103 protein-coding genes, 2 tRNA genes and 3 pseudogenes (2 of these 108 running past the window's edge) are annotated in these 114,008 nt (G+C 60.6%); 49 read left to right on the top strand and 59 right to left on the bottom strand.

The window, feature by feature from the left end; genetic code table 11:
* On the top strand, positions 1–797 hold the final stretch of the coding sequence (locus BB934_RS05575; RefSeq protein ID WP_162299144.1) for a peroxidase family protein. 2,464 nt of this gene lie to the left of the window's left edge; the window shows 797 of its 3,261 coding nt (coding positions 2,465–3,261); its start codon lies off the left edge, out of view; its stop codon occupies positions 795–797.
* A gap of 93 nt (positions 798–890) precedes the next feature.
* On the opposite strand, the gene BB934_RS05570 is transcribed toward BB934_RS05575, so the two are convergent.
* The 4 genes from BB934_RS05570 to BB934_RS05555 all read right to left on the bottom strand — a co-directional run bounded on the left by BB934_RS05570 (position 891) and on the right by BB934_RS05555 (position 3,080).
* Entirely contained in the window at positions 891–1,070 is a 180-nt protein-coding gene (locus BB934_RS05570; protein ID WP_099508741.1) for a hypothetical protein, read from the bottom strand.
* A gap of 134 nt (positions 1,071–1,204) precedes the next feature.
* Positions 1,205–1,672 (bottom strand): DoxX family protein, encoded by a 468-nt coding sequence (locus BB934_RS05565; protein ID WP_335645606.1) that lies wholly within the window; start codon positions 1,670–1,672, stop codon positions 1,205–1,207.
* A 68-nt stretch (positions 1,673–1,740) separates the two neighbouring features.
* Positions 1,741–2,586, bottom strand: coding sequence for a patatin-like phospholipase family protein (locus BB934_RS05560; RefSeq protein WP_099508740.1), 846 nt, complete (start codon positions 2,584–2,586; stop codon positions 1,741–1,743).
* A gap of 8 nt (positions 2,587–2,594) precedes the next feature.
* Positions 2,595–3,080, bottom strand: coding sequence for a MarR family winged helix-turn-helix transcriptional regulator (locus BB934_RS05555; protein WP_099508739.1), 486 nt, complete (start codon positions 3,078–3,080; stop codon positions 2,595–2,597).
* A 191-nt stretch (positions 3,081–3,271) separates the two neighbouring features.
* Here BB934_RS05555 and BB934_RS05550 point away from each other — a divergent pair, with 191 nt between their 5' ends.
* Genes BB934_RS05550 through BB934_RS05540 form a run of 3 tightly spaced genes read left to right on the top strand, consistent with a single transcriptional unit; the run spans position 3,272 to position 6,356 of the window.
* On the top strand, positions 3,272–4,492 hold the full coding sequence (locus BB934_RS05550; RefSeq protein WP_157934052.1) for a DUF898 family protein: 1,221 nt from the start codon (positions 3,272–3,274) through the stop codon (positions 4,490–4,492).
* An 8-nt stretch (positions 4,493–4,500) separates the two neighbouring features.
* Positions 4,501–5,577 (top strand): M48 family metallopeptidase, encoded by a 1,077-nt coding sequence (locus tag BB934_RS05545; RefSeq protein ID WP_237050198.1) that lies wholly within the window; start codon positions 4,501–4,503, stop codon positions 5,575–5,577.
* Entirely contained in the window at positions 5,577–6,356 is a 780-nt protein-coding gene (locus tag BB934_RS05540; protein ID WP_099508736.1) for a DUF1499 domain-containing protein, read from the top strand. Before BB934_RS05545 ends, BB934_RS05540 begins: the two co-directional genes overlap by 1 nt.
* Here BB934_RS05540 and BB934_RS05535 read toward each other — a convergent pair whose 3' ends face one another.
* On the bottom strand, positions 6,357–7,268 hold the full coding sequence (locus BB934_RS05535) for an MBL fold metallo-hydrolase (RefSeq protein WP_099508735.1): 912 nt from the start codon (positions 7,266–7,268) through the stop codon (positions 6,357–6,359).
* A gap of 225 nt (positions 7,269–7,493) precedes the next feature.
* Here BB934_RS05535 and BB934_RS05530 point away from each other — a divergent pair, with 225 nt between their 5' ends.
* Positions 7,494–8,102: a biotin transporter BioY gene (locus BB934_RS05530; protein WP_099508734.1), complete on the top strand. Its 609-nt coding sequence runs from the start codon at positions 7,494–7,496 to the stop codon at positions 8,100–8,102.
* A 71-nt stretch (positions 8,103–8,173) separates the two neighbouring features.
* Here BB934_RS05530 and BB934_RS05525 read toward each other — a convergent pair whose 3' ends face one another.
* On the bottom strand, positions 8,174–8,464 hold the full coding sequence (locus tag BB934_RS05525; RefSeq protein ID WP_099512642.1) for a hypothetical protein: 291 nt from the start codon (positions 8,462–8,464) through the stop codon (positions 8,174–8,176).
* 171 nt (positions 8,465–8,635) lie between these two features.
* Between BB934_RS05525 and BB934_RS05520 the strand changes: the two genes are divergently transcribed.
* Positions 8,636–9,322: a hypothetical protein gene (locus tag BB934_RS05520; RefSeq protein WP_099508733.1), complete on the top strand. Its 687-nt coding sequence runs from the start codon at positions 8,636–8,638 to the stop codon at positions 9,320–9,322.
* Between the two features lie 49 nt (positions 9,323–9,371).
* Here BB934_RS05520 and BB934_RS05515 read toward each other — a convergent pair whose 3' ends face one another.
* The gene (locus BB934_RS05515; RefSeq protein WP_099508732.1) at positions 9,372–9,773 is read right to left on the bottom strand and encodes a DoxX family protein; all 402 of its coding nucleotides are present in this window, start codon (positions 9,771–9,773) and stop codon (positions 9,372–9,374) included.
* Positions 9,774–10,385: 612 nt separating this feature from the next.
* Between BB934_RS05515 and BB934_RS05510 the strand changes: the two genes are divergently transcribed.
* A complete protein-coding gene (locus BB934_RS05510; protein ID WP_099508731.1) occupies positions 10,386–10,712 on the top strand; it encodes a hypothetical protein in 327 nt (108 codons plus the stop codon).
* A 162-nt stretch (positions 10,713–10,874) separates the two neighbouring features.
* Here the strand turns inward: BB934_RS05510 and BB934_RS05505 are convergent, their stop codons facing one another.
* From BB934_RS05505 to BB934_RS05495, 3 genes are all read right to left on the bottom strand, one after another.
* Positions 10,875–11,147 (bottom strand): helix-turn-helix domain-containing protein, encoded by a 273-nt coding sequence (locus tag BB934_RS05505; RefSeq protein ID WP_099508730.1) that lies wholly within the window; start codon positions 11,145–11,147, stop codon positions 10,875–10,877.
* 168 nt (positions 11,148–11,315) lie between these two features.
* On the bottom strand, positions 11,316–11,966 hold the full coding sequence (locus BB934_RS05500; protein ID WP_099508729.1) for an SOS response-associated peptidase: 651 nt from the start codon (positions 11,964–11,966) through the stop codon (positions 11,316–11,318).
* A gap of 36 nt (positions 11,967–12,002) precedes the next feature.
* Positions 12,003–12,986 (bottom strand): Bug family tripartite tricarboxylate transporter substrate binding protein, encoded by a 984-nt coding sequence (locus BB934_RS05495; protein ID WP_210422136.1) that lies wholly within the window; start codon positions 12,984–12,986, stop codon positions 12,003–12,005.
* A 192-nt stretch (positions 12,987–13,178) separates the two neighbouring features.
* Here BB934_RS05495 and BB934_RS46910 point away from each other — a divergent pair, with 192 nt between their 5' ends.
* Positions 13,179–13,493, top strand: a complete 315-nt coding sequence (locus tag BB934_RS46910) for a hypothetical protein (protein WP_157934051.1) — start codon at positions 13,179–13,181, stop codon at positions 13,491–13,493.
* Between the two features lie 268 nt (positions 13,494–13,761).
* Here BB934_RS46910 and BB934_RS05490 read toward each other — a convergent pair whose 3' ends face one another.
* Complete coding sequence (locus BB934_RS05490) at positions 13,762–14,667, bottom strand: calcium-binding protein (protein WP_099508727.1); 906 nt, start codon at positions 14,665–14,667, stop codon at positions 13,762–13,764.
* 253 nt (positions 14,668–14,920) lie between these two features.
* On the opposite strand from BB934_RS05490, the gene tnpC reads away from it, so the two are divergent.
* Positions 14,921–16,204: an IS66 family transposase gene (gene tnpC, locus BB934_RS05485; protein WP_099508726.1), complete on the top strand. Its 1,284-nt coding sequence runs from the start codon at positions 14,921–14,923 to the stop codon at positions 16,202–16,204.
* Positions 16,205–17,132: 928 nt separating this feature from the next.
* Here the strand turns inward: tnpC and BB934_RS05475 are convergent.
* The 3 genes from BB934_RS05475 to BB934_RS05465 all read right to left on the bottom strand — a co-directional run bounded on the left by BB934_RS05475 (position 17,133) and on the right by BB934_RS05465 (position 18,968).
* A complete protein-coding gene (locus BB934_RS05475; protein WP_175608877.1) occupies positions 17,133–17,285 on the bottom strand; it encodes a DUF7696 family protein in 153 nt (50 codons plus the stop codon).
* A gap of 603 nt (positions 17,286–17,888) precedes the next feature.
* A complete protein-coding gene (locus BB934_RS46905) occupies positions 17,889–18,062 on the bottom strand; it encodes a hypothetical protein (protein WP_157934050.1) in 174 nt (57 codons plus the stop codon).
* 829 nt (positions 18,063–18,891) lie between these two features.
* Positions 18,892–18,968, bottom strand: a tRNA-Pro gene (locus BB934_RS05465).
* A 146-nt stretch (positions 18,969–19,114) separates the two neighbouring features.
* Here BB934_RS05465 and BB934_RS05460 point away from each other — a divergent pair.
* Positions 19,115–19,189 (top strand) — tRNA-Gln (locus tag BB934_RS05460).
* A 75-nt stretch (positions 19,190–19,264) separates the two neighbouring features.
* Here BB934_RS05460 and BB934_RS05455 read toward each other — a convergent pair.
* The 7 genes from BB934_RS05455 to BB934_RS05425 all read right to left on the bottom strand — a co-directional run bounded on the left by BB934_RS05455 (position 19,265) and on the right by BB934_RS05425 (position 26,183).
* Positions 19,265–19,909, bottom strand: a complete 645-nt coding sequence (locus tag BB934_RS05455; RefSeq protein WP_099508723.1) for a ThuA domain-containing protein — start codon at positions 19,907–19,909, stop codon at positions 19,265–19,267.
* Positions 19,910–19,948: 39 nt separating this feature from the next.
* Entirely contained in the window at positions 19,949–21,124 is a 1,176-nt protein-coding gene (locus BB934_RS05450; RefSeq protein ID WP_099512641.1) for a Gfo/Idh/MocA family protein, read from the bottom strand.
* A 5-nt stretch (positions 21,125–21,129) separates the two neighbouring features.
* Entirely contained in the window at positions 21,130–21,897 is a 768-nt protein-coding gene (locus BB934_RS05445; RefSeq protein ID WP_099508722.1) for a sugar phosphate isomerase/epimerase family protein, read from the bottom strand.
* Positions 21,898–21,967: 70 nt separating this feature from the next.
* A complete protein-coding gene (locus BB934_RS05440) occupies positions 21,968–23,047 on the bottom strand; it encodes an ABC transporter ATP-binding protein (RefSeq protein WP_099508721.1) in 1,080 nt (359 codons plus the stop codon).
* Between the two features lie 3 nt (positions 23,048–23,050).
* Complete coding sequence (locus BB934_RS05435; protein WP_099508720.1) at positions 23,051–23,935, bottom strand: carbohydrate ABC transporter permease; 885 nt, start codon at positions 23,933–23,935, stop codon at positions 23,051–23,053.
* Positions 23,932–24,804: a carbohydrate ABC transporter permease gene (locus tag BB934_RS05430; RefSeq protein WP_173909502.1), complete on the bottom strand. Its 873-nt coding sequence runs from the start codon at positions 24,802–24,804 to the stop codon at positions 23,932–23,934. The genes BB934_RS05435 and BB934_RS05430 overlap by 4 nt, the downstream gene beginning before the upstream one ends.
* A gap of 146 nt (positions 24,805–24,950) precedes the next feature.
* On the bottom strand, positions 24,951–26,183 hold the full coding sequence (locus tag BB934_RS05425) for an ABC transporter substrate-binding protein (protein ID WP_237050197.1): 1,233 nt from the start codon (positions 26,181–26,183) through the stop codon (positions 24,951–24,953).
* Positions 26,184–26,347: 164 nt separating this feature from the next.
* Between BB934_RS05425 and BB934_RS05420 the strand changes: the two genes are divergently transcribed.
* From BB934_RS05420 to BB934_RS05410, 3 genes are all read left to right on the top strand, one after another.
* The gene (locus BB934_RS05420) at positions 26,348–27,418 is read left to right on the top strand and encodes a LacI family DNA-binding transcriptional regulator (RefSeq protein WP_099508717.1); all 1,071 of its coding nucleotides are present in this window, start codon (positions 26,348–26,350) and stop codon (positions 27,416–27,418) included.
* Between the two features lie 45 nt (positions 27,419–27,463).
* Positions 27,464–28,468, top strand: coding sequence for a Gfo/Idh/MocA family protein (locus BB934_RS05415; RefSeq protein ID WP_099508716.1), 1,005 nt, complete (start codon positions 27,464–27,466; stop codon positions 28,466–28,468).
* Between the two features lie 188 nt (positions 28,469–28,656).
* Positions 28,657–30,114: a phosphomannomutase gene (locus tag BB934_RS05410; protein WP_099508715.1), complete on the top strand. Its 1,458-nt coding sequence runs from the start codon at positions 28,657–28,659 to the stop codon at positions 30,112–30,114.
* A gap of 11 nt (positions 30,115–30,125) precedes the next feature.
* Here BB934_RS05410 and BB934_RS05405 read toward each other — a convergent pair whose 3' ends face one another.
* Complete coding sequence (locus tag BB934_RS05405) at positions 30,126–31,019, bottom strand: glycosyltransferase family 2 protein (RefSeq protein ID WP_099508714.1); 894 nt, start codon at positions 31,017–31,019, stop codon at positions 30,126–30,128.
* Positions 31,020–31,462: 443 nt separating this feature from the next.
* Here BB934_RS05405 and BB934_RS05400 point away from each other — a divergent pair, with 443 nt between their 5' ends.
* The 7 genes from BB934_RS05400 (at position 31,463) to rfbA (ending at position 39,497) form a co-directional block, all read left to right on the top strand.
* Entirely contained in the window at positions 31,463–32,770 is a 1,308-nt protein-coding gene (locus BB934_RS05400) for a nucleotide sugar dehydrogenase (RefSeq protein ID WP_099508713.1), read from the top strand.
* Positions 32,771–32,910: 140 nt separating this feature from the next.
* Positions 32,911–33,732 (top strand): ABC transporter permease, encoded by an 822-nt coding sequence (locus BB934_RS05395; protein WP_099508712.1) that lies wholly within the window; start codon positions 32,911–32,913, stop codon positions 33,730–33,732.
* A 10-nt stretch (positions 33,733–33,742) separates the two neighbouring features.
* Positions 33,743–34,507, top strand: coding sequence for an ABC transporter ATP-binding protein (locus BB934_RS05390; RefSeq protein ID WP_099508711.1), 765 nt, complete (start codon positions 33,743–33,745; stop codon positions 34,505–34,507).
* A gap of 175 nt (positions 34,508–34,682) precedes the next feature.
* Positions 34,683–36,668, top strand: a complete 1,986-nt coding sequence (locus tag BB934_RS05385; RefSeq protein ID WP_099508710.1) for a glycosyltransferase — start codon at positions 34,683–34,685, stop codon at positions 36,666–36,668.
* 214 nt (positions 36,669–36,882) lie between these two features.
* Entirely contained in the window at positions 36,883–37,944 is a 1,062-nt protein-coding gene (gene rfbB, locus BB934_RS05380; protein WP_099508709.1) for a dTDP-glucose 4,6-dehydratase, read from the top strand.
* Between the two features lie 70 nt (positions 37,945–38,014).
* The gene (rfbC, locus tag BB934_RS05375; RefSeq protein WP_099508708.1) at positions 38,015–38,569 is read left to right on the top strand and encodes a dTDP-4-dehydrorhamnose 3,5-epimerase; all 555 of its coding nucleotides are present in this window, start codon (positions 38,015–38,017) and stop codon (positions 38,567–38,569) included.
* A 55-nt stretch (positions 38,570–38,624) separates the two neighbouring features.
* The gene (gene rfbA / locus BB934_RS05370; RefSeq protein ID WP_099508707.1) at positions 38,625–39,497 is read left to right on the top strand and encodes a glucose-1-phosphate thymidylyltransferase RfbA; all 873 of its coding nucleotides are present in this window, start codon (positions 38,625–38,627) and stop codon (positions 39,495–39,497) included.
* Positions 39,498–39,988: 491 nt separating this feature from the next.
* On the opposite strand, the gene BB934_RS05365 is transcribed toward rfbA, so the two are convergent.
* The gene (locus tag BB934_RS05365) at positions 39,989–41,338 is read right to left on the bottom strand and encodes a DUF2142 domain-containing protein (RefSeq protein WP_099508706.1); all 1,350 of its coding nucleotides are present in this window, start codon (positions 41,336–41,338) and stop codon (positions 39,989–39,991) included.
* A 166-nt stretch (positions 41,339–41,504) separates the two neighbouring features.
* Between BB934_RS05365 and BB934_RS46900 the strand changes: the two genes are divergently transcribed.
* The 5 genes and pseudogenes from BB934_RS46900 to BB934_RS05345 all read left to right on the top strand — a co-directional run bounded on the left by BB934_RS46900 (position 41,505) and on the right by BB934_RS05345 (position 45,551).
* A complete protein-coding gene (locus BB934_RS46900; protein WP_157934049.1) occupies positions 41,505–42,062 on the top strand; it encodes a class I SAM-dependent methyltransferase in 558 nt (185 codons plus the stop codon).
* Complete coding sequence (locus tag BB934_RS50850; RefSeq protein WP_099508705.1) at positions 41,992–42,210, top strand: methyltransferase domain-containing protein; 219 nt, start codon at positions 41,992–41,994, stop codon at positions 42,208–42,210. The genes BB934_RS46900 and BB934_RS50850 overlap by 71 nt, the downstream gene beginning before the upstream one ends.
* Before the next feature lie 19 nt (positions 42,211–42,229).
* Positions 42,230–43,498 (top strand): IS701 family transposase, encoded by a 1,269-nt coding sequence (locus BB934_RS05355; RefSeq protein ID WP_237050196.1) that lies wholly within the window; start codon positions 42,230–42,232, stop codon positions 43,496–43,498.
* Between the two features lie 162 nt (positions 43,499–43,660).
* Positions 43,661–44,618: pseudogene (locus BB934_RS05350) on the top strand (IS630 family transposase).
* A 91-nt stretch (positions 44,619–44,709) separates the two neighbouring features.
* A protein-coding gene (locus BB934_RS05345) for an IS5 family transposase (protein ID WP_099508703.1) occupies positions 44,710–45,551 on the top strand; the annotation gives its coding sequence in 2 pieces (ribosomal slippage) (positions 44,710–45,094 and positions 45,094–45,551; 843 coding nt in all).
* A gap of 277 nt (positions 45,552–45,828) precedes the next feature.
* Here the strand turns inward: BB934_RS05345 and BB934_RS05340 are convergent.
* Positions 45,829–46,161, bottom strand: a complete 333-nt coding sequence (locus BB934_RS05340) for an SMR family transporter (RefSeq protein WP_157934047.1) — start codon at positions 46,159–46,161, stop codon at positions 45,829–45,831.
* Between the two features lie 103 nt (positions 46,162–46,264).
* Between BB934_RS05340 and BB934_RS05335 the strand changes: the two genes are divergently transcribed.
* The 3 genes from BB934_RS05335 (at position 46,265) to tnpA (BB934_RS05325) (ending at position 48,692) form a co-directional block, all read left to right on the top strand.
* Entirely contained in the window at positions 46,265–47,089 is an 825-nt protein-coding gene (locus BB934_RS05335; protein WP_157934046.1) for a class I SAM-dependent methyltransferase, read from the top strand.
* Positions 47,086–48,132 carry a glycosyltransferase family 2 protein gene (locus BB934_RS05330; protein WP_099508701.1) on the top strand — a complete coding sequence of 349 codons (1,047 nt, stop codon included), beginning with the start codon at positions 47,086–47,088 and terminating at the stop codon, positions 48,130–48,132. Before BB934_RS05335 ends, BB934_RS05330 begins: the two co-directional genes overlap by 4 nt.
* A gap of 164 nt (positions 48,133–48,296) precedes the next feature.
* Positions 48,297–48,692: an IS66-like element accessory protein TnpA gene (tnpA, locus tag BB934_RS05325; protein ID WP_099508700.1), complete on the top strand. Its 396-nt coding sequence runs from the start codon at positions 48,297–48,299 to the stop codon at positions 48,690–48,692.
* A 129-nt stretch (positions 48,693–48,821) separates the two neighbouring features.
* Here tnpA (BB934_RS05325) and BB934_RS05320 read toward each other — a convergent pair whose 3' ends face one another.
* The 5 genes from BB934_RS05320 to tnpA (BB934_RS05305) form a co-directional block, all read right to left on the bottom strand.
* On the bottom strand, positions 48,822–49,835 hold the full coding sequence (locus BB934_RS05320; RefSeq protein WP_099508699.1) for a tyrosine-type recombinase/integrase: 1,014 nt from the start codon (positions 49,833–49,835) through the stop codon (positions 48,822–48,824).
* Positions 49,832–50,746 carry a tyrosine-type recombinase/integrase gene (locus BB934_RS05315; RefSeq protein WP_099508698.1) on the bottom strand — a complete coding sequence of 305 codons (915 nt, stop codon included), beginning with the start codon at positions 50,744–50,746 and terminating at the stop codon, positions 49,832–49,834. Before BB934_RS05315 ends, BB934_RS05320 begins: the two co-directional genes overlap by 4 nt.
* Entirely contained in the window at positions 50,740–51,225 is a 486-nt protein-coding gene (locus tag BB934_RS48985) for a tyrosine-type recombinase/integrase (RefSeq protein WP_237050195.1), read from the bottom strand. The genes BB934_RS05315 and BB934_RS48985 overlap by 7 nt, the downstream gene beginning before the upstream one ends.
* On the bottom strand, positions 51,195–52,055 hold the full coding sequence (locus BB934_RS05310; RefSeq protein WP_237050194.1) for a hypothetical protein: 861 nt from the start codon (positions 52,053–52,055) through the stop codon (positions 51,195–51,197). Before BB934_RS05310 ends, BB934_RS48985 begins: the two co-directional genes overlap by 31 nt.
* Positions 52,056–52,264: 209 nt before the next feature.
* Positions 52,265–52,636, bottom strand: a complete 372-nt coding sequence (gene tnpA, locus BB934_RS05305) for an IS66-like element accessory protein TnpA (RefSeq protein WP_099508697.1) — start codon at positions 52,634–52,636, stop codon at positions 52,265–52,267.
* Positions 52,637–52,839: 203 nt separating this feature from the next.
* Between tnpA (BB934_RS05305) and BB934_RS05300 the strand changes: the two genes are divergently transcribed.
* Positions 52,840–53,919 (top strand): IS630 family transposase, encoded by a 1,080-nt coding sequence (locus tag BB934_RS05300; RefSeq protein ID WP_099508696.1) that lies wholly within the window; start codon positions 52,840–52,842, stop codon positions 53,917–53,919.
* A 207-nt stretch (positions 53,920–54,126) separates the two neighbouring features.
* On the opposite strand, the gene BB934_RS05295 is transcribed toward BB934_RS05300, so the two are convergent.
* From BB934_RS05295 to BB934_RS05265, 6 genes and pseudogenes are all read right to left on the bottom strand, one after another.
* Positions 54,127–57,681: an FkbM family methyltransferase gene (locus BB934_RS05295; protein WP_099508695.1), complete on the bottom strand. Its 3,555-nt coding sequence runs from the start codon at positions 57,679–57,681 to the stop codon at positions 54,127–54,129.
* A 141-nt stretch (positions 57,682–57,822) separates the two neighbouring features.
* Positions 57,823–58,938, bottom strand: a complete 1,116-nt coding sequence (locus BB934_RS05290; RefSeq protein ID WP_099508694.1) for an acyltransferase family protein — start codon at positions 58,936–58,938, stop codon at positions 57,823–57,825.
* A 176-nt stretch (positions 58,939–59,114) separates the two neighbouring features.
* Positions 59,115–59,702, bottom strand: a complete 588-nt coding sequence (locus tag BB934_RS05285) for a glycosyltransferase (RefSeq protein WP_099508693.1) — start codon at positions 59,700–59,702, stop codon at positions 59,115–59,117.
* A complete protein-coding gene (locus BB934_RS05280; RefSeq protein ID WP_157934045.1) occupies positions 59,681–60,373 on the bottom strand; it encodes a hypothetical protein in 693 nt (230 codons plus the stop codon). The genes BB934_RS05285 and BB934_RS05280 overlap by 22 nt, the downstream gene beginning before the upstream one ends.
* 745 nt (positions 60,374–61,118) lie before the next feature.
* Positions 61,119–61,304, bottom strand: a pseudogene (locus BB934_RS05270) (IS3 family transposase); the annotation flags it as partial.
* Positions 61,305–61,620: 316 nt separating this feature from the next.
* Positions 61,621–61,755 (bottom strand): annotated as a pseudogene (locus BB934_RS05265) (IS3 family transposase); the annotation flags it as partial.
* Positions 61,756–61,799: 44 nt separating this feature from the next.
* Here BB934_RS05265 and BB934_RS05260 point away from each other — a divergent pair.
* Complete coding sequence (locus BB934_RS05260) at positions 61,800–63,449, top strand: IS1182 family transposase (protein ID WP_099508690.1); 1,650 nt, start codon at positions 61,800–61,802, stop codon at positions 63,447–63,449.
* Between the two features lie 80 nt (positions 63,450–63,529).
* On the opposite strand, the gene BB934_RS05255 is transcribed toward BB934_RS05260, so the two are convergent.
* Positions 63,530–64,480, bottom strand: coding sequence for a class I SAM-dependent methyltransferase (locus tag BB934_RS05255; protein ID WP_099508689.1), 951 nt, complete (start codon positions 64,478–64,480; stop codon positions 63,530–63,532).
* A 214-nt stretch (positions 64,481–64,694) separates the two neighbouring features.
* Here BB934_RS05255 and BB934_RS05250 point away from each other — a divergent pair, with 214 nt between their 5' ends.
* Positions 64,695–66,050 carry an IS1380 family transposase gene (locus BB934_RS05250; protein WP_099508688.1) on the top strand — a complete coding sequence of 452 codons (1,356 nt, stop codon included), beginning with the start codon at positions 64,695–64,697 and terminating at the stop codon, positions 66,048–66,050.
* 543 nt (positions 66,051–66,593) lie between these two features.
* Here the strand turns inward: BB934_RS05250 and BB934_RS05245 are convergent.
* The 4 genes from BB934_RS05245 to BB934_RS05230 form a co-directional block, all read right to left on the bottom strand.
* Positions 66,594–67,718, bottom strand: coding sequence for an acyltransferase family protein (locus BB934_RS05245; protein ID WP_099508687.1), 1,125 nt, complete (start codon positions 67,716–67,718; stop codon positions 66,594–66,596).
* 41 nt (positions 67,719–67,759) lie between these two features.
* Complete coding sequence (locus BB934_RS05240) at positions 67,760–69,832, bottom strand: glycosyltransferase (protein ID WP_099508686.1); 2,073 nt, start codon at positions 69,830–69,832, stop codon at positions 67,760–67,762.
* A gap of 257 nt (positions 69,833–70,089) precedes the next feature.
* Positions 70,090–71,370 carry a glycosyltransferase family 4 protein gene (locus tag BB934_RS05235; protein ID WP_099508685.1) on the bottom strand — a complete coding sequence of 427 codons (1,281 nt, stop codon included), beginning with the start codon at positions 71,368–71,370 and terminating at the stop codon, positions 70,090–70,092.
* Between the two features lie 70 nt (positions 71,371–71,440).
* Positions 71,441–73,576 carry a glycosyltransferase gene (locus BB934_RS05230; protein WP_162299143.1) on the bottom strand — a complete coding sequence of 712 codons (2,136 nt, stop codon included), beginning with the start codon at positions 73,574–73,576 and terminating at the stop codon, positions 71,441–71,443.
* A 384-nt stretch (positions 73,577–73,960) separates the two neighbouring features.
* Here BB934_RS05230 and BB934_RS05225 point away from each other — a divergent pair, with 384 nt between their 5' ends.
* On the top strand, positions 73,961–75,958 hold the full coding sequence (locus tag BB934_RS05225) for an acyltransferase family protein (protein ID WP_099508683.1): 1,998 nt from the start codon (positions 73,961–73,963) through the stop codon (positions 75,956–75,958).
* A gap of 396 nt (positions 75,959–76,354) precedes the next feature.
* Here BB934_RS05225 and BB934_RS48980 read toward each other — a convergent pair whose 3' ends face one another.
* Complete coding sequence (locus tag BB934_RS48980) at positions 76,355–76,594, bottom strand: peptidoglycan-binding domain-containing protein (protein WP_237050193.1); 240 nt, start codon at positions 76,592–76,594, stop codon at positions 76,355–76,357.
* Between the two features lie 513 nt (positions 76,595–77,107).
* Positions 77,108–78,289, bottom strand: a complete 1,182-nt coding sequence (locus BB934_RS50410) for a calcium-binding protein (protein ID WP_099508681.1) — start codon at positions 78,287–78,289, stop codon at positions 77,108–77,110.
* Between the two features lie 3,612 nt (positions 78,290–81,901).
* Between BB934_RS50410 and BB934_RS05200 the strand changes: the two genes are divergently transcribed.
* The 4 genes from BB934_RS05200 to vapC all read left to right on the top strand — a co-directional run bounded on the left by BB934_RS05200 (position 81,902) and on the right by vapC (position 84,098).
* Complete coding sequence (locus BB934_RS05200) at positions 81,902–82,705, top strand: hypothetical protein (RefSeq protein ID WP_157934043.1); 804 nt, start codon at positions 81,902–81,904, stop codon at positions 82,703–82,705.
* A gap of 366 nt (positions 82,706–83,071) precedes the next feature.
* Entirely contained in the window at positions 83,072–83,374 is a 303-nt protein-coding gene (locus tag BB934_RS05190) for a hypothetical protein (protein WP_099508676.1), read from the top strand.
* Between the two features lie 92 nt (positions 83,375–83,466).
* Complete coding sequence (locus BB934_RS05185; RefSeq protein WP_099512639.1) at positions 83,467–83,685, top strand: antitoxin; 219 nt, start codon at positions 83,467–83,469, stop codon at positions 83,683–83,685.
* Positions 83,685–84,098, top strand: coding sequence for a type II toxin-antitoxin system tRNA(fMet)-specific endonuclease VapC (gene vapC / locus BB934_RS05180; RefSeq protein WP_099508675.1), 414 nt, complete (start codon positions 83,685–83,687; stop codon positions 84,096–84,098). Before BB934_RS05185 ends, vapC begins: the two co-directional genes overlap by 1 nt.
* Before the next feature lie 76 nt (positions 84,099–84,174).
* Here vapC and BB934_RS05175 read toward each other — a convergent pair whose 3' ends face one another.
* Both BB934_RS05175 and BB934_RS05170 read right to left on the bottom strand, forming a co-directional pair.
* Positions 84,175–84,552: an HNH endonuclease gene (locus BB934_RS05175; protein ID WP_099508674.1), complete on the bottom strand. Its 378-nt coding sequence runs from the start codon at positions 84,550–84,552 to the stop codon at positions 84,175–84,177.
* A 12-nt stretch (positions 84,553–84,564) separates the two neighbouring features.
* Positions 84,565–85,119, bottom strand: a complete 555-nt coding sequence (locus tag BB934_RS05170) for a hypothetical protein (RefSeq protein WP_099508673.1) — start codon at positions 85,117–85,119, stop codon at positions 84,565–84,567.
* A 218-nt stretch (positions 85,120–85,337) separates the two neighbouring features.
* Between BB934_RS05170 and BB934_RS05165 the strand changes: the two genes are divergently transcribed.
* Positions 85,338–86,285, top strand: coding sequence for an NAD(P)/FAD-dependent oxidoreductase (locus BB934_RS05165; protein WP_099508672.1), 948 nt, complete (start codon positions 85,338–85,340; stop codon positions 86,283–86,285).
* 7 nt (positions 86,286–86,292) lie between these two features.
* On the opposite strand, the gene BB934_RS05160 is transcribed toward BB934_RS05165, so the two are convergent.
* Positions 86,293–87,312, bottom strand: a complete 1,020-nt coding sequence (locus tag BB934_RS05160) for an alpha/beta hydrolase (RefSeq protein ID WP_099512638.1) — start codon at positions 87,310–87,312, stop codon at positions 86,293–86,295.
* 163 nt (positions 87,313–87,475) lie between these two features.
* Here BB934_RS05160 and BB934_RS05155 point away from each other — a divergent pair, with 163 nt between their 5' ends.
* Positions 87,476–88,807 carry a solute carrier family 23 protein gene (locus tag BB934_RS05155; protein ID WP_099508671.1) on the top strand — a complete coding sequence of 444 codons (1,332 nt, stop codon included), beginning with the start codon at positions 87,476–87,478 and terminating at the stop codon, positions 88,805–88,807.
* Between the two features lie 124 nt (positions 88,808–88,931).
* Positions 88,932–89,792, top strand: coding sequence for an SDR family oxidoreductase (locus BB934_RS05150; protein WP_099508670.1), 861 nt, complete (start codon positions 88,932–88,934; stop codon positions 89,790–89,792).
* A gap of 51 nt (positions 89,793–89,843) precedes the next feature.
* On the opposite strand, the gene BB934_RS05145 is transcribed toward BB934_RS05150, so the two are convergent.
* The gene (locus BB934_RS05145; protein ID WP_157934042.1) at positions 89,844–90,050 is read right to left on the bottom strand and encodes a hypothetical protein; all 207 of its coding nucleotides are present in this window, start codon (positions 90,048–90,050) and stop codon (positions 89,844–89,846) included.
* Positions 90,051–90,247: 197 nt separating this feature from the next.
* Between BB934_RS05145 and BB934_RS05140 the strand changes: the two genes are divergently transcribed.
* Complete coding sequence (locus BB934_RS05140) at positions 90,248–90,421, top strand: DUF1328 domain-containing protein (protein WP_099508668.1); 174 nt, start codon at positions 90,248–90,250, stop codon at positions 90,419–90,421.
* A 98-nt stretch (positions 90,422–90,519) separates the two neighbouring features.
* On the opposite strand, the gene BB934_RS05135 is transcribed toward BB934_RS05140, so the two are convergent.
* Together BB934_RS05135 and BB934_RS05130 are read right to left on the bottom strand one after the other, a co-directional pair.
* Entirely contained in the window at positions 90,520–91,065 is a 546-nt protein-coding gene (locus BB934_RS05135) for a sigma-70 family RNA polymerase sigma factor (protein ID WP_099508667.1), read from the bottom strand.
* Positions 91,062–91,331 carry a NepR family anti-sigma factor gene (locus tag BB934_RS05130; RefSeq protein ID WP_237050192.1) on the bottom strand — a complete coding sequence of 90 codons (270 nt, stop codon included), beginning with the start codon at positions 91,329–91,331 and terminating at the stop codon, positions 91,062–91,064. Before BB934_RS05130 ends, BB934_RS05135 begins: the two co-directional genes overlap by 4 nt.
* Positions 91,332–91,467: 136 nt before the next feature.
* On the opposite strand from BB934_RS05130, the gene BB934_RS05125 reads away from it, so the two are divergent.
* From BB934_RS05125 to BB934_RS05100, 6 genes are all read left to right on the top strand, one after another.
* Positions 91,468–92,274: a response regulator gene (locus BB934_RS05125; RefSeq protein ID WP_099508666.1), complete on the top strand. Its 807-nt coding sequence runs from the start codon at positions 91,468–91,470 to the stop codon at positions 92,272–92,274.
* Between the two features lie 302 nt (positions 92,275–92,576).
* The gene (locus tag BB934_RS05120; RefSeq protein ID WP_157934041.1) at positions 92,577–93,092 is read left to right on the top strand and encodes a hypothetical protein; all 516 of its coding nucleotides are present in this window, start codon (positions 92,577–92,579) and stop codon (positions 93,090–93,092) included.
* A gap of 526 nt (positions 93,093–93,618) precedes the next feature.
* On the top strand, positions 93,619–94,146 hold the full coding sequence (locus BB934_RS05115) for a PRC-barrel domain-containing protein (protein WP_162299142.1): 528 nt from the start codon (positions 93,619–93,621) through the stop codon (positions 94,144–94,146).
* Between the two features lie 198 nt (positions 94,147–94,344).
* Positions 94,345–94,581, top strand: a complete 237-nt coding sequence (locus BB934_RS05110) for a hypothetical protein (RefSeq protein ID WP_099508663.1) — start codon at positions 94,345–94,347, stop codon at positions 94,579–94,581.
* Between the two features lie 26 nt (positions 94,582–94,607).
* Positions 94,608–95,156: a hypothetical protein gene (locus BB934_RS05105; protein ID WP_157934040.1), complete on the top strand. Its 549-nt coding sequence runs from the start codon at positions 94,608–94,610 to the stop codon at positions 95,154–95,156.
* Between the two features lie 121 nt (positions 95,157–95,277).
* A complete protein-coding gene (locus BB934_RS05100; RefSeq protein WP_237050191.1) occupies positions 95,278–96,174 on the top strand; it encodes a DMT family transporter in 897 nt (298 codons plus the stop codon).
* 68 nt (positions 96,175–96,242) lie between these two features.
* Here the strand turns inward: BB934_RS05100 and BB934_RS05095 are convergent, their stop codons facing one another.
* On the bottom strand, positions 96,243–96,437 hold the full coding sequence (locus tag BB934_RS05095) for a con-10 family general stress protein (protein WP_099508661.1): 195 nt from the start codon (positions 96,435–96,437) through the stop codon (positions 96,243–96,245).
* A gap of 435 nt (positions 96,438–96,872) precedes the next feature.
* Here BB934_RS05095 and BB934_RS05090 point away from each other — a divergent pair, with 435 nt between their 5' ends.
* Complete coding sequence (locus BB934_RS05090; protein WP_099508660.1) at positions 96,873–97,298, top strand: HIT family protein; 426 nt, start codon at positions 96,873–96,875, stop codon at positions 97,296–97,298.
* Positions 97,299–97,348: 50 nt separating this feature from the next.
* On the opposite strand, the gene glpK is transcribed toward BB934_RS05090, so the two are convergent.
* The 3 genes from glpK to BB934_RS05075 all read right to left on the bottom strand — a co-directional run bounded on the left by glpK (position 97,349) and on the right by BB934_RS05075 (position 101,724).
* Complete coding sequence (gene glpK, locus BB934_RS05085) at positions 97,349–98,845, bottom strand: glycerol kinase GlpK (RefSeq protein WP_099508659.1); 1,497 nt, start codon at positions 98,843–98,845, stop codon at positions 97,349–97,351.
* A gap of 15 nt (positions 98,846–98,860) precedes the next feature.
* Positions 98,861–100,381, bottom strand: a complete 1,521-nt coding sequence (locus BB934_RS05080) for a glycerol-3-phosphate dehydrogenase (RefSeq protein WP_099508658.1) — start codon at positions 100,379–100,381, stop codon at positions 98,861–98,863.
* A 143-nt stretch (positions 100,382–100,524) separates the two neighbouring features.
* Positions 100,525–101,724 (bottom strand): MFS transporter, encoded by a 1,200-nt coding sequence (locus tag BB934_RS05075; RefSeq protein ID WP_099508657.1) that lies wholly within the window; start codon positions 101,722–101,724, stop codon positions 100,525–100,527.
* Positions 101,725–101,994: 270 nt separating this feature from the next.
* On the opposite strand from BB934_RS05075, the gene BB934_RS05070 reads away from it, so the two are divergent.
* Both BB934_RS05070 and BB934_RS05065 read left to right on the top strand, forming a co-directional pair.
* On the top strand, positions 101,995–103,488 hold the full coding sequence (locus BB934_RS05070) for a DEAD/DEAH box helicase (protein ID WP_099508656.1): 1,494 nt from the start codon (positions 101,995–101,997) through the stop codon (positions 103,486–103,488).
* A 289-nt stretch (positions 103,489–103,777) separates the two neighbouring features.
* Positions 103,778–105,031, top strand: a complete 1,254-nt coding sequence (locus tag BB934_RS05065) for a DUF763 domain-containing protein (RefSeq protein ID WP_099508655.1) — start codon at positions 103,778–103,780, stop codon at positions 105,029–105,031.
* Here BB934_RS05065 and BB934_RS05060 read toward each other — a convergent pair.
* From BB934_RS05060 to BB934_RS05030, 7 genes are all read right to left on the bottom strand, one after another.
* The gene (locus BB934_RS05060; RefSeq protein ID WP_099508654.1) at positions 105,028–105,975 is read right to left on the bottom strand and encodes an acetamidase/formamidase family protein; all 948 of its coding nucleotides are present in this window, start codon (positions 105,973–105,975) and stop codon (positions 105,028–105,030) included. The genes BB934_RS05065 and BB934_RS05060 overlap by 4 nt on opposite strands.
* A gap of 109 nt (positions 105,976–106,084) precedes the next feature.
* A complete protein-coding gene (locus BB934_RS05055) occupies positions 106,085–106,471 on the bottom strand; it encodes a VOC family protein (protein ID WP_335645605.1) in 387 nt (128 codons plus the stop codon).
* A gap of 96 nt (positions 106,472–106,567) precedes the next feature.
* The gene (locus BB934_RS05050) at positions 106,568–107,731 is read right to left on the bottom strand and encodes an ABC transporter permease (protein ID WP_099508653.1); all 1,164 of its coding nucleotides are present in this window, start codon (positions 107,729–107,731) and stop codon (positions 106,568–106,570) included.
* On the bottom strand, positions 107,728–108,747 hold the full coding sequence (locus BB934_RS05045; RefSeq protein ID WP_099508652.1) for an ABC transporter permease: 1,020 nt from the start codon (positions 108,745–108,747) through the stop codon (positions 107,728–107,730). The genes BB934_RS05050 and BB934_RS05045 overlap by 4 nt, the downstream gene beginning before the upstream one ends.
* Positions 108,744–110,654 (bottom strand): ABC transporter substrate-binding protein, encoded by a 1,911-nt coding sequence (locus tag BB934_RS05040; RefSeq protein ID WP_099508651.1) that lies wholly within the window; start codon positions 110,652–110,654, stop codon positions 108,744–108,746. The genes BB934_RS05045 and BB934_RS05040 overlap by 4 nt, the downstream gene beginning before the upstream one ends.
* Entirely contained in the window at positions 110,654–112,519 is a 1,866-nt protein-coding gene (locus BB934_RS05035; RefSeq protein WP_099508650.1) for an ABC transporter ATP-binding protein, read from the bottom strand. The genes BB934_RS05040 and BB934_RS05035 overlap by 1 nt, the downstream gene beginning before the upstream one ends.
* A gap of 30 nt (positions 112,520–112,549) precedes the next feature.
* Positions 112,550–114,008 carry the 3' portion of a glycosyltransferase gene (locus tag BB934_RS05030; protein ID WP_099508649.1) on the bottom strand. 482 nt of this gene lie beyond the right edge of the window, so the window shows 1,459 of its 1,941 coding nt (coding positions 483–1,941); its start codon lies beyond the right edge, outside the window; it ends in the stop codon at positions 112,550–112,552.

Genomic DNA, 114,008 nt, shown 5'->3' with positions numbered 1-114,008 from the left:
GCACGGAGCTGACGGATCGGATGCAGGCCGGTGACGGCGATGACACGCTCTGGGGCGATGGCGGCAACGATGTGCTCGTCGCAGGTCTCGGCAACGATGCGCTCATCGGCGACGATGGCAACGACCGGATGTCGGGCCAGGACGGCGACGACTTCTTCAAGGGAGGGGGTGGCGACGACAGCATGGAAGGCGGGCGCGGAGACGATTTGCTCGTCGGGCTCGAGGGGCGCGACCGCATCTCGGCCGGTGCCGGTGACGACGAGGCCTTCGGCGGTCTCGACAATGACCACATCGATGGCGGCAGCGGCGACGACGATCTGCTTGGGAACGAAGGCGACGACTGGATCAAGGGCGGCGCGGGCAACGATCATCTGACCGGAGACAACGGCAATCCGTTCGGCGGGCCGCTCGCGGATTTCGACACAGCCGTCTTCTCGGGCCGTTTCCACAACTATACCATCCGACACAATGCCGACGGCACATTGACCGTCACGGACGAGACGGGAAAAGACGGCACCGACACGCTCGTCAACATCGAGAAAATGCAATTCTCGGACCGGTCGGTCCTCGTCGATGACGGGTTGGCCTTCAAAGGAGGAACAGCTCCAGATGCAGTGTCCCTTGATCCTGCAACGCAAGCCTCGGCCGCGGATCTCGGAAGCGTGGTGTCGGGATCCGATGACGGACAATCGCCTCATGATGCCGTGAGCGACGGAGGCGTCGCTCACGATCTGTCGCACGCGGACTCGAACCCGCAGCCACTGTCATTCAGTCAGGGCGATGTCATTTTGGTCTAAGCGGGCAGGTGATGCTGCGCAGCAAGACGATGGAGCTGGTCCACATCGCGTGCGACCGGCTCCATCGTTGCATTCGGTTCGGCGGAAGACCGATTAGCCCAGCATGGCTTCCTTGCGCAGGATCGCGGGAAGCTCGGATGTCTTCGGACGGCTCCGCTGCAGCTTCGCGGCCTGGACCGCTGCGGGGAGGGCGACGGCCTTGAAGGCGGGAATCGTCCGGGCCGTGCTCTGCTGGCTCGGGCGGATGTCGCGATCTGAAGCGTTCTGGGTCATGGATCCTCTCTGGAGAATGGCAGGCTGTCTCGCCAACCTGCCGGCATAATCCGCAGGGCTGTGTCCGCTTTGCGGCCGACCCGTGATCATGTGCTGGCTTGGCTGCAGATGACCTATCCAAGGTGAATCGATGCTTAACGAGGCCGTATCCCGTCGGCGGCAACAGTGCCGGTCCGGCGCACGGCAATGGACTCGGAGCGCGGACGCAGGGCGAGGATCGACACCAGGATCAGCGCTCCGATCATGCCCCCATGCTCGCCGGCCGTGTGAAGCGCCATGATCGCGCGCTCGCCTTCGAGCCGCCAGAAGGCGTGAACGATCAGGATGGTCAGGAATGTGAACACGCCCAGGGCTCCGGCTCCGAGCCAAGTCCAGCGCTTGGCGATGATGAGGGCCGAGCCCGTCAGCTGAACGATGATCGTGAGGGTGTTGAAGAGCCAGGCCGGCTCCGGGCCGAACTGGCGCATCTCGGCCACGCCGCCCGGAAAATCGAGGAGCTTGATGAGCCCGCTCGCCCAGAACGGAAAGGCGAGCAGAACCCGGGCGGCAACTTCCGTCCCCCGGTTTGAGAGCAAGGCGTCGATCCAGCGTGGCGTCATCATGGCTTCCCCTGATCGTCAGGACGGACCGGTCCATGACGTTGCGATAGCGCTGATAGGGCCAAGCTTCGCTACAGGCTGTGCGAACCCGCACGCCGGGCAAAAGCCTCGCCGTCCCGCAGCCCCATCTCGTAGGCCCTGCGGATGCCGGCCGGATTGGTGATGTCGAACTGCCCGATGGGGACCGGTTCGGAGGGCTGGATGTAGGTGCGGCCCTTCACCGCCGGGAAGGCGCGGTAGAGGCGCGAGAGGATGACCAGGGTCTTGCCGCCCTGCTCCTCGACCGGGAGCAGGGGCTCCGCCGGCACGTTGTCGACGAGGCCCCCGTCGAGAGCAACCATGCCGCCGATGCGGCCGATGGGCATGAAGGGCGGAACGCTGGCGCTCGCCATCAGCGCCGCCGAGACTTCGGCCGGGGAGGACAGTTCCTGCACGCGCACGAATTCCGGGCGAAAACCCAGCGCCCGTCCGCCGCGGGGATGCACGGGGGCGTGCCACTTCTTTTCGATCTGATAGGTCGCGATGCCCAGGGGAACGGCAATCGACAGCGGCAGCCGGCGCGGCTTGCGGGCCAGGCCGATCAGCACGTTCGGACCCTGCTTCAGGCGCTCCAGGGCGTCCTCGTCGATGATGGCCTCGATCAGGCTGCGATACATGAGCGAGACCGGCCAGGGCGACCCCTCGCTGCGCCAGGCCCGCCACTCGAAATTGCGGCGCCCGAGGCTGCAGCCCTCCGCCACCATCTCGTTGACGCGGCGTCCAAGGCCGAGAAGGCTGTAGCAGGCGGACCAGGCGCCGGCGCTGACCCCGACGACCATGTCCGGCTTCAGGCCGAGCAGGGGAGCAGCCGCTTCCCAAAAGCCTCCCTGCCAGTAGCAGCGGTTGCCGCCGCCCGCGAATGCCACGGCATCGAACATCGCGGCTGCTACCGGGAATTGGCGGCGGTGCGTTCCTCTTCGGCACGCGCCCGGTCCCGCCAGGCGAGGACGATGCGCTCGAGATCGGCGAGATCCTGGGCAGGGAGCGTCCCGAGCGTCCGCATGACATAGGCGCGCTGGGCGGCAATGCCCCGGTTCGCGAGATCGCGCCCCTTGGAGGTCAGATACAGGGCGTTGGAGCGCCGGTCGCCGGGGATCGCGCGGCGTTCCACCAAGCCCGCTTCGACCATGCGGTCGAGGAGCCCCGAGACATTGCCCTTCGTCACGTAGAGCCGTTCTGCCAGCTCCTGCTGGCTCATGCCCTCGCGCTCGGTAAGGGTGGAGAGCAGGTCGAACTGGGGGATCGAGAGGCCGAGAGCCTTCAGCTCCGTGGACACCGCATTCGTCGCCCGTCGGTTCAGGCGGATGAAGCGGAACCAGATCCGCAACGGATCGGCAGTCTCGACCGGGGCAGGGGCGGGTGACGACGGCAAAGGCGTAAGCTCCAACACGAGCTAATAGTTTACATTGAAACCATTCCTTGCGTCACCCCTATCGACAGGTGCCGGGCACATTTACCACGAGATTGCTATATCCCTGGCAAGTGCGGGCAAACCCCTTGAACGATATGTTCTAGTGTTAGGTCTCCATGGTAAGCAGGAGCGTTCGCCTTGAAAGCTCCTCCATGACCGCCACACTCCCAATCGATGGATCATTCCCCGCCTCGCAAAACTCGCCCATGTCCTTCTCAGGGCGGGGCGGTGAATTTCTGAAGCTCCTGATCGCCGGCAGCGTTTTCCAGATTCCCACCTTCGGCTTCTATCGCTTCTGGCTCATCACCAAGGTGCGCCGGCATCTGTGGGCGAACACGCAGGTCGACGGGGAGGCGTTCGAATATACCGGCACCGCCAAGGAATTGCTCATCGGCTTCCTCATCGCTCTGGCGGTCCTGGTGCCCCTCTACATCGCGTATGCGATACTCGGCATCATCCTCGAGGAAAAATACGCCTTTGCCAGCGTGCCGCTCGTCGCGATCATGTATGTGCTGGCCCATTTCGGCACCTATCGCGCCCGCAAATACCGTGCCAGCCGGACGATCTTCCGCGGCGTGCGGTTCTGGATGAAGGGCTCCGGCTGGGCCTATGCCTTTCGCGCGATCCTGTGGGATCTTGCGACTCTTCTCAGCCTCGGCCTCGCGCTGCCATGGGCCATGGCCTCTCTCGAACGATATCGGATGCGTCACACGTATTTCGGAAGCATCCAGGGAGACTTTGCCGGCACCGGCTGGTCACTCTTCAAACGCGGCTGGTGGATCTGGGCGCTTGGCCTCGTTCTCTTGATCTGCTCGCTGCTGCTTGCTGTCGTGCTTGCAAAATCATCCGGAGCCAGTCGGGAAGCCAGGTTGCAGCTCAGCATCGTCCTGATGATCCTGAGCGTTGTCGCGCTCCTTCCGCTCGCCATGGCGGTTTTCACCCGCTGGCACATCGACGGGTTGCGATTCGGCGATGTTTCCGCCACGAGCACGTTTCGCGCCGGGACTTACTATGCCCTGTTCTTCAAGCTCATCTTCTCGTCCCTCGGCTTCCTCATTGCATTCAGCGTTGTCGTAGGCTTGATCGCCTTTCTCTTTGCGTTCCTGTTCAGGGGGGCGCTCGCAAAATTGGAGACCTTGTCCTTGGCTTCAATCAGCGTCGGCCTTCTGACGGTGATCGGCTATCTGATTGCCTTGCTTGGTATCGGCGTGCTGAATCGCTATTTCCTGGGACGCGGCCTGTGGGCAGCCATCGTCACCTCGACGACGATCGCCAATCTGCAATCCGTGGACGCCGTCGTGGCCGCAGGTCAGCCGGCCGGCGTACTGGGAGAGGGGCTGGCCGACGCGCTCGACTTCAATGTCGGCATATGAGGTCGAACATGACGGGTGCAGTGTTCTATGACGGCGAACGCGCCCGTCGCAGAACGGTTTCCGTGACCATCGGTACCTCTGCCCTCGACATTCACGAGGGCTCGGACTGGGTCGCTTCATGGCCTTTCGGAGAAATCAGGCGGCGGGATGCTCCCGAGGGCATTCTGCGGCTGACGCGCGAGGGCGCTTCGTCCCTGGCGCGGCTCGACGTTGCGGATGAGGAGATGCAGGCCATCATTCGCCGGAACTGCCGCCAGCTCGGTGAATCCCTCCAGCGGGAGCGGACGGGGCGCATCCTGTTCTGGTCGGCAGCGGCTGCTTGTTCCATCCTCCTCTGCGTGTTCTTCCTGCTGCCCATTCTGGCCGAGCGCCTCACGCCGCTCATCCCGCATTCCTACGAGCGCCGTCTCGGCACGGCAGTCGACAATCAGGTCCGAACGATCTTCAGCGGCAGGATCTGCGAGGAGCCGCGCGGCCTTGCGGCGCTCAGGGGATTGACCGGGCGCCTTCAGAGCGAGCACGGCCCGGCCGAAGTGGACGTCGCCGTGCTCGATTCCAGGATTCCGAATGCCATCGCGCTGCCGGGCGGGCGCATCTATCTGTTCAAGGCGCTTCTGGACAAGGCGGAATCCGTCGACGAGATCGCCGGCGTTCTTGCCCATGAGATGGGCCACGTGGCGCACAGGGACGGCCTGCGCAAGATGATCCAGGCCGGCGGCACATCCTACCTTCTGGGCCTGCTGCTGGGCGATGTGACCGGCGGCGGTGCGATCGTTATCGTCAGCCGCTATCTCGTGGACAGCGCCCATTCGCGGGAGGCGGAGACGGCGGCGGACGATTACGCGGGGCGGACCATGCTGGCGCTCGGTCGACCGGCCCATCCCATGGCGCTGCTGCTCCGGCGGATCGAAACCGGCCGTGACGAGGACGGGAACGATTTCAGGGTCCCCGCTTTTCTCTCCACCCACCCGCTCACCGACGAGCGGCTGAAAGCTTTGGAAAAACAGATCCCGTCCCGCCCCGGCGAACCGCTTCTCTCACATGAGCAGTGGCGCGCGCTCAAAGAGATTTGTAAGACGACCTGATGCGCCGTCTCATCATCGAAGAACCGGTCTCCCGACCGGCGAAATGGTCTCCCAAGCTGGCTTGGTTCGCGCTCGTCGTCACCATCCTTGTGGTGATGCTGATCCGCTTCGGCCGGATCGATTATCAATCCGGCTTCATCGCCCTCGGCGCAGGCATCGGCATCGCGCTTCTCGCGGTTTGCCTGTCCTTCATGGGATTCGTCCGCATCTGGCAGGAGGGGCGGCAGGGGCTGGGCAGCGCGATCAAGGGGCTGCTCGTTGCCGCGCTGGTGCTGGCCTATCCGGGATACATGGCTCTCAAAGCCGCGATCCTGCCGCCGATCGCCGATGTCAGCACCGACACGGACGATCCGCCTGCCTTTTCCCGCTCCCGGGCCGCGCTCCAGGCGCGCGCCGGCCATATCCCGCCGGAAGTCCCGCCGGAGGCGCGCGAGATGCAGCGGGCTTCCTACGTTCAGATCGCGCCGCTCACCTTGGATATCGGCCCGGAGGAGGCTTTCGCCATCGTGCAGAAGGCAGCCCAGAACCTCGGATGGCAGGTGATCGAGGCCACTCCGCCGGGCGGGCGTGTCGGGCTTGGGCGGCTTGAGGCCGTCGACCGCTCGCTCCTGCTCAAGATGCCGAGCGACATCACGGTCCGGGTCCGCCCGCGTGTCGACGGCGCACGCATCGACATCCGCTCGGCCTCGCGCTTCGGTGCCCACGATCTGGGGATGAATGCCGCGCATATCCGCGACTTCCTCGAGGAGGCCTCGAATCTCGCCATCGCCGTGCGCTGATCAGGCCGGCCGGTATTCGCTGTCCAGGGCGGGGAGGCCGTCGACGACTACCTGTCCCTTGGCGACGAGGTCCTCGAGATGGGCGAAGACCGAGAGTCCCGCAGCCCCGACGAGCGCTGGGTTCAAGCCCCGATAGATCGCGGCGACGATCTGCGGGATGGTTCGGTCGCCTTCCTTGAGCCGGTTGAGGATGGAGGCCTCGCGCTGGCGCCGGTGATGGATGAGGGCGCGCACGAAGCGCTGGGGCTCCTGCACGGGACCGCCATGACCGGGCCAATAGAGCGCTTCCTCGCGCCCTTTCAGCTTGTCGAGGGATGCCATGAAGGCGCTCATCGATCCGTCGGGCGGCGCAACCACGGTGGTGGACCAGGCCATCACGTGGTCGCCGGAGAACAGGGTCTTCTCCTCCGGCAGCACGAAGGCGAGATGGTTGGCCATGTGTCCGGGCGTGGCGAGCGCTTCCAGCGTCCAGCCGGGACCTTCCACGGCATCGCCCTCGTAAAGCTCCCGGTCGGGGGCGTAATCCTTGTCGGAGCTTGCCTCGAGGCTGTTGATCTCGCCGGAGAAGAGCGGCCGGGCGCTGTGATGTGGGGCGCAGCCGACGATCCTTGCCCCCGCGGCAGCCTTGATTGCCCTGGCGGCGGGCGAATGGTCCTTGTGGGTGTGGGTGATTAGGATATGCGAGACCGTCTCGCCCCGCACCGCATCGAGCAGGGCCTCGATATGGCCTGGGAGGTCGGGGCCGGGGTCGATGATGGCGACGTTGCCGGAGCCGACGATATAGCTGCAGGTACCCGTGAAAGTGATGGGGCCGGGATTGCCGGCGACGATACGGCGGACGAGAGGGCTCACGCGGATGCATTCCCCCGACCGGGCCGGAGGGCGGATGTCGAAGGTGAGGTCGTCTGGCATCCGGGAATCCTTGAGCTGCGCATGGGTCTGTCCGGTGTTTCCTAGCGCATCGGGCCGGAAAGAGGAGCCCGGTTTCCTGCATGGGTGACGCGTTCATCCTTTGGACGAAGGGTGTCCACAGTTCTCGGAAATGGCTCCGCTCGCGACTTGAGGCGGACGCGCGACCTCCCTATAAGGCTTCGTGAGCCGCCTTGCGGAAGGCGGAATGATCTGGAGATCCCATTGATGTCGACCGGCGCCTCTTCGCTGTCCACTTCGTCGACCCTCGTCGGCTTCCTCTGGCCGTCCCGGGACGATGCCCGTTTCGCCGCGCTTCGCGCTATCGTGCTGATGGCCGTCGGAACGGCGCTACTCACCGTTTCCGCCAAGGTTCAGGTGCCGCTGCCTTACGTTCCCATGACGCTGCAGACCCTGGTCGTGCTGCTGATCGGCGCGTCCTATGGCTGGCGCCTCGGCGGCGCGACCGTGGCCGCCTACCTCATCGAAGGCGCCATGGGCCTGCCGGTCTTCGCCGGCCCGACCGCCGGCATCGGCTATCTGATGGGGCCTACGGGCGGCTTCCTCTTCGGCTTCCTGGCCGCCGCCATTGTGATGGGCTTCATGGCTGAGCGCGGCTGGGATCGTTCGCTGTCGCGCGTGATCGTGATGATGGCCATCGGCCACGCCGTGATCTTTGCCTTCGGCCTGGCTCAGCTGTCGCTTGTCATGCCTTTCGCCAAGGCCTGGACCGTCGGCGCGGCTCCCTTCGTGGCAGCCACCCTCGTCAAGACCGCGCTTGCCGTCGCGCTGATGCAGGCAGCCTGGTCCATCACCCGCCGCGGCAGCGAAGGCTGATCGGCCTCCACAAGATGCCTTCTCGAAGCCGCCTCCGGGCGGCTTCTTTCATTTCGAGGTCATGTGCGAAGTCAGCCGGCTGAATGCACCAGGCGCAGCTTGGGCTTGGCCTTGGTGGTGCCATAGAGGAAGGTGACTTCCACCCATTCCTCATCCCCACCGTCTTCCTCGATGCGGTAGCCCATCTGCTTGGCGATGGCCTGCACCTGGCTGAGAGTGGCGCGCGCGATCCAGCGCGAGAACTCGGGGAAACCCTGATCCATCAGAACGGCGATCATGCCGATCTCGACGCCCTGATCGAAATCCTCGCTGCGGCCGGGAAAGCGCAGTCTCAAGCCGTCGTCCAGATGGATGTGTCGCATGATGGGAGCCCCCAAATCGCCCTTTCCGGGCACCTTTTCCCGCAATCTACCAAGAAGTTGGCTCGGCCGGAAGGTGGCATGGACGCGCATCCGGCGCTTCCGCTCCCGGCGGCGGAACCTGCCGGCAAACCGCTCATTAGCTCGCAGCAGGCTTGAAACGAGGAGCGCCCCATGGCCGAACGCAGGATCACCGCCTTCTTCGACACCTATGACGAAGCCGCGCGGGCGGTGCAGCGTCTGGAGGCAGCCCATATGCCGGATTTCGAGATCAGCCTCATCTCCAACAATTTCGACGATGCCCACACTCGCCACGCGACGCGATCCTTCGACGAGGAAAGCTCGTCCCATGAATTCGCCGGTGCGACCGCGGCCGCCGGATCGGTCGCCGGTGCCGGAGCGGGTCTTTTGGCTGGGCTCGGCACGGTGGCCGTTCCCGGCTTCGGGCCTATCGTAGCGGCGGGCTGGATTGTTTCCACTCTCGTCGGTGCCGGCGCCGGCGCTGCGGTCGGAGGTCTGGCGGGAGCGCTGGCGGATGCCGGCCTCAGCGACGAGGATGCGCAGAATTATACCGAGGGTGTGCGCAACGGCGGCGCGCTCGTGACCGTGAAGGTCGATGACGCGCAGATGGACAGGGTGGTGAAGATCCTCGACGACGAGGGCGAGATTGAGACGGGCGTGGAGGCAAGAGAAGAGGAGGATGCTCCGGCTCCTCCCATCGGCGCTGCCGCTTCGACCACGACGGGTCTGATAAACGATCTTATGCCGATCCCGCTCGATGATGATCCTGAGGACCACACACTCCATGTGGAACTTGAGGACGAGCGTCTGCGCCGGATGACAGGCACGAAGCCTGAATAGAGGGAATGTGAGAGGCTTCGAAGCCTCTCACATCTGCTTTTTCTGGCGATCAGACGGTGCGGCGCATCGCGCGATCCAGGCTCCACGCGCCGCCTCCGGCTACCGCAAGGAAGAGGAACACGAAGCAGTAGAGGATGGCCGCATCGCCACCGTTCAACACCGGGTAGAAGCTCCGAGGCGCATGAGCGATCCAATAGGCGGCCGCCATCAGGCCCGAGAGAACGAAGGCAACCGGACGAACGAACAATCCCGGGACCAAGAGCGCTCCGCCGACGAGTTCCAGGACACCCGCAATCCACGGCAGGCTGAAGGCGGCCGGCGCCGGATTGGGAGAGATCGGGAAGCCGAGAAGCTTCTGCGTGCCATGCGCCATGAAGATGAGCGCCGCGACGATGCGCAGGATGCTGAGAAGGCGCGGCGCCCAAACGGTCTCGAGCTGAGCTTTGTTCATTCAGAGGTCTCCGATTTGTGGGAATGGGTCGGCAACCGGCTTGGCCAGTGCATTGGTGAGCGGCCCCGGATACAGGTTCGGATCGGATCTTCCCACCCCTGACGGCGCTGACGCCGGTAACGAATTGCTTACCACGTTTGCAACACCGTTCGATCTTGTCGCGACCTCGGGCGTTTCTCCTCCGTCAACAGAACAGGAGGCTCTCATGACCATCCTCGATCCCAAGACCGGGCAACTCGTGACCATCCAACTTCCCTCCAAGCCACGCCGGAAATGACGCCGCCGTGACGGCTCGCTCGGTCGATGGCGAGCTCGTGTTTGAAACTAACATCATCCTTTTTCTCCCGACCTTTTGATCGGCGCCGCTCCTGATCTTCCCCACCAGGCGCCTAGTTATTTTTCTGCGGGCGAGGTTTTGTGACCTAACGCACGTCGCGGACCCGACATCCTTCCGAGACGCACCTGAACCGGAACCGGCGATCCGCAAAGGCATTGGCTATCAGGAATCGTTTCAAGCGAGCGCCAAAGCCAAGGTTTCGCCAGTTCGAGGACAGGCAACCGGAACTTTGACGCTCAAGTTTTTGGAAGTGATCGATCGGTGAGGAGAGTCAGATGGCTCTGACGGGACGTTTCAATCTTCGCAAGACCTTGACCGGCCGCATTGTGCTGCAGGTCGAGGAAGAAGTGACGGGGTTCTGGAGCCGGATGACGGGCAGGACGAAGCTGCATCGCCGCTGGCGTGATGCGAACGTACTGGATCTGGCAGCCCCAGAATTGCGCAGCCTCGTCGATCTCCGCTTCCGCCCGCGCTACATGCCTCAGACGAACGAGACGCCGCAGCAGGAATGGCCGAAGTCACCACAACCGCTCGAGGCCATCCCGGCACAGACCCTGCATTACGAAACCCATCCGGAAGACGGGCGCTTCTCGACCCATTGAAGAGCGCAGACGAGCCGCGGAAGCAGCCGGCGGCTGCTCGCTTTTCGGCTTGATCATTCTGTGAAGAAGAATGGTCGAAGTGGGAGGATTTGAACCTGCGACCCCCACGTCCCGGTCAGGACTTGTCCCCGTTGTCCACAGTGAAACGAGCGCGTCGGTTCCTCAGTCGCGCCCACGCTCAGGCGGCTTGGCAAGGTCGGCGCACAGCCGCTGCACCGATGCTTTAGTAGAGTTGCTGAGACGCGGGTAGAAGACGAGGAACTGCAATAGGTCGACATCCCGGAGAACGTTTCTCACAAGGGTGTCGATTTCGACCGTGAGCGCCTTTACAATGGTGGCAAGTCGGTCAGCGGTGATGATCTCTCTCCCCACTTCGTATGCGCGAACCTGCTCGACCGTCAGGCCAGTCAGATATCCTGAGCGCTCCTGACTCATGCGCAGTGCCAATCACTGGGCCTTGATTGCGGCGCCTATGGTCTCGTCGATCGAGCCGGAGGGGTTTCGTTTCATAGGATTGTTCCCTGATAGGCTTTGCGAAAATGGTCCTATGAGGGAAGCAACAAAATAGCGATTGCGAAAGATGCAAAATACTCTACCGGAGTTTTAGGCCGCCTCCGGCTGGTCCGAGCGCTGCCCCTCGGCGACGATCTCAAGCATGTCGTCGGGGAGAGGCCGTTGCAGCTTTAGGGCTTCCTCGGTCGGCGCCGTCAGCCACGTCTCGTATTCCTCGGGCGTGGTCAGGATCACCGGCATGGCCTTGGGATGGATCTGCCCGACGATCCCATTCGGCTCCGAAGTCAGGAAGGAATAGAGCAGGTGCTCGCCTTCGACCGGATCGGCCTTGGTGCCTCTGACGCCTCTCCAGGGCCGCCAGATGCCGGCGAATGCTGCCAGGGGCCGTTCCTTTGACAGGGCGAACCAGATCGGGGTCTTGCGGGGTTTGGTGTCCTTGTACTCGCTGAAGCTGGTCAGGGGTACGAGGCAGCGGTACTGCGGCTTCAACCAGGCACGCCAGAATGGGGAAGCGACGTTGCGCACGTTGGTGAGGGGCTGATTGCCGATCTTCGGCGGCGGCGGGAAGCCCCAGCGCATCTGCAGCAGCTCGCGCTCGCCATCCACGGTGCGGATCACCGGCGCCATCTGATCAGGGAAGATCCCCGGCAGGGGCGGCATGTTGCCGGCATTGTCACGGCCGACGTTGAAGGTCTGCCGGATCATCGCCTGGGTGGTGTGGACGCTGTAGAGGTTGCACACGCGGAGGCTCCGTCCTGTAAGGATTTCAGCGCCGGCTCATTCGACCTTGATGTTGGCGCCTCGGATGACCTCACCCCACTTCGTCACGTCAGCTGCATGGATCTGACGCAGAGCCTGCGGCGAGCGCTGGCTCTCCGGTGGCGGCTCGGCACCAAGCTGCAGGAACTTCTCGCGCGACGCCGGATCAGTGATGGCCTTTTGCAAAGCAGAGTTCAGCTTCTCGACAATCTCAGGTGGGGTTCCTTTGGGCGCAAACAGTGCGTTCCACACCACCATGTCGATGCCGCTCATGCCAGCTTCGCTTGCCGTAGGCACGTCGGGCAGGACAGGAGAGCGCGTCGGCGAGAGCACGGCGAGCGGCTTGACCGCCTTGGCCTGGACCTGGGACATCAAGCTCGTAACCTGGTCGCAGATATAGCCGACCTGCCCTGACACGACATCCTGCAAGGCCGGCCCAGTGCCGCGATAGGGGACGAGAGTGACGGAAGCGCCGACACGGTTGTTTAGAAGCAGGCAGGCGAGATGGGAGGTGGAGCCGACACCGGCATTGCCGTTGGTTAGCTTAGCCGGGTTTGCCTTCAGGTAGTCGGTGAATTCCGAGAGCTGGGTGGCGGGGATCGTATTGTTGGTGACGAGCATGATCGGCGCCGAGGCGGCGATGCCGATCGGCTCGAAATCGGTGAGCGGATTGAAGGCGAGCTTAGGGTAGAGCGCAGGCGAAAAGCTCATGGTGCTCATCGGCCCGACCAAGAGGGTGTGGCCATCCGGCTCCGCTTTGGCGACACGCGCAGCGCCGATCGTTCCGGCTACACCGGCGACATTCTCGATCACCACCTGCTGCCCGAGCGTGCGTGACATATGATCAGCGACGATACGGCCGACGATGTCTGTCGGTCCTCCCGCTGCGAAGGGCACAATCATGGTGATGTAACGGCTGGGGAAGCTCTGTTGCGCGAAAGCCTGGATGCTGCCGACCGTCAGCAAAGTCGCGGACGCAAGCGCAATTTTCCACTTGGACATGATTCCTCCTCGCATTCATTGGGTATTTTTTCGGGAGGGTAGCGAGAGGGCGCTATCGCGTCAAATAACGAAGTCTTTGAGCTCCTGTGAGGCACCTCACAGCTCAGCCAATCCGGAGTGGGGCAGCATCATCGTTCGCCGTCGGAGAACATCCTCGGCGGAAGCGCGCAGCCTTACTGGAAAGGACGTCTCATGAACGGCTACAACATCCCTTACGACTCGAGCGGCAACGAACCGCCTGGAATTGCTGTGGGAGAACCCAATCCGGGAGAACCCATACCGGTGGAACCGAACGGCGGTCCTGGCGGCGACGTGGGTCCGCTATACGGCGGACCGTTGTCACACCTGTTAGAGGATCTGTCGTCCTGGTTCCCGAGCGATGACGGTCACGGCGGCGGTGAACCTCCGTTCTGCGGAACGCCCCCCGGTCCAAGCGACGGCCCTTTCATCATCCCCGGCTATGCCGAAAATCCTTCCGGTCCCAGCGAGCCGCTGGAAAGCTGGTAACCAGCTCGGAGCGTCGCGGGTCAAAAACTTGCGACGCTCTTTCGTCAGGCTGTCATTTAGGCCGGACGGTTTACGCGGCTGCGGACGTCCTCAAGCTTCTGCATGGTAGTCTGGATCTCCTCGATGGCGTTCACCCAAGACACCCCTCATGAAAGAGAACAGGAGCATGCTCGCGCCACGAGCTGCTCCTGTTGAAGTTGTTAGCCGTTCACAGGTTTAAAACTGCTCGGTGCCAAAGATGAGGAGCCACGGAACAGCGTCTGATCCCCTAGAGCACGAACCAGTTTGAGTTCACGCCCAGTTGCTCGATGTGGATGACGGCTTCCGCATCCGCGTCGGCGTCCGTGTTCAGGGCAACGAAGGTGTCACCCCCACTTACTGAGTAATTAGCCTGACCCGCTCTTGTGAAACTCGCCGTCCCGATAAAGCTGAAAGCCTGGTTCCCTGATCGGCCTTCATTGGCGTCGATCCTACTCAGGTCCAAGCGATCACCTCCCGCGAACGAGAAGTCTCCGATGTAATCGGCATCAGCGTTGATGCTGCCGGTGTCCGTCAGATTACGCAAAACGAAACGGTCGGCTCCAGCGCCACCCCATAGTACATCGGCGCCCGCTCCTCCCTCGAGATAATCGCGTCCGCTATCCCCGAAAAGTACGTCTAGCCCTGCGTTTCCATAGAGCTCATCCTTGCCCGCGTCGCCGTCGACAAGATCGTCCCCGTTTCCACCGCTTACGGTATCGTTGTCGTCCCCGCCTGCGACGAAATCATCGCCCTCTTGTCCGAACACACGATCCTTCCCCGCTTCGCCGACAAAGAAGTCATTGCCGTCGCCGCCATAGAGCTGATCACTGCCCGGATTGCCGGCGGCATAGTCATCGCCCAAGCCGCCATAAACAGTATCATTGCCCAATTCACCGATCAGTTGATCGTTGCCGTCGTCGCCGAAGATCCGATCCCTGCCGGCACCGCCTGCAATGAAATCGATGGCATTTCCGCCGCTGAGATAGTCGTTTCCATCTTGCCCATCGATGCGATCAAAGCCATCGCCACCGAAGATGCTATCACTACCTAGTAGCCCAAGAAGGATGTCGTCACCTTCCAATCCGTTGATTGTATCAGAGCTACTGGTACCACCGATCCTATCGGTTCCTGCTGTTCCATTAAAAATAGCCATTGATCTAGAGTCCTGCTGTAAAGGTTGAACGAGCATTCAAGTCAAATAAGAAACGCTGAAATAAAGATCAGCTAGAATAAGTCTAAGGTAGATTAAAGGAAATTGTCCTATCCCAAGCGTCGCTTTACTTCTTATTCGTTTCCATTGCTTATGAATTATTGGGGTAATTCGTTGTTCCTAACTAATAAGTATTATTGCAATGGTAATTACCCAGGCCCTTGCGCAAAGTGGGTTTCGCTGATTCCCTGTTGTCATGGGCCGCAGCGATCTTGAGCGTCTGAGCAAGGAAGAGCTGATCGAGCTGGTGCTGCGACTGCAGCGGCCGCAAAAGACGTCACGCACATCCTCCAAGCCGCCCTCGACCGATCGCAAAGAGCAGCGCGAGCGCTCTAAACCGGGCGGAGCCAAGCCCGGTCACGAAGGCCACAGCCGGATCATCAGCGCCACGCCGGATGAGGTGGTCGAGCACCGTCCTGACCGGTGCTCGTGCTGTTCGGCTGTCCTGATGGCGGATTGGCCGGCGGAGACGATCAGCATCCACGAGCAGATCGAGCTGCCGGAGGTGGCGCCCCGTGTCACCCAGCATCGGCGCCTGGCGGTGCGCTGCCGGGCGTGTGGAACCCGGGTCGCCGCGGCCGTGCCGGACGCCGCAAAGGGGACGCCGTTCGGGCCCCGCGTCCATGCCATGGCGACTTATCTCAAGACCTTCCAGGCTCTGTCCTACGAGCGGCTGCAAAGCGCATTCGCGGATCTGTTCGGGCTCACCGTCAGCCAGGGCGGCCTGATGAACCTGCTGAGTCGGGCGCAGGGCGCCTTCGTCGCCGAGCGCGACAGGGCGGTTGCGGCGTTGCGCCGGGCCCGGGTCACCGCTTCCGATGAGACCGGCGTCCGGATCGAGGGCTCGAACGCCTCTCATTGGGTGTTTCGCTGTTCGGAGGCGGTGGTCCATTACGCCTCGCCGACCCGGGGCGCCATCGTGGTCCGGACGATGATGGACGGGCACCGACCCGAGGTCTGGTGCTCCGACCGCTACAGCGCGCAACAGGGCCATGCCGACGCCCACCAGACCTGCCTGGCCCATCTTTCCCGCGACGTCGCCTCTGCCGATGAGGCGAGCGCGGATGTCCTGCCCTCCCGCCTCCAGCTGTGGCTGCACCGGGCCTTTGCCCTGGCGGAGGAGGTCGGATCCCTTGCCGCCTCGACCCTCGCTCGCAAGCGCCGGGCCCTGGAGCGAAGTCTGGAGGCGATCCTGGCTGCGCCGACCTCCTGCGATCTGGCCCGTGACATTCAGAGCAAGGTCCGGCGCGCCCGCGATCAGCTTCTGACCTTCGCCCAGTGGCCCGGACTGGTTGATGCGACCAACAACGCCTGCGAACGCGCGCTCAGACCGGCCGTCGTTCAGCGCAAGGTGACCAACGGTTATCGGGCCATGTGGGCTGCCAAGGGCGAGGCGGACATTCGAACGGTCGTCGACACGGCGCGCCTCGGCCCGGGAACCAATGCGTTCAACACAATCCTTCAGACCGTGTCCGCCTGAACCTCAGCTCAAAATGGGGCGTGGGTAATTACTTGCAATGCAGCAGATAATCTTTGCCAGCACGCCATAGGCTCAAACATCTAGTATCTGTCATGGATATAGAGAGCGCTCTGGACCGAGATCGAGAATGCCTACAGCTTGCGGAACAGCATTCGAACGGAATGCGCTGCGGTCGTAGGGTCAGAGTACCTCCGTTCATGGGACGGGCGCTTAGCGCAACCCGTACGGAAGAGTGCGTAGGGACTTATGAACGGAGCCGCTTGGCTAATGTTTCACTGACAACTGGTCGCACCTAGTGCGTGGCGCCCTTAAGCGGTTTCACTTTCCTGACCAATCGTCAGGCGCGCTCCCCACGCTATCATCTATTGAGAGCCGTACTTAGCGTCGGCTGCGAACGTCCTCAAGCTTCAGCATGGTCGCCGAACCTCCTCAGGAGCCCAGAAAAATTGCGGGAACAATGCTAAGTCGCCGGTGGTTGAGGCTGCCTAGTGTGTCTCACCGGAGGGGTCTGCTTTGTCTCTCGCTCTCGACAGTCACTCAAACAGATCCACGGCCAGCAAGAAGTGGGACACCGAACTGCTGGCATTCATCGGGGCGCTTCTGGGCGTAGCGTTAGGCTGCGTGTACGAGATAAACGAAGCCATCTCTCACGACATGAGTGAGGTTGAGCCATTTGCCCAGATCCTAGCGGAAATCACAGCAGTCGCTCTCGCAAGCGCGGTCTTGTTCGCTGCCGCCTCCGCCATTAGCAATTGGCGTCCGGCTTCCTCCTGAACTCATTCGGGATGTTTCGTAGAGTTGTTGGTATGGAATGGCGAACAAACTGAGAAGCTGGCGAACCTGAAATACCGATTGTCGAGAACATTAGCCCAAACGGGGATGAACATCGACACGCGAAAGAGACTGCGAAGCGTCAGGTATCTTAGGATTATCGGCCCCTTGCTGCCAGCAACCTTTCCATAGTGGCCGGGATCTCCTCGGCGGCCTTCACGCCCCGGACCCCGATCACGCCGCGGTCGATCGACCTGCCGTCGGGATCCTTCCGGCCGTTGAAGAAGGCGTCCCGCTGTTCCTTGGACATGGCCAGGATGGCTCGGGCTTCGCACTCCTCCTTCCATTCCTCAGACCAGGTGCTGACGGGGCTGGCCGGTGAACTCGGAGAGCGGCGGTGTCGCTGGCCCGCCGTAAACGACAAAGTCACCATTCCCCGTTAGAAGGGCGGCCTTGTTTCCGAAAATGGGTGCTTGATGCTCTCCCGGCCATTTCTCGTAATCGCCGCCTCAGGCCTGCTGCTTTCTCTGGCTGGGTGCGCCTCGGCCCCGAAGGGTGGATCCCTGTCCGACTACGTGGGCGTCGGTTCTCGAAATGTGACGACCACCTGTGGCGGTGGGTTCCAGGTCTATCGGCAGCCGGTCAATGGGAGACTGCTCGTCGCAGCGTATGCAGTCTCCGAGATGCGCCAAACATTTTGCCAGTCGTGGAGAGGCGAGCCATCGGTTTCGCCGGTCACTGGCGTGAGGCACGAAGAAGCAGCGTTGGAGTACATCGCACAGACGCCGGCAATGAAGGGCTGCACTCTCGTCAGTGGCATCGAGATCACCCGGTTGCACTCCGAGTTCGTCGTATCCTGCCCAACGGCGCCGGCAGTCGCGGTTAAAGCCAAGGGCTAAGCTGGCGCTTTCTCTTATCCAGCCCTCTTGGCCGCCTTGTGGAGTTTCACGTTCCCAGATTGTGCGAAGCTGCTGGCCGCGTAGAGCGCAGCCGCTTCGCCGATCAGCAAGCCAATTATCAACCCTGCAACGACGATAAATGGCAACTGGCGCCAGTCATGCCTAATTCTCGTCAGTTCTGGGGTCATCTCATCCTCGTCTTACACCATTGCGGCTTGGTAAGGCCTGGAGGCGCATTCGACTTCCTCCCTGTCCGAGAGAGCGGAGGGAGACACGGACATCCTAACGTCGCCGCTCAGGCTCATCGCGACTGCTGATTGGCGCTTTTCGCTCTGGCGCCTGCTCGCCGGTCAACTTCGGTCGCGACCGCTGACCAGAACCGGAAGCCCTGCTCACTGCCTCTTGCGCGACAGTAAAACGCCTGCTCCCGGGCTCGGGCATAGGCCGCCCTTCCTTCATACGTGATCAGGCAGATCGCTTCGTACTCGACGGAGGTGAGATCAGCCTCAGGCCGGGGCATTCGACGACGAGACAGCAGAGTTCGGAGGTATCCGATCAGGTGCTTCATGACAGCCAGTATGGACACCTGATGCGATGGGTCAATTCAAAGACGAGACTGTCGCTCTCTCAACACGTGGTGCGTCTCGTCATCTTCCTGTCAAAGTTCACGAGCAAAAGTGGCGCCATTCCGACGTCGCGTAACTTAGTAGCGCCAAGGCATTTCAAACGTCCCGCTGGCCTCAGGGCTGGCGGGTTTTTTTGCTGTTGAGGTCAGGTTCAAAAAGGCTCAGCTCAGCCTATCGAAGATGCGATTGGCTACCGTAATACAATCGCGGACCCACAGCTTCAGCCACTTGGACCATGCAAAGGCAACGCCGTTTAAGTCGTCGAATTGAGCCAGATCGGGCCTGCTGCCAGCTATTTATCGCGGGTTGAGCCGGTCCATGAAACGGTCCACGGCCTTGAAGCCCGCAAGGGGATTGGCTTCTTAAGTCGCTGATTTTTCAGGGAGAAGAATGGTCGGAGTGGCAGGATTTGAACCTGCGACCCCCACGTCCCGAACGTGGTGCGCTACCAGACTGCGCTACACTCCGACACCGAAAAATTCTCGGGAGGCCGGTCTTATAGCGGCGAGGGGGGAGCGCCGCAAGGGGAGATTTGGGCCCACTTACAGATATTGGATCTCCCGCAAAACGGTGTTGCCAGCCGCTTTCACGCCGATTATGTAGGCCCACACTGTTGGGGCGTCGCCAAGTGGTAAGGCAGCGGTTTTTGGTACCGCCATTCCCAGGTTCGAATCCTGGCGCCCCAGCCATCCTCCTGAAATCGTTTCTTTTCAATGCTTTAGCGGGGCAGCTTTCGCTCCCGGCTTCGACGCGTTGCTGTCCGCTCAATCCCGCGCGGCCCAGAGCATGCCGCGGCGCAGGATGGTGCGCATTTCCGGCACGTCGAATTCCTTCGCCACATGTCCCAGGGAGCTGTAGAACACGCGGCCCTGGCCGTGGCGGCGCTTCCAGACCACCGGCATCACGACGCCTTCGATCCAGGGCGCATGCTCGCCAGAGAAGGTGGTCGTCGCCAGGACCTCGTTCGAGGGGTCTACATGCATGTAGTATTGCTCGGAGCGGTAGTCGAAATCCTGGATGCCCTGCATGACCGGATCGTCGGGGCGGGTGATGGTCACGCGGTAGTCGATGATGTTGCCGGGATGGGCCACCCACTGGCCGCCGCACATGAACTGGTACTCGACTGCCTCGCGGAAGGCATCGCCCATGCCGCCGTGGAAGCCAGCGAGGCCGGTGCCTTCGCGGACGGCCCGGGAGAGATTGGCGACCTCGTCCTTCTCGATCTTCGACATGGTGTAGATCGGCACGATGAGGCTCATCGTGTGGAGCGTGGGGCTGACGAAGGCCTGGGTCGAGGTCTCCAAGTGAACCTTGAAGCCCTCGTCCCGCAGCATCTCGGCCACGACGGCCGCACATTGCTCCGGCTCGTGGCCCTGCCATCCGCCCCACACGATGAGTGCTTCCCGCATCGTTCGTTCTTTCTTTCTACGAAGTGAGTTCGCCGGGGCTCAGGCGGCCGAGGCTGCCTGAGGTTGCCCCTTCCAGAGGATCGACGCGTCGGCATCGTCGAGAACCGCCGGTCGTTCGAGGGTCGTCGTGATCGCCCGCGGCTGCCCTGTGGCCGCCCCTTCGAGGATGCTGTGCATCACTTCCAGAACATGCAGGCCGAGGCGGCCACTGGAACGATGCGGTGTGCCGTTCAGGACGGCGCTGGCGAGATCGGCAAGACCGAGGGCGCGGTAATTGGCCTTGTTCGGCATCTCCGGTGCCCAGTTGGGCGAGCGCCAGTTGGGTGCGCCGAGGGGCATGTCGCTCGAATCGACGGCGCGCCAGTCGCCGCCGCGTTCAGTGATCTCCACCTGCCCGCCGAAGAAGTTCGGATCCGGCACGCGCAGGGAGCCTTCCGAACCGTAGATCTCGATGGCGGGGTGGCTGTGCTTCCATACATCCCAACTCATGCAGAAAGTCACCTGCGCGCCGGAGGCGAACTCCAGCAGGGCCATCACATGGGTGGCGGTCTCGACCGGGATCCGGTCACCCTTGCGCGGAGATTCCGTGGTGACGATGCGCTCCGGAAAGCCGATGCTCGACATGGCGAAAACACGCTTTACGGGGCCGATCAGGTTGACGAGGGCACTGAGATAATAGGGCGCCATGTCGAGGATCGGGCCGCCGCCGGGCTTGAAGAAGAATTCTGGATCGGGATGCCAATGCTCCATGCCGTGCGACATCAGGAAGGCCGTTCCCGAAAGAATGTGCCCGACCTTGCCGTCGTCGACGAGCTTGCGCGCAAGGCGTCCGCCGCCGCCGAGGAAGGTGTCCGGCGCGCAGCCGAGATGAAGACCGCGGGCTTCCGCCTCGTCGACCAGCTTCCGGCCCTGCTCGAAATCGACGGCGAGAGGCTTTTCCGAGAAGACATGCTTGCCGGCGCTCAGCGCCGCGAGCGAGACGCCGAAATGGGCGGCCGGCACGGTGAGGTTGACCACGAGATCGATGTCGTCGCTGGCCAGGAGCTGATCGACCGATAGCGCCTCGATGCCGTGGCGGCTTGCTTGAGCCTGCGCGACCTCAGGCCGCATGTCGGCGCAGGCGCGCAGGGTCAGGCCGCGATAGGCGGGAATGTTCTGAAGGTAGATGCCAGAAATGTTGCCGCATCCGATGATGCCGACGTTGAGGGTATTCATGATCGTCAATCCTCGATATTGCGCAGGAAGGCGAAGCTGTTGCGGGCCGTCTGCGCGGGGTCTGCCGGCTTGTCGTGCTCGACCACCATCCATTCGGCGCCGGCATCGCGGCAGGTCCGCCACAGCTCGCGCCAGTTCAAGGTGCCGGAGCCGACATCGGCCCAGCCGTCCTGATCCTCGTTCTGGCCTGCGGGCGCGATGTCCTTCACATGGGCGGCGGTCACCCTGCTGCGGTAGCGGTCGATCCATGCCTTGGGATCGGCATCGCCGCGCACGAGCCAGGCCACGTCGACCTGCCAGGCGAGGGGGCTCGATCCCGCGGCCTCGAAGATCAATTCGAGCGCGGTCTTAGCACCGTCCTTCGGCTTCAACTCCCAGTGATGATTGTGATAGCCGAGGCGGATGCCCTGCGATTGAAAGCGCTCCGCGATCTGGCCAAGTTCGCGGCCGAGCGAGCGCCAGCCATCCGCGGCCATGTCGCGCTCTTCGGGCGGAACGGCCGGCATGTAGAGATGCGTGAGGCCGAGCGTCCTGCACGCGTCGACGACGGCATCGGGCTTCTCGCGCAGAGCCGCCATGCTGACATGGCTGGAGGAGGCTTTGAGGCCGCGCGCATCAAGCTTGGAGCGGACCTCCGCGGCCTTGTCGAGATGTGAGCCGACCGTCTCCACGTTGCGGTAGCCGGCACCGGCGACCGTATCCAGAATGAGGTCGAGATCCTCCAGGGATCGCAATGTGTAGAGTTGAATCGAGAGAATGTCCGTGACGCTCATAGGGTCCTCAAGGTTCGAGAAGGCAGGCGCGAGGGGTAAACTCGACGGCCCGGTCGCGATGTCGGTGGATTCAGAGGCGATCGCCGGTATCGGCCGAAAAGAGCGAGATCGCAGTCGGCTCGACGTGGAGCGTCAGGCTCTCGCCCCGAGCCGCTTTGCGGCTGCCGGTGGTGCGCACCTGAAGCGAGCCGAGAGCGTCGCTGCACCAGATCACGGTGTCGGCTCCCATGGGTTCGACGATGTCGACCGTGAAGCCCGGCCAGGTGCCCACGCTCGAAATTTCCAGATGTTCCGGACGGATGCCGAGCACGACCTCCTGGCCCGGGACGGGAGTCGTGGCGAACGGATAGTGCGACAGGGAGAGGCGGCGGTCGCCGGCCAGGAAGCTCAGGCCCTCGCCGGTGTTCTCGATCCTGCCCTTGATGAAGTTCATCTGCGGCGATCCGACGAAGCCAGCGACGAACAGATTGGCGGGGCGGTGATAGATCTCGTCCGGCGTGCCGATCTGCTGGATCTTCTGCTCCCTCATGACCACGATGCGGTCGGCGAGCGTCATGGCCTCGATCTGGTCGTGCGTGACATAGACCATCGTGGTCTTGCCGAGCCTGGCATGCAGCCGCTTGATCTCGACGCGCAGCTCGTTGCGCAATTTCGCATCAAGGTTGGAGAGCGGCTCGTCGAACAGGAACACGGCGGCATCCCGCACCAGCGCGCGGCCGATGGCGACACGCTGGCGCTGACCGCCGGAAAGCTGGTCCGGGCGCCGGTCGAGCAGGGGCACGATCTGCAGCAGCTCGGCCGCCCTGGACACGCGCTTCTCAATCTCGGGCTTCGGCGTCTTCGCCATCTTCAGGCCGAAGGACATGTTTTCGCGCACGCTCATGCGGGGATAGAGCGCATAGGACTGGAACACCATGGCGATGCCGCGATCCTTGGGCTCCTCCCAGGTGACGTTCTTTCCGTTGATCCAGATCTGCCCCTCGGCGACATCGAGCAGGCCGGCGATCGCATTGAGCAGGGTCGACTTGCCACAGCCGGAAGGTCCGAGCAGGACGATGAACTCACCTTCGTCGATGTCGAGGGAGAGGCCGTCGAAAACCTGAACGGCCTCGAATGCGACACGTACATCACGAACGGAAACAGTCGACATGCCTTATCCCTTCACAGCGCCGGCGGCGATGCCGCGGACGAACCAGCGGCCGGACACGAAATAGACGACGAGCGGAACGAGCGCTGCGAGCATGGTGGCTGCCATGTCGACATTGTAGGCGCGCTCGCCCTGCGTCGAGTTCACGATGTTGTTGAGCTGCACGGTCATGGGCAGGTTCTGGCGGCCGGCGAATGTCAGCCCGAAGATGAAATCGTTCCAGATGCCGGTGACCTGCAGGATCGCCGCGACCACGATGATGGGCGTCGACATGGGCAGGATGACGCGGAAGAAGATCGACCAGAACCCGCCGCCATCGATGCGCGCCGCCTTGAACAGCTCGAGCGGCAGGCCCGCATAATAGTTGCGGAACAGGAGCGTCATGGTGGGCAGGCCGAAGATAACATGCACGAGCACGATGCAGAGCAGCGAGTTGTAAACCCCGGTCATCGAGAAGATGCGCACCAGGGGATAGAGAAAGACCTGGTAGGGGATGAAGGCGCCGAGCAGCAGGATCCCGAACATGACATTGGCGCCTTTGACGCGCCAGAACGACAGGGCGTAGCCGTTGACGGCGCCTGCAATGATCGAGAGGATCACCGATGGGATGAGGATCCGCACCGAATTCCAGAAGCCGACGCTGATGCCGTTGCACTCGAGCCCGGTGCAGGCCGAAGACCAAGCTTTGATCCAGGCATCGAAGGTCATGGCGGCCGGAAGGGCGAGGATGTTGCCGAGCCGAATCTCCTCCATAGGCTTGAGCGAGGTCACGATCATGATCCAAAGCGGCAGCAGGAAGAACAGGGCCGACGTCGCCAGGAAGGCATAGACGCCGATGCGACCGATGGTGAGGCGGCGGGGGCGGCGGCCCTGCGGCTCGGCGGCGCTCATGCATGACTCCCTTGCGGACGGACGTAGCGAACATAGACCCAGGGTGCCAGCACGATTACGACCGTGATCAGCATGATTGTCGCGGCGGCCGTTCCGAGGCCGATGTTGTTGCGCTCGAACAGGTGGTCCATGACGAACTTTGCCGGCACTTCGGTGGCGATGCCCGGACCGCCGAGGGTCATGGCGACCACGAGGTCGTAGAGCTTCACAACGCCAGTCGCGAGCAGCACGACTGCCGTGACCACCATCGGCCGGAGCAGAGGGAGAACGACGGAGGTATAGACGCGCCAGGTCGGGATGCCGTCGATCTTGGCCGCCTTCCAGAGATCCTTGTCCACGCCGCGCAGGCCGGCGAGCAGGATGGCCATGGTGAGGCCGGAGCCGTGCCAGAGGCCCGCGATGACAATGGTGTAGATCGCCATCCTCTGGTTCACGATCCAGTCGAAGGTGAAGGTCTCGAAACCCATGTCGCGCACGAGCTTCTGCAGGCCGAGGCCGGGATTGAGGAACCATTGCCACGCCACGCCGGTGACGACGAACGACATCGAGAACGGGTAGAGAAAGATGGTGCGGAAAATACCTTCACCACGCACGTTCTGGTCGATGAAGACGGCGAGCAGGAAGCCGATGATGAGGCAGCCGGAGATGAAGAGGACGCCGAAAATGAAAATGTTCTCGGCCGACGTCACGAAGCGGTCATTGGCGAAGAGGCGGGTGTATTGCGTCACACCGAACCAGTCGAGCTTGGGCAGGAGGGTCGAGCTCGTAAACGAGAGCCGCACGGTCCAGAGCATGCAGCCGATATAGACCACGAGAACGATGAGCGCGGTCGGCAGGAGGGCAATGGCCGCGGGCAGGCGTGTCCGCATGCGGCGTCGGGTCTTCGTGGCGCCCGGGCTGACACTGGGAGCGCGGATCGAAATGGTTTCCACCAGACAGGCTCCGTTGAGAGTTGTTCAAAACCCGGCAAGGTTGGGTGCCTCGCCCCGCTTCGACGGGGCGAGGCAGGCAGTCCTCAGGTCGCGTCCCGCATGGCGTTCGTCACCTTCTCGATGAAGGTATCGACCGTCATGGTCGGGGTATTCCAGTACTGGGTGACGGCATCCTGAACCGCGCCCTGGAAGTTCGGTGTGGTGAGCATCTCCATCGATTCGACCTGATTGGCCGGATCCTTCAGCACGGCGCGGGATCTCTGGGCGCAGACGTCCATGGAGGAGACATCCACATCCATGCGCACAGGGATCGACCCCTTCTTCATGTTGAAGGCAAGCTGCGTGCTCGGATCAAGCAGAACCTCGATCAGCTTGTCCTGGGTCGCAAGCGCTGCCTTGTCCTTGGTCGTCGGGAAGACGAACACGTCGCCGCCGATCACTTCCTTCGGGCTGTCGCCCACGAGGGTGCAGCCGTATTCCTTGCCGGGCGTCTGGCCCGCCGCCGTGAACTCGCCCTTGGCCCAATCGCCATTGAAGTGCATGGCCGCCTTGTTGGTGATCACGAGGGCGGTGGCGTCGTTCCAGTTGCGCCCGGGGCTGCCGGGGTCGACGAGGCCGCGCATCTTGCCGAAGAGCTCGACAGATTGCTTGAACTTCGGGTCCTTCAACACGTCCGGCTTACGGACACCGTAGAACTGACGGAACATGTCGGCGCCGCCAGTACCGACGAGCACGGCCCGGAACAGATTGTGCTCCCAGGTCGGCTGGCCGCCGAGGGCGATCGGGATGACGCCTTTGGCCTTGAGCTTTTCGCCGGTCTCGATCAGTTCCGGGAAGGTCTTCGGCGGCTGAAGGCCTGCATCGGCGAAGATCTTGGTGTTGTAGAACATCCAGTTCTGGCCGTGAATATTGACCGGAACCGCATAGAATTTGCCATTGCGCACAGTCGCATCGACGATGGGCTTCGGCATGATCTCGCGCCACTTGCCGGCTTTCGCCTGCGCGTCGACGTCGCGCAAGAGATCGTTGCTGACCAGCTCGTCGAACTGCTTGCCGGTGTTGAACTGCATCATGGTCGGGGGATTGCCGCCAACCATCCGGTTGATGCCGGCGGTGCGCGCATTGGCGCCGCCGGCGATGGCGTTGTCGACCCAGGTGCCGCCGGCCTTGGTGAACTGGTCGGCGAAGACCCTCACGGAGGCCGATTCGCCGGCGGAGGTCCACCAATGGAGAACCTCGGCCTTTTGTTGCGCGAGTGCTCCGGAACTGCAGACGAGGGCAACAGAAAGAGTATACGCGGAAACGCGTGTTTTCATGCTCATAGCTTCCTCCCAGAAGCGCTTTATCGACTTTTGTAATCGATTACATCTTGAGATATAGGTTGGAGCTGCTTTTTTGATTAGTCAAGAAGGAAGTTGAGGTAAGTTGTCGACCCTTGAAAGAGGGTAACATATCTTGCCGGGGGCCAGAGGTAACCTGTATGAGTCGGAAAAGCTGGAGGGCGGTCAAGGACATACGCATTGCCGACGTCGCTCGACTTGCAGGCGTATCGACGGCAACTGTCAGTCGCGTCCTCTCGGACCCCGACAAGGTCCGGAAGAAAACCCACGATGTCGTGATGGAGGCCGTGCGCCGCAGCGGGTACACCCCCAACAGCACGGCTCAGAATCTGCGCACCCGCCGCACCATGAATGTGCTGGTGGTGGCGCCCAGGCTCACCAATCCGGTCTTCGCCGAGATTCTCCGAGGCGTCGACGACGAACTGACGAAGTCCGGGTACGGCATCATCATCGGCAATCTGGACAACCGGCGCGAGCGCGAGGCCCGGTATGTCGATCTCGCCCTGTCGCGGCAGGTGGATGGCATTCTGCTGCTGACCGGCTACATCCCTGAGAACGGGGCGCGCGACATGCGCGAATCAGGGCTTCCGATCGTGGCCATGTGCGCTGCGATCCAGGACGACGGCATTCCCAATGTGGTCGTTCAGGACCGCGAAGCCTCCCGCAGGGCCGTGGAATATCTCGGCGCTCTCGGTCATCGCAGGTTCGGCTATATCTCGGGCACGCCGAGCTCGATCATCGAAGCCGAGCGCTTTCGGGGATTCAAGGAGGGGATCGCGGCGGCCGGGTTCGGTCAGCACGATTTCGTGCGCTGGGAAGGGCCCTTCGTCTTCGCAACCGGTGTCGCGGCCGCCGAATCCTTCCTGCGAATGGAGGATCGTCCGACCGGGATCTTCGCCGCCTGCGACGAGAGCGCGATCGGCTTCATCAAGCGCGTGCGCGCCGAGCGCGTGCGCGTGCCGCAGGATGTGTCGGTGATCGGCTTCGATGGGATCGAGCTTTCCGATTATAGCGAACCGACGCTCACCACGTTCCGCCAGCCCCTGCACGAGCTTGGGCGCGTGGGAGCGGATGTCCTCATGAAGCTCATCCGGGGCGACATGAAATCCGAGGACTGGAGCATCCGGTTGCCGCTGACCCTTCTCGAGCGCGAGACGACCGGTCCGGTTCTGCACAAGGATTACAAATCGCTGCGCCGCTCGGTATTCTGAAATCGAAAAAGTGCTCCGCAATGAGCGCGATGTGAGGAGAACGCCATGCAACCCGTCCGCTGGGGAATCCTGAGCACGGCCAAGATCGGTCGAACGAAAGTCGTTCCGGGCCTGATGAAAAGTCCGCTCTGCGATGTGGTGGCCGTCGCCTCGCGGGACGAGGGGACGGCCCGCGCCATGGCGGCGGAGTTCGGCATTCCCAAGGCTTACGGCTCCTATGAGGCCCTGTTCGCCGATCCCGAGATCGAGGCGATCTACAATCCGTTGCCCAATCACCTGCACGTGCCGATGACGCTGGCAGCCGCTGCTGCCGGCAAGCACGTGCTGTGCGAGAAGCCGATCGCCATCACGGCAGGGGAGGCGGAGCAACTCCGGCAGGCCTCGTCGCAGGTTCTGATCGCAGAGGCTTTCATGGTCCGCCATCATCCGCAATGGCACCGGGCCCGCGAGATCATCCAAAGCGGCGAGATCGGTGAGCTGCGTGCGATCCAGATCCTCTTCGCCTATTTCAACAGCGATCCCGCGAATATTCGCAACAAGGCGGATATCGGTGGGGGAGGGCTCCTCGACATCGGCTGCTATGCAATCGTCGCCGGGCGGTATTTCTTCGACGCGGAGCCCGTTCGGGCGGTCACGCTCATGGACCGGGATCCGGCCTTCGGCGTCGATCGCACCACAAGCGCCCTCATGGATTTCGGTGGCGGACGGCAGCTGACCTTTACCGTCTCGACCCAGTCGGTGCCGTACCAGCGGGTCCAGATTCTCGGAACGAAGGGACGGATCGAGATCGAGATCCCCTTCAACGCCCCTCCGGACGTGCCAACCCGGATCTTCGTCGACGAAGGAACCGCGCACGCCAACCGCTCCGCCCGCGCCATCGAGTTTCCGGCGGTCGATCAGTATCAGCTGCAGGGAGAGGCGTTCAGCCGTGCGGTCAGGGAGGGCTCAAACCTCGCCTATGACCTGGAGGATGCGATCATGAACATGCGCATTCTGGATGCGCTCCGCCGGTCGGAAGACTCGGGGGCATGGGAGACCATAGTCCTCTGACGGCCGTTGACGGAAGCCAACACGACACAGGGTGCAAGGGGGAACTTGTCCCTCGCTGCTGAAGCTTGGAGGGCGGGTTCGGGGAATAGAGCTGACCTCGAAATTCCGTTCGATCGCCGATATAAGAGGGACCGCGGGGCCAGCTTGGCCACGGTGCCAGGCCCTTGAGCGCGCATAGGCAAACCAAAATGGATCTGAATTCAGAAGCCCTCCCATCCTCCCTGAAGTTTGGCACCAGTGGATTGCGAGGGCTTGTGGTGGAGCTGGATGGCGCGCCGGCTTTTGCTTACACGCGCGCTTTTGCCGAGATGCTCAAGGAGGACGGCTCGGCGGCGGCGGCCAAGAATCTCGTGCTGGTTGGACGGGATCTGCGCGAGAGCAGCCCGAGCATTGCCCAGCTTTGCTGTGCGGCCCTGCACGAATCAGGGCTCGGCGCGGTCGATTGCGGTGCGCTTCCGACGCCGGCGCTCGCGTACCACGGCATGCGATTCGGCATCCCAGCGATCATGGTCACCGGGAGTCACATTCCAGAGGACCGCAACGGGCTGAAATTTTATCGGGCTCAAGGCGAGATCGACAAAAAGGACGAGGCAGCCATCCTGGCATGGCATGCCAGGATGGGGATCACAGCCGTGCCGGAGACAGCCCGTGGCATCCGCCCGGGAAAACCGGATCTCGATGTGATCGCCGCCTACAAGGCTCGCTACCGCGATTTCTTCGGTGCAAGGGCGCTGGAGGGTCTCACCGTTGGAGTCTACCAGCACTCGTCGGTGGCCCGGGACATCATCGTCGAGATGCTCGAAACCCTGGGCGCTCGGGCCGTGCCGCTGGGGCGGGCCACGAGCTTCATCCCGGTCGACACCGAGGCCCTGCGTGAGGAGGACGAGGTTCTGGCGCGGCAATGGGCCGGCGAGCAGAGGCTCGATGCCATTGTCTCGACCGATGGCGATGCGGACCGCCCCTTGATCTCCGATGCGACCGGCGCCTTCCTGCGCGGCGACCTGGTGGGGGCGATCACGGCCAAGTATCTGGGGGCGGACGCGATCGTCACCCCCGTGACCTCCAACTCCGCCCTGGAGGCCTCCAGGGCCTTCCAGACGGTCCTTCGCACGCGAGTGGGTTCGCCTTACGTCATTGAGGGCATGGCGGAGGCCTCCGCCTCTGGGGCCAAGGCGGTGGTCGGGTTCGAGGCCAATGGCGGCGTGCTGCTCGGTTCCGATATCGGGCGTGAGGACCGCTGGCTTGCAGCCCTTCCCACCCGCGATGCCATGCTGCCGATCCTGTGCGCTCTCGGCACGGCCAAGGCACAGGGCAAGACCCTTGCCGAGGTCGGAGCCGCTTTCGCCTTCAAGGCGGCGGCGAGCCATCGCCTCAAGAACGTGCCGAGCGAGAGGAGCGCCGCCTTCCTGAGGCGGCTCCAGCAGGACGAGGCTTTCCGCGAAGATCTGATGGGGCCGCTGGGCGGCGTTGCGGCGCTCGACGGGCAGGACGGCGTGCGTCTGATGGCCCGGAACGGCGAAGTCGTCCATTTCCGCGCCTCAGGCAATGCCCCGGAACTGCGGGTCTATGTCGAGGCGCAGACGCATGAGCGTGTCGAAAGCCTTCTGGAATGGGGGCTGGCACAAGCGGCACGGCAGGTGGGCTGAAGCGTCAGGATTTATGGATCGAGGGGCCCAAGGCGGCTTGCCAAGCTGTCGCGGATTCCCCGAGCCATCAGCCGCAATCTCTGAACTTTTCTGTCGGCCAGGGTCGGATAAGTTCCGAGAAAGGCCAGGCAGCGGCTGATAAAATAAAGTCGCCAGGCTAGGGGGGTATAGGGTTGCCGGGCGAGCCAGAGGGCGTTCCTGACCCAATAGTAGTTCCGGATCGGAACGTGAATGGCGATTTGACGCGATCCAAGCTTGACCGTTCCGCTGCCGAGACGGTGGTCGACTGCGGCCGTCGGCGACAGGAAGCTCACGTATCCTGCCGCGCGTGCCCGGAAGCACCATTCCACGTCAACCAGGTCGATGAAGAGGTCCTCTTTGAACCCTCCGACCCGGTCCAGGACTGTAAGCGGGATCAGGGAGCCGGAGGCGATGATCGAATCGCTTGCGACGGGCTGTGTCGCCGATCCAAGCGAGATCCGGGAGAGCCGAAGGCCATGGGTGCGGTAGGCTCGGGTCTGCTGTTGGCTGTTGACCTCGAAATAGGCAGGACCGATTGCGGCCACTCTCCCGTGCTGCTCTTCCAGGGCGGCCAAGTTGGCCGACAGGTCCGCGACGACCCCAGGCGTCAGAACCGTGTCTTGGTCGAGCAGCAGAATGTGCGAGAAGCCAGTCGTTCGTGCTAGGTCGACGCCTTGGTTTTGGGCGGCGGCGATGCCGAGATTCTGCTGGTTGGCAAGAAAATGGGCCCCGACCGCCGAGACAAGGGTGCGGATCTCCTCTGCATTGGCAGAACCGTTATCGACCACGGCAAGCCCCTGAACTTGCGGAGCCGCCGATTGCAGAGCCTTGCCGAGCAGGGCGGTGTCTGGGTTGTAGGTCACCGTGACGGCGAGGATGCGCATTTGTTGTTCTCCTGGACCGGGTTCGACCTACTAGAGCGATCCTCCGTTGCAAGGCAAGCGAGGGGCCGGAACCAGGGGGTGGGCACTCCTTCAGGAAAAATGTCCCGGCGCAGCCAGGGACTCCAGGTTGCCGCTGTTCGTAGAGCCCCGCTTAGGCCCGTGCCCGTCTGCCGGGGTGCTCTAGGAGCAGAGAAAGGCTCGACGTTCCCAAGATTGGCTTTGGATGCTTGGCGCCTAGCCTCACGCTCAGTGAGGGTTGCTGGAGGAACGGTGAGAAGGTATAGCGGCGTCCGAGGCAGCTCCGGTCGGCATTTATCGGCCAGACAGCCGCCTCCCTTTTTCCGGTAGGCGCGGCACAATGGCGCTTCCCGGAAGCGTGCGGCCCCGTTCGATGGCTTTATAAAGGGGACGCACTTTCAACGAGCTTGAGACCGAGATTTCCGATGAACAAAGATGCGCTGCTGAAGAAACTGAACGATAAGACGGCTGTTATCGGTATCGTCGGGCTCGGTTACGTTGGGTTGCCGCTGTCCCTTCGCTATTCGGAAATCGGCTATAAGGTGGTCGGTTTCGATATCGACCAGAGCAAGGTCGATGTTCTCAAGCAGGGCCAGACCTATATCGAGCACATTGCCACCGATGGCATTGCCAAGGCGATCCAGAGAGGTTTCGAGCCCACCTCCAACCTGTCCCGGGCCCGAGACGTCGATGCTCTGATCCTGTGCGTCCCGACGCCACTGAACAAGTACCGTGAGCCGGACCTGAGCTTCGTCCTGAATACCGTCGAGGCCCTGCTGCCGCACCTGAGGGCCGCACAGGTTATCTCCCTGGAGAGCACGACCTATCCCGGCACGACCGAAGAGGAGTTGCGCCCCCGGATCGAGAAGGCCGGGTTCTCGGTGGGAGACGACATTTTCCTCGTGTTCTCGCCCGAGCGCGAAGACCCGGGCAACCCGAAATTTACCACCCGAAATATTCCGAAGGTCTGCGGCGGCACCACGCCGTCCTGCCTCGAGGTGGGGCTTGCCCTCTACGGTCAGGTGATCGACACGGTCGTCCCGGTAAGCTCGACTCAGGCCGCTGAGCTGACGAAGCTCCTCGAGAACATCCACCGTGCCGTCAATATCGGCCTCGTCAACGAGATGAAGATTATCGCCGACCGGATGCGCATCGACATCCATGAGGTCATCCGGGCGGCCGCCACCAAGCCGTTCGGGTTCGTGCCCTACTATCCCGGCCCGGGTCTCGGCGGGCACTGCATCCCGATCGATCCGTTCTACCTCACCTGGAAGGCCCGCGAATACGGTCTTCACACCCGCTTCATCGAGCTTGCGGGCGAGATCAACAGCACGATGCCCGAATGGGTCGTGGAAAAGATTGCCGATGCCCTGAACGACCGTGAGAAGTCGATCCGCGGCAGCCGGATCCTGGTTCTCGGCATCGCTTACAAGAAGAACGTCGACGACATGCGGGAATCACCCTCCGTCGAGCTGATGAGCCTTCTGCAGGCGAAAGGTGCGCAGATCGCCTACAGCGATCCGCATGTGCCGACCTTCCCGAAGATGCGCCGCTACGCGTTCGACCTTGTAAGCGTCGATCTGACCGCCGAGGAACTGGCCAGCTACGACTTGGTGCTGCTGGCAACGGACCACGACCGGTTTGACTACGAAACCATCGAGAGGCACGCAAAGCTCATCGTGGATACCCGCGGTCGATATCTCGGTGCTCGCGCCAACGTGGTGAAGGCGTAAATCGTCTCTTGGCTGCCACAGCTGGCGAGTGGCAAATCAGCAGCCGCACCGGGCAGTCCACTCAAAGCCGGCCGGATTTCATACCGGCCGGTTCTCAGTTGCAGAGGAATGATCGGCTTGCAGGTTCTGGGACCCGGTCGATGATGAAGGACAAGACCTTGAGAACGAGTGGTTCGGGATTGCTAGAGACGCTGCGCGAGGTTCGCGATGGCTGGCGCTGGCATGAGTTATGGCTGACGCTCGGCTGGCGGGACGTGCAGTTGCGCCACCGCCGCTCGCGGTTGGGGCCGTTCTGGATTTCGCTCAGCATGGCATTCGTCGCGGCCTGCATGGGCACGATCTACAGCGCCATCATGCAGGTGCCGGCGCACGAGTATGTTCCTTACCTCGTGACGGGCTTTATGACCTGGAACCTGCTGTCGGCCTTCGTGAGCGACGGCAAGGATGCCTTCGTCGGAAACGCTTCGGCGATCAGAGAAATCGCAGTCCCGGGCGTCGTCTATGTCTATCGCCTCCTATGGCGGAATTTGCTCATCTTCGGCTATAGCGCCCTCGTCTATGTCGCTGTTCTGCTCGTTTTTCAGATCTGGCCCTTCCCCGAACTGCTTTGGGCTCTCCCGGCTCTTGGACTGATCCTTCTGAACGGCGTCTGGCTCGGCCTGCTTCTCGGGCTCATCAATGTGCGCTACCGCGACTTCGGCCACATGATCCCCAATGCCATGCGCCTGATCTTCTTCATCACGCCCATTCTCTGGTATGCGGATCGTGTGGACGGGCCTCGTGCTCTCGTCGTCTATCTTAATCCTGCATACTACATGATGGAGGTTCTGCGGGCTCCGCTGCTCGGCCAGACGCCGGCCCCGCTTGTCTGGACCGTGGCGATTGCAGTTACCATTGTCGGCTGGGCGGTAACCTTGCCGATCTATGCTTATTGGCGTCGCCGGATCACCTTCTGGATCTAAGGGGGCAATCATGGCTTTTGTAAAACTCGAGAAAGTGACGCTGGATTACCCGGTCCTGGAAAGCAAGGTCAGAAAAGGGCAGACGCCCGGCCAGCCAACCAACGCCATCGGCGGACAATTGACGAGAGGCAAGGCGGGGTATTTGCTCGTGCGAGCCCTTCAGAATCTGTCGTTCACCCTTGAACCGGGAGATCGCCTGGCCCTTGTTGGGCATAACGGAGCGGGCAAGTCGACGCTGCTGCGCCTCATGGCCGGACTGTACGCCCCCACATTCGGCCGTGTGACTGTGCAAGGACGCGTTGCGCCGCTGCTCAACCTCGGCTTCGGTCTCGACGCGGAATCGACAGGCTACGAGAACATTTTCATCCGGGGTCTCTACCTTGGAATGAGCCGCGCCGAGATCAAGGAAAAGATCGACAGCATCGCCGAGTTCAGCGGGCTTGGCGAATTCCTGGACCTTCCAATGCGGACCTATTCCTCCGGCATGCGGGCGCGCTTAGGCTTTGCCATTTCAACGCATGTCGACACCGATATCCTGCTGCTCGACGAGGTTGTGGCAACCGGCGACGCCGCCTTCATCCACAAGGCCAATGAGAAGCTGGAGAACTTCGCCAGGGATGCGAAGATCATGGTGCTGGCCTCGCACTCCAACAAGGTCTTGAGGGAGCTCTGCAACAAGGCTCTGCTGCTGGAACATGGAAAGCTGAAGGCCTTCGGCACCGTCGAGGAGGTCCTTGAGATCTACAAGAATGCGGCCGGTGTGAGCGCAGACTGAAGGCGATCTTCCTGGACCTCGTCCCGGAGGTTTCCATGGTCGATGGTCGGGCGTAAAGGGAAGGACAAGGATTGCAGGAAGAGCGTCAAGCCGGATTCCAGGTCCCGCACCGGGGATCTGAGGGGCTAAAGGATTTCCAGGCCTGCGCATTTGCGAGCAGTGAGATTGAGAGCAGATGACCGAGGACGCCTTTCCCAACGCGCCGAAGAGCGATGTCGCCGCACTGCAGGCCGAGATCGGGAAGCAGCACGAGGAGATCCGGGATCTCCAGCTCACGATCAGGGATCTGCAGTCTGAGATCAAAGGGCTTCGCGGCTCTCTCTCCTGGAGGCTGACGCGCCCCTTGCGTGCCCTGGCCCATCGTCTCCCGCGCGTGATCGCGTTGGGTTATCGGGCCGTCCATTGGACAAGAGATTGCATCGCATCGATCCTGCCGAGGAGGACCATCCAGGTCCTGCTCAATAATCGCTGGCGGGTCAGGGACGATATCGGGGACCGGATCGCCGCCTATCGTGCCGCGGCTCCTGGAGGACAACGAAGGATCGTCTTCTATACCGCCATCTATGGCGAGTACGACACTCTGCTGCTTCCGGAAAGCATCGACCCGGATGTCGATTATGTTTGCTTCACGGATCGACCGCGCAACGATTACGGCGTCTGGCAGATGCGCGCGGCACCGTTCTTCCATCCCGATCCGACGCGCATTGCACGGTGGGTGAAGACGCATCCGCACGAGCTGTTTCCCGCACATGACGTTGCGGTGTGGCTGGATGCCAACATCGTGCTCAAGGGCGATGTTCGCTGGTACATCGACACGGTCAGGCGCGGTGGCGCGCATCTGGGGCTTGTCTCCCATCCTCACCGGGTCTGCTTCTATGAGGAGGCGAAGGCCTGCAAGCTGTTGAAGAAGGATTCCGTCAAGGTCATCGACGCACAGGTGGAGCATTACCGGACCCATGGATTGCCCCTGAACCAGCCCTTGTTCGAGACAGGCTTCATGGTGGTCCCGTTGACGAACAAGGAGAGCGCCGCTGCCCTGCAGGCCTGGTGGCAGCAAATCGAGCGCTTCAGCCGTCGCGACCAGTTGGGGTTCGCCTGGGTGACCCACCGGTTTCCCGCTCTCCAAATCGCCCAACTCCTGCCGCAGGGGGCCTCAGTCCGGGATCATGAGGACTTCAGCTATTTCCGGCACAAGTTTGCGCGCGCCTTGATCGTTCCCGACGCTCTTCTCCGATTGGGCAGGGTTGCAAGCCCGCTGGAGGGAAAAGCTTTCTCCAACGTCAAGGACGAACGCCTCAAAACCCTGGCCCGGGTTCCAATCGATATCGTCGTCTGCGTTCACAACGCATTGGAGGATGTTCGCCTCTGCCTCGAGTCGGTTCAGGCTCACCTGCTTCCCGAACACCGCATCATCCTCGTCAATGACTGCTCCGACGAGGCGACGAGTGCCTACCTGCGCGCGTTCGTATCCCGTGAAGGGCAGGCGCAACTGCTCGAGAACGAGCGGAACCTCGGCTATACACGATCGGCCAACCGCGGTATGGCAGCCGGCACGGCCGGGTTCCGCATCCTTCTCAACAGCGACACGATCGTGAGCCGCAACTGGGCGTTGAAGTTGCTCGATGCCGCCAACACGAGCGAGAGGATCGGCATTGTCGGCCCGCTCTCGAACGCGGCCGGCGCCCAATCGATCCCGTCCATCAAGGACACGAGCAACAACACCGCCATCAACGAACTGCCGCAGGGGCTCAGCCCATCCGATCTTGACCTTGCCTGCGAACGGTGGAGCCTGGCGGATCTCCTGCCGCGCGTGCCGCTCGTGCATGGCTTCTGCTTCGGCGTGAAAAAAGAGGTCATCGATGCGATCGGCCTCTTCGATGAAGAGAATTTCAAGCTCTTCTATGGTGAGGAAAACGACTACTGCTTCCGGGCTGTCGCTGCAGGATTTGAGCTTGCGGTTGCAACGAATACTTTCGTATTTCACCACAAGTCTCGGAGCATCGATGAGGAGAAGCGCCTTCTTCACATGGCTGAGGCGTGGACGCGACTGCGAGAGCTCTACGGTGCCCAGAACATCCTGAAGGCCCATTCCCAGGTCGCGGATCATCCCCTCCTGGAGCGGATCAGGGATGAAGCCAAGCTTTACTTCAGATTGGCCTAATAGGGCCTGCCGGAGGGTAAAGGTGAAGGTTGAGTCTTCGTGAGATGTGGCTTATCGCCCTTGGCGGGACAGGTGGGCCGGCCAGCCATGGACGATATTACTGTTATCGGCTAGTAGCCTATCCAATCAAGGCAGGTCAGGTGGGTCGGAGCGCTGGCTCACCCCCGGGCAGGGCACAGGGCTGACACAGCCGTTGGCGGGAAGAGCAAGATTCATGGCAAAGAAATACTTGGTAACCGGGGGCGCCGGATTTATTGGTTCTGCAGTCGTTCGCACGCTCATCCGGAGCACGCCGCATCAGGTTCTGGTCGTCGACAAGCTCACCTATGCCGGAAATCGGGATTCGCTCAGCCCTGTGGTTGGCAACGAGCGGTACAGCTTCGTCCAAGCCGATATTGCGGATGCCAAGCGGATGGAGGAGATTGTCGGCGGATTCCAGCCGGACGTCATCATGCATCTGGCGGCCGAGAGCCATGTCGACCGTTCCATCGATGGCCCGGGGGAGTTCGTGCAGACGAATGTCGTCGGCACCTTCACGCTGCTCCAGGCCGCCCTGGCTTACTGGAACACGTTGAACGCCAATCGGCGCGATGCCTTTCGCTTCCATCACATTTCGACCGACGAGGTCTTCGGCTCCTTGGGCGAGGACGGCTTCTTCCACGAGGAATATCCCTATCAGCCCAACTCGCCTTACTCGGCCTCGAAGGCCGCATCGGACCATTTCGTCCGGGCCTGGCACCACACCTATGGCCTGCCGACGCTGATCACCAACTGCTCCAACAATTATGGGCCGTACCATTTTCCCGAGAAGCTCATTCCCCTCATGATCCTGAATGCGCTCGAGGGAAAGCCTCTGCCCGTCTATGGCAAGGGTGAGAACGTCCGCGACTGGCTCTATGTCGACGATCACGCGGAGGCGCTAATCCTGGTCGCCGAAAAGGGCAGGGTGGGGGAGAATTACAACATCGGCGGCTGGAACGAGCGCACGAACATCGATGTCGTCCGTTCCATCTGTCAGCTCGTCGACGAGATGGTGCCGAGCAATGCGATTGGACCACGGGAAAAGCTGATTTCCTATGTGACCGACCGGCCGGGCCACGATTTGCGCTATGCCATCGATGCCACCAAGATCGAGCGCGAATTGGGGTGGCGTCCGGCCGAGACCTTCGAGACCGGCTTGCGCAAGACCGTTGCCTGGTACCTTGACAACCAAGCTTGGTGGGAGCGCGTCCGCTCCGGTGTGTATCAGGGCGAGCGGCTCGGAATCGCGGTCTGAGCTTATTGCTCAGCCCACTGAAAGGTTACCCAGGCTGATAGTGCTGAACGTGAGTGAGGAAAGGTGTCACGTGCTTGTTGAGCCGACTGCAATCCCGGATGTGAAGATCGTGACTCCGCGACGCTTTGGCGACAATCGCGGATTCTTTTCCGAGACATACAACCTGCGACTTTTCGTAGAAGCTGGCATCAGTGCAGAATTTGTGCAGGATAATCACTCGTTATCCGCGACGGTCGGCACCGTGCGGGGACTACATTTTCAGAGCGAGCCGTTTGCCCAAGCTAAATTGATCCGAGTCGTGCGTGGCAGCATTCTCGATGTCGCAGTGGACCTCCGGCAGTCATCCCCGACATATGGCAATTATGTCGCCGTGACGCTTTCTGCCCAGAACGGCAGCCAGCTCTATGTGCCAGTCGGCTTTGCCCATGGCTTCTGCACACTCGAGCCCAACACAGAAATCCAGTATAAGGTCTCCTCCTATTATTCCGCAGCTCACGATCATGGGCTGCTTTGGAATGATCCGGTCCTGAAGATCAGCTGGCCGGTTGATCCAGAGAGGGCGATCCTCTCCGACAAAGACCGAAGTCAACCAAGACTGGCCGAATTGGCTGCTTACTTTCCATGATTTCGGGCTGAATGTACCTCGTCATGAGGGCAGCAGGTACCAAGGAGGCACTGTGATGAAGGGTATCATTCTGGCGGGTGGGAGCGGAACCCGACTGCATCCGATGACTTACGTCACATCGAAGCAGCTGCTTCCGATCTATGATAAGCCTATGATCTACTACCCGCTCACGACTCTCATGCTGGCTGGCGTCCGCGATATCCTCATCATCTCCACTCCTGATGATCTGCCGCGTTTCAAACAGCTCCTGGGTTCTGGTGAACAATGGGGAATTCGCCTGCGTTACGCGGAGCAACCGAGACCGGAAGGGCTTGCCCAAGCTTATATCATCGGTGGGGATTTTGTTGAGCGCGGGCCATCCGTGTTGATCCTGGGCGACAACGTCTATTATGGGCATGGGCTGACCGAATTGTTGCGTTCTGCTGCAAGACGCACTTCTGGAGCCACGGTCTTTGCGTATCATGTCACCGACCCCGACCGTTATGGGGTCGTTGAATTCGACAGCCAAGGTAAAGCCGTTTCCATTGAAGAGAAGCCGAAGAAGCCGCGGTCCAGCTGGGCTGTCACCGGGCTCTACTTTTACGACCATCAGGTGGTCGACATAGCTGCAAACCTGAAGCCATCAGCGCGGGGCGAATTAGAAATAACGGATGTCAATCAAGTTTACCTAGAAAGAGGTCAGCTCCAAGTCGAGTTGATGGGGCGCGGTTATGCTTGGCTCGATACAGGAACGCCGGATAGCCTTGTCGAAGCCGCCGAATTTGTCCGCGCTCTTGAAAAACGCCAGGGCTTCCGCATCGCGTGTCCCGAGGAAATCGCTTACAATTCTGGTTGGATTGATCGTACCGAGCTTTTGGTTCTTGCCGACCGCCTATCCAAAAGTACCTACGGGCAATATCTGCTCCGGATCGCCAAGGATGAAGGCTGAGAGCCATTCCTGCGGGTCATGAGAACGGCTCCGAGTCGCGGGCAAGGGAACACCGGAAGCGCATGGATGAAGGCGCGACGTGAGGCAACATCCGTCCTGGGATTTTTCCAGAACGGTTGTACGGCATGATCGAGATCCTCATGGGAAGTCGCTGAGTCGTGCGAGTTATCCGCGTTGTCGATGCAGAGGCGCTGCGGCGGGTTTTACAGGTCGTGGAGAGCTCGGCATGATCCCGGTACTCACCGGCGTGCGCGTGTGGCTGGCCACCGGCCACACCGATATGCGCAAAGGCTCGGCGCGTTATCGTTGCTCGTGCAGGAGACGCTCAGGCGGATGGCCGGTCTCCATCACGACCGCGTAGCTGAGTCACCTCCTAGAGGGGCGTCGACTTGCGCAATCCCTGGCCTGGTGGCCGGGCGGCTGCATGACGACGACACGCCGGTGCTGGCCAATGGCAAGACGAAATTAGTCACGGGCTGCCCATCCCCTCCTTACAAAAGTGACCCAACGCAGAGCAACGTCAATGAAAAGGGAAGCCCGACGAGTATGAGTCTGAGAGGCTGGCTATCTCCGCTCCGCCACAGCCCGAACAGTGCAAATGATAAGCCCAGAACCGCCGGAAAATAGTATCGCCCCTGTAGTCCGAGAGCGACCTTATAGCCGACCGGAGCGTAAGTCAGATAGAGCGGAACTAGTATGATCACGAAGAACGAAGCTGAAAGTACAATCAGGAAAATTCGATTTAGAAGCGCAAGACGCAGTGGTGTGGAGAGAGAGAGAACCGTCAGCGCCAGGATTAGGATGAAGTTGACTGAATTCGGGATCCAAATCGGGTAGCCGCCAGGAGGCAGGAAGAACTGATGGAGGTACGCAATCCCATACTCAGTGTATGTGGTGGCCATAACCCGAAAAAGATGTCCCGGCTGGCTGATCAGAAGTTGAAGCTGCTCCGCAGGATTCGCATTGTTCCCGATATAGGGAGATATCCGGGGCAGCCACATTACTGCCCCGACGAGGGCGGCTACAGATGGCAGCGCATATAATCCAGCCGAGCGGATATTGCCAAACCAAGCATGCTCCTTGCGGATCAAGATCAAAGAAATTGCTGCGTATGCGCCATAGATCAGTTTGCATGACCCAAGTAAAAAGCCAAGTGCTATTAAAGCTATGAGGTCTCCTCTAACCTCAGGGGCTTTTTTGGACGATATCACTTTTCCTGTAAAGGCTATCAGCAGAGACATCGTGATAGCATCTGCAGATACCGATGATCTTATAAAGAAGCAGAGCGGCGTAAAAATTAAGAATAAAAGAACATGATTTTGGGCGACGCTGCCCTTCAGTCCCCATCCGATGATCGAAGCGCAGAGAATGCATGTAAGGATTCTTGCAAAATAAAGTTTTTCTTCGACGCTCAGCCCAAAGCCATCCCCTAGAGCTATCGCGAGCCCACCGGCTAGATATGGAACGGGCGAATAAATATTGGCGGAGTTCAGGGACAGAACACTGCATGCCCCTCCTTGCTGGATGACCTGCTCACGGACATCCTGAAAATAGGCCATTGGGGCGTACTTCGATCCGATGACCAGATAATCGGAACAAGAGATTGGCACGCCATTCCGTTCCGGGGTGTTCACCAAATGCAAGCGGCTGATCTCATAAGCACGCAAAAAATGCGCCGGCTCATCAGGAAGAACGAACGGCGGTATGATAATTGCTGCAAATATGCCAATAACCAAACCTAAGATTTGTAAGACACAAAATACCCGAGATAGGCCGAAGTTCAGCCACCTGGTTTCCATGTAGTTCGCAGTTTGGGAAGGTATCAACGGTATTTGCTTCATTTCATTCGAACTTCGTTCATACGCTCATCTTGCTAGGTCAACTACATGCCAAATCATATACTGTTGCATGGTGTTGCGCGAGTATACTCAGTAACAGGCTCTTTAGTTCCTCGGGCAGGACATTGCTCTTCAGCGGCCGTGCCATGAAAATATCGTATGTGCAAGCATGATGCGTGGCTCGATTGTGCCGGACGAGTGCGACTGGCTCACTCATCTTGGGATGCTGATTATGCGCAGGGCCTGTGGCAAAGGTCGGCATTTGCATTATGATACTGATAATCGGAGAAGAGATGTGCGGCGAGAAACAAGCAATCGCATTCGCTTTGTCATAGAGGACTTGATTCCGCCGGCACTGAAAGACTCTGCTTTGTTTCGGTGCCTCGGCCGGATGGTTTATGGCCCCTATATCGATCATATGGCCGATTTTCGCAAGCGCGCGCCATTTCTGACCGAGAAAGAGTACGAGAAACTTTATCGAGAATATCCACACATTCACAGTGGCACAGATAATTCTTCGGCCTGCCTTGCCCAGGCGACATCAGATATTGTCGGGACATCTGTTTGTGATGTGGGGTGTGGCAACGGGTATCTGCTCAATTACATTCAGACGCACGCAGTCTCGGACTTCCGCCGCCTTGTCGGTATGAACTTCGATGTTCCGTCAGCTACCAATATTCAACGAGTGGAATTTGTCGAAGGAAAAAGTCGAAAATCTTCCCTTTAGAGATGATGAATTCGATATAGTTGTCTTCACTCATGTCATCGAGCATATCCTTGATTACAAAACAGCAATTTCTGAGTTGAGGCGCATAGCTGCTCGGAAGCTTAGCACTACAGTTGCACGCTGCACTGGCGCCCTAATTACCTCCTGATCTGATACAGGAGGCTGCCATGTCAGGCGTGGCCATCGAGCAGATGCTCGAACTCTGGTGTGTGGAGTTGCGTCAGGTCAAAGCTGATCTCAAACCCCAGTTTGCTCATCCCAGCGCCGCGGCCTCCGCGGCCGCCTTCCTCGACGGTCTGCTCGGGCCGGAGCGGCGCAAGACCGGCTGGATGCGGGCGGAAGCCGCCGGTGATCCGGGACCATGGCGCCAGCAGGCGGTGCTCGGGCGCAGCCACTGGGACGCGGATGCTTTGCGGGACATGGTGCGCGACTATGCGCTCGAGACGCTCGCCTCTCCCGGAGCGGTACTGGTGATCGATGAGACCGGCTTTCTCAAGCAGGGGCAGAACTCGTGCGGGGTGGGACGCCAGTACACTGGGTCAGCCGGCAAGATTGCCAGCTGCCAGATCGGCGTGTTTGCCGCTTACGCGTCGGACAAGGGCTGCGCCTTGATCGACCGCCAGCTCTATCTGCCCAAGGACTGGACGACGAAGCCCGAGCGCCTGGCCACGGCTCACGTGCCCGATGCGATCCGCTTCGTCACCAAGCCGCAGATCGCCGCCGCGATGATCGAGCGGGCCCTGGCGGCCGGCGTACCGTTTGAGTGGGTGGCCACCGACACCATCTATGGGGCCCTGGCCATGCAGCTGCGCCGAGCTGGCAAGGGTTACGTGCTGGGCGTTCAAGCCACAGACCGCTTCAATTCCTGGGACAAGAGCCCGCCGGTGGCCGGCACGGCCGCGACGATTGCACAGGGGCTTGCTCCCAAGACCTGGCAGCGTCTGTCGGCCGGGATCGGCACCAAGGGGCCGCGCCTGTATGATTGGGCCTATGTCGCGTTGGCCGATCTCGAGGCCGAGGAATTCAACGAGGCGCTGACCGGCCTGTGGACGCGCGGCCTGCTGATCCGGCGCAGCATCAGCGATCAGGATCTGGCGTTCTTCTCGACCTGGTGCCCGGCCGGCACACCGATGGAGACCCTGGTGCGGGTGGAGGGCCAGCGCTGGGCGATTGAGGATGCGTTCGAGACCGCGAAGACGGAGTTGGGGCTGACGCACAATGAGACGCGTTCGTGGCACGGTTGGCATCGGCATGTGTCGCTGGTGATGCTGGCGTTTGCCATGATGACGGTGGTGCGTGAGCACGCCAACCGCCTTACCTCACCCCAAAAACGAAACGACGAAGCCCGACTGCAGCGCTGGTATGCTGGTCTGTCCAGGAAATCCGCCGGGTTGCCACACGCCTCCAGCAGCGCCGGATCGAGCCGGCCTTCGTGATCGCCTGGTCCGCGTGGCGACGAGCGCATCAGGCCAGGGCGCAAGCCTCACATCGCAAACGAAAGGTGCAACTGTAGTGTTAGAGCCTCGGACCGGAAATGAGACTCCTGGCTTCTGTGCGAGGCCGAGCTGTGATTCACTGCCTGGACTGGGAGGTGGATTATGGGTCATTGCTATTCCCTGGATCTGCGGGTGCGCGTCGCCGACTTTGTCGATGCAGGTCATTCCTGCCGGGCGGCAGCCCAGCACTTTGACGTCAGCGAGAGTTTCGCCATCAAGCTGGTGCAGCGGAAGCGGCGGTTCGGCTCGCCGGCACCGGCCCGGCAAGGCCGTCCGCCCGGACGCGGCAAGCTGGTGCCCTATGAGAGCTTCTTGATCCAGACGGTCGAGGCCGAGCCGGCCATCACCATGCCCGAGCTGGCCGCAAGGCTGCTGACTGAGCATGGGATCGTTGCGGCTCCCGCGATGCTCTCGCGCTTCCTGTGCCGGCACGGCTTCTCATATAAAAAAATGCCTGATGGCGGCGGAGTGCGCACGCGCCGATGTGCGGGATGAGCGCCGGGTCTGGCATGCCCAGCGCCAGCCGCGCATGCGCCAGGAGACGCACCGGCTGGTGTTCCTGGACGAGACGTATGTCAACACCAAGATGACGCGCCTGCGCGGGCGGAGCCGCAGGGGCCAGCGCCTACGCATGAAAGCTCCCTTTGGACACTGGAAAACCCATACCTTTCTGGCTGGGCTACGGTGCAACGAGTTGTGCGCGCCGTGGATCATCGATGGCCCGATCACCCGGTTGGCGTTCGAGGCTTACATTGAGACGCAGCTCGCGCCGACGCTGCGCAAAGGCGATGTGGTGATCCTCGACAACCTGGCTGTCCACAAGAGCGAGAAGGCCGCTCAGTGTCTGAAGCAACGCGGAGCCTGGTTCCTGTTTTTACCTGCTTATTCGCCTGATCTTAATCCAATTGAACAGGCCTTTGCCAAGATCAAAGCGCACTTGCGCAAGGCCGAGGCCCGAACGTTCGACGCGCTCTGGCGAGCGCTCGGTGAGATCTGCAACCTGTTCGAACCACAAGAGTGCTGGAACTACCTTAAGGCTGCCGGATATGCGTCCGTTTAACCGTCCGATGCTCTAGAGCCTGTCCGAGTGAAAGTTGAATCCGAGCAATGACTTGTGCTTCACTGGTTGGCGCCGATTTGCGGAGGGTCCCATGTGGACCCCAGAGAACCGAGGTCGCTACGCTCGCACAGGTTTGCGCTACCCGAGCGACCTGGCGGATGCCGAATGGGATCTGGTGCGACCGTTTCTGCGCCGTCGCACGAGGTCCGGGCCAGTGCCGGAGCGCTTGCGCGAGATCCTCAATGCCGTTCTGTACGTCTTGAGCACAGGCTGCCAGTGGCGGGCTTTGCCCAGAGACCTGCCGCCGCGCAGCACCGTGCACGGCTGGTTCGTGCGCTGGCATTGCGATGGCGTGCTCGAGCGCCTGCACTTCGCGCTCTACCAGCAGGTCCGCGAGCTTGAGGGACGCCACGCCAGTCCCACCGCCGCGATCGTCGACAGCCAGAGCGTCAAGAGCGCCGAAAAAGGGGGAGGCCTATCGATCCGATCGGCGATGACGCGGCCAAGACAGTCAAAGGCAAGAAGCGTCACCTTATCGTCGACACGCTGGGCCTGATGCTCGGGCTGAATGTGACACCGGCCGATGTGCAGGATCGGGAGGGCTTTCTGCCGCTTCTGACGAGTGTGCGGCGCGTGTTCGTGTTCCTGCAGCGCCTGTTTGCCGATGGCGCCTACAGTGGCGCAGCAACAGCCGCGACCGCGAAACGGACCGGCAAGGTGGTTCTGGAGATTGTCAAACGATCGGATGCCGCCAAAGGCTTCGTGGTGGTCGCGAAGCGGTGGGTTGTCGAGAGAACCTTCGGGTGGCTCGGCCGCTGCCGCCGGCTGGTCAAGGATTTTGAGAACCTCACGCGCACGCAGCTGGCGTTCGTGCAACTCGCCATGATCCGGCTCATGACCCGCAGGATCGCAAGGCTTTGTCAAAGCTCATGAATCGCTCGGACCGACTCTTATCATCATAGTTCCCTTGGAGAGGGAATCAATTTATACTTTCAATCCTCACTTTAACTTTTTTCCTTATCAACATAGTTTTCTGCGCGCCATGGTCCCGGTCCCTGAAGATTATATCTGCAGGGAGATCGGGCGTGACATCTAGTATCGTGAGGATATCAAGCTGCCTTAAAGTGCAGAATTTTATTCAAATTGATTCCGAAGGATGTTGAAATCAAACTTTACCTGCAAGCTGCAATAGCTTCTTTTCACAAATATTCTATCCACTTGCTAGTATGGCTAGGCCAAAGATTATTACTCCTACGCCTAAATATTGAACTGTACTTAAGCTTTCTTTAAATACAACAACACCTATGGTGATAACTATGACGATTGTTATAGCTTGCGCCGCATATGCAATTGTAAGGGGCCAAACTTTAAGCGTGAAAACCCAGAGAAGCGTTGCCACGCCATAGGTGAAAAGCGCAATTATGAAGGGAGGGCTGAGCAAAAAATCCCATTTGTTCAGAGTGGCGCGGCCAGCGGAGAGCTTGAATAAGACTTGGCCTGCGGCTAGAAGGGCAATGGTTCCGAGAAGGAAAAGGTATCTCATGGGCCTTAAGCAATAATTTGGCTCAGTTAAGGGATAACGGCCCATACACACAAGTGTGAAATTTATGAAGTGTGACATCTGTTCCGCCACGTTGGAAATGGACGTGCTCCCGGATACTTTTTGCTGTCCGTCATGTGGCTTCTTCAAAAGCACATTCCGTGTTCAGATCAATGAGATTCAAAGGATCGATGAATCGGCACGGGAGCAGGCCCTAAAGCCGATCCGGACGGCGAATTTCAAGCAGCTTCTGGACGAGTGCGGCCCGCTCCTGCCGCTGGCTGCGCACATCCTCGACGTTGGGTGCGCCCATGGGTGGTTTTTGGAGGCAGCGAAGAAGCGGGGCTACGAGGCGAGCGGCATTGAACCTGATCGCGAGATGGCCCAAAAGGCCCATTCGGCAGGTCATTCAGCTATTGTCGGGTTTTTCCCGGATGCGCTTCCTGTCGGCGAACAATATGATGCAATCACATTTAATGACGTATTTGAACATTTGCCCGATGTCGAAGGTATGGCACAAGCCGTCCATGCCCGCCTCAAGCCTGACGGTTTGGCTCTGATCAACCTTCCTGTTTCAGACGGAATGGTGTTTCGATCGACCCGCATCGCAGCGAAGCTTGGATTGAGTGGCCCGCTCGAGCGCATGTGGCAGAAGGGCTTGCCATCGCCACACCTAAGTTACTTTTCGGCACGCACGTTGCGCATGCTTATGGAGAGTGTTGGTTTCACGTTGGTGAAGCAGGGAAATCTTAATGCCATCGCCACCGAGGGGTTATATGCGCGTATTCGATATGACAAAAATGTCAGCACGTGGAAGGCATTAGGGATCTATGGAGCTGCACACGTCATGAGACTAGTTGGACGCGTTACGGCGTCAGATATTCAATACTTTGCATTCAAGAAAAGCGGACTTCACGGAGTTTCGAATTGATCGGTGGCGTCAGAGTCGGAGTTGTCATCCCTTGCTATAAGGTGACGCGCCATATCAAAGGTGTGATCAGTCGCATAGGGCCGGAGGTAGATGCCATCCTGTGCGTCGATGATGCCTGTCCGGAAGGCTCCGGAGACTTCATCGCAGCACATTGCTCAGACCCTCGTATCAAAGTGATCCGGAACGAGCGAAATCGGGGTGTCGGTGGCGCAATGATCCGAGGCTACCGCGAAGCAATTGAAATGGACTTGGATGTCGTCATCAAAATTGATGGTGACGGCCAAATGGATCCTGTTCTGCTGGGCCAGTTTGCTGATCCTATCGTCCACGGTCTCGCCGACTATACAAAAGGTAATCGCTTCTATAGCCCTGAGTTCCTGGAGCAGATGCCGAAAGTTCGTGTTTTCGGAAACGCTATTCTTTCTTTTATGACGAAGCTGTCGTGCGGTTATTGGGACATATTCGATCCGACAAACGGGTATACTGCAATTAGTGCAAGAGTGTTGAGAATCATGAATCTCGACAGGTTGCATGAGCGATACTTTTTCGAAAGTGACATGCTTTTCCGTTTGAACATCATTCGGGCAAAAGTCGTCGACATTCCGATGCTGGCAAAGTACGCCGATGAGGAAAGCGGGCTTAAGATAAGCAAAATCATCGGACCATTCATGCTTGGCCATCTCAAGAACATGGCCAAAAGAATCGGCTACAATTACTATCTTCGCGACTTCAACGTCGCCTCGTTGGAATTGCTCAGCTCAATATTGCTGATCTCATTTGGTACCGTCTTTGGACTTTATAAGTGGGTCACTGAAAGCGCCCAAGGCGATGTAGCGACAGCTGGCGCGGTCATGATATCCGCGTTGCCAATCATCATCGGGGTGCAGTTGCTTCTTGCGGCGCTTTCATACGATGTGTCCTCCGTTCCCAGGGAGGCCATACATCCCAACCTTTCCAACACACTACATTCAAGGCGTTCTGATCAGGCCCATGCAACTCTCTTAGCGGGACATGCGAATCCCTCTGCAGATCAGGAAGCGTGAACCAGAACAATTGCAAAACGACTTCCGCCAAACACCCCGATGGCGGACGAATTACAGAAGCACTGTCCGCCCGGCCGATCGTAAGCGGTGTTCTCGCCGCACCTTACATTCGCATGTCTGAGCAGCGAGACTGACGATCTCTGATTGGGGATCGTTTTGTGTCGATGGTTGACCATATGCTTGAGCCGCCCCGAGCGGTGCGGCGCCTGGAAGTGATCACTGGGGCTCGCGGACGCCGGCGCTGGTCAGCCGATGAGAAGGCGCGGATCCTGGAGGAGGCCATGGCGCCGGGCGCGGTGGTGTCTGGCGTGGCCCGCCGCAACGGCATGTCGCCCCAGCACCTGTTCACCTGGCGTCGTCAGGCCAAGTGCGAGGCGGACGATTCTCCGCTGGGCTTTACCCCGGTTGTTGTCGCCCCTGACGTGCCGCAGCCCACCCCGGCAGCCTGCCGGGAGGCGGTAATCGAGATTGTCGTGGAGGGCGCCGTCATTCGCGTCCCGTCCGGAGCCGATGGAGCGACATTGGCCCTCGTGCTGCATGCGCTCAAGAGCCTGCGATGATCGGACCGAGCGGGACTGTCCGCGTCCTGGTGGCGACCAAGCCCGTCGACTTCCGCAATTATGTGGAGTGCCGGATTATGCGGAGTCCGCAGCGGCAATCGCTTGCCGACTGCGGTGTTTATGTAGCAATCACTCGACATAATTTGTCGATTGGCCGATGGACTTCAGCATCGCCAGCAGCTTGTCGGGAGCGCGGAAGCGACCCGGCTTGAGCGACAGCGGCGCCATCGCGGCAAGCGCCTCAAGCTTTTCGGTCGGATCAGCTCGCAGATTGATCTCCGTGCTCTGTAGACTGGCGTGACCAAGCCAGAGCGACACTTTGCGAATGTCGCGGGTCGCCTGCAGGGTATGCATGGCGCAGGTGTGGTGCAGAACATGCGGGGTGACGCGCTTGTCGGCGATCGAGGGCAACTTCTGCGCTGCAGTGGCCACGTGCTTGGCGAGGATATATTCGAAGCCAGACCTGGTCATCGCCCGTCCTGTGGCATTGAGGAAGAGCTCTTCATCGCCGCTCGCCGGACGAGCCGCCAGCCAAGCCTTCAGCGCCGCCGTTGTCTCCTTCCAGAGGGGCAGCACGCGCTCGCGGCGTCCTTTGCCCATGACGTGGATGCTGGCGACCGTTTGGCGGTCGATCTGATCGATGCGGAGGCTGACGAGTTCGGAGACGCGCAGGCCTGCGGCGAAGGCCAGGTAGAGCATCGCCCGGTCCCGGATGCCGGAGACCTGACGCGGGTCCGGCACATCAAGCAGAGCCTGCATCTCCGCGCGCGTGAGATGGCTGACGAGCGCCTCGTCGGCCTTCTTCATCGGGATTGCTCGGACCCGGCGTGCCTGGTCCAGACAGGACGGGAGCCGGTATTCGAGGAAGCGGAAGAACGAGTGGATCGCGGCAAGGCGGGCGTTGCGGGTGCGCGCCGAGTTGCCGCGTGCCTTCTCGATATGCTCGAGGAAGGCGAGGACGAGCGGCGGATCGAGCTGCTCGATCGCGATGCGGGATGGCGTGGTCCTCAATCGGGTAGCCGCGAAGCACAACAGCAGCCGAAAGCTGTAGGCGTAGGCCTCACACGTGTGCGGGCTTGCCCGCCGCTCATGGGGGAGATGTTCTTGCAGAAAGATGGCGAGATGGGGAGCCAGCACGGTCATGCGACGGCTCCCTGGTGCAAGGCCTCACCGGCGGATGCAATCTGCCCCATGAGGATTGGCGTTGCCTGCAAGTACCAATAGGTCTCGGTGACATGGGCGTGACCGAGGTAGGTGCTGAGCGCAACGATATGGCGGCCGACGGCGTCGCGATCAGGCCGGCATTGCTCCAAAGAGCGGACGGCGAAGGTGTGCCGCAGATCGTGAATACGCGGCCCCGGCTGACCAGGCTGCCCTCTCAGGCCGGTTGATCGGGTAAGGCGGAGGAAGATGGCAATCACCGTGGGATAGGACGGCGGCGTGCCAGTATTCGAAACGAACAGGGCGTGGTTCAAGGTCCCCAGCCTCTGGCGCGCCGACACATACCGGTCCAGGGCTTCCCATGTGGTGGCGTGGAGCAGCAGCAAGCGGCTCTTTTGGAACTTGGTTTGTCGGATGACCAGCCCATCGGCCGTCAGGTCATCAAGGCGGAGAGCGAGGGCTTCGGAAACGCGGATGCCGGTGGCGGCAAGCAGGCCGAACAGGGTCTCGTACAGCAGCGGCCTGATCGAGCCTGAGGGCTTGAGGCTGGCCGCTGCTCGCATCAGCGTGGTGATCTCGTCGGCTGTATAGATGTGCGGAATCCGCCGCTCGAGCAGGCTGCGGCCCAGGGCATCAGCGGGCGGGACCTCATGGCACCGATCCTCGGCCGACAGCGCCAGGGCAAAGCGGCGGACCGTCAGCAAGCGATTGCGACGCTGCTGCGGGGAAGGGGCGAGCGTCGCCCATTCGAGCACGCGCGCCGTTTGAACATACCGATCGCCATGGCTCTGAGCGAAGGCAACAAAGCTCTTGAGCAGCGTGTGCTGGACGCGGAACTTGAAGCCCAAATGATGCTGCAGTTCCGCATAGCGGGCGAGATCCAGGCTCAGCATGACACGCTCCCGGGCCAGGCTTGAGCGATCTGGAGCAACATATTGACGTCCACCTTCGCATAATGGGCGGTGGTGTCGATCGATCGGTGGCGAAGCACGGTCCCGATCGTGTCCAGCGTGGCGCCGGCACGCAGCAGGCCGGTCGCTGCGGAGTGCCGAATCAGATTGGTCCCTCGGGACGGCGGGTCATCAATGCCGGCCCTCTCAAGGGCAAGACTGACGATGCTCGAGACGCTCGCGCTCGCCAACGGCCGATGCGGTGCAATGGTCCGCAGGAAAACCTGCTCACAGGCCGCGAGCGGCCGGGCAACCCGGAGATAGGCGATGATCGCGTCGCCCGCGTCCTGTGGGAGCGGAAGCCGGATCTCACGACGGCCTTTGCCGCGGACACGCAGGGTACCTTCTCTCCAGTCGATGTCGTCAAGGTGCGCGTTCCAGACGATCGTGATCACCGATTCCAGAGGATCGTGATCATCCATTCCAGGGCATCGTCAAGGCGCATGCCCGAGATCTCGCCGGCGCGCAGGCCGAGACGGGCCAGCAGCAGAAGCACCGCGCGGTCGAGGATGCCCATCGGCGTCGTGACGTCACACGACGCAATGACACGCTCGACGTCCGCAATGGGGATGAAGCGCGGCAACGCTGACAGCCGCCATTGCGGGATTGTCGGTATAGCCTGATCAAGCCCCGGATGGCACAAGCCGTGGGCAGCCAGATATCGAAGGTAGCCCCTCAACGCCATCGTCATAGTCTTGAGGTAGGCGTGCGAACTTAGCTTTCCCTCGTCCAGGATCACCTGCCGGACGAGAGCAGCGTCGTACTGCATGGGATCGGGGCCCAGAGCAGGAAGCAGGCGCATGATCATACGACCGTGGCGCCAGACGGTGCGCTCCGAGATTCCGCGATGCCGTCTCAGCCAGGCCTGGAACGCAAGGATCTCGTCCTGGTCGGGACACGGCGGCACCCGTTCCGACAGTTTCACCGCCCCGCATTCCGCCAGGAAGCCAACGAACCGGAGAGCGCGGTTGACGTATTTGACCGACAGTCGAGTGGTCTGCCGGATGCCAGGGCAACGGCATCGATGCCGCGCAAACCCGCGAACGATCCTGTGGTCAATCTCAGCGACGGCGATCTTCTTGTTCTGCAGCCATTGTCCGAAGTGACGAGCCGAGGCTTCGTAGCCTGACACGGTCAGGCGGGTGTAACCCAGACCTAGCAATCGGCCCGTGAACGCCTCCACGAACGGCCGCAAGGCACCTGGGTTCATCAGTTGCGCGCATTCCGGCAAACCTTCCGTCGATTTTGGCACGTGGGCTCTCCTCTCGAGGTCAAAAGAACGTCGGGAGACGACAACAATTATGCCAAGTGGGGAAGGCTCTTGAGCGGTCTAAGCTATTGGATAAAAAGGGCGAAGTCGCTCGGACCGCTGCGGACTCCGCATAATCCGGCACTCCACATAATTACGCATATCGGTGTGGCCGGTGGCCAGCCACACGCGCACGCCGCTCGGGACCGGGATCATGGCAGGCTCTCCACCACCTGCAGCACCCGCCGCAGCGCCTCGGCATCGACCTCGCGATCCACGCGAATGCGGCGCCCGCGGCCCAGGACGATCTCGATCAGGCCGGTACGCCGCGCTGGGGATGCTATCGGCGTGGTCTGCCTTGGGACGGGCGTGATCTCGACCGGCACGAAGGCGGGACCAGCGTCGCCGAGCCGTCCTTCGCGAGCCAGCCGGCGCCAGGTGAAGACGACACTGGCCGCGAGCCCATGGCGGCGGGCCACTTCGGTCACCGTCACGCCCGGCTGCAGCGTCTCGTCCACGATCTGGAGTTTGTCCTGGAGGCTCCAGCGCCGCCGGCGCTCTGTGCCGAGAACTTCGATCTTCATTGATCTGCTGACCTTAAAGCGAGCCTTAAGGTCAGAACGTCACGTGCAAACAGCGGTCTCACAAGAGGGCGCACGCCGAGTGCTTACGCTTCAGGCTCGACCCGCTCCACCAAATGCCGCGACTAAACATCTAGTGGTTTCCGCCTAACAAAAGAGTCCGTTTGAAGGATTCCCCTTAGCCGGGGTGCATGCGAGGCTGTGGCATGCGCACTGGCATCTCGATCACCCTGACGTCCTCGGACCGACATCGCCTTGAGGCGCTGACCAGCAACCGGAACACGGCCCAGAAACACGTCTGGCGGGCTGCCATCGTGGTGCTGAGCGCCGATGGCGTCGGCACCGCTGAGATCATGCGTCGGACCGGCACCTCCAAAACTTGCGTGTGGCGCTGGCAGGAGCGCTTCATGCAGGAAGGCGTCGACGGCCTGCTGCGCGACAAGACGCGCCCCTCCCGGATCAAGCCGCTCGGGCCTGACATCGCCGAGCGGGTGGTCACCCTGACATTGGCCGACCCACTGGCCGAGGCAACGCACTGGACCGCTGCTATGATGGCCAAGGAGACTGGCATCAGCGCCAGCGCCGTCCGGCGCATCTGGCGAGCGCATGGTCTCCAGCCGCACCGCTATCGCCAGTTCAAGCTCTCCAACGACCCCAAATTCGCCGAGAAGCTCCGCGACGTGGTCGGGCTCTACGTCGATCCACCCGCTCATGCCATTGTTCTCTCGGTTGATGAGAAGAGCCAGATCCAGGCGCTCGACCGCACCCAGCCCGGCCTGCCGCTGAAGAAGGGCCGGCTGGGGACCATGACGCACGACTACAAACGCAACGGCACCACTACGCTCTTTGCCGCTCTGAACGTGCTGGATGGCTCCGTCATCGGGCGCAACATGCAGCGCCACCGGCATCAGGAATTCATCCGCTTTCTCAATGCCATTGAAGCCCAAGTGCCACCCGGCAAGGCCGTGCACGTGATCCTCGACAACTACGCTGCCCACAAGCACCCGAAGGTTCGAGCCTGGTTGGATCGCCACGAGCGCTTCACCTTCCACTTCACCCCGACCTCATGCTCGTGGCTCAATGCGGTTGAGGGCTTCTTCGCTAAGCTGACCCGCCAGCGGCTCAAGCGCGGCGTCTTCTATTCGGTGGTTGACCTTCAGACGGCCATCAACCGGTACGTTGCCGAGACGAACGCCAGTCCCAAGCCCTTCACGTGGACGGCTGATCCAGATGAAATCATCGCCGCCGTCAGGCGTGGGCACCAAGCGTTAGATTCCATCCACTAGAACACCGCTTACGTGACATTTGCAACCGCTTCGAGCCTCAGGAATGCTGGAACTGCCTCAAGGCCGCAGGACATGCGGCCAATCAAGCGTCCGGTGCTCTAGAGGCAACTTGAGCCGTTGCGATGTCCAAACGGCATGGCAACGGCTCGCACTGAATATTTGTGGTAAATCGACGTCTCTGTAAACTCATCGCGGGTTTTGGAGCATTTAGATCGGAGGTAAGCGATAATAGTCCGACAGAATGGAGCCGTAGGAAACGTTCGAAGCCTGCCATATACCTTCAGGCGGTGGCGTTATTGAAACGGTCTGTAGAAAGTGCACCATCTCAGGCACGGACATCATGTGTTCGAGGGGCATAGTGGCACCCCAACCTACTGCTCTCATGCGCTCAGCTGGAGCTCCGAAATCGTAAGTCACTGGGAAAAGACCGGCTTCAAACGCAACTGACAATGTATAGCTGAACGTTTCAGGCCACACAGCAGGGAACCACGCTATGTCAGGCGCATGCTCGGCAATGAGTCTTTGAACGTCTGCCTCGCCATAGGCCCCCGTAATCGTGACATTTGGAAGGGTACGTAGCTCGTCATCAATGGCTGTATAGCCGATGACGACAAAGCTTAACGGTACCCCCTGCGATGCGGCGTACTTTGCGCATTCCAGAAGGAGCCTTACGCCTTTGTGCGGTCCAATCGCACCGATGATCGCAATTCGGCGCGAACTATGGTGGGAGCTTCGGTGACTTACAGGCTCATTCATGGCCGTGAAGTGAGGACGCACCACGAACGAAGTTTGTGGATAATATCTCCGCAAGCGTTTGGCGACATCTGTGCTCGGAACAAACACAGCTCTTGCACCTGAAAGGAACTCGCCGAAGCGTCCTCGCCAGTCCTGTATCGTATGATGTCCAGCGATGGACGGAAATGCCTTGAGACATGCATTGCATCCTTCATCTTCAGGCTCTCCACAATATAGGCCGGACTGTCCGATAAGGTTAATGCGTGGGCAAATAAACATGTAGTCGTGTACAGTTACGTCGTAGTTCAGTCCGACGCTTTCCGCTGCCGTGCGGATCATCTGCTCGACATCATCGCCAGCATCTGCCAAGTGCTGCACGTGAATATGCTTGATGTTTAAAGCTCTTATCGCCCGCACAAGTGCTTCGACATCCTCCGGCACGTCAAAGGTTGGAAGATTTGGGACATTGCAAAGGCCGTGAGAATCGAGACTTAGAACACCATGCTGACGTGTGTTTGATCTCGCAATGAAAACAGGTGTCCCTTCTGCCTCCAGAGCAGATTTCATCTCTTGTACATGTCGTTCAGTGCCTCCACCTCGTCCGAGCGTGATGAAAAGCATCGCTTCACCGGTCGACGCGGTCCGCCGGAGACGTTCAATGTCCAGACGCTCACGTATCTCCAGTACAGGATCATCCTTAATGAACTGATGTACCAGAGAAAAGTACTCGGGATGCAGTTTCTCAAGCTTCTTCTGCGCTTCCATAACCCGAGCATGCTTCGTGTCACCGAAAGATGCGCCACCGTAATGACGTACGAAAACATCACCTACCAGGATGTTCCGCCAACCTCTTTTTGCGGCGCGACGACAGAAATCATTCTCTTCGCCGTATCCACGCCCGAAGTTTTCGACATCAAACAGCCCAACTTCCGCGATGCAGGCTCGACTGATGAACATGCAGAAACCTACGCCTGTTGGAATCTCCACTGATTTTCCAGCGTTAACTTCTGCAGCAATCTGATCAAGCGTTGCATTATCTAGTTCGAGTTCGTCGTCATTGTCGCTGACGAATTTCGGATAGCTGCAAATCGTTGCGTTATTCGACAATGGTGTAATTGTGCCGATCTTGTCCTCGGAATGGGCGGATTTAAGTATTCTGTCCAGCCAATCACCATATACCGCTGTATCTGAATTGAGCAGTAGAACATCACGATCAGGGTGTAGTTGCATACCGCGATTGACCGTTGCAACGAACCCAAGATTCTGTCGGTTCTTGAGTAGTGTGAATAGCCCTAAAGCTGCCAACTCCTCAAGTTGCGCCGGCAAATCTTTATCGGGGCCGCAGTCATCAATGACAATAAGTTCGTATCCCGTTTTTTGGGTTGCGCTCAAAACGTGCGCCAAGCAATTGAGTGTTTCGCGGGCCTGGCCGTAGACTGGGACAATAATATCAATTGCTGGATTATGGGCCGGTCGCAGTTTAAGTGCGTCAGCCAAGTTTCGCCATGTCTCAAGAGTAGGCGGGGCGGGAACTGTAACCCTTCTGCTCGTGTCAAAGATTGCATCTTGTTTTACTGTTCTAGATCCCTGTTTATTCTTCTTATCGTGCTTGCCTTCTCTTCCAACTGGATCAATCGTAGATCCTTGGGTAAGGGGTTGTGCTGATGCGCTGACCGTCTTCTGTTGAGCATGCTCCGTCGCTCCCGCTTTCCGCGGGGGGTGCAGTTCATGTCCTATTGTCATGGCGCCTAGAGATGAAGATCCTGACCCCGTCCGAGCCCGAACTAAACCTGCAGTCGTCCTTCTAATTGCTTCGATGGCTTTTTTAGCGCCTCGAATCGGACGTGCAAACTTCCATGAGGTCGAGTTGTAGACAGAATGGAGTAGCACATCGCGAGCCTTGAGTTTCCTTTTGTAAAAAACTTCGCGAGATCTTAGCTCTTTCTTCAGTTGCGCATGTAGAGATGGCCAATGTTGCTCCGCTTCCTGCAGCTTTGACAGGGTCGCTTCTGTTCGAGCATTTGCATCAACAATCTGGAAGCGTTGGCGCGTGATCTCTCCATTCAGGCGCGTGATCTCTCCATTCAGGCGCGTGATCTCTCCATTCAGGCGCGTGTTCTCATTATGAAGCCCTTTGGGATCGCGATCATACGGAGTCACGTCGCCATATCGCGGGGTGGCAATGAATGCAGTTGCCAGATCCTCGAGGGTGTTTATCGGAGCTATTGTGACTTTGCCATCGGCTCGCTCAATTTGAGTTGAATTGAACGAAGGGGGAAGAAACAGCAACCCAGACTCCTCCGCGTGTCCAAAGAAATTTAGAGTTTGATGCTTTATGTTATCGGAGTTGAACGCGGGAGTGCTCACGTAGATGCATCTGTAGCCATGTCGCCTTATCCGCTCGATTATTAAATACCCTTCTTCGATCGAATTACATTCTGAAAACACTATGGGTGAGCATCGTGTAATTGTCTGATGAGCACCATCAATGACGTAGTGATTCATGCCCTCGGCATCAATCTTGATGAAGTTGACCCTGTCTAAGCACAACTCATCTATTGGAAGGATGTCGACCGTCTCACCCGGTGCAGACGTATCATCAAGGAGTTGTACTGCTCCGAAATTGGCATGTGCCATGTAATCTGTGGCCGGAACGACCAAGGTGCTCCGAACGGCGCCCGCACCACAGCGACGAGCGTCGATGTTTGTGAGATTGTTAATCGCAGCATTTATTGACAGTACTTCAAAAATTGGACCCTGTGGCTCAAAGGCATGGACCCTTCCATTCTGGCCAACGCGTTGTGCAAAAGCGATTGAATGGGTGCCGATGTTGGCTCCAATATCGAGAGCGACGTCATCTGGGTGCAAGAACTGCAGCAAAAAGCTTATTTCTACTTCTGCCCACTCGCCATATGCCTCTAGTGCTTTGCCGATAGGATCATCATTCCGGAAGTAATTAAGCTTGCCGTACTGGGTGGTCGCCGTTGAGGTCAGGCTATCAAGTTGATCGCGCGAGAGGTTTATCATAGAGATCACAGCGTTTGTTTGCGTGTCGTGAAGCCACTAAGCCGGATCCGCCGAGAGATCATGTTAGAGCACTCTCGAGGGTAGGCTATGAATCCGTTATCTGTAATCAGAACCAGCAATTGGCCGGAAACTGAGTCCACTTTAAGAGACGACCCGAATAGGTGGTACCGGTAGATCCGCAGTCCTTGGTTCTCGTGGGGCTCGCCCGCCTTTGAACTTAAGTGCGGGCTTTTCAATGAGATGGAACGACAACCAAGCCAATGCAAGAACGATCGGTAGTGCATAAGCAGTCAGTCTCAGCGGGGCTATCGAACCGCCCGATATCTGAATCAGACTTTGCTGCACCGGAAAGGCATAAAGATAAGCGCCGTAGGATAGGTCTCCCAGGCGCTTCATAGTGCTGGGTGCTACTGGAACTGAAAGGGCAAAATAGATCACCAAGTACGGAAGGGTCAGATATAGTATTGCCGGAGCTATGAAAGTATTTGACCCTGCATAAAGAAGCACAAAGCAGCAAGCTGCTGCGCCAGCATTGAGAGGTATTGCGGATCTGTAGATCCATAATGCGCTGCCTATCACGAAGAACAAAGCGTACTTTAGGAAAGGGTATGTGCTAGCGCTTCCGAACAGTGCAGGTCCGGGCTTAGTCCAGCCAAGGCCAGCCCAGTGAACGCTGACAGTCAGCGCGACCGCGGTAGCGAGAACGAGGAGCCATGCCACGAGCGGCTTGAGAATTCTGCCAATGACAAGAAATGGTAGAATTAGATAACAAGCCACTTCAAGCGGCAGTGTCCATAAAGAACCATTAACGCTGTGATGGGGCAGTGTCTGAAATACACCAGGGAGTTGAAAATGGATATTGAAAATAAATACGCTTTTTAAATGGCTGTAGGTGGCATGCGAGCTGAAGTAATCATTGAGCGTTAATGTAGTGAATATTGGGCCAAGGACTAGTGCTTGCAACAATACAACTACGGCTAGTGCTGGTAAAATCCTTACAGCACGTGCAACAAAGTAGGTCGTAAAGTCGCGGGAAAGAACGGAACGTGTCACGAGGAAGCCACTTATCGCAAAGAAGATCGATACAGCCAAGCTTCCACCATCACCATATCCGCTCCTAGCGATGGGTTCTGCGAAACCCGTCAAAGGAAAGCTATGGCTAAACAGGACCAGCAACGCCGCACAAAGACGGAGGAGGTCGAAGTTGTTTGGCATACTGGTGAATGTGGTGGCAATTGTGGGTGAGTTTTGTTCCATAACCCAGCCATAATCTAAATCTTTTCGAGGAGCAATTCCGCTAGAATGTCACCCCATATCATGGAGGAATGTTCAACGGACGGAAGGCTCAACGTTCTCGCAGGTTGCGTTATAACGCAAGTTTTCGCGCGCCTGTAAAGTAAGGAAAGCGAACTGTGTGAGTCCCAGCAGGGCCGTTATGCCTTCAGCTTTGCTTTTAGCCACCGCAGAGCTGCCGCCACTTTCCAAGGCAGCACTCTCTCGACCAGGTAAACACGCCAGGCAAACACCCTTTCCCAGACGCGATAGCGTCTCATCAGGAAGGTGGAGACCGGCTGCGTCGCCAGGAAGTCGACCGTCCTCAACTTGGGGAAGAGGCTGATGGTGCTCTGGCCTGGGAACGTGCGGGCTGTCTCGGCGGCGATGGCCTCAACGGCGGCCAGATACTGCTCCATCGAGTAGTCGTGGTAACGGGCAAAGGCCGCCTGCGACAACTCGACCAGCCTGTCCGCGGTTAGGCTCTCCAGCAGCCCCACCACAGCCTCGGCCGAATACTCGTCGAGCAAAAACCTGTCCGCGCCATGGAGGATCACCCCGGCCGGACCCGGCGCATAGCTGGCCGCCACCACCGGCACGCCAAACGAGAACGCCTCCAGGATCACGTTGCCGAACGACTCCTTCTTCGACGGCAGCAGGATGAGCGAGGCCTCGCCATAGAGGGTGGCCTTGTCGGTGACGTTGTAGGCGACCTCGACCCAATCCTTCACGCCTGCTTCGTCCAGCATCGTGAGGAAAGCTGGTAGGTGGGGGAGTTGGGGCCATCGGTGGTGACGATGCGCAGGCGCGGCAGGCCGCGTGCCTTCATCAGCCGGGCGATCGGCACCAGGCGCTCGGCGCCCTTGGCATGGAAGTCGATGCGCCCGACGTAAGTGACAAAGCGGTGATGGCCAGGATTGTAGCCGTTGTGGGAGCGGGTGGCTACTGGCAGCCGAACCTTGGTCAACTCATGGATGCCCATCTGGCGGTGGAGAAGCATGTCCATGTCCGACAGGCACAGGATGCGCGAGACCTTGTAGCTGTTGATGTAGCTCTGATGGGCCAAAACTTCGGAATTCTGCAGCATGAAGGACAGCTGGCCTGAGGCCATGTGGATGATGGGCAGGCGATCAAGGTGGGCGCGGATGGCGGGTGAGAAGCCGCGGATGACGTTGTTCGGGGTGATGACCATTGTGTCGGCGGGATGACAGGTGCTCAGGAAGGCGAGCACGCCGGCCCCGTCGTCTTCCGCGCGCAGAGCGCCTGGCAGCGAGTGGTTCGGATCGGGCCGGGCCAGGCAGACGTGCCGGACCGCCCGCCCCTGGGCGGCGAGCACGGTGTTGCGCACGCGGCTCGAGATCCCGCCGATGTACGACAGGTCATGAACAAGATGAACAATCGTGCGAAGCTTGAACGGCATGATGTCATTCAATGCCTTACGCAGTGTCAATTTTTCGCTTTCCGTGAGGGACGTGTCATCGCTCACGACCACGAGCAGATTGCGATGCAAATTCTTGATATAGGTATCGTCGAGGCCGTACCGCTCCTTGAGGGTTTGATAATTCTCAATTCGGGCTGCGATTTCCGGTAGAAGGATGTTCTTCGAAAGTGTGGATTTGTGAGGCGATGCGATCAGATAAAAAGGAGTTGTGTCGACCAACTGGACACGATCAAAGCCGCCTCAGAAGTCGCATATTCAGACGCACATCCTCGCTGCGCCCTTTGACGCTATCTCGCGTGTGCAGGCGGAGTGCATCCCGGTAGTAGATCTTTCCTCCAATACCGGAAAGGATACGCGTGATCGTGTGGCTGGAAATTGGGTGCTCAGGATCGATAGCCTCTGGAAACATTCTCATTTGCCCGATCTCGAAGGGCGTGACAATCATATCGAAACCTGGCGTGAGACGACTAGCCATCGCCGTGAGCACGTTCGGTCGGATGAGGTCATTCCCATCAACGAAAGTGACATAACCTGCTCTTGGATTTGCTTCGCTTTCGATACTGCTGGCGAACCCGCTTCAGGGCTGCCGAGGCGGCTGCCAAGCTTCCGGAGTGGACAGCCTGCGCTCTGTATCGGAGCGCTGCAGGTCGGCCCTCCATCTGCGAATGAAGCGACAACATCGGATTCGCCAGCAGTATCGGTTTAGTGGAGAGCGGCTTTGTAGCTATCCGGCCAGCCTTTCGAACTGAGCCGGACTGACATAGTCCAGTGTCGAATGACGCCGGACGGGGTTGTAGAAGCCGTCGATGTAACGCCCAATCGCATCCTTGGCCGCTGCTCGTGTCTGGAACACGGTGCGCCAGACCAACTCGGACTTCAAGGTCTTGAAGAACGTCTCGACCACCGAATTGATGCTCCTATAGAGGTCAAGTGCTGTAAGAGGGCGCCGCGGGAAGTCTGTTGCTCCAACGCCGATGATGATCTCGGCAGGATCGGTCTCTGGCATTCTTGGTCCTCCGCAGGTCAGAACCTGACGGATCCTGCGGGCAGACAGGACTGTGACGGGACGAGGGCCCTCAAGCTCCTATCAAGTCACGCCATAGCAGGCGGTCAGGTGCCGCCCGGAAGGCCGACACGTCAACTCAATGACACGCGGTCAATCATAACAAGGGTCAGGCCCTCCGAGCGGCTCTGACATTCTCACAATCATAACAGTTGCCCTTCCCGGACATGCGCAGCGCCTCAAGCGCCAGTTCCTTGTGCAGCCGATCACTGACCGCCCAGCCAACCACCCGGCGCGCGAAGAGATCGAGGACCACGGCGAGGTAGAGCCAGCCCTCACTTGTCCAGACGTACGAGAGATACTGTCGGCGAATTCCTGGCTATTCAGCAAGAGGAGGACTGCATGAGCCTTCATCCCGAGCCGATTGGTGAGATCCCGGCCGAGACCGTGCGAGTTGCCCGGGCAGCTTTCCCTAAGGGCAACATTGTGGCCCGGCTCCGGGATGAATTTAGCATCCTCTACCAGGATGAGGACTTCCGACGGTTCTACCCGAGCCGGGGGCAACCCGCCCTTGCGCCGTGGCGGCTGGCTTTGATCACGATCTTCCAGTTCCTCGAGCACCTCAGTGATCGGCAGGCCGCCGACGCAGTCCGTGCGCGGATCGACTGGAAGTACGCTCTGAGGCTCGAGCTGACCGATCCCGGGTTCCACTTCAGCGTGCTCACCGAATTTCGGGCCCGCCTTGTCGCCGGCCAAGCGGAGCATCTGCTGTTGGACACCATGCTCGAGCGGTTCAAGGCCCGCGGTCTGATCAAAGCGCGCGGCAAGCAACGCACCGACAGCACGCATGTGTTGGGGGCCGTGCATGACCTCCATCTTCTCGAACTTGTCGCTGAGACGCTGCGCGCCACTCTCGATGATCTGGCCGCCGTTGTTCCGGACTGGATTCGCGTGATCGCTCAGCCGGCGTGGTTCGAGCGCTATGCACATCGCATTGAGGACTATCGTCTGCCCAAGAGCCGGGAGAAGCGTGAAGCTCTCTCGCTGGAGATTGGCACGGACGGGTTCTTCCTGCTCGACGCCTTGGACGATGCGAGCGCACCGGCTGCGGCTCGAGCGGTGCCGATGGTGCAGACGCTGCGCGACGTGTGGCGGGTGCATTACGCACGGGACGATGGGCGGCCGCGCTGGCGGGCGGGAGCGGAACTGCCACCGGTCGGCGAACGGCTGCAGTCGCCCTATGATCCCGAGATGCATTACTGCACAAAGCGTCAGATGGAGTGGTCCGGCTACAAGGTCCACGTCACCGAGACCTGCGATGACGATGCCGCGCACCTGATCACGCACGTCAAGACCTGCCCGGCCATGGAGCAGGACATGACGAGCACGGCCGAGATCCATGCGTGCCTGGCCGCCAAAGGCCTCCTCCCTTCTGAGCATTACGTGGACTCGGCCTACATTGATGCGGCCTTGTTGGTCAGCAGCCGGCGGGACCACGGGATCTCGCTCGAGGGGCCGGTGCGGGGCGTATCGTCCTGGCAGGCCCGCACGGGACAGGGATATGATCTGCCCAACTTCGTGATCGACTGGGAGCGCGAACAAGTAACCTGCCCACAGGGTAAGGTCTCCGTGACGTGGCGCGTCGCGCGCAGAGAGGATGGAAGCCCGCGCATCAATGCCGTGTTCAGCCGCTCTGATTGTGGAGCCTGCGTCGTCAGAGCGCTGTGCACGCCCGCGAAGGAAGCCCGCCGCGCCGTCTACTTCCACACGCGCCAGGAGTACGAGGCATTGAATGCAGCCCGATCCCGGATGCACGATCCCACATGGAAGGAGCGGTATCATATCCGGGCTGGCGTCGAGGGCACTCTCTCACAGGGTGTGCGGGTATTCGGAATGCGCCGGAGCCGGTATATCGGGCTCCTGAAGACCGGCCTCCAGGAGGTGTGTTCGGCGGCTGCGATGAACGTCTTGCGGGTCGTACACTGGTTGGACGGATGGCCGCGCACCAAGACGCGCGTGACCCGCTTTGCTGCGTTGGCGCCTGCCCTCTGAATTCGCCGACAGCGTTAGCACCGCAGATCCATTGCCATGCGGCGAATGATCAGCGCACCACTCCTAGAAAAAGCGATGGCCTATTTCCGCAGGACGATGATGGCTTCCTGCATGAGGTATCGCTTGACCGTCGTCGAGATACCTTGATCGAACTCGGCGACGACCTCCCACATGCGCGGCGGCGTCGGCACGGTGGCATTTCCGCTTGTGCTCAGGTTCCCGCGGATCATGCTTTCAATCCAGCGGGAGGAGTCGTCGCTCATCGCGTTCACAGAGTCCAGCCGAAGGCCGAGTTCGTTGACCAGCCATTTCAGATAGGTGCGATTAAACAGCCACTTGTCATCCAGATTGCCTGTCCAGGGTTTGACACGCGGCACCCCGAAGCGCGCCTCATAGTCCTGAACCATGGCATTCAGAAAATGCGCGATCCGGGGATCGAGTTCTTCGCCGCATTCGTCAAGAATTGTCTGGTAAACCGCGCACATCAAATGGCCGCCGGCCTCCATCGGCTCCATCATGATGATAGGCGCACCGGGCTTGAGCCACTTAGCGACATTCTTCAGCGCGGCGAGCGGATCGAGCATGTGGTGCAGGATGGCGCCGCCAATGACGAGATCGAATGAGGCAGGCGCGAAGAAATCCTTGTGCAGATCGAAGCAGAACGACTTCACGTTCGTGAGGCCGGCGTTGTTAGCTAGCTTCATCAGAATTTTCAGCAGTTGCGGCGAGATATCGGACGCGAAGACCTCGGACCCGTTGAAGATCGTTGCCGCGATGAGGGCTGTGTTTCCGCTGCCGGAGCCGATGTCTAGAACTCGGGCAGTGTTGGGTATATCGACCGTTGCACAGGTTAATCCACGATCCAGCAGGTATTTCCAATAGGCGTCGCTGAAATAACGTTCATGATAAATCTCGGCATTGCCAAGAAATTGCTCAGTAACTCCGGCAGGCTCCCACGCATCATCGATGTATACGCCGTCTGAATACACGCAACGCATTCCATTATTCAAGAAATTATTTTCAAATAACATTTGCTCACGCTCCTGCGCCGCTTCAAGGGGTGTGTAACTTAGCAAAACCTACCCCGCTGTCTACGCCGCCTCCCGGCAATCGTTTCTTTGCTAGCCGTTCTTATGCACGAGGCGTCTGGAGAGGGCTGGCGGATGTAGGTTAAGCATTTGAAGCAGCGTAGGATTTGGTTGCTGAGACTAACCCCTGCCACGATTGCACTGTGCCACACCCGCCATGACGGACGATACAACCGCAACGTTCCCGTTTCCAGCCGTTGGCCGCAAGAAGATCACCGCCGCTTTCGATGGCGGGCGCTTGTCGTCCGACGGCGGCGTCATGCTCCTGGCCCAGGCCGAGCGCCGGCTCGGGATCGCCGAGCGGCTCGCTGGCTTCATCCCGGATCGGCGCGATCCAGGCCGTGTGACGCACGCGATCACAGACATGATCCGCGCCCGCATCTTCGCCATCGCCTGCGGCTATGAGGACTGCAACGATTTCGGCCCGCTGCGCGCCGATCCGGCGTTCAAGCTCGCCTGCGGGCGCTTGCCGGAAACCGGGGCGGATCTGGCATCCCAGCCAACCCTCTCACGTTTGGAGAACGCCCCGACGATCCGCGATGCCATCCGTCTGACCTCTGCTCTGATCGATCAGTGGATGGACAGCTATGCCACTCCGCCCGACGGCGTGGTGCTGGACATCGACGACACCTGCGACGTGGTGCACGGCCATCAGCAGTTGTCGCTGTTCAACGCCCATTATGACGAACGCTGCTTTCTCCCCATCCATGTCTACGACAGCGCCACCGGCCGTCCGGTTGCCGTCGTGCTGCGGCCGGGCAAGACGCCCTCGGGCGTCGAGGTGCGGGCTCATTTACGCAGGCTTGTGCGCCGGATCCGCGCCCGCTGGCCTCTCACCCGCATCACCGTTCGGGGCGACAGTCACTATGCCCGTCCCGAAGCCATGGACTTCTGCGAGCAGAACGGCCTCAGTTATCTGTTCGGGCTGGCCGGCAGCCGGCCACTCACCACCAAAGTTCAGGAAGTGGCCGATGCGGTGCGCACCCAAAGGGCGCTGGAAGACGGTGAGATCGTGCGTGGCTTTGCCGAGACGACGCACCGGGCCAAGAGCTGGTCGTGCGAGCGTCGCGCGGTGGCCCGCATCGAGGCGACCCGCCTGGGGCTCGACATCCGCTTTGTCGTCACCAACCTGACTGGGACCAGCCCACGCGTCGTCTACGAGAGCCTGTATTGTGCCCGCGGCCAGGCCGAGAACTGGATCAAGTTCCACAAGGCGCAACTCGCCTCCGACCGGACGTCGTGCCGGCGCGCTGTGGCCAATCAGGTTCGTCTCGTGCTGCACACGGCGGCCTACTGGCTGATGCTGTCCGTGCGCGAGGCCATCCCGGCCGCTCGCGATCTCGCCCGGGCGGAGTTTGCAACACTGCGGTTGCGCCTGCTCAAGATCGCCGTGAGGGTGCAGGAAACCACCAGCCGCATCCGCTTGGCCTATGCGTCCTGCTGTCCCGAAGCCGACCTCTTCCGCCGTCTTGCTTGGGCTCTCGCACCTCGGCCGCGGACGGCGTCGCCATGAACGGCGGGGCCACGATCGCCCCCATCAGTCCATCCAACTCCTGCCAACGCGTTCCCCATGTTCCAGACCTCATCGCGATGAAACAGACGCAACGAGCCCCCGCGATCGCAGTCCAGAACGGCAGTCATCAACATGTCTTATGAATAGGGTGGGCTAGAGCATCGAACCCAAGAATGGCCCCACTTTTGGTTCCGATGCTTCGCCTCTTGAAGAGCGCATCGTTTGCAGCGGAAAACCGGGGCCACCTTTCGCTGACGTGGCCCTCTGGCTTGCTGATGCGGTCCTTCGGGTCCGTACGGCGCGCTAAGTAGGGCGCAAGGGGCAGAGCAAAGGTTTAGAGTAGGGCTACAAAGCCGGATGCCCTCATCCCTGGCTATTCAGGGCGGGGCTTGCTCTCAGGCATGAGCTGGAATGGACTTTACTCTTTCAGTGTTGGAGCCAGGGGCGGCTTATATCCAGTGGCCGAAGTGCCGCTATGTTTTGAGCAGAATCTACGAAGGAAGCGACCTCCGGATAAGATTGAGGCAAGTTGAGACTTGTATCTCAGGCACCTTTCTTCGAAAGCGATACTGCTGGCGAATTCGATGTTGCCGCTTCATTCGCAGATTGAGGGCCGACCTGCAGCGCTCGGATACAGAGCGCCGGCTGTCCACTCCGAAAGCTTGGCAGCCGCCTCGGCAGCCCTGAAGCGGGTTCGCCAGCAGTATCGAAAGCGTGCCAAGTCCCATAACCAAAGGCTATTGTAACGGCCAGAGACACCGTCATCGAGAGCCAGAAATCCTTGATGGCAAATATGACCAATTGCTGAATTGGAAATGCGAGAATGTAAATTCCGTAAGAAGCGTCGCCATAGCGGCCGAAGGCCGCGAATCTGCTCGTCGTGCAAATAAGAACAACGAGCGCGGCAAGCGAGATCGTTTGGACGAGGTTGTCAGTAGGAAGCAGCAAGCGAGATAAGCAGATTCCTGTCAATGACGAGCATAATATTGCCGCACGATGGTTCGAGAGTAATGGCCATAATACGCTAACCAACGCTCCGCTGAAAAAATAGAGGCCGAGCTTTCCTACAAAGTAAGAGCGAAGGAAAAAGATTCTACTATTCTCTGGGGTGAAGAGACACAGGCCATTTGCTACAACTGCGCCTGCCATCAATGCCGCCAGTCGATAGCGGGATGGCAACAGAAAAACGCAAAAGAGCGAAACGTAAAGCCAGAACTCGTAGGGTAGGGTCCAAACAGATCCGTTAATACTTTCTAACGGTTGCCCTGTGAGTACGCCAGAAATCCGGGATCTCGCTCCATGAAAGAACATTCCCAAGTTGTGGGTCACATAGTCGATGTGGAAAATTAAATCGTCATAGTTCGAAAACCACAACAGCATCACTACCGAGCTGCAAACCAACGCAAACGCGAGATTGGGCATGATGCGAAGAAACCTCGCAGCGAAAAAGATATCCCATCGATTAGAGCGTTGAAGGCTGTCGCAGATCAGGAAGCTGCTCATGACAAAGAACACGGCCACCGCAGCTCCGCCCAGGGTGTCGCGAAACACCGGGACAAACGGCTCCGAAAAGCCGCTAAGAGCAAAATGATGGCTGATCAATACCGAGATTGCAGCCGCAAACCGAATGAAATCAAATGAGTTATTCCGGCGGCTGATGCCGATCATAGCAAACCTATAACTTTGCTGGAAATGACAAGGTCATCACTTCAGGATAGCTTTCGCTTTAGCCAACGCAGAGTTTTCACCGCTTTCCCTGGTAGCACCCTCTCAACCAGATAAATGCGTCCCGCAAGCATTCTTTCCCGAACCCGATAGCGCCTCATGAGGAAGGTGGAGACCGGCTGCGTGGCTAGGAACTCGACCGCCCTCATCCTCGGGAAGGGGCTGAGTGTGTTCTGGCCTGGGAAGGTGCGGGCTGTCTCGGCGGCGATGGCCTCGAGCGAGGCGAGATACTGCTCCATCGAATAGTCGTGGTGGCGGGCAAAGGCCGCCTGCGACAACGCGGCCAGCCGCTCCGGTGTCAGGCTCTCCAGCAGCTCCACCACGGCCTCGGCCGAGAACTCGTCGAGCAGGAACCCGTCCTCGCCCGGGCGGATCACCTCCGCCGGACCCGGCGCATAGCTGGCCGCCACCACCGGCACCCCGAACGAGAACGCCTCCAGGATGACGTTGCCGAACGACTCCTTCTTCGACGGCAGCAGGATGAGGCTGGCCTCGCCGTAGAGGCGGGTCTTGTCGGTGACGTTGTAGAGGATCTCGACCCAGTCGCGCACCCCCGCCTCCTCGAGCCGGGCGAGAAAGGCCGGCAGGTCGGGCGAGTTGGGGCCGTCGGTGGTAAAGAGGCGCAGCCGCGGCAGGCCGCGCGCCTTCATCAGCGTGGCGATCGGCACCAGGCGCTCGGCGCCCTTGGTGTGGAAGTCGATGCGCCCGACATAGGTGACGAAGCGGTTCCTGTCCGGAGCGTAGCCGTTGTGGGGCCGGGTTTCGACCGGCAGCCGGATCTTGGTCAGCTCGTGGATCCCGAGCTGGCGGTGGAAGGCCATGTCCATGTCGGACAGGCACAGGATGCGCGAGACGCGGTAGCTGTCGATGTAGTCCTGGTCGGCGAGCGCCAGGGTGTCCTGCAGGATGAACGAGAGCTGCCCCGACGCCATGTGAAGAACCGGCAGACGCGAAAGTTGCCTGTAGATGTTGGCCGGAAACTTGCGGATGATATTGTTTGGGGTGATGACGACCGTGTCGGTGGCATGACAGCTGCCCAGTAAGGCCAGTACCCCTTCTAGATCGTCAGAGGCGGATAGGGCGCCAGGCAGGGAGCCGGTCGGGTCACCTTGAACGGCCAGACAGACGTGGCGGATAGGACGGGCCCCCGCCGCTTTCACCGTGTTGCGCACACGTCCCGGGATGCCGCCGATCTGACCCGGATCCTGCACCAGGTGAATGATCGTCTTCAGCCGGAACGGCATGGTGTCGTGCAGGGCCTTGTAGCGCTCAAGCCGGTCCTGGCTGCCCAGCGATGCATCCTCGCGAACCACCTTCAGAAGATTGCGGTGTAGAGTTTGAACGTACGTGTCATTGATGCCGTAGCGTTCCTTGAGAATTTGGTAGTTCTGTATTCGCGCGGCGATCTCATGCAGAAGTATGTTTTTGGCAAGGGTCGACTTTCGAGACGCGGCGATGAAGTAGAACGGCGCAGTATCCTCAATTCGTACCCGATCAAACCCTCCAAGGATGATCCGCATGTTGAGGCGCACATCTTCGCTTCGTCCCTTGATCTCGTCACGGGTGTGCCGGACCAAGGCTTCGCGGTTATAGATCTTGCCGCCGATCCCTGAAAGAATTCGTGAGATCGTGTCGTTGGAGATCGGCCTTTCGTTGTCAAAGGATTTCGGAAAGATCCTCAACGGTCCAATCATGAAGGGCGTGACGATCATGTCCAGGCCTGGCGTCAGACGTCTCGCCAGAGCCGTTAACGCCTTCGGGTTGATGAGATCGTCGCCATCGACAAACGTGACGTAGGGGCTCTTGGCATTGTTGGCAATGAACTGCCGCCCAATCGAGGGCGAGCCGAAGTTGGCCTCGGCCAACTGTGCCTGAAAGTTGCGCTTCTTCGAGATCGGATGCTGAACGATCAGAGAGGCGGTTCCATCGGTGCTGGCATCATCGAAGAGAATGATGTGGATGAGCGTCTCATCGAGCCGTGAGAGACGGTCGAGGAGACGCTTGATATTCTCCTGCTCGTTATGAGTGGTGACACCGACCGTCAGAATGGGATTCATGCATGGATCTCTACGGGTCGTGGCAAGGTTGCCGCAAGGAGAGGACCATTCGCCAGCGCTGTTTCAGGGGCGCCTGAATGAAGGGCGCATCCGAGGGGAGTTTTCTCTCTTGGGCTCTTAAGCGTGGTTCATGGAAAGTCTGTCATTTAAAGTATTGCTGGTAGACGCTTTATTGCGTTTTCCCATGAGCCGTCAACGTCGAGCAGGGCCGCCCCATGGGCACATCGGCTCAATGAGAGCGCCGCATTGGACCGGAACTATCGGCGCGGCTTCTTGCTCAGGCCTGCCTTCAGAGAGCGCAAAGGCTCAGTCACCCGCCAGGAGAACGAGCTTTCCAGGTCATTGATGTGGGATTTCAGCATGGTGATACGGCGGCGGGCCGACGCCAGCTTATCGTTCAATGTTCCAATAGCTTTGATTTTTGGGAAGGGGCTGAGTGTGTTCTGGCCTGGGAAGGTGCGGGCTGTCTCGGCGGCGATGGCCTCGAGCGAGGCGAGATACTGCTCCATCGAATAGTCGTGGTGGCGGGCAAAGGCCGCCTGCGACAACGCGGCCAGCCGCTCCGGTGTCAGGCTCTCCAGCAGCTCCACCACGGCCTCGGCCGAGAACTCGTCGAGCAGGAACCCGTCCTCGCCCGGGCGGATCACCTCCGCCGGACCCGGCGCATAGCTGGCCGCCACCACCGGCACCCCGAACGAGAACGCCTCCAGGATGACGTTGCCGAACGACTCCTTCTTCGACGGCAGCAGGATGAGGCTGGCCTCGCCGTAGAGGCGGGTCTTGTCGGTGACGTTGTAGAGGATCTCGACCCAGTCGCGCACCCCCGCCTCCTCGAGCCGGGCGAGAAAGGCCGGCAGGTCGGGCGAGTTGGGGCCGTCGGTGGTAAAGAGGCGCAGCCGCGGCAGGCCGCGCGCCTTCATCAGCGTGGCGATCGGCACCAGGCGCTCGGCGCCCTTGGTGTGGAAGTCGATGCGCCCGACATAGGTGACGAAGCGGTTCCTGTCCGGAGCGTAGCCGTTGTGGGGCCGGGTTTCGACCGGCAGCCGGATCTTGGTCAGCTCGTGGATCCCGAGCTGGCGGTGGAAGGCCATGTCCATGTCGGACAGGCACAGGATGCGCGAGACGCGGTAGCTGTCGATGTAGTCCTGGTCGGCGAGCGCCAGGGTGTCCTGCAGGATGAACGAGAGCTGCCCCGACGCCATGTGAAGAACCGGCAGACGCGAAAGTTGCTCCTGGATGGCGGGAGAGAAGGCGCGGATGACCGAGTTCGGGGTAACGACGACCGTGTCGGCGGCACGGCAGGTGCCCAGAAAGGTCAGCACCTCGGCCTCGTTGCCCTCGGCATAGAAGGTGTTGGGCGCAACAGCAGCGGGCTCACCCTTGGCGGACAGACAAACGTGGCGGATGTCGCGGCCGGCTGCTGCCCTCACTGTGTTGCGAACGCGGCCGGAGATGCCGCCGATCGCCGACACGTCCTGCACCAGGTGAACAATCGTCCGAAGCTCGGAGTGCTTGGACGATATTGATGATCCTGTCATTCTCCACCTGATCGCTCAAAGTTTGATTGCGACGATTTTCGACCCGCTTTCATTCTGGTCAAAGCCGCGCTTACCGGCGGGCTTGCGGGCCAGCTTCCGCGATCTGAGCCTTGCCACGGCCCAGGAAGTCCTCACCCGTCGATTTGCGTATTTCCGTCGCCACACCCTGAAGGTGGTAAACTTTGCTGTGCGGGGTGTAGATGATCCTCTGCTGGAGATGACGCCGGATGAAATCGCACAGGATCCAGTCGGAGCGGTAATGCGGGGCATTGCCGCTATCCAGGCCACCGGCAGCCCGGATCGTTTCCGGCCGCAGGAGGCCGCAGAACAGGGGAGCATAGGTGAGTTCAACCAGCCCGTCTTCCCGATCGAACTCCAGATCGAGGATGTTGTTGTGGTGAATAGACAGATTGATGTCGCACTCGAGGGCCTTCACCGCCCCAGGCATGTGAACCTTGGTGATTCGGTTGTCGGCCGGAAGAACCTGCCGCGGGACGGCCATCCCCACATCGGCATGCTTGAAGAGAACGTAGCGTAGTTCATCGAGCCAATCGGGCGTGGCAAGCGTATCGTTGTTGAGGATCAGGATCTTTTCGTTGCAATTCATAACCTCGGCGAGACCTCGGTTCACAGCAAAGCTGAACCCGGAATTTTGGTCCTCGTTGATCAGACGCACATTCTCGAACCGTTTCGGCAGCTTTTCCAACTGCGCGTAGGCTTCCTCGGAAGACCCGTTGTCGACAACCAGGACATGATAGGGGGTCGGTGTATGCTCTGCGATCGATCGCAGACACATCTCCAGTTCGGGAACCGACTCGTAATTTGGAATGACGATTTGAACAGGCTCGACAGGCAGTCGACCGAGTTTCGGCTGACGCAGAGCTCGTGCTGGCCGGGCAATGGAGAAGGCCAGATGATCTTGCCCGTCAATCGTCGTAAATGGCTGTGACCAATCCGCTCGACCGACGAGTTTCGATTGAACCGATCTGAGCGCGGTGGTCGCATCCTCGTCGGCTCCGGCTTTACCTTCTGAATGGCCCTGGAAAGAATGACTGAGGAGGCAGGGAACGGCGAGCGGCTGTGCGACCTCGGTCATCCTGAGGATGAAATCCCATCCGACTTGCTGTTTCAGGGATGAATCGAACCATCCAGCGTCGCTCAGTAGCTCACGGTCATGCAAAACCGTGATGGGCGCGATGTTGTCCCTGTTTTCCAGAAGTGGGCGATTGAAGGGGGCGAACCTGACTCCCTTGAAGGCGACGCCCAGGCGGGCATCGGGGTCGAATTTGTCCCACATCACGTGGGCGCCGTAGGCAATCCGTGCGTCCTGCGAGTGCAGCTGATTAAGGAGGATGAGGAGAAAGTCGGGATCCCATTGGGTGTCATCGTCAAGATATCCAATGACAGGACCGGATGCATGCTCGAGACCCACATTGCGAGCCCCTCCGATGCCTGTAGCTACGGCAAGGGGAACATATTTAATCCGGCTGTCGCCGAATTGTCTGACTGCAGCTTCCGTCTGGGGATTGTCGCTTGCATCGTCGACAACGATCAGTTCCCAATTCTCATAGGATTGCACGAGCACCGAAACGATCGCATCGGCGACAATGGCTGCGCGATCGCGCGTGGTCATGATGATAGAGATCAGCGTGCCTTGTGGCAGGGCTGCGTAGTCGGAAGCGAGTTTCTTCTTGCTGTTGTCCATGTAGGCGACAACACGCAGATCACTTTCCCACAGCTCCGGTCCGATCGCGTCGGGCATGAGCGTGGCCCGCCGGCGATATTCGTCGAATGTGTTGTAGAGTTTATGCAGGCGCGTTTTGATCTGATACGCCGCCAGATATTTCGTGGGCGGCACGCGGCAAAGGATAGGTGAGGCCGTTACACGGTACAGATGCGTCTGGGGAATCTTGGCGCGCGCCGGAACACGGAGGTTTTCGAAAGCCGGATTCGGATGATGACCCTTCTTCATCCCAATCTTAAGATAGGCGCGGTAGGCCTCTTCTGGATCCTTTAATCCAGCAGTGTGGCGGGCAATATACCAAGCCGCATCAAAGAACTGCCAGGCGGGTTCTATCCGTGGCGGCGCTACCTCCTCCTTAAGTGATTTCTCAACTTTAGGGTGTGTGGCTGCCGTAGAGGGAGGTGTGATGGCGATGCGCTCGGCAACGATCTTGGCTGCCCGATACGGCAGGAGAGATCTCATCCACTGCCGAGCGGGCTGGGGGACCAAGAAAAATGCCGATCTGAGAGCGCGCCGTATCATGTCCGTTTATGTGCTGGTGTCCGAACAATGCGTTAGCCGCGAGCGCTCCCGAACGCAACCTCATGTGATAAAATATCTTAAAGCCTAAGAACCTGGCCCATATCGAGCTTCAGGGGAGGCCCCTGATCGGCATAGCTCTCGGGAATTCCTCTTTGGGACTTGAGGTCGCATGGCGCGGAACGGCTATCGGAATTCTATCAGACCCCATCAGATTTCGCCTTAATCTGGAAACTTATCGTTAAATAAACCGATCTTGGCTCAAGCTTGCAAATGAGCCGAAATTCTGAGTATGAGCCAAGGTCAATCGAGTTATAAAGTTAAGATATGTCTCTCTCTCGGCATCAGCTTGTTCCAGAGATCCAGGGCCTTCGTGCCGTGGCGGTGCTCGCCGTCCTAATTTATCACCTGTGGCCGGGCCTGCTGCCGGGCGGCTATGTGGGCGTCGACGTCTTCTTCGTCATCTCCGGCTATCTGATCACCGGCTCCCTGTTCAAGGAGTTCGAGAGCACCGGCCGGATCGACATCCCCGCCTTCTACGCCCGCCGGATCCGGCGTCTTCTGCCCGCCGCAACCCTTGTGTCTCTGGCGGTGGCTTTGTCGATCCCGTTTTTCCGGCAGGCCCAATGGTCGGATATCGCCAGCAGCCTCATCGCCAGTGCCCTGTATGTTCAGAACTGGTTCCTGGCCGCCCAGGCCGTCGACTACTTGGCCGATGACGCCAAGGTCCCGATGAACCACTTCTGGTCGCTCTCGGTCGAGGAGCAGTACTATATCGTCTGGCCCCTGATCCTGCTGCCGATTCTCGCGCTGGCGCGGCGCAGGACCTTGGGCCGTCGTGCGGCGTTCGGGTGGTTCATCGGCCTGATCGGGCTGGGATCGCTGGCCTATTCGGTCTGGCTGACCCCGCTCAATCCGGGCGTGGCCTACTTTGCCACCACCACCCGTGCCTGGGAGTTGGCCCTTGGGGGCGCCTTGGCCGTCTTTCAGGCGCAGAGATCTCTTTCTCAGCCGGCACGTGTGGCGCTGGGGCTCACCGGCCTTGGCGCGATCATTGTCGCGTGTTTTGCCTATAGCGACGAAACGAGCTTTCCCGGCTATGCGGCCTTGCTGCCCACGCTCGGCGCGGCGGCAGTAATCGCCGCGAGCGGCGCAGAGGCGCGCCGATCTGCCGGTTTCGTTCTGAACGCGCGCCCGTTCCAGTATGTCGGCGACATCTCCTATTCACTCTACCTCTGGCATTGGCCTGTCATCGTGCTCTATGGCGAGGCGATGGGGCGGGCGATTGGGCCACGATCCGGACTCGTCCTCTTCCTCGCCTCGGTGGTTCTGGCGCATCTGAGCAAGATCTACGTCGAGGATCCCTTCCGGACATCGAAACCGGCCGTCGGTCGCACCCTCGCCCTCGGGGCCGCCGGCATTGCCGCCACGGTCATCGCCGGCACGATTTTTCTTGCGAGAGAGGTCAGTCAACCCGAGCCGATTGCTGTCGCGGAAGCTCCACGCGGCGCATCGGCGATGAAGGATCCTCAATACGACTGGAGGAAGGAAGACCCATCAAAAGTCACCCCAAGACCGGAGAAAGTGAAGGCCGACGTATCCTCCGCCTACCGGGCGAAGTGCCATCAAACCATTCAGGGCACGGATGTTCTGACGTGCAATTATGGGGATCCGATGCGTAGCTTGAAGGTCGTCATGGTGGGCAATTCCCATGCCACGCACTGGTTTCCTGCTTTCGAGGAACTCGCGCGGACTCAGCCAATTTACTTTCGAGGAATAGCAAAATCGGCGTGCATCTTCTCGCTTGACCCTGTCTACAACACCACCCTCAAGCGGCCTTACACGGAATGTGCGGAATGGTCCAGGAACGTGATCGAGTGGCTCTCGCGTGAGCGTCCGGATATCGTTCTCATTTCCCACTCTTCTCGCGATCAGAACGTAACACCGGAAGGCCTCGCCACTACCTGGAAGCCGTTGCTGGACATGGGGTTAGACGTTCGCCATGTCAGAAACATCCCGTGGCTGTCGTTTCATCCGGGCAAATGCCTTGAACGTGCGAAGGAGTGGAGGGCAAACTGCCTTCCCTCTCGCCAGAGTGTATTGCCGGAGGACAACTTGGTGCTCACGGCCAAAATGCTGAATGTGAAGATTCTTGATTTCTCAGAGTATTTCTGTGACGCCCAATATTGCCCGGTCATGATTGGCGAGGCTCTTGTCTACCGAGACAGTCATCACATGACCGCAACCTATTCCAGAACGCTCAGCAAGCCGATGCAAGAGAAACTTGCATTAAATCTGCCCCTGAAAGCCGCCGATCATCGTTAATCGTCTTGAGCTTGGCACCTTTTATGCTGAACAAGTGGCAAGGATCTGCGATCTTGGCCTCTTGATGCTTAGCCTGAGCATGCTATACGAGTGCCTCTGCAACCTGCAGTGCCTCGGCGGCGGGTTTCACCTTACGAGGCTGCCATCTTTCGCCGGGAATAGTTGGATGTATCCCGTGGAAGAGCAAGAACCCTAATGCTCATTTATCTCGCCCTAATAAACTTTGCAGTAAGCAGGTGTGTCGCTGGCAACCTTGATTTTTCTCATCCGGGACATCCAGGCGGCCTCTCTATAATCCTACGGGCCGCAATAGCTCTATCGTTACCTCCGACCAAGTCACCGAACGCCGCATGCATCGAACGTAGGGTGAATAGAATTTCCATTGAAATCGCGCAGTTAGGGCTGTGGTGCCGTTTGAGCAGCGCGAAGCGCACGAATTGTGTCGGCGTCGAGTCGCCCGTTTACCAGCAGCCCATGCCGCTGTTGGAACGCCTCAATTGATCGGCGAGTGCCTGGGCCGAACACCCCATCCGCTTTCAATTGCCCATATCTGAGTTTCGTGAGCGCCTGCTGTGCCTTGCTGACTTCCTCCTTTGAAAGGGGGAGGCTGGCTTCCGCGGGACGGGCGGGGCTCACTGGTGGCGGTGCTGTCTCTTCTGGAACTGCTGCTTGAGCCGGGCCGTCGGAGAGTTGAAGACGGGTGGTGTCGATCTCGCCACTGACCCGAGCCCGAAGATACTCAAGATGCTTCAGTTCCTGAGTAGCAGCGGCAATCTGCTTTTGGATGTACTATAGGTCCTGGTTCCCCTCTTTGTACCACGGCCACAGCTATTGTCAGACGGTTCATCACCACGCATCCTGATCCCATTTTGCTTCTTGTATGCCGCTCATATGGGCTGACGAGGGTATGGCAGGAAGGGATGAAGAGAGGGTTGATCAGACCTGAGGGACAGGCTCGGCTTCTGGGAAAAGCTTGAGTCGTCGAATTGAGTGACGAGCGCCCAAATCCGCAAGCTGTGGGCTCAGGACAGTGCGCCGGGCTGATACGCAACGCGCCCGGAGAGTATCATTTGAAACAGCCAAAGTTAACTTTACGTGCGGCGACCCTGCTGCCTTGGCTCCAGCTCGCGGGATTTCGGTGGACCGAGCCTAGATAACTAGAATGTCCAGGCTGGTCATCCTCAATCCCGTAGAGAGCTTCGCCACCACAACCTGCTCTGTCGCTCCAGAGCCGTCCTGATCGTAGAAAAGAACACCGTTAGTGCGGTCGTAGATGACACGGTCAGTTGCGTCATGCGCCTCCGTTCCAGTCCAGAAGGCGGAGGATTTCAACCGGCCTTCGCTTCCTAGCCCTGTGAACACCTTGTTGTTCAGCCAGAAGGTATCATTCGCAACCGAGAAGTCCTGGATGGTGTCTACATCTACCGGGCCATTCGGCACCGCATTATAGACAAAGGCGTCCTCTCCCGAACCGCTGCGAAGGATGTCTGCTCCGGACTCGCCATAGAGCCGGTCGTCGCCGCTCCCGCCGCTAAGAACGTCGTCATCGAAGCTGCCATAGAGACGGTCGTTGCCACTTCCACCGCTAAGAACATCGTCACCGAAACTGCCATAGAGACGATCATTGCCGCCGTCCCCGTATAGGCGGTCGTTGCCGATTTTGCCTGCTAGACTGTCGTTGCCGTGGCCTCCATACAGAGCGTCATTGCCGACTTCCCCATAGAGGCGGTCATTGCCATCTTCCCCATAAAGGCGGTCGTTCCCATCATGGCCGTAGAGCCGATCGTTCCCAACACCGCCCAGAATCCGGTCGTTGTTCGCCGATCCGAAGAGTGCGTCATCAACGTTCATGTACTGGAGTTGGCCATAGAGTGGGGCGTCCGATCGACTGACTCCCACCGGGAGGCTTGTGCTCAGGTTCAGACCCACCGAATGGAGCACTGACGCAACGACAGAGTTGCTGTTCAGGTCTCCGCCGGAAACGTCCTCAAAGATATCGACGCTATAGTCGAGATCCGCTGTCTCGATGTTATTGGCATGCTGAACCATGACCTGCCAGACGTCTTCGGCGTCCCTGGTGCCGAGATCGAGGACCTTGCGATGCCTCTCCTCGGGAGTGTCTGAGCCTCTCCGGTCCGGCGAGGTGGCCAGATTGGCATCGACCAGCGTCTCGAGATCACCATTCGATCCTGCGGTGCCCCGGATCACCTTCTCTGAGACAATACGCCCCTGTTCATCCGTGACCGTCTTAACGAGGTAGAGATGAAGAAAATCGCTGTCTAACCCCTTGAACTCGACGGGCTTGGCTTCGCTGGCAATGACGGTGGGCATGGGTAACTCCTTGAGCAACGCGGCGATCTTGGGGCCGCCTGAGGGACGGCACTGTCATCAACACTGTTGGTGACGCTGCCGTTCCATTCGGCATCGTGGGCGAACGGCCATGGCGACCGGCACCATTGCGCTAGCCTTGGCAGTGTAGAGGAGAGGGCGTCGAGGAGTTGATCTGTCGTTGCTGCTCAAGCGCCGCAACCGAAAATGCGGGAACTTGGCCGCTCACCTGTGGACTAGGTTAAGCGCAGAAAGCTCTAAAAGAGTGTCAGGCGATTGCTAGCCAAGTCGGCCCCGCTCATTCTCCTCCCGAAGAGACGCAGGAGGAGCCAAGTTTAGTGCGCATATCGGGTTCAACAACCTGGCACGACAAGCTCGGCAATATCTGCTAGAAGGGCGCCTCCATCTTCCGAGACGAGTAAGCGATGCTTAGCCGACCTTTGTTCGTAACTGCCCTGTTGGCACTCGTGGGTGCCATGTCTGGATGTGCATCGGCCCCAACTGGGGGCTCGCTGTCCGACTATGTGGCGGTAGGCTACACCAATGTGACGACCACCTGTGGCGGCGGATACCAGGTCTATCGACAGCCCGTCAACGGAAGGCTGCTCGTGGCAGCGTATGCCGTCTCGGAAATGCGCCAGTCTTTCTGCCAGTCGTGGAGAGGCGAGCCGTCACTCTCGCCCCTCACTGGTGTCAGACACGAGGAGGGCGCATTGGAGTATATTGCCACGACTCCAGCCATGAAGGGCTGTATCCTTGTAAGTGGCGTCGAAATCACCCGGTTGCACTCTGAATTCATCGTGGCCTGTCCAGCGCAGCCTGGGGCAACGATTACAGCCAAGGGCTAAGTGGGCCCGCCCCCTAATCCTCCTCTTGAAGAGAAGCGCGTGGAGGGCGAGTAACAAAGCGAACCACTTTCAATGGCGTACGACCGACTGAAAATCGCAGTGGCGGTGGTTCAATTCCGCCTCTGGGCACCACTGATAGAACCAGTTCTTCTGTCTTCCGCTCTCGACAGCAGGAGAATTTGTCCGTTAGGTGAGTGGAGTTCGTCACGGCGAACTGTGGAAATTTCCTCCCGTTGGAGGGGGAATTCTCTCCAGATGCGCGGATCTTGAAGCAGACTGGGCCGATGCTTATGGGTCCGCAAACTGTGCCAGTGGGCGGCGACGGATTGCGTCTCTGATCGCCCGACCGTATTCAGGCCGGATGTGACGCTTGATGTAGTAGAACGACTACAGATACCAATTCCTTATCTTTCATAGGATCTCTGCCGGGTCACCCGCTGTCCAACAGCGACTTGTGTCGTGATCGTGTACCACGATCGGCATCACACGACAGCGGCATTTGCGCGGACACTTGCCAGTTCAATAGAGAATACGTTGAGATTAATCCTGCGTCTTCGATTCCGTTTCCAACAGGTGGATGGATGAGCTTTCTGGTCCATTATGGTGTCGTTGATTACACCCAACAGGTTATTTCATCTTACAACTATCTCGCCCGATATCTTGCGTTTCCAAGGGCTGGCCTTTCCACACGGCAGCGGCCTTTTTGAGATCTCTGCCCCGATATATCGGATTTTCTGCCGCTTCGCCTTTCCAGCTCGATGGTGATCATCCTTGGTTTTGACCAAAGCGCATGCCTCGTGGGCTGGGCCCATGTTGCTCAAATGATCTGAACCTCCAAGCTCGAGGGCTCGTATGTGTTCCGCGATCCAGCGTTCGCGCACGCCGTCGATTTTTTGATCGCAGATTACGCATCTACCACCCGTTGCTTCCCACACTTGAAGACGTCGGTGCGGCGTGAGCTTCCGGCGAGAGGTTGTTCCCAAATCTCCAACATCGACGAACGCCATGAGTATTCACTCTGATGTTGTGCATGACAAAGGGCTATCATCGCCGTGTGGTGAATCAGCCTCATCTTCAAGAAGATCAATAATGCGCTGAAACAAGCGTTCGCACTCCTCCCGTAGGATTTCACAGGAGGCAATGAGCTTGGCGAACTGGCGCTCTCGGCCAGCGTTAATGGGAACGAGACGCACTCCTAGGGAGGCTACCGTCGGAGTCCCTGCTTTTCCTGGGGTGGGCTCTTGCAATGCCAGCTGATGCCGGCGTGGGCGCGTCGATCTTGTCATGAGTCAAACTCCGTGCCGCCGCCCAATGGGCGTCAAAGTCGCTTTGAGTGAAACAAGCTGCAGTTTCCAGGCTCCAAGGACCTAGAGCTGATCGGGAAACCCATTCAGGGCCACGGCTCTGCCGCTACCTCCTACTCCGTGAGAAGAGCATTCCGAGCGCTCCCGCCAAAGTGGCCATCATAACTGCTCAGGCGAGTCTGTATTATTCTGATTTCGTCGTGTGACTTGGCGAGTTGGACAAAGGAGTCCCGAGAGTCTTAACTGCGTCGTAGGGAGTTGTTTGATATTGAGCCTCCCTCAAGGTGGAAGACTGAATGAACTTCTGGCGGAAACGAGGCATGGCGCTGTATTTCAATTTCATTTATATATCTAAGATACATCTTTCAGGGCAATCTGTCAATAAAATTGTATCTGAAATACAGAGCATTGGTGGGTAATACGGCCAATGGTCGTGCGTCTCACACCTCGCCTCTGCCGGGCAGCCAGGGCACTCGCAGGTTTAGAGCAAAAAGATCTTGCGTCTGCGTCAGACGTCTCGAAATCAACGATTGGAGCGTTTGAGATCAAGGATGAGGGAGCTCGGCTTGCAACCCGGACAAACCGCGCCCTCATCGAAGCCTTCGAGCGAGCTGGTCTTGAATTCATCCCAGAGAATGGTGGTGGTCCTGGTGTTCGGTTGCGCCACCCAATTCGCGAGAACCGCAGCAAAGAGTTAGAATAATGGATACTGGGATCTGAATACCAAGTCCTGCTGCTCCCAACGCATGGGTCCAATCTCGCAGGTCGACGGACAGAATGGTCCAAGGCTGATCAGTGAGTTTGTTCCATATCCTACAGCAGTTTTGTTGTTGCCTGCCTATTCGACCAATTTGACCCTGTTTGAGCACGCCTTCTCCCAGCTCAAAACCCACCAGCGCAAAGCGGACACCTGAACCTTTGTGGTGTACTCTGGCGAGCCATAGGGATATCTGCAGCCTGTTCGAGCCTTAGGGCCGCCGGATGTGCGTCCGTGTAACGGTTCAATTTTCTAACTTCCTGACAAGACGCTGGTCGAAGGCAGTTCCATCGCCTCCACATTTCCCGACAATGAGGCCGAAAGTGTGCCGGCAGCTCGCTGTTCGAGTGGATCGCTGAGTCCGCTTGTGCTTCTCCGCAGCCGACCACCAAAGCCGTTATGCGAAGCACAGCGCGTGACGGCTCAAATGCGTGCACGCCAAATGATTCGAAGTCTTGTAGGTAAAGCCATGGCAACAGCTTTCTGCGATAAAATTGCGCAATTTTCCACAGCTGTTTCCGTGCTCCTGCAGACCAGAAACCTCATCTTTTCTACCCAGCCGTATGGTTGAGGAGCTTTGACTGGGACGGCTGACGGGGGCGGCGTTCAGGAAGTGTCGCTTGCTAGTGAGGCTTCTCCGATCAGCGCCTTCAGTACCCGGGGGAGGCAACATAATAGGTAACACGCACCATCATTAGGTCTGACCATGGTCAATAAGTTGCTGACACCGCAAACATCTACACCTTCGTGGATGAGTGATGAAGTGGAAAATGAAACCTGGGAACCGAAGCCTGGGAGCCAAGCTTCCCCGACGCAACCCGCGATAAAGCCGCTCCCAGCCGAGCCGGTCCAGAGGCCGGCGTCAGCTGCACCGGTACAACAGATACCCGCCGAGCCCACAGCAAAAGCCCCACCGATTGAGGCAGTCAGGGCTCCTTCTGCCGCCACCGACATTCAGCATTCTCCGAAGGATCTCGGCGCCCTGTTTGCCAAGCGTCCCCTTGTCCTTGGCGAAAGCGAAGCCGACTATGACGAACTTCTGTCTAAGGTCACCGCTGCGGGAAAGCCGACGGACGCCATCGAGGCCCTGTGGATCAAGGATATGGTCGACCTCGTGTGGGAGTCGCAGCGCCTGAGACGCCTTAAGGCGAGCTTGCTGATGAAGGCCGGTCAACAGGCGTTGACGAACCTATTGGCGAAGACCAAGGATGCTGGGCAGGTCAACGGCGTTCGCGTCTTCAGCGTCCCCGAGTTGATCACGGCGTATGCCGCCGGAGAGGCTGCAGCAGTGGCCGAAGTCGAGACGATCCTGCGTCGCCGTGGCTTGGATATCGACTCGCTTATGGCGCAGGCACTTGCGGAAAAGTTGGACGACATCGAACGGATCGATCGACTGATCGCCGGAGCCGATGCCCGCCGAAACCGCGCTTTGAGTGAACTTGAACGCCGGCGGGATTCCTTCGCTCGCCGACGTCGTTTTACGGCGCAGGATGTCACCGATGTCGGGTAGCCGTCAGCGGCAAAGCGTCAATGGGGTTGATCAATGCCTTCATCGTGAAAATTAGCCGCCAACTGGGCCAATGCTCAGCACAGCACCGGACCCAAAACCAAGGAAGGCAAAGCGCGCTCTCGTGTGAACGCCTTCAAGCATGGGCTCGCTGTACCGGCCTCCTTGATCCCCGAACTCGCTCCGGACGTCACGCATCTCGCTCGAGTCATCGCCGGGGAGAATGAAATGGAGCCAGTCGTGTTGGAGGCGGCGCGATAAGTAGCCGGTGCTGCGATGGATGTACTCCGTGCGCGCAGAGCGCGAACCGAGCTCCTTGGGCAAATGTCGCAAGGGGTCTATTTCTCACCTGTCCCAACCTTGGAACCAATGCCAACCCAGTTCCTGTCGTACAAGTCATCATCGCTCGCTACACGTATCCAGGCGGTCCTAGATGGTACCATCGACGAGTTGCATCGGAGGGAACACGCTCAGATCAGGCGAGTGTTCAAAAGCCACGAAGAGAGGCAGCGGATCATACAACACAACGCGGATGTGCGGCAATCGCTGGCAGAGTGGGATCAGCTCGAGAGGCTTGACCGGTATGAACGCCGCGCCCTGTCCCGGCGCGACAAGGCCATTCGACTGTTGGATGAAGCGCGGGCCGCCGCTCGAAGCAAGGCCGATGCGTGAGCAAGGCGCAGGTGGCCGTTGTCAATGGACGTAAGGTCCTTGAAGGCACCCGCAAGCGTCGTATATACTTACATGTATATACGGAGGAGAAGATGGCCATCGCCAAGGTGTTTCGGTCCGGCAACAGTCAGGCCGTCCGGCTGCCCAAGCAGTTTCGCCTTACCCGTGATGAGGTCGAGATTTTCCGCCGCGGCGATGAAATCGTGCTGCGGGAAAAACCCAAGACGCTGGCGCGGGCGTTCGAGCTGCTGTGTAACCTCCCTGATTGGACCCAGGAGGATGCCCCGCCACAGGGGCGCGAGGGGCTCTGATGGCCCAGCCCCATTATCTCCTCGACACCAACATCTGCATCTACATTCGCCGGGAGCGTCCACAAGCCGTCCTCAATCGGTTCAAAGTCCTGCCCCCAGGCTCGACAGCCATTTCCGTCATTACCTACGGCGAGCTGGTCTACGGGGTCCGGAAAAGCTCCGACCCCGATAAGGCGATGATGGTTCTGGAGGAGCTGACAGAGCTAATCCCCGTCGTCCCGATGGCCATCGATGTGGCCGAAGCCTATGGACGCATCCGGTCAGACCTCGCCGCTCGCGGCGCCTTGATCGGCAACAACGATCTCTGGATCGCAGCTCATGCCGTGAGCCTCAAACTCACGCTGGTGACCAACAACGAGAAAGCGTTCCAGAGGGTCAGCGGCCTCACTCTCGAGAACTGGGCCAAGGGATAGCACTCCGTCATTGCTGGCAAGAGCACTGCTGCGCGCGCTGCGCAGGCCTCGGCGAGCTGTTGGGAGAGTCGATGAGCTACTCTCGCGGCACGATGGTGCCATCAAGCCTTTTCTTCCAGCGGCTCTTCCGGCCACAGGGCATCGGCCGCTTGGAGTGTGCTGCACCGAGATGATGGATTTTCTGCCGCTTGGCTTTAGCCGCACTGCGGTGATCGTCTCGGGTCTTGCTGCGCCCGCAGGTCTCGTGGGCGGGCCCCATGTTGTCAGGTTCATCCGAACCTCCAAGCTCCAGCGCACGTATGTGTTCGATGATCCATCGCTCCCGGACACCGTCGATCGGTTGCTCACACAGAACGCAGATGCCGCGCGCCCGCTCCCAGATTGACAAACGCTGGCGCGATGTCAGCTTGCTCCGTTGTGTCGTTCCCACATCGCTTCGCACAACCAAGGGCATTTCGCACAGTCCTCAGCGTTCGACGGGCGGGGGATGCGCTTCCTCTTCGGGCCCATGCTGGTCGCTCTCCTTGTCGCCCTGTGAGGAGCCAGCTTCTTCACCTCCATCGACAGGAATGAGCCGTACCCGCAGACCGGTCGAGGCGACGGTGAGCCCGGAGGAAGCAGGATGCGTCGGCACCCGATTTGGCATTGGCGGTGGGGCACGGTCCTGCTGCCTGACGACGGGCATCCCGCCGGTCTCGCCTTGTGCCGAAAGAGAGAGGGGTGATCGGGCATTCGGCGCCTGCGCCCCCACAAACGTCAGCACGTACGCTGCGCGCCGGGCCAACCATCTCAGTTCGGCTTGAGAGCATGTCAGCTGGTTGAGGTCGTTGGTCTGCAGCATGCCGGCCAGATCTCGAATGAGACGGATCAGAAGGTCGCAATCGCGGCAGCTGCGCAGGGCAGCTTCCTCCGCTGCATCGCGGTCCCGCGCAATCAACGCCATCACAACAGCGCGGGCCGAGGCGATGGCGTAGGAGAGGTCGGCCATGCGGGCAGTCGCCGGATCCTGATCCTCAAGCATGTGCGGCCTCCCTCAACATCAATAACAACATTATATCGTTGCTTTGCACAACGTCAAGCGGAATCTCGCGGGTGGCCGGATGACTACAGAAGGGGCTCCCAGAGGCTGCCGATCGGCGATTTTGGCAGAACGAACCCAAAGTGGTTGCAGGCCTCACGACCTTTTCCCACCCTCACGTGTTGTGCTTTCTGGAACCACAGCAGGGGGACCGAAGCGGAATGGGCTCAAACGGGGATATTCTGGATTGCCTGATTATCGGCGGCGGCCCGGCGGGGCTGACCACGGGGCTGTATCTCGCTCGCTTCAAGCGCCGCTTTGCGGTGATCGACAGTGGCACGCCCAGGGCGGCTTGGATTCCGACGAGCCACAACATCCCGGTTTTTGCCGATGGCATCTCCGGTCAGGAGATTCTGGCTCGGACCCGCACCAATCTCGAGCAATACGGCGCGACGATCCAGTCAGGGCGGGTCACCGGCCTGCAAAAGCAGCCGGACCGCTTCATCGCGGTGGTGGAAGACAACGATGGCGGCATGGAGCAGATCGCGGCCCGGCGCGTGGTGCTGGCCACCGGCTCGGTCGATATCGAGCCCGATCTGCCCGACATGCCCAATGCGGTCCAGCGCGGGCTCGTGCGCTATTGCCCGATCTGCGACGGCTATGAGTCCCGCGACCGCAAGATTGCCGTCATCGGCTACGGCGCTCACGGCATCGGCGAGGCCGTCTTCATCGCGCGCACCTATTCCCGCGACGTGACGCTGCTGACGCTAGGGCAAGTACTCGAACTGAACCCGGAGCAGCAGGCAAGGCTCGACGAGCACGACATCAAGATCGTCGAGAGCCCCGTGGAATCCCTGGAGATCGAGAATGATCGGATTTCCGCCGTGCATATGGGCGGCAAGGAGCATCGGTTCGACGTGCTCTATTCGGCGCTGGGCCTGAAATACCGCTCGGATCTGGCGATTTCGCTCGGCGCCGAGCACGACCCGTCAGGCGGGCTTATCGTCGACAGCCATTGCCAGACCACCGTGAAAGGGCTCTATGCCGCCGGCGATATCGTCCGCGGGCTCGACCAGATCGTGGTCGGCATGGGCCATGCCGCTTTGGCCGCGACCCATATCCACAACCATTGCGAGTTGCCGACCGAGGACGAGCCCGACGGCGCGTGATCCCGATTTAAGTCAGCGCCCTGGCGAGCAGCGGCAGGCTGATGTCCATGCGGTAATCGACCGAGGAGTGGTCGTCGTGGAATTCCTCGTAAGTGTGGGGAATGCCGGCCTCCGTGAGCTTCCGGCGCATGATCCGCGAGCCGTAGACCATGTTGTACTGGTCGATATCGCCGCAATCGATGTAGAAGGCCTTCAGCTTGCGCAGGTTGTCCTGGTACTCGAGCCGGTCGACCATGCGCAGCGGGTCCCAGCGCAGCCAGTTGGACCAGCGCTCTTCGATGATCTCGCAGGTTGCGAGATCCACCGGCAGGCGAACCCCGTAGAATTGGCTCGGATCAGGATCGAAGCTCGCCGCCTGGGCAAGCAGCATCAGCACATGCCAGTCCTTGTCCTTGGCCTTGGGGCCGGCCTCGAATTTGCGCAGGAAGGCCTCGATGGACATGTTGTGGTCGACGAGGTGGCGCAAAGCCCCGGCGAATTCGCCGAGATGATAGAGATATTCGAAGCCGACATCGCCCGAATGGGAGGCGGCCGCCGACCAGACCGAGCCGCCCTGCCTGAGGGCGTGGACCATGGCGCCGTAGCCGCCCGAACTCTTGCCGAACACGCCCCGGCGCCCGTCTCCGCCGCAGCCGAAGCGCTCCTCGACGAAGGGCAGCATCTCGCGGATCAGGAAGGTCTCCCAAGGCCCCATGGCCGCGCTGTCGACATATTGGTTGCCGCCCAGGCGCGTGAAGCAATCGGGAAAGGCCGCCGCGACCGGCGGCATGGCGCCGGTGCCGATCAGGCGATCGAGGCGCTCCGGCGCGTTCTCGCCGTAGTTCTTCCAATTGGTATGGGCCGGGCCGCCGGCCGTGTAGCCGACGAGGTCGACGAGGAGGGGAAGGTCCCGGCCGTCATGCCCTGCGGGGATATACACGTCGACCCGGCGCCGGGAGGGGTCGCCGAGGAAATTGCCCTTGAGGCTTTGGCTGTCGATCCAGAGGCTGTGCACGGTGCCTTGGGGCACTTCGTAATCCTTGCGCATGGTCATCCTCATCCGTCGTGATCGGGGAATGATGTGACCCTCATCGGCCATCTTGTCCAGAATTCGACCCGTCTCCCCGGTTAATAAGTATCCTCTCGGCCTAGCCATTTCGGCATTCGCGGGTCTAGGTTGCGGCCGAATTCGCGACCGCTTGGGGGATCTGATGAGCGACGGTTACTTTCCACGATGGCGCCTGAAGACCGAAGGCATCGTCATGCCGGACGAGCGGCTGCCGACCGGTCAGATGGTGATTCTGGGTCTGCAGCATGTGGTCGCCATGTTCGGCGCAACGGTGCTGGCGCCGATCCTGATGGGCTTCGATCCCAATGTCTCGATCCTGTTCTCGGGCCTCGCGACGCTGATCTTCTTCCTCGTGGTCGGCGGCCGGGTGCCGAGCTATCTCGGCTCGAGCTTCGCCTTCATCGGCCCGGTGCTGGTCGCAACGGGCGCGAGCGTCGGCAGCCCGAACCCGAACATTTCCCTGGCCCTCGGCGGCATCATCGCGGCAGGCGCGCTCTATTTCCTCATCGGCCTCGTGGTGCAGATGGCAGGCCACCGCTGGATCGAGCGGCTGATGCCGCCTGTGGTCACGGGCGCCATCGTGGCCGCCATCGGCCTCGTGCTCGCGCCGATTGCCATCAACAGCGCCTCCGGCGTCACGCCCGACAACGCGGCGGGCACCAATTTCGCCCGCTGGATCGCGCTTGCCACGGTGCTGGCGGTCGGTCTCGTCGCGGTCTACGCGCCCGGAATGTGGCGCCGCCTGCCGGTGCTGATCGGCGGTGCCGCCGGCTACCTGATCTATTATGTCTGCGCCAACATCCTGGGCCTCGGTCAGCCGATCGATTTCACGAAGATCGGCCAGGCCGCCTGGTTCGGCCTGCCGACCTTCCAGAGCCCCGTCTTCGACGTGCGGGCGATCTCTCTTATCGCTCCCGTCGCCATCATCCTGGTGGCCGAGAACCTCGGGCACATCAAGGCGATCGGCGCCATGACGGGCCGCAACCTCGATCCCTATCTCGGGCGCGCCTTCATGGGCGACGGTCTCGCCACCATACTCTCCGGCGCCGCCGGCGGCACGGGCATGACCACCTATGCCGAGAACATGGGCGTGATGGCGGTGACCCGGATCTACTCGACGTTGGTCTTCATCATTGCCGCGGGGTTCGCGCTGCTGCTCGGCCTGTCGCCGAAGTTCGGCGCTTTCATCGGCACCATTCCCGGACCGGTGCTCGGCGGTCTCTCGATCGTGGTGTTCGGCCTGATCGCCGCAACGGCTGGGCGGATCTGGGTGGAGAACCGGGTCGACTTCTCGAACCCGCGCAATCTGATCACCGTCGCGGTGGCCCTCGTTCTGGGCGCCGGCAACTTCAAGCTGAACGTGGCAGGCTTTACCCTGGACGGCATCGGCACCGCGACCTTCGGCGCCATCATCCTCTATCACATCCTGCAGATGGCGCCGGATAAGAGCGAAGCGGCGGGCACGATGCACTAGCTCCAGCGCTTTTCAGGAACACGCTTTTCGAGCCCGCGTTGAGCCTCAACGCGGGCTTCGTTTTGCATCCGGCTTCTGCCTCGATCCGAAGTCCCGAGCGTCACTTCCTTCGAAGGATGTCAGCATGAGTTCCGAACAGAAACAGACCTTGCCGCCGCAGGTGCAGGATCATCAGCCCGGTCACGAGACGGAGATGAAGCCGCGGCCCGATTACGAGCCGCGCTATCCCGGCAGCGGACGCCTCAAGGGCAAGGTCGCTCTTATCACCGGCGGCGACAGCGGCATCGGGCGGGCGACGGCCGTTCTCTTCGCCCGCGAGGGAGCCGATCTTGCGATCCTTTATCTGAACGAGAGTGAGGACGCACAGGAGACAAAGCGTCTCGTGGAAAGGGAAGGGGGCGCATGCCTGACAATCGCCGGCGATGTGGGCGATCCCGATTTCTGCCGTTCCGCCATCGACCAAGTCATCAAGCGCTTCGGTCGGCTCGACGTGCTCGTCAACAATGCCGCCGAGCAGCATCCGAAGGAAGAGATCGAGGAGATCACGCCCGATCAGATCGAGCGGACCTTCCGCACCAACATCTACGGCTATTTCTACATGACGCAGGCCGCCATGCGGCATCTGAAGAAGGGGGCTGCGATCATCAACACCACATCCGTCACAGCCTATCGCGGCAGTGCCCATCTGCTCGACTACAGCGCGACCAAAGGCGCCATCGTCGCCTTCACTCGGTCGCTGGCGCAGAAGCTTGCGGGCGAGGGCATCCGCGTCAACGGTGTGGCACCAGGGCCGATCTGGACGCCGTTGATCCCATCGACCTTCTCGGCGGAAGAGGTGAAGCAGTTCGGTGCGAAAACGCCTATGAAGCGCCCAGGGCAGCCGAACGAGGTGGCGCCCGCATACCTGTTCCTGGCCTGCGAAGATTCTTCCTATGTCAGCGGATCCGTCCTGCATCCTAACGGCGGCGAGGCGACAGAAGCCTGACATGAAAAAGGCGGCTCGAACGAGCCGCCTTTGTTGACCGGAGCAGAGGCTTCAGTGCCGGCGACGCACGCGCACGGGAACGAGACTTTGCGAAGGCGCGGTTGCCACCGCGAAGAAAAGCATGAGGGCGGAAAGAGAACCGGTGATCAAGAAAAGAACTTCCGCAATTTCGACCTGCGATGCCCAGCCGGTGATCGCGGCGAGCGCGGTAACAAAGGCAAAGATACAGAAAGCACGAAGAGCCATTGAACGGGTCATCGGTCATCTCTCCCAGGTGTTCTTGAAAACGTATGTCTAACAGGCAGGTTCCATGCGAATAAAAGCCTGCCGGAATACTGTTGAACGGGCGATGAACACTCACGATCCGGTGCGACGACGCGGAACCTCACAGTCGCGCTTGGCGTTGTTTGTGCATCGTCGGCTTATCGTCGATTGTAAGTTAGCGAGGTAACACCATGCTCGGTTGGGCTGTCACTTTCCTGATTATCGCTCTCGTCGCAGCTCTGTTCGGCTTTGGCGGCATCGCCGGCACGGCCGTTGAGATCGCGAAGCTGATTTTCTTCGTTGCGATCGTTCTGTTCGCCATCTCCGCCGTGATCGGCCTGCTGCGTGGACGAACCCCGATGTAATGCCGCTTCGGCATTCCGTCAAAAAGCGCCGCCTCGCAAAGGCGGCGCTTTTTTGTTGAGATCGTATTGTTGACGAAAGGGCAGGGCGCTCCTGGGTCCTATCCCTGCAGCGCGGCCCGGGTCATGCTGTCGGGGCCGAGATCTTCGATATCCTCGACATTCAGGAGGGAGGCGAGGCGGAAGCGCGCGCGGTTGACGCGGCTCTTGATGGTGCCGACGGCGCAGCCGCAGATATGTGCCGTCTCCTCGTAAGAAAAGCCGGAGGCCCCGACCAGAAGCAGGGCCTCGCGCTGATCTGCTGGGAGCTTGGCGAGCGCGCTGCGGAAATCCTCGAAATCCAGATGCGAGCCCTGCTCGGGCTGGACCTTGAGCCGGCCGGCATAGGACCCGTCCGGGTCTTCCACCTCGCGGCGGCGCTTGCGGTACTCGGAATGGAAGAGATTGCGAAGGATGGTGAAGAGCCAGGCGTTCAGGTTCGTTCCCGGCTCGAACCGGTGCAGATTGGCCAGGGCTCTCAGAAGGGTGTCCTGAACGAGGTCGTCGGCCCGGTCGACCTGGCCGGACAGCGAGATGGCAAAGGCGCGAAGGCTCGGAACCGCCGCGAGAAGTGCCTCCCGAAGCTCCGGCTCGGGCTCTGGGGTCATTGAGACCCTTCCTTTGCCCCGTTCTTTTTGTCCAGTTGATCGAGCAAATCCCTGAAACGGTCCGGGACGGGCTGCTGCATGAGCTCGTCGTACATCGCGCGAAGCTGGTCGCCGATTCGTTTCTGGCTGCCGCTGTCGAGTTTCGGATCGGTTGCAAGCTTGCTCCCGTGCGAATTCTCCAGCACGACACGAGCCAGCTTATTCCCCTTGTCACCCGTCATCTGAGTCCCCTTGCCATCCCATCCTGAAAAGAGATGGCCAACCATGGCAGTATCCATATATTCGTTTTCGAGCAATAACGCTGGCTGCCGCGCTCGGTTCCATTCATGGAACTTTTGCAGCTTTGCCGCGTTGAATGGACCATCGGTACAACGAGCCAAAAGCACAGCTAAGGGGAAGCGAATGTCGACAGCGCAGCTTGTCGTCCAGCATTTACCATATCTTCGCCGCTACGCACGCGCCCTGACAGGCAGTCAGATGGCCGGCGACGCCTATGTGGCGGCCACTCTCGAAACGCTTGTCAGCGAGCCCGAGACCATCGGCCCTTCCGGTAACGTAAAGGTCGAACTCTTCAAGGTCTTCACACGAATCTGGAACTCCCTGTCGGTGAATGGCCGCAGCGAGCAGATCCAGCGCGATCTCCCGGCGGAAGTCCGCCTGGGTCAGATCACACCGCTGCCTCGCCAGGCCTTTCTCCTGTCCTGCCTCGAAGGCTTCGGGGAGGAGGAGGTCGGCCAGATCCTCGACGTGGATACGCGGACGGTTCGCGAACTCGTTGACGAGGCGGGCCGCGAGCTGGCGGCTGACATGGCCACCGACATCCTCATCATCGAGGACGAGCCGCTGATCGCGATGGATCTCGAAGCTCTTGTCGAGGGCCTTGGCCACAATGTGACCGGCGTTGCCCGCACGAGGACGGAAGCCGTCAAACTCGCATCTGCGAAGCAGCCCGGCCTGATCCTCGCCGATATCCAGCTGGCGGATGGCAGCTCGGGTCTCGACGCGGTCAACGATCTGCTGAAAGCCTTCGAGGTGCCGGTGATCTTCATCACGGCTTACCCCGAGCGTTTCCTGACCGGCGAGCGCCCGGAGCCGGCCTTCCTGATCGCCAAGCCCTTCCAGCCGGCGAATGTTTCTGCCGTCATCAGTCAGGCCCTGTTCTTCCAACAGAGCGCCCGGCGTCGCGAGGCTCGTGCCGCCACGGCCTGAGCGTCCCGTAGATAAACAAAAGCAAGTAATCGCCCGGCCAATGGCCGGGCTTTTCTTTGTCCGCGATGTATTGGGCGCAAAAAAAGACGGGCTCATAAGCCCGTCTAAGGTGCCGGCCAATGCACAAGGGGAATGCGGGGAGGACCAGGAGGCCGGTGCCTAAAGAACGCCGTATCGAAAGCAAATGTTCCAAGTTCTTATCCCCCTTTTTATTCATCGCTCCTACGGAAGGATACAGGAACATCAAACATACCGTCGCGTTGTTTTCCCGTATTGCTGAGGTGAGAGAGCGGGAGAGCGGGATGTTACGTACCCCTGTGGCTTTGGTCGGTCTTGCCGGGGTCTTCTTCATTGCCGGAAGTTTCGCCCCCGACATCCTCAGCATGTCGCCTCTGGCGCAATCGGATACATTGCGTCCTGCCATGGCCGCTTCCACGAAAGGGGATCGGGTCGCCGGCCCGGTTCCGGTCGCGACCCCCACATCCGTCTCGATTGTCGAGGTCGTCGGCGTGACCGATGCCGCCGTGATCCTTCGCGACCGCGATGGGCGTGTTCTCTACAAGTCGGACCCTCGCACGGGCGTCACCACTTTCGCGCGGAACACGGAATTGCCGGTTCTGACTCTCAAGGAAGAGTTGCAGAGCCAGCCTTCGCAGCATCCGTCCATCCGTCGCGAGGGCAACGAGGCGCCGCAGCAGCAGAAGCAGAGGACGCGTAATCCGGTCGGCTGCATGGGCGATGTCAGTCCGCTCGCCAAAGCCAGCGTCAACAGGATGCCGAGCCTCTGCCTCGCTTCACTCGATCGGTCGCTGTCTTAAGGCAGGACTCTTCTCGTAATCCTCTCGCCTGTCTCACGGAAGAGCAGACGTGCGTCCCTGCGATCGCCGCGAACGGGACGTTCGTCCCGTCATGCGTTCCATCGGGATGGAACCAATCCTTTCAATAAATGTTGCCATCTTCGACATGGAGGAATGCCGCTTGTTGAAGGGTAGGCGGTAGATACTCCTTTCCGGTCTTAAATATTAACAAGTATTAATATTTCCGTCTTGAAACATAGAATCCGATAATATTGGTCAGATTGTGCCGGTAATCGGAACGGTTGCTGATGCTATGCGTTAGTGATCCAGCGCATATTCGCGCTCAACGCGATTTAATGTACCTCGGGAGAAATATGCAATGCTGAAGAAGCATATGGCAGCTTGCCTTGTCGTGACAGCTTTCGCAGCTGCACCCGCCTTCGCTCAGACTTCCACCACCCCGTCGAGCCCGACGGATCGTCCCGCTGCATCAGGGTCCAGCTTGACGACCACAGGTTCGCCTGCCATGCAGCCCGGTGCATCTACGATGGGCCAGAGCAGCGCGACGTCCGGTCAGTTCATGACCAAGCTGGAGATGAGCCAGATCATGGCGTCCGATCTGATCGGAACACGCGTGGTCAGCGCCAACAACGAGTCGATCGGCGACATCAACGACGTGATTCTGGGCCGTGACGGCCAGATCATGGCGGCTGTGGTAGGAGTGGGCGGTTTCCTCGGAATCGGCGAGAAGGATGTGGCCGTTCCGTTCAAGACGCTGGAGTTCCTGAGCGCCGAGCAGGCCCAGGCTGCCGACAGCAGCAACCGGAACGTTTCGACGACCGGCTCGACTGCAACGGGCACCGCCGCGACCGGCACAACCACAACCGGCGCTGCGCCGTCCACCAGCATGGCGACCACCAATACGGCCGCCAAGGACCAGAACAAGCCCGAGCGCGTCATGCTCCGCATGACGAAGGCAGAGCTTCAGGCAGCTCCGGCGTTCGATGAAGACGGCGACAACGCGAGCACGACCACCGGCACGTCCGGTGCGACACGGCCCGCTACTCCGCAATAAACGGAGTATCGATTCCTATCGATACGGCGCCTGGGGTCTCCCCGGGCGCCTTTTTTGTCACTGATAGCGGTTAGGCGAAACAGAACGCGCAATCGGGCCGGCCGGGCATTCGTCCCAATCGTGGCCAGACTTCTTGCCGCAGGAGGAACCACGGGGTGGCGCATACGTTGCCGTTGCAAGAGCAATGCGGAGGGAACGATGACAGCCACAAATGAACTGGACGCGGTGCTGTGCCACGAAGAGCTGCCGGACGAGTTCTCCCGGCTCGCATCGAGCTCTCCCGCAAGGGACAGGCCGTCCGTCGCCTCCATGCTGAGCGGCATCATTCCCGACTGCCATGATGACGAGGTTACATGCCCCCTGATGGTGCGCCGGCATCTCCTCGTTCCGGCCTTGCCGCATGTCGTCCCGACGGCACTGGGGCATCGTGTTTAAGTCCAAAAGCCCGAGGCTGCCTGTCCATGCGTGAAGCGTTCCCCACGTCGAACTTACGAGAGCCGGTTGCCGTGCTGCTTCATCCGAGCATGGTCCCGGTGATCGATGTCTTCCGGTCTCTGGACAGTCTCGATGACCATTACGATCTTGCACTTCTCGACGCGCCCGAACAGGCCCTGGCAAACTATACGACCGCCGAAACGGCAAAGGGGATTGTATCGGACTTGCTTCTCCTCGCCTTCTCCCTGACCCGGCAGCGGGGCAGGTCGTTTTCCCATCGTCCACTCGGGTCCCGGCATGGCAGCACGGACGAGTATTGCCTCCTGGTGCTGATCGGATCCTCGCGCAATCCCGTATCGGAAGTCGCGCTTGAGGCGACGGCCTATCTGGGTGCGGTGTCACTCGACGCCATGGCGACCCTCGCGGGAGAACTTGTCCGCCAGATCGATCTCGGCGCCCTTGCTTTCCAGCTGCCGGATCTGTCCGAGTTCAGGGCGATCACGGGTTGCGGAACGCACGAAGAGGTTCTCATCGAAGCCGCTTTGACCAAAGCGGAGTTCAATTTCAGAAACTGAAATTTCCCACCTGTGCAAACGCCAAGGCCTGCGGCTGGTCAATCCGTTCTCCTGCTGCCACCATCCGCAGCAGTCTAAAATCACCTCTTGAGGATTGCATGCCTGTCCGCAGGTGCCTGGCGTGAGCCGCATCGCAGCATTTTCCCTGATGGCGCTCATCTGGGGCCTGACATGGTTGCCGATGAAGGTGGCTTCAGAGGCCATTCCGCCGATTTTTCTAGCTTCCGTACGCTTCCTGCTAGCCGCAGCGTGTTTCTATCTGGTCGCGCTGGCTCAAGGGTTGGGCTTGCGCGCCGGCCCGTTCGGCCGGATCGTCGCTGCTTCCCTGCTCGTCAACACCGGTTGTCACGGGTTGCTGTTCTGGGGCGTAGCAAGAGCTCCAACCGGACTGTCAGCGATCGTAAACCTGTCCTTGCTGCCGATCTTTCTGATGGTGATCGGGGCACTTTACGGGCAGGAGCGGATCACCATGCGCCGGATGGGCGCAATCGGGCTCGGCATTCTGGGACTGGTGCTTCTGTTCTCCGGACGCACCGGTGTTTCGCAGGATGGCATCATGGCGGCCTCCGGACTCGCCGCGGTCGTCGTCGCGACGGCCTCATACGCCTGGGGTTCCGTGGTCAGCCGACCTCTAACCCTATCGATGTCGCCGCTGGTACTGGCCTTTTGGCAAAGCCTGATCGGCGGGATCGCCCTCGTGCCGATCTCACTTGTCGTCGAGGGATATGATCCTGCGTATGTCAGGGCTCTTACCGACGGCAGGGTAATCCTAGGCCTTAGCGTCCTCGTTCTTGGAGGCTCGCTGGTCGCGTTCTCGATCTATCTGTCGCTGGTGCGGGACTGGGGCGCTTTTCGAGCCGGTCTGTATTCGTTCGTCAGCCCGGTCATCGCCGTCGCGGTCGGCGTAATCTTCGCGGATGAGCCATTTGGCATCGCGGAGGCTGTCGGAATGGCAACCATGCTGGCCGCAACAGCACTCTCTCTGACAGAGCCCCGAAGGGTTCCTGCTCAGGCATGAATGGATTGCTAAGTGTAGATCCTCAAGGTTAAGGGGCCACGTGGCCCCTTAACTTTGCTCAACAGCAATTATTCCTGATTGCCGCGGGTGCTGCCCGAGGCCTGGCCGCCCTTGCGGCCGGCTTCCGAGGCAAGCTCACGATCCTGTGAGAAAGACCGCTTCTCGGCAGGAACGCTTTTCCCGCCCTTGCTCGCGATTTCGCGCTGCCGGTCAGAATCCATCGACGCGAAGCCACGCTTCGAGGTCGAACTACCTGGCGTCATTTGTGCCTCCTTATCAATGGTGTTCGTGTTTCTTCAACCGCAAGGGGATTCGATGGTTCCGATTTGAATGAGGGAACCTTTGCAAAAAAATTTCCGAAAATATTCAGCTCTAGCGAATTGTTACGCTTAAAGCTGGACTTGGATGGGAATAAACGTGGCAATATTTTGTTCATGGGAATAAAAGAACCGCTGTCGGGGTACTTGATGCGACAATGTCGAGCGGCCCGATTTATTTGCGAACAACGCGACGCATATTGTGCGTCTTCGAGCCACGGGTCCGTGAACCGACCGGTAACCGTCGTGAGCCGGGAAAGGGAAGGCTGCAGACAGTGCTCGTGCCGTAGTGGAAGCGCCCGTCTAGACGGGTGATTGTCGGGCCGGTTCGGTATAAAAGGCTTGCCAGACGACCATGCTGGCTCAGGAACAGAGGGCGGGATGACTTACGACGATAACAACGTGTTTGCGAAGATCCTTCGCGGCGAGCTTCCGTGCCACAAGGTCTACGAGACCGATCGCATCCTGGCCTTCATGGATGTCATGCCGCGCGGCGACGGCCATGTGCTCGTCATTCCCAAATCCAAGGCCCGCAACCTTCTCGATGTTTCTCCCGATGTTCTGGCGGAACTGGTGCAAGCCGTTCAGGTCGTGGGGAAGGCCGCCAAGAGCGCGCTCTCAGCCGATGGCTTGACGATCCAGCAGTTCAACGAGAGCGCCGGCGGGCAGGTGGTCTTCCACATCCATTTCCATGTGCTTCCCCGCTTCGACGGCGTGCCGCTGAAGCCCCATTCGGGACAGATGGAGAAGCCTGAACTTCTGGTGGAACTCGCTGCGAAAATACGCGCCGCTCTGCCGTCGGCCTGAGGACATGACGGCGGCAACCCCGCGCAGATCGCCGCCGCCATATCCCGGTATCAGTCGGCCCAGTCGAGCGATCGGGTAATGGCCTTGTTCCATTCCGCATTCAGACGATCGCGGCGGGAGGCCTCCATGGCAGGCGTCCAGCGCTTGTCGACGGCCCAATTGCGGATGAGCTCGTCCGGCCCGGCCCAGAACCGCGTCGCGAGGCCGGCCGCATAGGCTGCTCCCAGCGCGGTCGTTTCGATCACCTTCGGACGCACCACCGGCACGTCGAGGATGTCGGCCTGGAACTGCATCAGAAGCTCGTTGACGACCATGCCGCCGTCGGTGCGCAATTCCTTGACGGCGATGCCCGTGTCCTTGGTCATGGCATCCAGCACCTCGCGGGTCTGGAACGCCGTAGCCTCGAGCGCCGCGCGGGCGATATGGCCCTTGTTAGCGTAGCGGGTGAGGCCGCCGATCAGGCCGCGGGCATGGGAGTTCCAGTGCGGCGCATAGAGCCCTGAAAAGGCCGGCACGATGGTCACGCCGCCGTTGTCCTCGACGCCGCGGGCGAGGACCTCGATATCGCTGCTCTTCTCGATCAGGCCGAGATTGTCCCGCAGCCATTGCACCAGCGCGCCGGCGATGGCGATGGAGCCTTCCAGCGCGTAGACCGCTTTCTCCTGCCCGAAGCGATAGCCGACCGTCGTGAGAAGGCCGCATTTCGAAGAATAGGGGGTCTCGCCGGTGTTCATGAGCATGAAGCAGCCGGTGCCGTAGGTGTTCTTGGCCTCGCCCTGCTGGAAGCAGGCCTGCCCCACGAGGGCCGCCTGCTGATCGCCGAGGATGCCGGCGATCGGCACGCCGGCCAGATCGTCGGTCGCCTCGCCATAGACCTCGCTCGACGACCTGATCTCCGGCAGGCAGGCGCGCGGAATATCGAAGAGCCGCAGGATCTCCTCGTCCCATGCAAGGGTCTGCAGGTTCATGAGCTGCGTGCGGCTGGCATTGGTCACATCGGTGATGTGGCAGCCGCCATCGACTCCGCCGGTAAGGTTCCAGACCAGCCAGGTGTCGATATTGCCGAACAGCACATCGCCGGAAGCCGCCTTCTCGCGGGCACCGGGCACGGTGTCGAGCAGCCAGCGTAGTTTCAGCCCGGAGAAATAGCTCGCCAGCGGCAGGCCGGTCTTGGTGCGCAGGCGGTCGTAACCGCCGTCCTGAGCGAACTCCTCGACCGCCGCATCGACCCGGGTGTCCTGCCACACCAGAGCGTGATGCAGGGGCTTGCCGGTGCGCTTGTCCCAGATCAGCGTTGTCTCGCGCTGGTTGGTGATGCCGATGGCGGCGAGGTCGCGGGGCGACAGCCCTTTCTTTGCTAGGGCCTCCCGGATCACCTCTTTCGTGTTGCGCCAGATCTCCAGCGGATCGTGCTCCACGTATCCGGGCTTGGGGTAGATCTGCTCGTGTTCTTTCTGGCCTGACGAGACGATAGTCCCGGCCTTGTCGAAAACGATGAAGCGCGAGCTGGTCGTGCCTTGGTCGATGGCGCCGACATATTGAGCCATAATCTTCCCCAAAATTTATTGTGCGGCGACGGAGGCCACATTTTTCTTGGCCAAGTAGGCATCGATCCTGGCGGCAGCGTCAACTGGCACATGCAGACCGAGCTTGGACCGGCGCCAGAGAATGTCCTCGGCGCTGCGCGCCCATTCGCGGCGCGCCAGGTAATCGACTTCCGCCGCCGTCAGGCCGGCACCGAAATCCTCGCCGAGATCGGCAAGCGCCTTGGCGGAGCCCAGAAGCTCCTCAATCCGCGTGCCATAGGCACGGGCGAGCCGGTGAGCGACCTGTTCGGGCAGAAAAGGCCAGCGCTGGCGCACAGTGGCGAAGAAGCGGTCGAAATCCGCATCCGGCATGTCGCCGCCCGGCATTTTGGCATCTTCCGTCCATGCAGGCTTCATGGTCGGGAAATAGGTCTTCAGCTCGTCGAGGGCGTGTTCGGCGAGCTTGCGGAAGGTGGTGATCTTGCCGCCGAAGATCGACAGCACGGGCGCCTGGCCCTGCGGCGCATCCATGTCGAACACGTAGTCGCGGGTCACGGCGGAGGCGTTGGAGGAGCCGTCGTCGAAAAGCGGACGCACGCCGGAATAGGTCCAGACCACATCCGCCGGCGTCACCGACTTCTTGAAGAAGTGGTTCACGACGTTGCAGAGATACTGAATCTCGTCGTCGCTGATCGTGACCTTCTTGTCCGGCACGGCCTCGACCGGAATGTCGGTGGTGCCGATGAGCGTGAACTTCTCCTGGTAGGGGATCGCGAAGACGATCCGCTTGTCCGTGTTCTGGAGAATGAAGGCTTCCTTGGTGTCGAAGAGCTTCGGCACCACGATGTGGCTGCCCTTCACGAGGCGCACGTTCTTCTTGGTGTTGAGCCCGAGCTTGGCGTTGAGCACATCGGCCACGAAGGGGCCGCCGGCATTGACGATGACCTTTGCGCGGACGTCCTGGGTCTCGCCCGTCTCCACGTTCTGAAGGCTCGCCACCCAGACATCGCCGTCCCGGCGGGCGGAGACGAGCTTGGTGCGCACGCGGATGTCGGCGCCTTTCTCGAAAGCGTCGATGGCGTTGAGCGCTACCATGCGGCTGTCCTCGACCCAGCAGTCGGAATAGACGAAGGCGGTGTCGAAGCCGGGCTTCAGGGCCTGGCCGGCAGGATGCCGGGTGAGCTTGATAGTCTCCGTGCCCGGCAGCTTCTTGCGCGGGGCCAGATGGTCGTAGAGGAACAGGCCGAGGCGCACGAGCCAGGCGGGACGGATGCCCTTCTCGTAGGGCAGGATGAAACGCAACGGCCAGATGATGTGCGGCGCGGAGTTCAAAAGGCGCTCGCGCTCGAACAGGGCCTCGCGCACCAGACGGAACTCGTAATATTCCAGGTAGCGCAGGCCGCCATGGATCAGCTTGGTGGAGGCGGAGGAGGTGTAGCCGGCAAGGTCGCCCTGCTCGCAGAGCACCACGGAGAGGCCACGGCCCACGGCATCGCGCGCGATGCCCGCGCCGTTGATGCCGCCGCCCACAATCAGAAGATCGGTCACTGTCGCCACGGAATGCGTCTTTCCTTCCAACGGGATAACCCGGATGCCCAGAACATGATTTTCTTAGCCGTCTAAAGCATCGGCCTCGAAAGTGAAACGGCCTTTTGAGGACGATCAGAGGTGCCTTTCGTTCGGGAGCGCCCTCCGGTAGCTCAGGGCTCCTTTGCCAGGGCAAGGTTTAGCATGAAAGCCACGAAGGCAAACACCGACATGGCGAGGCATGAGAGTAGGACGGCATCGTAGCTGCCGCGCCAGGCCCAGAGAGCGCCGAAGGCAAAGGGTGCGCCCGCCATGGCGAGCCGGACCAGCATCGCGATCATGCCCTGGATCGCACCGTAATTGTCGCGGCCGAACAGCTCCGGGGGCAGCAGGGCCCGCACGATGGTGATCATGCCGTTGGAGGCGCCAAAAAACCCGGCAAAGCCCAGGATCAGCCAGGACCCTGCCGGGATGAAGGGCAGGACTAGGAAGGCGAGGACGCTGAGCGCCATGGTCAGGACGCCGATCCCCCGCAGGCTCATCGCCCGTTCGCCGAATCCGGTCAGGAAGCGCGCCAAGACCTGGGCCGGGCCGATCACCGCATAGGCAGCGACCGCCGCATCGAGGGTGAAGCCGCGCTCCAGCAGGATCGGGATGAGATGGACGGGAATACCTGTCGAGATGATCCCCAGGAGCACATTGGTGGCCACGAAGAGCCAGAAGGCCGGCTTGGCGAGGATCCAGCGCGGGTTCGTGGTAGGTGGCGCGACCGCGCTGCCACCCCGATGCTGCGCCCGGACCGGAGCGGGCGGGATGCTTGTCGCATGCAGGAGGGCGCAGATGCCGATGTTCAGCGCCGCCAAGATAAGAAGCGCCACGCGCCAGCCGTAAGCCTCGATGAGAAGATGGGTCAGGGGGATGAAGACCGTGCTGGCAAAGCCGCCCACTAGGGTCATGATGGTGATGCCGCGGCGGGTCAGGAGGCCGAGGCGGGTGGCGAGGACGGCAAAGCCGGGCTCGTAGAACACCGAACTCATGGCTGCACCCATCGCCAGCCAGATCAGCGCGAAGGCCAGATAATGCTCCGTCAGCGCCCACAGGGCGAGGAGGAGGGCGGCGAGAATGGAGCCGCCGGTCATCACCGCCCGGCCGTAACCCCGGTCGATCAACCGTCCGACCGGGACCGCAAAGAAGGCCGAGGAGGTGAGAGCGAGGGAGAAAGCCGCTGTCAGTTCGGATTTCGACCAGCCGAGCTCCCGCTCCATGGGCTCGATGATGAGCGCAAAAGCGTAGAAAAGCGTCCCGTACGAGATGAGCTGCGTGAACGACAGGGCGGAAACGAAGCGCCAGGGCATGGAGCCGGAAGGAGACATTTCAGCTTTATGTCAGGCCTTGCTGTTGACGGATAGGTTTTTAGCCTCCATATGCACAGCAGGCGACGGCGCTCGATCATCGAGCAGCTTGAGCGGGACTGCGTGACGGATAATCGCAAAACGGCGAAGACCCCGGTCCCCTTCTTCAATCGCTCATCATACGACGGCCCCATCACGCGGGCTCTCGCCTCAAAGAGCCCTGAAGCGCCCAGCTTGATTTAGCCGAACATGCTTTGCGGCTCACCGCATCCGTTCGAAAGACGATATACCTTGACACTTTTCACCGATTTCGGATTGGCCCAGCCGATCCTGAAGGCCTTGACTGCCGAAGGCTATGAGAAGCCCACGCCGATCCAGGCCCAGACCATTCCCTATGCCATGGAAGGTCGCGACGTCTGCGGCATCGCCCAGACCGGCACCGGCAAGACGGCCGCCTTCGCGCTGCCGATCCTGCATCGCCTGAATGCGAACCCGAAGCCGCGCCGGCCCAAGAGTCCCCGCGTGCTCGTGCTCAGCCCGACCCGTGAACTCGCCAGCCAGATCGCCGACAGCTTCCGTGTCTACGGCCGTAACCTCCGGCTCACCACCGAGGTGGTGTTCGGCGGCGTCACGATCTCCCGCCAGGAGAAGGCGCTGGCCAGTGGCGTCGACGTTCTCGTGGCCACCCCCGGCCGCCTGATCGACCTCATCGACCGCAGGGCGCTGTCCTTACGCGACATCGAGATCCTCGTCCTCGACGAGGCCGACCAGATGCTCGACCTCGGCTTCATCCATGCGCTGAAGCGCATCGTGACGCTGCTGCCGAAGGAGCGCCAGAGCCTGTTCTTCTCGGCCACCATGCCGAAGACGATCTCGACGCTCGCCGAATCGTTCCTGCGCAATCCGGCGCATGTGGCCGTCACTCCGGTGGCGACCACCGCCGAACGCGTGGAGCAGAGCGTGATCTTCGTGCAGACCGGCCGCAAGCAGGTCCTGCTCGAAACGCTCCTGCGCGATCCGTCCATCGAGCGCGTCCTCGTCTTCACCCGCACCAAGCATGGTGCGGACAAGGTGGTGCGCGGCCTCGACAAGGCCGGCATCGCAGGAGCAGCCATCCACGGCAACAAGTCGCAGCCGCAGCGCGAGCGTGCGCTTGCGGGCTTCCGTGACGGCTCGTGCCGGGTTCTGGTCGCGACCGACATCGCCGCGCGCGGCATCGACGTCGAGGGCGTTTCCCACGTCATCAACTACGACCTGCCGAACGTGCCTGAGTCCTACGTCCACCGCATCGGCCGTACGGCGCGTGCCGGCGCGACCGGCCTTGCGATCTCGTTCTGCAACGACGAGGAAAAGGCGTACCTGAAGGACATCGAGAAGCTGACCCGTCTCAAGGTGCCGGTCCAGGCCCTGCCGGAAGGGCTTCCCGCCGCTTCGGCAGCTTCCGAGACCTCTGAGCGTCGCGAGCCGCAGCGCGGTCGTCCGGCTCCCCACGCCCGCGGGCATCAGGGCCATGGCCAGTCGCGCAGTGCCGATCCGAACGCCGAGCGGGGCCCGAAGCGCCGCCGCGGTCACGGCGGAAAGCCCGGCGGCAATGCTCAGCCGCAGGGTGGCCAGCCCGCCGGGAACCAGCAGCGTCCGGCACAGGGGCAGCGTCCGGCACAGGGGCAGCGTCCGGCACAGGGCCAGCGCTCCGCTCAAGGAAAGCCGGCCTCCGGCCGTCAGGACGGACGCCGCGGAGATGGGGCCCAGGTGGCCTGGCTCGAAAAGAGCCCCCGCCGCCGCTAAGGCAAGACATGGAAAAGGCGCCGCAAGGCGCCTTTTCCATGAAAAGCTCAAATTTCCTCCTCTCCCTTGTGGGAAGGGGCGGGTTGGGGGTGCCTGCGATAGCCTACGAGGGTCAGGCACTGGTTCACTCTCCTTGAGGGAGAGGTCGACACGCGACAGCGCGGCGGATGAGGGGTTACGCCTGCTCCGGATAGACCTGTAACCCCTCACCCGGACCTTGCGGTCCGACCTCTCCCCATGGGAGAGGTGAGGCTGCTGTAACACTCAAGCTCTCAGGAGATTCCGCCCGATGGCCAAGCGCGCCGGAAGTGCCGATCTGCCGCTGCATTCGGGCCGGGTGCCGAAATGGCTGGCCGATCGCATGACGCGCCTCGGCGGCGTGATCAGCGAGGCCGTCGTGCACCATTACGGGCGCGACGAGCTGCTGCGCCGGCTCGCCCATCCCTTCTGGTTCCAGTCCTTCGGAGCGGTGATGGGCATGGATTGGCACTCTTCCGGCATCACCACGAGTGTGCTCGGTGCGCTCAAGCGCGGGCTGACGCCGCTGTCGAATGAGCTCGGGATCCATGTCTGCGGCGGGCGGGGGAAGCACTCGCGGCAGACGCCGCACGAGCTGGTCGCCATCGGCGAGCGCGTCGGCTTCGACGGCGCGATGCTCGCGGATGCCAGCCGGCTTGTGGCGAAGGTCGACAGCGCGGCGATCCAGGACGGGTTCGATCTCTATCTCCACGGTTTCATCGTCACCGACGACGGCAAATGGGCCGTGATCCAGCAGGGGATGAACGACACATCCCGGCAGGCGCGCCGTTATCACTGGCTGTCGGAGGATCTCGAAAGCTTCGTCGACGAGCCGCACACGGCCATCGATGGGCAAGGACAGGGCACGATCGTCAATCTCACCGACCGCCGGGCAGAGGCCTCACGCCAAGCGCAGATCGAGATCCTGGGATCACTGGGGCCTGACGGCATTGCCCGCAAATTCCTGGCGCTCGAAGAACGCGAAGCGGCCGCGACGCCGGTTGCCAGCCCGCAGCCGCTGCTGCCGCATCTGGTGATGCCGGAGCACCACGACGTGCGCGCGAAGGATGTGGTGTTGCGCAGGCTGCACGGGACCCTTGCGGCGGCGGCCAATCGCGGGCCAGAGGACTTCCCCGACCTTCTCATGACGCCCGGCGTTGGGCCGCGGACCGTGCAGGCGCTCGCCATGGTGGCGGAGGTCGTGCACGGCACGCCGTGCCGCTTTAGTGATCCCGCGCGCTTCTCGTTCGCCCATGGCGGCAAGGACCGGCACCCATATCCGGTGCCGGTGCGCGTCTACGACGAGACCATCCGCGTGCTGAAATCGGCGGTCCAGAAGGCGAAGCTCGGTCAGCAGGAGGAGCTTTTCGCTCTCCAGCGTCTGGACCAGCAAGCCCGTGCTCTGGAGCGCCATGCCACGGGTCCCGACGTGGAAGAGCATATCCGCCGGGAGCGGGCGAAGTCCCATTCCTACGGCGGCCGCTCCATCTTCGGAGATGAGCCGCCGCTGGACGGTGATCGTTAGCGCCGCGCCTTCTGCAGCAGGCTCTTGTCGAGCATCACGTGGACGCCCTTGTTGCCGTTGACCACCTGCGTGATGCGCAAGTCGGCCGCGAGGCTGCATAGGGCATAGGCCTCCGCCTTGGTAACGCCGGTACGGGCGGCGATCAGGTCGATCATGGTGCGCAGCGCGATGACTACGCAATCGTCGAGATCCGGATCGAAGGCCATGGTCATGATATGAGTCGGCGTCTCGGCCATCGGCCAGGTGAGGTGCATGTCCTCGCGCAGATGCAGCTCGAAGGTGCCGATCAGCCCGGTCTCGATGGCGGTGACGCAAACCTCGCCGTCGCCCTGGACGCCATGCCCGTCGCCGACCGAGAACAGGGCGCCGTCCACATGGATCGGCAGGTAGAGGGTGGTGCCGGCCACGAGTTCCTTGTTGTCGAGATTGCCGCCGTTGCGGCGCGGCGGCAGGGTGCTGAGCGCGCCCCAGGCAGCCGGCGGCGCGACAGCCATGACGCCAAAGAACGGTTTTAAGGGCAGTTCCAGCCCCCAGGGCAGTTTTCCGGTCATCCGCTCGCGATCGAGCGGAATATTCATGAAGTGGATCTCGTCGAAATCGTCGGGCAGGGCGCCTTTCAACGGTGCGGAAAAGGTGAAACCCCAATCGTAATGCAGCTCGACGTCCTTGATGCGGACCTCGAGAACCTGGCCGGCCCTGGCACCCCGCACCTCGACCGGGCCTGTGCAGATGTGCCCCGGCAGCTTAGGCTTGTGGGCCGCATGAATGGCAGACAGCGCCTGCGGGATGACGAAGGGCGCTCCGGGCATCGCCTCCGGCCCGCCGGAGACGGTCGAGATCGTGACCGTGTCGCCGGAATCGATCGTCAGGAGCGGCGGAAGCTTCGCGTCGAAATAGCCCCAGTGAATGGTCTCGGGGGATGCATCGAGTCGGTGTTCGGCCACGGGGTACCTCGGTTCAGCTGCATGAGAGTTGCCGATGCGGCGCCTCGGCGTCTTGGCTATCTCGCATTTTCTTTCGTCGAGGAAAACCGAGCGACAATCAGGATCCGATCTAGAAATTCCCGAGATTGAAAATATTGCCGTCCGGATCCTTGAACCACGCCACGCGCAGCTTGCCGAAGTCGTGGACATCGCCGTCATGCTTTGCGCCCGGCATGTCATAATGCTCGAAGGTGACGCCTTTCGCCTTCAGGTCACGGATGACCGCATCCAGATCGTCGCCGACAGGCCAGGTGACGGCCGTTGCCTTGTTGGTGCCAGCATAGCTCGATTCATAGACGAGGAGGGTCGAGGATCCGGCGCGGTAGCTCTGCACGCTTCCCTCGTCACCTTCGACGGGCTCGAGGCCCAGCGTGTTCTCGTAGAACGCTTTGGCTTTCGCCAAATCCGTGACCGCGACGGTCGCGATGGCGTCTTTCTTTGCAAGCAGCGCTGTCATGCTCCATCTCCACAAGCCGGATCCGATCGATGTTCGAACGGTTAGATAGGGCGTCGCTGGAGGAGGCAAGGCGGCGCTGCCTTGCCAGGGGACAAGCTAGTGATACGGATCCGCCGCGTCGCGCAGCCCGTCGCCCATGAAGTTGAAGGCGAGCACCACGATCACCACCGGCACCATCGGGAACAGGAGCCAGGGATGGAGCTGCACGGCAGCGAGGTTCTGCGCCTCGTTCAGCAGCACGCCCCAGCTCGTGACGGGCGGACGCAGACCCAGACCAAGGAAGGAGAGGGCGGTCTCGCCGAGGATCATGGACGGGATCGAGAGTGTGGCGGAAGCGATCAGGTGGCTCATGAAATTCGGGATCAGGTGGCGCACGATGATGCGCTGCTTCGAGGCGCCCATCAGTTCGGCCGCCTTCACGAAATCCTCCTCGCGCAGGGAGAGCAGCTTCGAGCGCACGGCGCGCGCCAAGCCCGGCCAATCGAGCAGACCGAGAATGATGGTGATGCCGAAGAAGATGAGGATAGGGCTCCAGTTCGCCGGCAGGGCAGCGGAGAGCGCAAGCCATAGGGGCAATTCCGGCAGCGAGCGCAGGATCTCGATCATGCGCTGGATCACGTGATCGACCCAGCCGCCGAGATAGCCCGCGAGGCCGCCGAAGAAGAGACCCAGGGCGAAGGAGACCGCGATGCCGACGATGCCGATGGTGAGCGAGATCCGCGCCCCGTAGATGATGCGCGAGAGCAGGTCGCGCCCGAGCCTGTCGGTGCCGAGCAGGAACATCGTGCCGTCTTCAGGCGGGCAGAACAGGTGGACGTCCATCTGCCAGAGGCCCCAGAACTCGTAGGAGTCGCCCCTGCAGAAGAAGCGGATCGGCTGCGGCTTCGAGGTATCGACCGTGTAGACGCGTCGGAAACTCTCCAGATCGAAGCTGTAGGTATAGGGATAGACGTAAGGGCCGATGAAGCGGCCCTCGTGCATCAGGTGGACCGCCTGGGGGGGCGCATAGAGGAAATCGCCGTGCCGCTTGGTCTGGTTGTAGGGTGCGATCACCTCCACGAAGGGTACGAGGGCGTAGAAGGCGAGCAGGATGAAAGCCGCTGCGACCGCCACCCTGTGGCGCCGGAACTTCCACCACATCAGTTGCCAGGACGAGGCGCGGTAGAAGCTCTCGTTCTCGGCGCCGACGGGCTCGGTCTTACCGGGATCGAATGGCGCGGGATCGACGTAATGGCGCTTGGAGGTGACCGCGGTGTTCATCGTCCACCTCCCATCCGGATGCGCGGATCGAGCCCGGCCAGCAGCAGGTCTGAGATCAGCATGCCGACCACGGTGAGCACGGCGACGAACATGAGGATGAAGCCGGCGAGGAACTGATCCTGGCTCTTCAGCGCGCTCAGGAGAATAGGCCCGACCGTCGGCAGGCTCAGGACCAGCGACACCAGGACCGAGCCGGAGACGAGATGCGGCAGCAGGTTTCCGATATCGGCGATGAAGGGATTGAGCGACATGCGGAAGGGATATTTCACCAGAGCCTTGGTCGGCCCGAGCCCTTTCGCCTTCGCGGTCACGTAATACTGCTTGCCGAGTTCGTCGAGCAGATTGGCGCGCATGCGCCGGATCATGGCGGCCGTGCCGCCGAGCCCGATCACGACGGTGGGCACGACCAGATGCGACAGGAGGGACTGGATCTTGGGCCAGGTCCAGGGCTCTCCCGCATATTCCGCATCGTAGAGACCGCCGATGGAGATGCCGAACCAGCGGTTCATGTAATAGAGCAGGATCAGCGCGAGCAGGAAGCTCGGGGTCGCAAGGCCGATATAGCCGATGAAGGTGGCGAGATAGTCGCCGACGGAATATTGCCGCGTGGCCGAATAGATCGCGATGGGGATCGCGATCACGTGGATGAAGATCACCACCGCGAGATTGACCAGAAGCGTCAGCCACAGGGCGTCGCCCACCACGTCCACGACAGGCTTGTCGTATTCGAAGGACCAGCCCCAGTCGCCCTGCAGCAGCCCCGAGAAGCCGTTCGGGCCGGGCATCACGCCGATCCAGACCAGATACTGCTCCCAGACCGGCCTATCGAGTCCGTATTGCTTGATCAGGAACTCGGCCTTCGCGATGGAGGCGGATTCTCCCTGCGCCCTCAGCTCCGCGATCTGGTTGGACAGGAAGTCCCCGGGCGGCAGCTTGATGATGAAGAAGACCAGGGCCGAGATGATCAGCAGGGTCACCGCCATGGTGACGATGCGACGCAACAGGAAGCGGATCATCGACGGGCCTCTTTGCCGGCGGCTTTGTTCCAGAAGATCTCATCCAACCGGTAGATGCCGATCATCGCCGTGGGCTCCCAGCTATAGAGCGCTTTGGCGGGAAGACCCTGCAACCCGTTGCGGACCACGATCGGCTGCAGCGCGCCGGAGATGGTGCCGATGGACCATTGGTTCTCGGCATGGTTGCGCAGCATCTCGCGCCAGGCATCCTGCTGCACCGCCCGGTTCCCGGTGTTCATCCAGGTCGTGTAGAGATCGAGCAGCCGCTTGGCCTCCGGGATGTCGACCGCTTCTCCGTTCTTGCCCTTGGTCTCCACATACTGGCCCCATTTCGGCCAGGCGTAATTGTCCTGGCGCATAGGGGCGAGTTCCGTCGGCGGCATGATGGCAGTGGGGATCGCATTGTCGAGACCGGGTGCTGCGACCATGATAGTCAGGCCCGCATAGGAGCGGTTGCGCAGGACGGTGCGATCCTGCGGCTTCACGAAGAGCCGCACGCCGATCTCGCGCCAGAACTCGCCGATGAGGGTGAGGCCGTCGACCACGAGGCTGCTCTCCCCGTCCGTCTCGACGATGATCTCCAGTTCGCGCCCGTCCGGGAGCAGGCGGATGCCGGCGCCGTTGCGTTTCGTCAAACCGATCTCGTCCAGCAGGCGCGAGGCCTCCGCCGGATCGTATCCGGCATTGACGGTGCGCAGCTCGGCCGAGAAGAGCGGACTTTCCGAGACGATGGTGTTGTTGCCCTCGGTGCCGAGTCCGAAGAGCAGGGCGTTGTTCAGGGTCTTGCGGTCAATGCCGAGCGACAGGGCGCGGCGGAAGCGGAGGTCTCGGTTGAGATCCCGCCAGACCGGATCGACCGTGTTGAGACTGGGATACAGCGCAAGCTCGGTGCCGCGCGCATAGGGCCAGAGCAGGGTGCGGTAGCCCTTCGCCTTCTCTCCCTCCTTCAGGACGGGGATGTCGCTCATGGAGAGGCCGCGGAACAGGAGGTCGACCTCGCCCGCGTTGGCCTTGGCGGCAAAGAGGCCGCTCGCCGACACGTCCATGACGATCCGGTCGACATAAGGCAGCTGTTGCCCCTGCTTGTCGATGCGGTGGTAATAGGGATTGCGCTCGAACACGAAGCGGTTGGCGGGAGCGGCGTTCATGACACGCCACGCCATGAGCGTGGGAAGGGCAGGATTGGTCTGCTCCTTCATGTCGTCCACGCGGTTGTGCAGGGCGGCCCAGGACTTCAGCTTCTGCTGCTTCGCCTTCTCATCGAGGGCTGCCTTGTCCGCGTATTTGGCGTGGAATTGCTTGAGATAGGCGGAGGCCCGGTAGATCCCCGGATCGATGGATCCGGCAAGCTGCGGCAGGAAGCGCGGGTTGGGCCTGTCCCAGCTGTATCGCACCGTCCGCTCGTCGAGAATTTCGAAACGCGGCGGATTTCCGTCCACCATCATGAACTCGGGCGGGCCGGCCGGCGACAAGTCCGCGTTCTGCGCCACATCCTCCCAGTAGTACCGGAAGTCTTCCGCAGTGAACGGAGTTCCGTCGGACCATCGATGGCCTGCACGCAATGTGAATGTGAAGACCCGGTCGTCCTCGTTCTCGACCTTTTCCACGATGTCGGGTTGAAGCCGCAGGTTGCGATCATAGCCAACGAGCCGTGTATAGGCGTAGGTCGAGATGTAGCGGATGTCCCGCGGCCGCGGGACCAGGGTAATGATGTCGCCGCCATATTGGCCCGCAGTATCGACGACGATGGGATCCTTCGGAATCCGCTGCGCAAGAGGCGGCAGCTTCTTGTCCTTTATCAGGTCGGAGAAGAACGGCGGCTCCTTGAAATCCTGAGCCCCGGCCGACAGTGACAGAAGGCCGATAGCAGCGGCCAGGAGAAGGGATTTTCGAGCGTTGAACGGCATCACGCGGCCTCCCGGGCTGTCAGGTGCCCCAGACGTACCTTATGACCTGGCTCGATTTCCTTCATGACACCGAACTCGCCAGGTTTGATGCGGAACGGTTCGGGCCATTCCGACGGATGGGAAAAGCGGCCCGCCCGCAGTTTCGCGAAATCGAGCGGCCGGTCAATATCCGGATCCGGCACCGCGGCGAGAAGCGCCTGCGTATAGGGATGAACCGGATTGCGGAAGAGGGAGGATTTCGGCGCCTCCTCGACGATGTAGCCCCGGCACATGACCGCGATGGTGTCGGCGATGTAGTCCACGACCGCGAGGTTGTGGGACACGAAGAGATAGGACAGGCCGAGCGCCGATTGCAGGTCCTTGAGCAGGTTGAGCACCTGCGCCTGGACCGAGACGTCGAGGGCGGAGACGGGCTCGTCGCAGAGCAGCACGCGCGGCTCGAGGGCGAGCGCTCGCGCGATGCCGAGGCGCTGGCGCTGGCCGCCGGAGAAGGAATGCGGATAGCGCCTGAGCGAACGCTGATCGAGGCCGACCATGTCGAGAAGCTGCTTCACGCGTTCGTAGCGCTCGTCGGAGGTGCCGATGTCGTGGATGCGCAGAGGCTCGGTCAGAAGTTCGTAGACCGTCATGCGCGGGTTGAGCGACGAGAACGGATCCTGGAAGATGAACTGCACCGACCGGCGATAGGCCGTCAGGGCATCGCCCTCCAGCTTGTGCACGTCCTTCGGGCCCGTGCCGTCGTCGAAGAGCACCCGTCCGGAATTGGGATTGAGCGCCCGCATGATCATCTTGGACACGGTGGTCTTGCCGCAACCGGACTCGCCCACCAGGCCCAGCGTCGTGCCGGCAGGAAGGGCGAGGTCGACCTCGCTCACGGCCCGGATCTCCCGCGTCTTGCCGGAGAACCAGCCCGACCGGAGGGTGAAGCACTTCGTGAGATGCTCGGCCTTCAGGATGGGGCCTTTCGGCTGGATGCGCTCGGGGACGTTGGCCGTGGCAAGGGTCGCGCTATTCACCTCGCGGATCGGCGTCAGGCGCTCGTTCTCCGCCATGGCGAAGCGCGGAACGGCGCGCATGAGGGCCTGGAGGTAGGGATGCTGCGCGTTGCGGAAGATGTCCTCCCGGGAGCCTGCTTCCATGGTCCTGCCGCGATACATCACCACCACCTCGTCGGCCACATTGGCGACGACGCCGAGATCGTGGGTGATGAGCAGCACCGACATGCCCGTCTCGAGTTGAAGCTCCTTGATCAGATCCAGGATCTGGGCCTGCGTGGTCACGTCGAGCGCCGTCGTCGGCTCGTCCGCGATCAGCAGGGCAGGGCGTGTGATGAGAGCCATGGCTATCATGGCGCGCTGACGCAGGCCGCCGGAGAGCTCGAACGGATAGGTCTTGAGGGCTCGCTTGGGATCGGGGAAGCCGACCCGCGCGAGCACTTCCATGGTGCGCTGGTTCGCTTTGGCCTGATCCACGTCGGCGTGGATCATCAGCGCTTCGGAAATCTGGTCGCCGATGGTGTGGAGCGGCGACAGCGAGGTCATCGGCTCCTGGAAGATCATGGCGATGCGCCCGCCCCGAAGAGCGTGCATGACGTCGCTCTCCGGCGCCAGGGACGCGATGTCGACGGTCTTTCCGCTCGACGGATCGTTGAAGAGGATCGATCCGTTCTCGATCCGGGCCTTGTTCGACAGGATCTGGAGGATGGCCAGCGCGGTCACCGACTTGCCCGAGCCGGACTCGCCGACAAGCGCCACCGTTTTCCCTTTGGGGATATCGAATGTCAGTCCGTCGACGGCACGGAAATTTCCGGCATCGGTGCTGAAATCGACTGTCAGCTGGCGAACCGACAGGAGTGGCGCTTCCATATGCTCCTCCAAGCCTATGAGCATAACGCATTAGATCCCATTAGATCGCAAATGTGATTTTGTTTCTATGGTGAAACATTCGTCGGGCCGCAGGAAAAGTATTCCCCTCGAGGCGAGCTGGGCGATAAGTCTTTCGCATAACGACCAGATGACGTCGTCATGGACGAGATGGTGGGTCAGGAAGCCGATCGGCTCGTCCCTGTCCGCTGCGCCCGCAACCCGCCGCTCGACGGCTGCAGCAAGGCGGGCGACGACCTCGGCCGGATCGGCGAGGCTTCTCGTGCCATGCCAGTCGATGGGATCCACGTGGGTGTTGATCTGGAGCAGCCCGGCCGTCGGAAAGGCGGTCTTCCGGTCTGTGAAGGTCGACAATCCTGCAAAGCCTAAGCGCGCCAGGTGGGGTAGGAGATCTTGGGAAATCCGGTTCCAGGGCGGCACGAAAACCGGCAGGAGCTTATGCCCGAGCCTTTTACGCGCCATATGCAGCGCCTGTTCCGCGTCCGCTGCCATGATGGAAAGCGAGCGATGGGCGCCGAATTCCGCCTTTTTCTCGCCGGCAGGCGCGTGATTAGCATGATGGAGCCCATGCACGAGCGCAAAGGCTCTTTCCTCGTCCGCCAGACGTGAGGCGAGGGAATCGTCGAGCCTTGCCGGAATGACGGCCAAGCCGAGCCCGGCCTCGTAGCGGCGGGCGAGGGTGAGGAGCCGGTCGAGCTGGGGGGTATCGGCCACCGCATCGTCGTCCCGCCACCAGAAGCGGACCGGGCAGCCATGATCCGCGGCGCGCGTCAGGGCCGCATCCAACGGCGACCAGTCGATCGTCAGGCGATGACGAGGCGCGGAGCGAAAGATGTCCTCTGCAATCCCGACGCTCCGTCGTGCTCCGTCGAGGGAAATGGGCGCCGCTGCCGATGGGTGGCGAGGCAGGGCCTTTCGGAGCGCGCTGACGAGCGTCTCCGGCGAAAGCTCCTCCTCCGGTATAACTTCCGCCAGTCCCAGCGTCTTCAGGCGTTCCGCGCGCAGCCGCTGCTCCGTCTCGTGACCGGCCTCGAAGGGGACGAGGACCGCCTGCACGCCGCAGCGCAGCAGATCGACGACGGTGTTGTAGCCGGACTGGCTGACGGAAAGCTCCGCTTCCGCGAGCAGGGCGCGGAAATCAGGGCGTGCCCGCTCGACGGCAGCATGGGCCGGAGCGCCCTGCCGGAGCGCCTGAAAATCGGCCTCGGGCACGCCCCTGCCGACGAGAACGTGCCAGCATCGGTCGTCGATCCGATAGGCCGCTGCAAGGGCAGCTCGGTAGAGCGGAAGGCTCGCAGCGCTCGAACCGCCCGAAACCACGATCCCCTGTCTTATGCTCTCGGGAATTGCTGCCTCGTTCTCGTCCACATAGCCGGTATAGCGGATGAGCGGCCTGATCCGTTCGTCCAGCGGCCATGAATCGTCAAGTGGAACGAGATTCGGATCGCCATGGACGAGGACGGCGTCGTAG

This window comes from Microvirga ossetica (genome assembly GCF_002741015.1).
Taxonomy (GTDB): domain Bacteria; phylum Pseudomonadota; class Alphaproteobacteria; order Rhizobiales; family Beijerinckiaceae; genus Microvirga; species Microvirga ossetica.
The sequence above is the reverse complement of the archived record's forward strand: the minus strand, read 5'-3'. Positions and strand labels throughout refer to the sequence as shown.

Excerpts from the sequence above, each read along its gene's own strand:
- BB934_RS05570 (WP_099508741.1), bottom strand. The coding sequence starts at position 1,070 with ATGACCCAGAACGCTTCAGATCGCGACATCCGCCCGAGCCAGCAGAGC.
- BB934_RS05565 (WP_335645606.1), bottom strand. The coding sequence starts at position 1,672 with ATGATGACGCCACGCTGGATCGACGCCTTGCTCTCAAACCGGGGGACG.
- BB934_RS05560 (WP_099508740.1), bottom strand. The coding sequence starts at position 2,586 with ATGTTCGATGCCGTGGCATTCGCGGGCGGCGGCAACCGCTGCTACTGG.
- BB934_RS05550 (WP_157934052.1), top strand. The coding sequence starts at position 3,272 with ATGACCGCCACACTCCCAATCGATGGATCATTCCCCGCCTCGCAAAAC.
- BB934_RS05545 (WP_237050198.1), top strand. The coding sequence starts at position 4,501 with ATGACGGGTGCAGTGTTCTATGACGGCGAACGCGCCCGTCGCAGAACG.
- BB934_RS05540 (WP_099508736.1), top strand. The coding sequence starts at position 5,577 with ATGCGCCGTCTCATCATCGAAGAACCGGTCTCCCGACCGGCGAAATGG.
- BB934_RS05535 (WP_099508735.1), bottom strand. The coding sequence starts at position 7,268 with ATGCCAGACGACCTCACCTTCGACATCCGCCCTCCGGCCCGGTCGGGG.
- BB934_RS05530 (WP_099508734.1), top strand. The coding sequence starts at position 7,494 with ATGTCGACCGGCGCCTCTTCGCTGTCCACTTCGTCGACCCTCGTCGGC.
- BB934_RS05525 (WP_099512642.1), bottom strand. The coding sequence starts at position 8,464 with ATGCGACACATCCATCTGGACGACGGCTTGAGACTGCGCTTTCCCGGC.
- BB934_RS05520 (WP_099508733.1), top strand. The coding sequence starts at position 8,636 with ATGGCCGAACGCAGGATCACCGCCTTCTTCGACACCTATGACGAAGCC.
- BB934_RS05515 (WP_099508732.1), bottom strand. The coding sequence starts at position 9,773 with ATGAACAAAGCTCAGCTCGAGACCGTTTGGGCGCCGCGCCTTCTCAGC.
- BB934_RS05510 (WP_099508731.1), top strand. The coding sequence starts at position 10,386 with ATGGCTCTGACGGGACGTTTCAATCTTCGCAAGACCTTGACCGGCCGC.
- BB934_RS05505 (WP_099508730.1), bottom strand. The coding sequence starts at position 11,147 with ATGAGTCAGGAGCGCTCAGGATATCTGACTGGCCTGACGGTCGAGCAG.
- BB934_RS05495 (WP_210422136.1), bottom strand. The coding sequence starts at position 12,986 with ATGTCCAAGTGGAAAATTGCGCTTGCGTCCGCGACTTTGCTGACGGTC.
- BB934_RS46910 (WP_157934051.1), top strand. The coding sequence starts at position 13,179 with ATGAACGGCTACAACATCCCTTACGACTCGAGCGGCAACGAACCGCCT.
- BB934_RS05490 (WP_099508727.1), bottom strand. The coding sequence starts at position 14,667 with ATGGCTATTTTTAATGGAACAGCAGGAACCGATAGGATCGGTGGTACC.
- tnpC (WP_099508726.1), top strand. The coding sequence starts at position 14,921 with ATGGGCCGCAGCGATCTTGAGCGTCTGAGCAAGGAAGAGCTGATCGAG.
- BB934_RS05475 (WP_175608877.1), bottom strand. The coding sequence starts at position 17,285 with ATGTCCAAGGAACAGCGGGACGCCTTCTTCAACGGCCGGAAGGATCCC.
- BB934_RS46905 (WP_157934050.1), bottom strand. The coding sequence starts at position 18,062 with ATGACCCCAGAACTGACGAGAATTAGGCATGACTGGCGCCAGTTGCCA.
- BB934_RS05455 (WP_099508723.1), bottom strand. The coding sequence starts at position 19,909 with ATGCGGGAAGCACTCATCGTGTGGGGCGGATGGCAGGGCCACGAGCCG.
- BB934_RS05450 (WP_099512641.1), bottom strand. The coding sequence starts at position 21,124 with ATGAATACCCTCAACGTCGGCATCATCGGATGCGGCAACATTTCTGGC.
- BB934_RS05445 (WP_099508722.1), bottom strand. The coding sequence starts at position 21,897 with ATGAGCGTCACGGACATTCTCTCGATTCAACTCTACACATTGCGATCC.
- BB934_RS05440 (WP_099508721.1), bottom strand. The coding sequence starts at position 23,047 with ATGTCGACTGTTTCCGTTCGTGATGTACGTGTCGCATTCGAGGCCGTT.
- BB934_RS05435 (WP_099508720.1), bottom strand. The coding sequence starts at position 23,935 with ATGAGCGCCGCCGAGCCGCAGGGCCGCCGCCCCCGCCGCCTCACCATC.
- BB934_RS05430 (WP_173909502.1), bottom strand. The coding sequence starts at position 24,804 with ATGCGGACACGCCTGCCCGCGGCCATTGCCCTCCTGCCGACCGCGCTC.
- BB934_RS05425 (WP_237050197.1), bottom strand. The coding sequence starts at position 26,183 with ATGAAAACACGCGTTTCCGCGTATACTCTTTCTGTTGCCCTCGTCTGC.
- BB934_RS05420 (WP_099508717.1), top strand. The coding sequence starts at position 26,348 with ATGAGTCGGAAAAGCTGGAGGGCGGTCAAGGACATACGCATTGCCGAC.
- BB934_RS05415 (WP_099508716.1), top strand. The coding sequence starts at position 27,464 with ATGCAACCCGTCCGCTGGGGAATCCTGAGCACGGCCAAGATCGGTCGA.
- BB934_RS05410 (WP_099508715.1), top strand. The coding sequence starts at position 28,657 with ATGGATCTGAATTCAGAAGCCCTCCCATCCTCCCTGAAGTTTGGCACC.
- BB934_RS05405 (WP_099508714.1), bottom strand. The coding sequence starts at position 31,019 with ATGCGCATCCTCGCCGTCACGGTGACCTACAACCCAGACACCGCCCTG.
- BB934_RS05400 (WP_099508713.1), top strand. The coding sequence starts at position 31,463 with ATGAACAAAGATGCGCTGCTGAAGAAACTGAACGATAAGACGGCTGTT.
- BB934_RS05395 (WP_099508712.1), top strand. The coding sequence starts at position 32,911 with ATGATGAAGGACAAGACCTTGAGAACGAGTGGTTCGGGATTGCTAGAG.
- BB934_RS05390 (WP_099508711.1), top strand. The coding sequence starts at position 33,743 with ATGGCTTTTGTAAAACTCGAGAAAGTGACGCTGGATTACCCGGTCCTG.
- BB934_RS05385 (WP_099508710.1), top strand. The coding sequence starts at position 34,683 with ATGACCGAGGACGCCTTTCCCAACGCGCCGAAGAGCGATGTCGCCGCA.
- rfbB (WP_099508709.1), top strand. The coding sequence starts at position 36,883 with ATGGCAAAGAAATACTTGGTAACCGGGGGCGCCGGATTTATTGGTTCT.
- rfbA (WP_099508707.1), top strand. The coding sequence starts at position 38,625 with ATGAAGGGTATCATTCTGGCGGGTGGGAGCGGAACCCGACTGCATCCG.
- BB934_RS05365 (WP_099508706.1), bottom strand. The coding sequence starts at position 41,338 with ATGAAGCAAATACCGTTGATACCTTCCCAAACTGCGAACTACATGGAA.
- BB934_RS46900 (WP_157934049.1), top strand. The coding sequence starts at position 41,505 with ATGATGCGTGGCTCGATTGTGCCGGACGAGTGCGACTGGCTCACTCAT.
- BB934_RS50850 (WP_099508705.1), top strand. The coding sequence starts at position 41,992 with ATGTTCCGTCAGCTACCAATATTCAACGAGTGGAATTTGTCGAAGGAA.
- BB934_RS05355 (WP_237050196.1), top strand. The coding sequence starts at position 42,230 with ATGTCAGGCGTGGCCATCGAGCAGATGCTCGAACTCTGGTGTGTGGAG.
- BB934_RS05340 (WP_157934047.1), bottom strand. The coding sequence starts at position 46,161 with ATGAGATACCTTTTCCTTCTCGGAACCATTGCCCTTCTAGCCGCAGGC.
- tnpA (WP_099508700.1), top strand. The coding sequence starts at position 48,297 with ATGGTTGACCATATGCTTGAGCCGCCCCGAGCGGTGCGGCGCCTGGAA.
- BB934_RS05320 (WP_099508699.1), bottom strand. The coding sequence starts at position 49,835 with ATGACCGTGCTGGCTCCCCATCTCGCCATCTTTCTGCAAGAACATCTC.
- BB934_RS05315 (WP_099508698.1), bottom strand. The coding sequence starts at position 50,746 with ATGCTGAGCCTGGATCTCGCCCGCTATGCGGAACTGCAGCATCATTTG.
- BB934_RS48985 (WP_237050195.1), bottom strand. The coding sequence starts at position 51,225 with ATGGATGATCACGATCCTCTGGAATCGGTGATCACGATCGTCTGGAAC.
- tnpA (WP_099508697.1), bottom strand. The coding sequence starts at position 52,636 with ATGAAGATCGAAGTTCTCGGCACAGAGCGCCGGCGGCGCTGGAGCCTC.
- BB934_RS05300 (WP_099508696.1), top strand. The coding sequence starts at position 52,840 with ATGCGCACTGGCATCTCGATCACCCTGACGTCCTCGGACCGACATCGC.
- BB934_RS05295 (WP_099508695.1), bottom strand. The coding sequence starts at position 57,681 with ATGATAAACCTCTCGCGCGATCAACTTGATAGCCTGACCTCAACGGCG.
- BB934_RS05290 (WP_099508694.1), bottom strand. The coding sequence starts at position 58,938 with ATGGAACAAAACTCACCCACAATTGCCACCACATTCACCAGTATGCCA.
- BB934_RS05285 (WP_099508693.1), bottom strand. The coding sequence starts at position 59,702 with ATGCTGGACGAAGCAGGCGTGAAGGATTGGGTCGAGGTCGCCTACAAC.
- BB934_RS05280 (WP_157934045.1), bottom strand. The coding sequence starts at position 60,373 with ATGCCGTTCAAGCTTCGCACGATTGTTCATCTTGTTCATGACCTGTCG.
- BB934_RS05260 (WP_099508690.1), top strand. The coding sequence starts at position 61,800 with ATGAGCCTTCATCCCGAGCCGATTGGTGAGATCCCGGCCGAGACCGTG.
- BB934_RS05255 (WP_099508689.1), bottom strand. The coding sequence starts at position 64,480 with ATGTTATTTGAAAATAATTTCTTGAATAATGGAATGCGTTGCGTGTAT.
- BB934_RS05250 (WP_099508688.1), top strand. The coding sequence starts at position 64,695 with ATGACGGACGATACAACCGCAACGTTCCCGTTTCCAGCCGTTGGCCGC.
- BB934_RS05245 (WP_099508687.1), bottom strand. The coding sequence starts at position 67,718 with ATGATCGGCATCAGCCGCCGGAATAACTCATTTGATTTCATTCGGTTT.
- BB934_RS05240 (WP_099508686.1), bottom strand. The coding sequence starts at position 69,832 with ATGAATCCCATTCTGACGGTCGGTGTCACCACTCATAACGAGCAGGAG.
- BB934_RS05235 (WP_099508685.1), bottom strand. The coding sequence starts at position 71,370 with ATGACAGGATCATCAATATCGTCCAAGCACTCCGAGCTTCGGACGATT.
- BB934_RS05230 (WP_162299143.1), bottom strand. The coding sequence starts at position 73,576 with ATGAGATCTCTCCTGCCGTATCGGGCAGCCAAGATCGTTGCCGAGCGC.
- BB934_RS05225 (WP_099508683.1), top strand. The coding sequence starts at position 73,961 with ATGTCTCTCTCTCGGCATCAGCTTGTTCCAGAGATCCAGGGCCTTCGT.
- BB934_RS50410 (WP_099508681.1), bottom strand. The coding sequence starts at position 78,289 with ATGCCCACCGTCATTGCCAGCGAAGCCAAGCCCGTCGAGTTCAAGGGG.
- BB934_RS05200 (WP_157934043.1), top strand. The coding sequence starts at position 81,902 with ATGGTCAATAAGTTGCTGACACCGCAAACATCTACACCTTCGTGGATG.
- BB934_RS05190 (WP_099508676.1), top strand. The coding sequence starts at position 83,072 with ATGCCAACCCAGTTCCTGTCGTACAAGTCATCATCGCTCGCTACACGT.
- BB934_RS05185 (WP_099512639.1), top strand. The coding sequence starts at position 83,467 with ATGGCCATCGCCAAGGTGTTTCGGTCCGGCAACAGTCAGGCCGTCCGG.
- vapC (WP_099508675.1), top strand. The coding sequence starts at position 83,685 with ATGGCCCAGCCCCATTATCTCCTCGACACCAACATCTGCATCTACATT.
- BB934_RS05175 (WP_099508674.1), bottom strand. The coding sequence starts at position 84,552 with ATGCCCTTGGTTGTGCGAAGCGATGTGGGAACGACACAACGGAGCAAG.
- BB934_RS05170 (WP_099508673.1), bottom strand. The coding sequence starts at position 85,119 with ATGCTTGAGGATCAGGATCCGGCGACTGCCCGCATGGCCGACCTCTCC.
- BB934_RS05165 (WP_099508672.1), top strand. The coding sequence starts at position 85,338 with ATGGGCTCAAACGGGGATATTCTGGATTGCCTGATTATCGGCGGCGGC.
- BB934_RS05160 (WP_099512638.1), bottom strand. The coding sequence starts at position 87,312 with ATGCGCAAGGATTACGAAGTGCCCCAAGGCACCGTGCACAGCCTCTGG.
- BB934_RS05155 (WP_099508671.1), top strand. The coding sequence starts at position 87,476 with ATGAGCGACGGTTACTTTCCACGATGGCGCCTGAAGACCGAAGGCATC.
- BB934_RS05150 (WP_099508670.1), top strand. The coding sequence starts at position 88,932 with ATGAGTTCCGAACAGAAACAGACCTTGCCGCCGCAGGTGCAGGATCAT.
- BB934_RS05145 (WP_157934042.1), bottom strand. The coding sequence starts at position 90,050 with ATGACCCGTTCAATGGCTCTTCGTGCTTTCTGTATCTTTGCCTTTGTT.
- BB934_RS05140 (WP_099508668.1), top strand. The coding sequence starts at position 90,248 with ATGCTCGGTTGGGCTGTCACTTTCCTGATTATCGCTCTCGTCGCAGCT.
- BB934_RS05135 (WP_099508667.1), bottom strand. The coding sequence starts at position 91,065 with ATGACCCCAGAGCCCGAGCCGGAGCTTCGGGAGGCACTTCTCGCGGCG.
- BB934_RS05130 (WP_237050192.1), bottom strand. The coding sequence starts at position 91,331 with ATGGTTGGCCATCTCTTTTCAGGATGGGATGGCAAGGGGACTCAGATG.
- BB934_RS05125 (WP_099508666.1), top strand. The coding sequence starts at position 91,468 with ATGTCGACAGCGCAGCTTGTCGTCCAGCATTTACCATATCTTCGCCGC.
- BB934_RS05120 (WP_157934041.1), top strand. The coding sequence starts at position 92,577 with ATGTTACGTACCCCTGTGGCTTTGGTCGGTCTTGCCGGGGTCTTCTTC.
- BB934_RS05115 (WP_162299142.1), top strand. The coding sequence starts at position 93,619 with ATGGGCCAGAGCAGCGCGACGTCCGGTCAGTTCATGACCAAGCTGGAG.
- BB934_RS05110 (WP_099508663.1), top strand. The coding sequence starts at position 94,345 with ATGACAGCCACAAATGAACTGGACGCGGTGCTGTGCCACGAAGAGCTG.
- BB934_RS05105 (WP_157934040.1), top strand. The coding sequence starts at position 94,608 with ATGCGTGAAGCGTTCCCCACGTCGAACTTACGAGAGCCGGTTGCCGTG.
- BB934_RS05095 (WP_099508661.1), bottom strand. The coding sequence starts at position 96,437 with ATGACGCCAGGTAGTTCGACCTCGAAGCGTGGCTTCGCGTCGATGGAT.
- BB934_RS05090 (WP_099508660.1), top strand. The coding sequence starts at position 96,873 with ATGACTTACGACGATAACAACGTGTTTGCGAAGATCCTTCGCGGCGAG.
- glpK (WP_099508659.1), bottom strand. The coding sequence starts at position 98,845 with ATGGCTCAATATGTCGGCGCCATCGACCAAGGCACGACCAGCTCGCGC.
- BB934_RS05075 (WP_099508657.1), bottom strand. The coding sequence starts at position 101,724 with ATGTCTCCTTCCGGCTCCATGCCCTGGCGCTTCGTTTCCGCCCTGTCG.
- BB934_RS05065 (WP_099508655.1), top strand. The coding sequence starts at position 103,778 with ATGGCCAAGCGCGCCGGAAGTGCCGATCTGCCGCTGCATTCGGGCCGG.
- BB934_RS05055 (WP_335645605.1), bottom strand. The coding sequence starts at position 106,471 with ATGACAGCGCTGCTTGCAAAGAAAGACGCCATCGCGACCGTCGCGGTC.
- BB934_RS05050 (WP_099508653.1), bottom strand. The coding sequence starts at position 107,731 with ATGAACACCGCGGTCACCTCCAAGCGCCATTACGTCGATCCCGCGCCA.
- BB934_RS05045 (WP_099508652.1), bottom strand. The coding sequence starts at position 108,747 with ATGATCCGCTTCCTGTTGCGTCGCATCGTCACCATGGCGGTGACCCTG.
- BB934_RS05040 (WP_099508651.1), bottom strand. The coding sequence starts at position 110,654 with ATGCCGTTCAACGCTCGAAAATCCCTTCTCCTGGCCGCTGCTATCGGC.
- BB934_RS05035 (WP_099508650.1), bottom strand. The coding sequence starts at position 112,519 with ATGGAAGCGCCACTCCTGTCGGTTCGCCAGCTGACAGTCGATTTCAGC.